This window comes from Pseudomonas sp. GW821-FHT02A08 (genome assembly GCF_059422045.1).
In genome coordinates, this window is sequence record NZ_JBWKWD010000002.1 from 1 (window position 1) to 112311 (window position 112311).

Sequence of the window (112311 nt, forward strand, 5' to 3'; positions counted from 1 at the left end):
AGCCCGCTCCCACAAGGATTTGCACAGCACCTGTGGGAGCGGGCTTGCCCGCGATGACGGCCCCCAGACTTTCACACCTTTTTCAGAGACCCCGCATGAGACTGTCCCGCTTCTTCATCGACGCCCCCCTGAGCATCGGCGAGCACGAGTTGCCCGAAGCCCAGGCCCATTACATCAGCCGTGTGCTGCGCATGGCCGAGGGTGATGTGTTGCAACTGTTCGACGGCTCGGGCCAGGAGTTTCGCGCCCGGCTGGTCGAGGTCGGCAAAAAACGCGTGGTGGTGCAGGTCGACGAAAGCTTCGCCGGGCAGGTCGAGTCGCCGCTGCAAATCCATCTCGGCCAGGGCCTGTCCCGGGGCGAACGCATGGACTGGGCGATCCAGAAAGCCACGGAACTGGGCGTCACTGAAATCACCCCGATCTTCACCGAACGCTGCGAAGTCCGCCTCAAGGACGAGCGCGCCGACAAACGCCTGCTGCACTGGCGCCAGGTGGCGATCAGCGCATGCGAACAATGCGGGCGCTCGCGAGTACCGGTGATTCATCCGCCGCTGTTGCTGGCTGACTGGTTGAAGCAGACGCAGGCCGAGTTGAAGCTGGTGCTGCATCCGGTAGCCGAGCCGCTGGTGAGCCATGCCAAACCTTCAAGCCTGGCATTCCTGATCGGTCCGGAGGGTGGTTTGTCCGATGCCGAAGTGGATCAGGCCAAGTCGACCGGACTCCATGCAGCACGGCTGGGTCCGCGGGTGTTGCGTACCGAGACGGCGCCGGTTGTTGCACTGGCTGTGGCCCAGCAACTCTGGGGTGATTTCTAGGCCGCCTTCGCGAGCAAGCCCGCTCCCACAGTTGACCGCATTCTGTGGGAGCGGGCTTGCTCGCGAATGGCCGCGACACGGTCTAGAGGCCGATCTGGCTGCTACTGCACCGGATCACTCACCGGTTTTGCAATAATCGCCTTGAGTTCGCTGGTCATCGGGAACTCAAGGTTCAAACCCTTCGGTGGGATCGGTTGCTCGAACCAGCGCTTGTAGATGCCATTGATCTCGCCCGAACTGTACAGATCCGCCAACGCGCCGTTGACCAGCGCCAGGAACTGCGGATCGTCCTTGCGCACCATGCAGCTGTAGATCTCCCGCGATTGCTCCTCCCCGACCACCACCCACTTGTGCGGGTCATTGGCCTTGGCGCGCTCGCCATAGAGCAGCGCGTCGTCCATGTAGAACGCCGCCGCCCGGCCCGATTGCAGCATCTGGAAGGCCTCGCCGTGGTCCTTGGCACTGATCACGAACATGTCGATCTTGTGATCGACGTTGTAGCTTTTCAGGAAGCGCTCGTTGGTGGTGCCGGCAGTGGTCACCACGTTCTTGCCGCGCAGGTCAGCGAAGCTCTTGATCCCGCTGTCCTTCGCGGTCAGCAACTGGCCCTTTACGTAGATGAAGCCATAGGAGAACGCCACCTGCTTCTGCCGTTCGGCGGTCACGCCGGTGGAGCCGCATTCCAGGTCCACAGTGCCGTTCTGCACCAGTGGAATACGGGTCTGCGAGGTCACCAGGTTGTACTTCACCTTCAAGTCTGGCAGCGCCAGTTGCTGCTGGATGCGCTCGACGATCTTGCCCGCCAGATCCACCGAGTAACCCATTGGCTTGCCGCTGTGATCACCCACGTAGGAGAACGGCACCGAAGCATCGCGATAACCCAGGGTGATGCTGCTGGCACTGGCGATCTTGCTCAGGGTGCCGGTCAGCGGCGCTTCATTGGCCTGAACCTGACTGCCGAGCAACAGGCCAAGGGTACAAGCGAGCAACGTGATTTTTTGCATTGTTATTCTCCGTTGTGGGTGTTGGTTTATCAGACGCGTGCAGCGATGACGGTGATTTCCACCAGCACCTGCGGTCGGGCCAGTTCGGCCTGCACGGTGGTGCGGCTCGGTGCCTGCCCCGGCGACAACCAGGCCGACCAGACCTCGTTCATCGCGGCGAAATCCTCGGTGATGTTCTTCAGGTAAATGGTCGCGCTGAGCAGATGATCCTTGTCGCTGCCCGCCTCGGCCAGCAAGGTATCGATTTTCGCCAGTACTTCGCGGGTCTGGTCGCCGGCATCCCGGGCATCGCCCGGCACCTGTCCGGAGAGAAACACCAGCTCGCCAAAGGTCACGGCGCCGGACAGGCGCGGGTTGCTGTGCAGTCGGGTAATGGTCATTGCAGTGTCCTCTTCAGAAATCGCTATTCAGGCGGCCCGGTGGTTGAAACCGCGCAGGTCGATGGAAGGCTCGCGCTTGCCGATCAGCTCGCTGAGCAAGCGCCCGCTGCCGCATGCCAGGGTGAAACCCAGTGCGCCGTGGCCGAGGTTGAGCCACAGGTTGCGGTACGCCGTCGCGCCCAGCAATGGCACGCCGTTGGGGGTGGCCGGACGCATGCCGGCCCATTCGACGGCTTCGACATAGGCGCCGGCATTGGGAAAGGTGTCATGGGCCTGGCGCTTGATCAGCGCCAGACGCTTGGGGTCCAAAGCGGGGTCGAAGCCGACAATGTCGACCATTGCCGCCACTCGCAATTGCTCGCCGATGCGGGCGTAGACGATCTTGCGGTCGTAGTCGGTGATGCTCACGTCCGGCGCCCGGTGACCGGCGCCGATCGGCACAGTCAGGCTGTAGCCCTTGAGCGGATAAAGCGGCAGTTGCATCCCGGGCAGCGCCAATAGCGGACTGCGATGACCGGCGGCGATCACCAGTTGATCGACCGGCAGCACTTGCTCGCCCAGTTCGATGGCGTTGACGCTGCCGTTGCTGTGGCGGATGCCGGTCACCGCTTGCCCGAGACGAAACTCGCAACGGCCGGACGCTTGCAGCCGGGCAGCCAGTTGCCGGCAAAAACCGTGGCAGTCGCCCACCTCTTCGTCCGGGGTGTAGATCGCCCCGACAAAGGGCGCATCGATCAGCACCGGTTCCAGTTGCGCGCATTCGGCCGGCGACAACACTTGCTGTTGCTGCGGGTCGGCCAGGCCCTGGCGCGCATGCTCGAAGCTGCTGTTCTGGCGGAAAGTCACCAGTTTGCCATTGCGCCGCCACTGGAATCCCGTCAGCCCATCGTCCTCGCGCCAGGATCTCAATGTGTCCTGGCTCAACAGCGCCAGGCGCAGCAAGTGCGCGGCGTTCTCGCGATTGACCGAGCGGCGGCAGGCGCCGAGGAACGATGCCATCCAGCGCCACTGGGCCGGGTCGAAGCGCGGGCGCAGCTTCAACGGTGAGTCGCCGCGCAGCATCCAGCCGATGGCTTGCAAAGGCACACCGGCGTCGGCCAGGGGCGCGACATAGCGATAGGACAACTGGCCGCCGTTGGCGAAGCTGGTTTCGCTGCCCAGCGAGTCCCGTGCCTCGATCACCGTCACCTCGAAGCCGTCGCGCACCAGCGCATAGGCCGTTGCCAGGCCAATCACGCCGCCACCGATGATGCACACACGCTGAGCCATGTCCGTCCTTAAAACCGTTGTGAAGACGAGGCCAAGGTTAGAGCCAGGTGACAGACGATGAACAATGCATAAAGATGGCAAACCCATAAACAAAGGTTATGGACTTGCCATGCGCCTTCGCCATATCGAGATTTTCCAGGCCATCCGCCAGACCGGTTCGATCAGCGCTGCCGCGCAATTGCTGCACGTCTCGCAGCCGGCGGTGAGCAAGGTGTTGCAGCACGCCGAGCAACAATTGGGTTTTCCGCTGTTCTTGCGGGTGCGCGGCAAGTTGCAGGCGACGCCGGAAGCGCTGGAACTGGAGCGCGAAGTGGACAAGGTCAGCGAAAGCCTGCAAGGCGTGCGACGCTTGGCGCAGAGCCTGCGCCGCGAGCCTGGCCACAGCCTGCGCATCGGTGCCACCCCGGCGCTGGCCCTGTCATTGCTGCCGCCGGCCATTCACGAATGGACCGGGCGTTACCCGGACATCGTTTGCGAACTTTCCAGCGCCCACAGTCGTGAACTGGTGCAGAACCTGTTGATGCGCGAAGTGGATGTTGCCCTGACCCTGCAACGCCCGGATCACCCGGGGCTCAAGGCCCAGGCGCTGGCGTCCGGCGTGCTGGTGGCGTTGGCGCCGAGGGGTTACTGGCCTCAGGAAGAGGCAGGTAAACCGTTGCCGCTGATGGCGCTGGCGGATGCGCCGCTGATCGGTTTATCCAGCGCCGATCCACTGGCCGCGCGGCTCGACAGTTACCTGGAAGCGGTCGAACCGCCGCCCCGGGTACGCATCGCCGTGCAAACCTACTCACTGGCACGGGCGATGGTGGAGTCCGGCGCGGGCCTGGCGGTGATCGATCCGTTCACCGCCCTTGGCGCATCACCGGGCACCACGACCATCCGCCCGCTAGCCCCGCCACTGCCGATCACCCTGTACGCCGTGACTCGCACCAGCGAACCACTGCCGCACACGCTCAATGACCTGTTGCAGATCTTCAGCCGCCGCGCCCGGGAGCAATTGGAGAACCTGAGTCCTGCGCAACCCTGAAGCCTGATGAGCAACCTGTGGGAGCGGGCTTGCCCGCGATGGCGGTGGATCAATCAACATTTCGATCGACTGACACGCCGTCATCGCGAGCAAGCCCGCTCCCACAGAGGACTGTGGTGATTTACAGGACGTAGAACAGAATCGCCACAAAGTGCAGCAAACTCCCGGCGATCACGAACAGGTGCCAGATCCCGTGGGCATGTCGCAAACGATGGTCGAGGGCGAAAAAGATGATCCCCACGGTGTACAGCACGCCGCCCGAGGCCAGCCAGGCAAACCCGGCAGTGCCCAGCGCCGCGAGTAACGGCTTGACCGCCACCAGCACGATCCAGCCCATCACCGCATAAATCACGATCGACAGAATCCGCGCTTCCGAACGCGGCTTGATCTCCTGCAGGATGCCGATCAGCGCCAGTCCCCAGACAATCCCGAACAAGGTCCAGCCCCACGGCCCGCGCAGGGTCACCAGGCAGAATGGCGTGTAGCTGCCGGCGATCAACAGGTAGATCGAAAAGTGATCGACCTTCTGCATGATCTCTTTCTTGCGCCCGCGCACGCTGTGGTACACGGTCGACGCGCTGTACAGCACCAGCAAGGTAAAAGCGTAGATCGCCATACTGACGATCTTCCACGGGCTGCCGTCGAGACTGGCCAGCACAATCAGCCACACCCCGCCGATAAACGCCGCCACAGCCCCGAGCAAATGCGTCCAGGCGTTCAGTCTTTCCCCGTGATACATGCGTTGCTCACCTCGAATTTCATTGCTGCAGAGCGCAAGGCTCAGGCTTGAAGTGTAAAAGCGCAATGTTTCTGTACGACGGGCCCGGTGTAATTGGGCACAATCGAGTCATTCCAGAAAGAGCCTGCCCCATGCTGATCGATGAAGAGTTGACCCTGAAAAAACTCGAGGTGTTCCTGGCCTTCATGCGCACCGGCAACCTGGCGCGGGCCGCTGCCGAGTTGCAGACCAGTAACGTCAGTGTGCATCGCGCGATCCACTCCCTGGAAAGCGCCCTGCGCTGCCCGTTGTTCAAGCACGAAGGCCGCAGCCTGACGCCGCTGGAAAGCGCTTACGTGCTGGAAGAGCGGGCGCAGAAGCTGATTCAGGATGTCGTCGAAAGCGTGCGCCTGACCCGCGAAGCCGCCGGGTTTTCGGCCGAACGTTTCAAACTGGGCTCACTGTATTCCCTGACGGTGAAGACCGTACCGCAACTGATCATGGGTTTGAAGATCCGCCGCAGCGAGCTCAACATCGACCTGATTCTGGGCTCCAATATCGACCTGCTCTACAAGCTCAAGAACATGGAAGTCGATGCGATCCTGGTGTCGCTGGACGACAGCGTCAACGACCCGGATTGCGAGCAGATCCCGCTGTTTTCCGACGACATCTTCCTCGCCACACCCGCCGACTCGAAGTTTGCCCAGCGCACCGAAGTCGACCTGGCCGAGGTCCGCGACGAAACCTTCATCACCCTGACCCAGGGCTTCGCCACCCATCAGGACGGCAAGCGGGTATTCGAGCAGGCAGGGTTCGAGCCAAAGGTGGCGATGCAGGTCAACGACATCTTTACCCTGCTGAGCATGGTCAGTTCGGGCGTGGGTTATGCGTTGCTGCCGGGGCGAATTGCTGCGGTGTACGAGAACCGGGTGAAGCTGATCCCGTTGCAGGAAAAGTACCGGTTGCAGCAGCACATTGGCGTGGTGTTCCTCAAAGCCAAGGAGCGTGATCCGAACCTGCTGGCGTTGCTGGCGGAGTGTCGGATGTATGCCAATCGGCAGGCTTGAAACCGAGTCGACCCCATCGCGGGCAAGCCCGCTCCCACAAGGATTTGCACAGCACCTGTGGGAGCGGGCTTGCCCGCGAAGGCGTCGGATCTGACAACTCAGGATTTGTGGCTACCCGACAATCCCGCGAACAATGAAGAACAACAGCGAAGGCCCCAACAGGCACCCAAGCCCGGTGTGGAAGGTCGCAGTCAACGCGCCATAAGGCACCAGACGCCGATCCGTCGCCGCCAGCCCCGCAGTCACGCCACTGACCGTCCCGGCCAGCCCACCGAACACCATCGCCGAACGCGGGTTGTCCAGGCCCATCCAGCGCGCCGCCATCGGTGTACCCACCATCACCAGGATCGCCTTGATCAGGCCGGTGGCAATCGACAGCGCCACCACATCGGAACTGGCACCAATGGCCGCACCGGTCACCGGCCCGACGATGTAAGTCACCGCACCGGCGCCAATGGTGGTCATGCTCACCGCATCGCGGTAACCGAATGCCCAGGCCATGCACGCGCCGACGATAAACGGCAGCACCGTGCCCAACAGCAGCGCAATCACACCGATCAAACCGGCCTTTTTCGCTTCGGTGGCCTGCACCTCGAACGCCGTGGCGACGATGGCGAAGTCCCGCAGCATCGCGCCGCCCATCAACCCGATGCCGGAAAACAGCGTCAAGTCCGCCAGGCCTTTTTGCCCGCCGGTCATCGTGCCACCGACCCAGGCCAGTACCAGGCCAATGACGATAGCGATGGCAGAGCCGTGAATCCGTCCGAAGGTCAGGCGTTTGGAGAGAATCACTGACACCCACATGATGATGCCGACGAAAGCGAATGCGGTGACCAGACTGTTAGTTGCCAGGCCTTTCTCAAAGAGTTCCCACATATCAGCGACCTCCTGCCGGTGCGCCAACCTGCGTTACATCCGCCGGTTCATCGGGCAAGGGTTCGCCTTTGTGGGTCCGGCTGATCAGGGCAATGGTGCAACCGCAAACCACCACCGAACCGATCGCCGCCAGCACAGCCACCGGACCGCCGTGCAGCGCCGTGACCACGTTTTGTTGCGCCGCCATCGCCACCACTACCGGGATGTACATGGCGCCCCAGAAGCCGACACCCATCTCGCACTCCCGGGTCATGCCGCCACGCCTGTGCATCCACAACCGTGCGCAAATCAGCAGGATCATCGCGATCCCGACACCGCCGACGTTTGATTTCACACCCAGCAACACCCCGAGCATGTCACCCATGATCACCCCTGCCAGCGTACAGATCGCCAACAGCGCCACACCGTAAATAATCATTGTTGTAGTCCTCAAAGTGCATTTCGAATGTTGTTTTTGTTGTTCGAAGCCTGAGTTTTAGGAGTGGCGGCTTCCCTCCTCACGCATCAGCGCCTGCAGGGTATCGAGCCGGGCACCGTCGAAGGCAATCACGGTGCCCTGCTCGAACACCCGGCGCGCCAGCCCGGTCAGCACCGCACCGGGCGGCAGTTCGATCTGTAGACGCACGCCGCGCTCGTAGGCGCTTTGTACCGTGCCGCGCCAATCGACGATGCGGCACATGTTGAAGGCCAGGTCGTCGCGCAACGCTTGCGGCTTGATCAGCGGACGCGCGCGACTGCCGCTCAGGTAACCGATCTTCGGCGATTGCAGCAGCACTTTGGCGAAGGCTTCGGCCAACCGTTGCGCGGGTGCCTCAAGCAATGGGCAGTGGGACGGCACGCTCACCGCCAGACGCTTGGCCAGGCCAGCTCCGCAACCTTTCGCCAACTCGGCCACCGCTTTCATCGCAGCATCGCTACCGGCAATCACCACCTGGTTATCGGCATTGATATTGGCCAGATAAACCGGCATTAGCGCGCTGTGCACCCGGGCCAGTAATCCTTCCACCGCGGCTAGATCCAGACCGATGATCGCGGTCATGCCGTAGCCCTGTGGATAAGCCTGCTGCATCAGCTCACCGCGCAGGCTGACCAGATGCAACGCATCGTTGAAACTCAAGACACCGGCCACCACTGCCGCCGGATAAGCGCCGATCGACAAGCCGGCCACATAGTCCGGGGCCATGGTCAACTGGCGTGAAGCGGCGACGCCAGCGATCAGCAGGCAAAGCTGAACCGCCCTTGTCGAGCGCAATGCTTCGGCAGAATCCAGCAGCAATACATCTTCACCGAGCAGGTCGCTCGCCTCGACCAACGTTTCCCGAGGCAAACGAGCCAGCATTCCGGGTTGTTGCGCGCCCTGGCCGGGGAACACCAGCAGGCTACTCATGCTGCTTGCTCCTGTGGATTCCACGGATCAGTAACCAGAGTGGCTTGAATGGCATTTTTCAGCAGGACCCGCGACGAAGCACCGGCCCATTCGCGCAAGGCAACGGCGCCCAAGGGTGTCTGCAACTGCAGGTCCACGCGGCATACGGCGGTGTCGAGAACGGCCACCAGCGCCTGCGCGTCGGCACGACTCAACGGACGTGGCGTACGCAGGATCAGATCGAGGTCGCTGTCCTCGTGCAACGCGGCAAACCCGCTGGCCAATTCGAATCCGGCGCTGCCGCTGACACCCCAAACCCAGCCACTCTCATCAAGGTGCGAGCGCAGTTGTGCCAAGGCCCGCAGCGCCGGGAAGTCACGCTGGCCTTGAACATGGCAAAGTTCTTCCGGCCGCACCCGCCGGGTGATGGCGGCGACTTCCATCAGCGTCGCAAATCGCTGCTCACGCAGCGGCCCACGCACGCCCACTGCCACCTGTCCCGCCGCGCACAAGGCGCGACGGACCACCACCGGCTGGCCGGCAATGATCGACTCGATCACCCAGGTCGGGGCATCCGCAGGCAACTGCCGCGGGGTCATGCCCCACAGCAGGTCGTGAGCCAGAAGCGCATTCACCACTGTGCTCTCAACAATTGGCGAACCTTGCTCGACGCCGCACGATTGGCCGCACCGAGACGACCACTGAGATCTGCACCCTTCTCGGCGATATCGCCCATCGCCTGACCCAGGCACTCGATCACCCGCGCCAGATCCGCTGCCGTCGGCTGCTCGATCTGCCCAACCGACAAGGTTTCCCACAGCAGCCCGAGGCTGGCATAGCTGTCGATGTCATAAGCCATCGGCGGCACGCTGGCGGCCAGGGTTTCCAGCTCTTCGACGCTGCGCAAGGTCACCCGCGCCGCCGACGCCTTGCCCATTGCATGCACCATCACCCCCGGATCGCGCAGGGCGATCAAGCGGTTGGCCTGATAGCCGTGGGCCAGAAACGCCCCGGACATCGCCTTGCCCACCAGCAAACCGATCACTGCATGGCCGGCCAGACGGGCACGGGCGTAACTGCCCGCCGCTGCGGCCAGCGCCTGATGAATGCCGAGGGCTTCCTCGCGTCGACCGTAAGCCTGGCTCGGCACGTCGACGATGGCGACCAAGGCGCGTTTACGTGCCTTGTGCTGATCGGCGGCGATGACTTCATCCACGGCCTTGGCCAGGCCCCAGCCTTCGAGCAAGCCCACTTCGCCATTGCGTGCACGGACGAAGCGGTTCTCCGGGTCGGCCACCACCGCGATGAAACGCACAGGCTGATCGCCCAGCGCACCGTCCGCGACCTTCAGCGAAGCCGGCAATCCCTCGACCGCTTTCGCCCCGGCGCTCAAGGCGTTGAACCAGTTCAAACCACGCAGGGAATACGAACTCATGGGCGTTCTCCTTGGTACAGATCGCGAACCACGGACGGCTCGATTTGCGGTTCGGCGTCCAGACGCGCCAACCGCTGCAGGAACAGCTCGGCCTGTTGGCTACGTGGTTGCGCCGGCAAACCTTGCTGGAGCAACTCGCCGACTTGCTGGCGAATCTGCGCCACGTCGTCGGCAACATAGCGATCCACCAGACCACTGGCGAAGCGCTGCTCGCCACCGGTCAGGCTCCAGATGAAGGGCCGGTCGCGGGAGTCGTACTCCTCGAGTCCGGCTTCCTGTTCGATCACCTGCGGACCATTCAGGCCGAGTCGCGCCTCCTGGGTCACCAACAGATAGCTGCACAACCCGGCGGCAATCGACATGCCGCCAAAGCAACCGACGCTGCCCGCCACCACACCGACCACGGGTTGGTACCGCTGCAAATCGACAATCGCCGCGTGGATGTCGGCAATGGCTGCCAGGCCGAGGTTGGCTTCCTGCAAACGCACGCCGCCGGTTTCCAGCAGCAGCACGGCGCGGGTCGGGATGCCGTTGCGGTTGTCTTCGGCGGCCAGTTCCAGCGCACCGGCAATTTTTGCTCCGCCGACTTCACCGAGGCTGCCGCCCTGGAACGCGCCTTCGATGGCCGCGATCACCACCGGCAAACCATCGAGGTTGCCCTTGGCGATCACCACGCCGTCGTCGGCTTGCGGCACCACGCCCTGGCGCGACAGCCACGGCGACATGATCCGTTGAAAGGGATCGAGCAGTTCGCGGAAGGTGCCGGCGTCGAGCAGGGCCTTGGCCCGTTGCCGGGCACCGAGTTCGACGAAGCTGTGCTTGTTGAGCAGGGATGCGCTGTCAGTCATGGCCGATCTCCTCGAAGCCCTGTTCCAGGCGCAGGCGCACTACGCCGGGAGTCGCGCCGAAATCGTGGATGTCGATGGCCATCGCCGGCGGCGTCTGACCGTCGAACATCCGTGCGAACAGATGCTGCCAGCGTTGTTCGCTGCCATTGACCGAGGTCTGCACGTTGATTGTCAGCTTGCCGGCCTGGCCCGGTTCGATCAGCACTTCCAGATCGCCAGAGCCGACACAGCCCACCAGGGTACGACCGCGTGGCGGCTGCCCGGCGGGGAATTCAAAGGATAAGGTTTCCATCAAAACACTCCCTGGATGAGGCCGTCGCCAGACGCGATACGGTCGATGAACAGGCAGGCTGCGAGCAGGTCGGCAGCGCCGCCGGGCGAGGCATTCAACGCGATGAGTTGTTGGTCCAGCTCGTGCAAACGGCGACGTCCGCCGAGGCTGGCACTGCCACCCGCATCGAGCACCGCCCGGGCGCCCAGTTGCATGGTGTTCAGGCCTTCTTCACCGGCGCGGTAAAGCACGCAGGTGTCGGCCAGACTCGTCATGATCGCCAGCAGCGCATCGAGCCGGGCGTTCTGCTCGCCATGACCGGCGGCGCGGCTGCGCAGCAGTTGCGGCAGCGCACGTTGGGTCACCGCCGGAAAACCCAGCTGCGCTTCTTCACGGGCACCGCGAGCGCCGTAGCGTTGGGCGACTTGCGCACCGTGGCTGAGCGAACGTGGTGCAAAACGGTCGTCAAGCAAGGCCAACCGCGCAGCTCGCAGCGCCACGCTATTGGCACTGCAGGATTGAGGTTGCAGCGCAGCGGCAGTGATCAACAAGCCCAAGGCCCAGATCGCACCGCGATGGGTGTTCACGCCGCCGGTGGTGTCGAGCATCACTTGCTCGCCTTCGCGACCGATGCGGCCCACGGCTTCGCGCAGGGGCAAGCCGATTTCGCCGAACTCGATGGCGGCTTCAGCCATTTCCTTAAAGGCCGGCCACAAGGACAGCGCCGATGCGTGCATCAGCCCCAGGTGCAAATCGGTGTGGGCGCCATTGCCGCGACGGTCGACCAGTGCCGGTTTCGGCGACAGATCAGCTTCGTCGATCAGTGCGTCCACCGCCAGGTCCGCCAGCCGTTCGGCCAGGCTCAGGTTTTTGGGTTGCAGGTTAAGTGCGTGCATTACCAGCTCCTGAACTTGGCGGGCGGGTTGTAGAGGCCACCGGACCACTCCACCAGGTCGGCCACGCTTTTCGCCGCGAGCAGTTCGCGAGTGGCGTCGGTGCGGCGGATGCCGAGGTCTTCGGGCAAGGCGATCAGGCCTTCGCGGCGCATGCGCGCGGTGTCTTTGGGGTTGTGGCGCAGGCCGATGGCGGTCACCCCGGCGACGGCGGCGATCATCGCCTGGCGTTCTTCCAGCGAGCGCGCCTTGTACAGGTAGGCGATGCCTTCTTCGGTCAACAGGTGGGTCACGTCGTCGCCGTAGACCATGATCGGCGCCAGTGGCATGCCGCTTTTCTTCGCCACATCGACCGCATCGAGGGTTTCAACGAAAGTCGGTTTGCCGCCCTCCTGGAAGGTCTCGACCATCTGCACCACGAGCTTTTTGCCACGTTCGAGCATCGGCTCGGCGACATCCGTGTTGCGCATGTCGAGCCATGCCGGTGTGCCGTGGCGGCGACCGCGCGGGTCGTGGCCCATGTTCGGTGCTCCGCCGAAACCGGCCAGGCGTCCGCGAGTCACAGTAGAGGAATGACCGTCGCCATCGACTTGCAAAGTCGCGCCGATGAACAGGTCCACGGCGTATTGCCCGGCCAGTTGGCTGAACATCCGATTGGAACGCAGGGAGCCGTCGCGCCCGGTAAAGAACACATCCGGCCGCGCCGCAATGTAGTTCTCCATCCCCAGTTCGGTGCCGAAGCAATGCACGCTTTCGACCCAGCCGCTTTCAATGGCGGGAATCAGGGTCGGGTGCGGGTTGAGCGTCCAGTTGCGGCAGATCTTGCCCTTGAGGCCGAGGGATTCGCCGTAGGTCGGCAGGATCAGCTCGATGGCAGCGGTATTGAAACCGATACCGTGGTTGAGGGACTGCACATTGTGTTTTTCGTAGATCCCGCGGATCGCCATCATCGCCATCAGCACGTGCACGGGCTTGATGTGCCGAGGGTCGCGGGTAAACAGCGGTTCGATATAGAACGGCTTGTCGGCCACCACCACGAAGTCGACCCAGGAGGCGGGAATGTCTACCCGCGGCAGGTCGCTGACGTCGTCCACCAACTGGTTTACCTGGACGATGACGATGCCGTCACTGAAGGCCGCCGGCTCTATCAGCGCCGGGGTGTCTTCGGTGCTCGGCCCGGTGTAGATGTTGCCGGCGCGGTCGGCCATGAACCCGGCCGAAAGCACGACGTTGGGAATCAGATCCACCACCAGCCGTGCGTAGAGTTCGATGTAGGTGTGGATCGCGCCGACTTCCAGCAGGCCGTCTTCGAGCAACTGGCTGATGCGCAGGCTTTGGGTGCCGGCGAAAGAGAAGTCGAGCTTGCGGGCGATGCCGCGTTCGAACAGGTCCAGGTGCTCGGAGCGCCCGACGCTGGGCATGATCATGTGCAGGTCATGCAGCTTCGCGGGGTCGACCTTGGCCAGGGAACGCGAGAGGAAATCCGCCTGCTTTTGGTTGTTGCCTTCGAGCACCACGCGATCGCCCGGCAGGATCAAGGCCTCCAACGCCGCCACGATGTTGTCGGTGGGCAACACCACACCGTCGGCAAGACCTCGCACCAGCTCGAGGCGCCGCTGCTTTTCGCTGCGCCGCCGCGTCCATCGCGAGTCGGGGGATATTGTTGTTGTCATGACCACTCCACGGGTTCGCTGTCGTGGGGGTCACATTAGGAGTGTTGGGTGGGGGCATCAATCAAGCAGAGTGATGAATCGTTACGCTCAGGTTAATGATCGAGATCTGCGTCGCTCATACTGGCCTCTTCGCGGGCAAGCCCGCTCCCACAGGGTTAGTGGTTGCCGTTGAATTTGGGCAACACACGGACACTGTGGGAGCGGGCTTGCCCGCGAAGAGGCCGGTGCAGTCAACGCAAGGCCGCGATCAGATGGCCAACCCGGCATTCACAAGCAGCGCCTCCAGCGCCAACAAATCCGGCACCTTCACCACCTGCTCCCCCACCTGCACCGCCGCCTGCTCCAGCGCACACAACGGCACATCCACATAACTCAACTGGCTATCGAGCTTGCAGGAGCGCGGAATTCCCTGCACCAACAGCGCGATGAACTTCAGCTCGGACCGCCCGCCCAGGGCGTTGAGAATGACGATCCGCGCGCGTTCACCGATGACGATTTTCTGCCCGCAGGCCGACTCGAAACTCAGCAGCGGAATCTGCCGCTCGCGCCACGTCACCAGGCCCAGGTACCACGGCGGTGTGTCGAGGTCGAACGTCCCCGGCTGCTGGTAATCGATCAGCTCGGCAACGGCGACGTTGGGCAGGAGCAGGTTGCGGTCGGCCAACGGCAGCAGCAGGCCGGTGAGGTTGCTGGTGCGGTGCTCAAGCATGGGTCTTGCTCCACAAGGCGATGCTTTCGAGCAGCACCGATTCCTGGTACGGCTTGCCCAGGTAGTCGTTGACGCCGATGGCCATGGCGCGGTCGCGGTGTTTCTGTCCGGTGCGGGAGGTGATCATGATGATCGGCAGGTGTCGCAGGCGTTCGTCGTTGCGCACCTGGGTCGCGACCTCGAAGCCGTCCATGCGAGGCATCTCGATGTCCAGCAGCATCAGGTCGGGCATGTGCTCTTCCAGCAGCAGCATGGCATCGACTCCGTCCTTGGCGGTCAGCACATTCATGCCATGGCGTTCGAGCAAGCGGCTGGTGACCTTGCGCACGGTGACCGAATCGTCGACCACCATCACCAGCAGCGGCCGGTGCGGTTCGGCCTCGATCTCTTGCCCGACCGGACGCTGGGGTACACGGGCCTGCATGGCGCGGATCGGCGCCAGCAAATCCAGGATCAGCACCACCCGGCCATCCCCGAGAATCGTCGCTCCGGACACCCCTTGAACCGCCGCAAACTGCGGCCCCAGGCTCTTGACCACGATTTCGCGAGTGCCGGCCATGGCGTCCACCAACACCGCGATGTGCCGCTCGTTGCACTGCACCAGCAACACCGGCAATGGCAGGCTCTGGCCCAACAGTTTCGGGCGCGGGCTGGTTTTCAGCAACTCACCCAGGTAGCACAGTTCGTAACGTTGCCCGGCGTATTCGTAGGTCGGCGAATCGAAACGGAAATACCCTTCGAGTTCATTGGGCAGGACGCGCACGATGCCGTCGATGGTATTGAGCGGGATCGCGTATTGGTCCTCACCGCACTGAACCATCAACGCCCGGTTGACCGATACGGTAAACGGCAGGCGAATGCGGAAATGCACACCCTGCCCGGGCACCGAGTCGATGCTCATGGTGCCGCCCAGTTGCCGCACCTCTTCGTGCACTACATCCATGCCAACGCCGCGCCCGGAGATCTGGGTGATTTTTTCGGCGGTGGAAAAACCCGGTTGCAGGATGAACTGCAACACATCGTGATCACTGATGACGCTGTCCGGGGCGAGCAGGCCGCGCTTGATCGCCTTGCGCCGCACCGCGTCCAGCGGCACACCGGCGCCGTCGTCGCGGATGTCGAAAATGATGTCGCCCCCTTCGCGCAGCAGATCGAGGGTGATCTTGCCTTTGGCCGGTTTCCCCGCCGCCAGCCGCACGTCGACAGACTCCAGGCCATGGTCGACCGCGTTGCGCAGCATGTGTTCCAGCGGCGCGGCCATGCGTTCAAGCACATTGCGATCCATCTCGCCTTCGGCGTTGTCGACGATGAAGTCCACGTCCTTGCCCAGTTCACTGGACACCTGCCGGACGATGCGCTGCAAACGCGGGAGCATGCGTTCGAACGGCACCATGCGCGTGCGCATCAGCCCTTCCTGCAACTCGGTGTTGATGCGGCCCTGCTGTTGCAGCAGGTTTTCCGTGTCCTGATTGCGTCGCTCTAGGGTTTCCTTGAGGTCGAGCAAGTCAGAGGCCGATTCGAACAGCGCCCGGGACAATTGCTGCAACTGTGAGTGGCGGTCCATTTCCAGCGGGTCGAACTCCTCGTAGCCCAGGCGTTCGGCATCGACTTGCTGGCGGCTGAGGATCCGCCCCTGGGTTTCGGTATCGAGGCGGCGCAACTGGTCGCGCATCCGCTCGATGGTGGTCTCCATCTCATTGAGGGCGATGTGCGCATCGTTGACCTGCTGTTCGATCCGGCCACGGAAGATCGATGTTTCACCGGCCAGGTTGACCAGATCGTCGAGCAGCTCCGCCGAGACCTTGACCATGTCTGCGCCGGCATCGGACGGCGGCGCCAGCGGCTCGGCCTTGGGCGTGGCCGACGGCGCAACCGGCGCGGGGGCTTCAGGCACGGCCGGGTGGCTGAAATTCTTGATCGCATCAATCAAGCGGTCGGCTGGCGGCATCGGCTCGCCGGCGCGGGCCGCATCGAGCATCTGCGCCAGACGGTCATGGCTGCGCTGCAACAGCGCGAACAACGGCTCCGTCGGTTGCAGCTCACCGGTGGACAGGCCTTCGTAGAGAAACTCCAGTTCATGGGCCAGATCGCCAATCGCGGCGATTTCCACCATGCGCGCGCCACCCTTGAGGGTGTGCAGGTCGCGCAGCAGGGTTTCCACTTCCTGACGACTCGAAGGCTGGGCCTGCCAGCGCTCCAGCGCCGCCCCGGAGCTTTCGATGATGTCGAAACCTTCCTCGAGGAAGATATCCAGCAATTCCGGATCGTGCGCAGCCGCGTCGTTGTCGGTCGCCTGCCGGGGGGACTCGGCGATACCCGCATGACCTTGACGGTAGGCACGAATGGCTTCGATCAGCTCACGGGCATCGTCCAGCGGCTGGTTGAGCTGCAACTGTTCGAGGTACAACGCCAGTCGCTCATGGCTCTGTTTGAGCAGCGCCGCCAGTGAATCGCTGAAGGCATAACGACGGTCCACCAGGCCCTGATAAAGGCTTTCCAGTTCATGGGCCAGATCGCCGACCGGCCCGACCTCGGCCATGCGCGCGCCGCCTTCGAGAGTGTGCAGATCCCGTTGCAGGGACGACAGCGGCGCGGCGTTGTCCGAGTCGCGCAACCAGCGCTGCAAGGCCTGACCGGCGCTTTCGAGGATATCCACCGCTTCTTCAAGGAAGATCGCAACGATTTCATCGTCCAGCCCGCGCCCTTCTCCTGTAGGAGCGAGCTCGCTCGCGATGGTCTCACCGGCGCCGCGTTTATCCAATGACAACGTGTCATCGTTAACGTCCATCGCGAGCGGGCTCGCTCCTACAGGAGGTAGCGTGTGCTCTAGATCGGCGGTGGCTGCGCCCAATTCGCGGATGCTCAGGCTGCGGCTGCCATCGCTGCGGATCAGGCCCATGGCCGACGGATCAAGGCTCTCGTCGAGCAGCTCGCGCAAGGCCCTGATCCGTTGCGGTTGCGGGCTGACTTCCTGGCCGGCTGCCAGTTCGTCGAGCATGTTGATCAGCGCTTCGTGGGCAGCCTGTGCCTCATGGAAAAACCGCTCGCTGACCGCCAGGCTGCTTTCTTCCACGGCACCGTAGAGATCGAGCAACGCTTCGCACAACTCATCCACCGGGTGCAGGTCGGCCAGATGGGCGCCTTCGCCGAGAGTGGTCAATTCGTCCAGCAGCGCGCTGAGTTCCTGACGTTCGCCTGGGTGTTGCTGCCAACGCTGCAACAGGCTTTCGGCGTCCAGCAGGATGTCCATGCCCTGGGCGAGGAAGTTGTTGATCAGTTGCGGATCGCGCTTGATCCGCAGCCCGGTGTTCGGTGTGCTCAGGAGGTTTTCCAGACGTTCGGCCAGCAGCGCCCTGGCGCGCTCGGTCAAACCCCGGGCACCGGGAATTTCCGCCAGCGGATCGCGTTTGAGCTGGCGCAAGCCGAGGCGAAACAGCCCTTCAGCTTCCAGCAGCAATTCGAGCTCATCCAGATCCAGCGCGATCAGGTGCGCCTTGTATTCCCGGGCCAGTTGATCCAGCGGCGCGGCCAGCTCGGCAATCGGCAACACACCGGCCATATAGGCACTGCCCTTGAGGGTGTGCAAGGCACGCTGCAATTCGTCGCTGGCCTGCAACGGCACATGTTCGGCGGCCTGATCAAGGAAGCGATTGAGGCTGCCTAAATGGGTTTGAGCCTCTTTGCGGAAGATCTCCAGCAACAGCGGGTCGAGGGCCGCGACATCTTGCGTATCCTCATCGGACACCGGTTCATCGCCTTTGGCCAGGGCGTGGGCGCGAGCGGCCAACTGATCGACATCGTTGCGCTGACGCTGGGCATTGGCGGCGTATTCGGCCACCAGTTCAGGCAGCAGATGCAGCACATCGCCGATCAGTTGCTGCACCGTAGCGCCCGGCTCCACGCTGTTTTCCAGTACGCGGTTGAGCAGGTTTTCCACGGCCCAGGCCAGCTCGCCCAGCACCAGAGCGCGCACCATGCGGCCACTGCCCTTGAGGGTATGAAAGGCGCGGCGCAGCTCACTCAAGGCCGAGTGGTTGTCAGGGTTGACCGACCAGCGCGGCAAGTATTCGCGCAGGATCTCCAGGACTTCGTCGGTTTCTTCGAGGAACACCTCGCGCAGCTCATCGTCCACCGGTTCTTCGCCTGCAGGTGGCGGCAGCAGGCTGCCCGGGGTGTTCAGCGCGGGTGGGTTCAGGCTCGAAACCGGGCTGGCAAGCACATCGGCCAGGGTCTGGACGGTCTGCGGATCATCCAGCTCCTGCATCATCTGCATGACCTGCGCTTCAGTCGGGTTGAGCACATCATCCAGCACGGGCACATGCTGCTCACTGGGGAAAAACCCGAGTCTCGCCAGGCTTTTTTCCGCGACATCGAGCAGGTTTTCGCCCTGGGCCTGCGGGTCATCGCTGAGGCGCTCGAGGTAGTACTCGATGCTGGTGACCACATCGGCCAGGCTGTCCAGCTCCTGCCAGCCGGGTTGACCCGGCTCGAGCAACAGGTGCTCGCGGATAAAGTGATTGCAGGTTTCGACCAGGCTCGCCGCCCGGCTCAAGGGAATCATCGCCAGCGCGCCGCGCACCTGGGTCAGCAAGGCCGGCAGCGCCTGCAAATGCTGGCGGTCCCAATCGGCGTCGATGTAGTCGACGATCATGTCCTTGGCCTGCTGCAAACAGATGCGGGCCTCCTTGATCACGATCTGATGGATCTGCGTCAGGTCGGTGGTTGGCAGGCGATTGTCGTCCTGGCTCTCCGGCTCCACGGTTCCGACCATGCCGGCCAGTGTCGCTTCGACGTACAACAGGGCCCCGGCAACGTCCATGAGGATCGCATCGTTGGGTTCACGCTGGCCTTGGGCGAGGCTGAGCACCACCGCCAGTTGATCGATGATCACCTTGCGCGGCTGACCGAAACCCAGGACCGCCAGGGTGTCGGCGATTTGCCGCAGCGGCGCCAGCAGGCTGTCGAGGTCGGAGGTGTGCTGGCGGTCACTGCGCACGAACAGGTCCAGGCGCTCCTTGACCCGCACCAGCTCTTCGCACAGCGCCGCCAACACCGAGCGCATGGCATCACGGTCGGGCCCGGCCAGCCGCGCGCGTTCTTCATCGACCATCGCGCTGTCGGGCAGCGCGTCGTCCAGTGAGTAGCGTTCTTTCATGGTCAGCATCTGCCCGGTGAGATGTTCGGCTTTGGCAATGTAGAACAGCAAACTCTTGAGCAGCTCCGGCGGGGCCGGTTGATTGATGCCTGGCATGCCTTGTTCGAGCAGGCGCTTGAGTTCCTTGTCGGCATCCTTGAACAGGCTGCGCAAGGCCGGGCTGTTGGCGATCGCACCGCCCTGCATGCCTTCGACCAGCGCCGATGCCACCTGCCATAACGGGCCAAGGGGGGCGTCGGCACACAGTGCTTCGAGGCGGGTGAAGACCTTGGCCAGGTAATCGAGGTTGGTGTCGTTGTCCTGTTCACGCAGGAATCCGACCAGCGCCATTTGCAGCATCTGTCGCAGCTTGCGCAGCACACCGGGCAAATCAGCCGGTTCCAGTTGCGCCAGCGTTTGTGCGTCCAGCGCTGGCAACTCGGGTAATTGCGGGCTGAACAGGCTGGTTTCCGACAAAAGGCTTTCGCCACGGGCGCTGCGCAGGTCGTTGATCAGGGGCAACACCACCAGTGGCAAGTCGCGACGCGCGCCCTGCACCCGGTCGAGGTAGACCGGCAACTGCCCGAGGGCCTGCATCAACAGGTGCAACGCCTCGTCGCGATGGCTGACACGGTTGCCCTGCAAGGCCATGGCCAGTTGTTCCATTTCTTCGGCGAGCAACGCCGCGCCGTAGAACTCGACCATCTGCAAACTGCCGTGGACCTGATGGATGCATGCCAGGCAATCATCCAGCGCTTGGGTCGCCTGCGGGTCATCGAGCAGGTTTTCAATCGCGTGATGAGCCTGTTTCAGCGTTTCGGCAATCTCGCCCTTGACCCACTCGAGGGCCACATAGTCGTGCCGATCACCCATAACCACTCCAATCACGATTCAGATACCCATGGGCGGTTCAAGCTTTGTCCACAACCTGCACCTTGGCATCCGGCAAGGTGAAACCGGACACCGAACGACGCAACTGACTGGCCATTTTCGCCAGGTTACCGATGCTGTCGGCCGTGGCGGTGGAACCCGACGACGTCTGCGAGGTGATCTGCTGGATCACGTTCATCGTCAGGGAAATCTGGCCGGCCGACGACGTCTGCTGTTGCGCCGCATTGGAAATGCTCTGGATCAACGCCGCTAGTGTCTTGGAAACGCCCTCGATTTCTTCCAGGGCCACACCGGCATCCTGCGCCAGACGAGCGCCGCGCACCACTTCGGTCGTCGTCTGCTCCATGGAGATGACTGCTTCGTTGGTGTCGGTCTGGATCGCCCGCACCAGGGTTTCGATCTGCCGGGTAGCGGCGGACGAGCGCTCGGCCAGGCGCTGCACTTCATCGGCGACCACGGCGAAGCCGCGACCGGCGTCACCGGCCATGGACGCCTGGATGGCCGCGTTGAGGGCAAGGATGTTGGTCTGGTCGGCAATATCATCGATCAGGCTGACAATGTCGCCGATTTCCTGGGAGGACTCGCCCAGACGCTTGATGCGTTTGGCGGTGTCCTGAATCTGTTCGCGAATGTTGTCCATGCCGTGGATGGTGTTGTGCACCACCTCGTTGCCCTTGTTGGCGATTTCCACCGAGCGCTCGGCAACCGCCGAAGATTCCGCCGCGTTGGCCGACACCTGGTCGATGGATTCGGCCATTTCGTTGATCGCCATGGAGGCCTCGGAAATCTGCTGGGCTTGATGCTCCGAGGCCTGGGCCAGGTGCATGGCGGTGGCCTGGGTTTCCTGCACGGCGGCGGCCACCTGGCCGGCGGTGAGGTTGATGGTCGCGACCAGATCGCGCAACTGGTCGACGGAGTAATTGATCGAGTCGGCGATGGTGCCGGTAAAGTCTTCGGTCACCGAGGCCGTTACCGTGAGGTCGCCATCGGCCAGGTCTTCGATTTCGTCGAGCAAGCGCATGATCGCGTTCTGGTTGCGCTCGTTTTTCTCGGCGGTTTCGCGCAACTGACGATTGGTTTCGCGCACCATCACCAGGCCGATCAGGATGATCGAAGCCAGCGCCAGCAAGCCCAGCACATAACCGCCTATGGTGTCGGTGGTGCGCCCGCCGACCATGTTTTCGAAACCGCTGGCCAGGTGTGAGGCTTCGTCGAGCAGGGTTTGCGACAGACTGAAAATGTTCGAGGCCGATTCGCGGACTTTGAATAGCTCCGGCGAGGTTTCGAGAATCTCGTCCACCGAGCCCGAGACGAACTCGAACAGCTCGGAGATTTCCGCGAGACGCGCACGGGCGTCGCGGTCTTCGACCTGGCTGACCTTGAGCGCCGGGTCGCCCTGGAGCATGCCGTTGAGTACCTTGCCGAACTGCGTTGCGTCACGCCCGAACGCATCGGCGGCCTGCTGTGAGTTTTCGTCACCGGCCAATACCGTGTTGACCGCGCCGAGGATCCGTTCGGCCAGCAGCGACTGGCGCTGAGCCATGGCCACCTGGGCCGCCGGAGCGCCCCGTTGCAGGAGAATCTCGACGACTTTCTCGTACTCGACCTGCAACTGCGGCACCGTTTCGGCCAGGGTCGCGGCGACCTGATGCAGCGACAGTACGGTTTGCTCGCTGGAAAGAATCGCATCGGTGTTTTTCAGCAGGCGTTCCCAGTCCTGTTGCACCGCACGCATCTCTGGACGCACGGTAGCCGGGGCCGGCGGCAGGCCGGTGGCAGGATCGCCCTTCTTCAGATAACCCCAGCGCCGGGCAAAATCGTTGCGAGCATCGCTGAGCAACTTGAACGCGGCAGCCTTGCCGGCGGCGGCTTCGGTGGCGTTCTTGGCGATCCGCTGGGACAGCACGCGCAGTTCGCCGGCGTGGCCGATGTACTGTTTGTCGTAGGTAGCCTGGGTGTTGAGGTACGCGAAGTTGGCGAACAGCAGCATGATAAAGATGATCAGCGCGATGAACAGCACGATAATCTGCGACCGGCTGCGCGACCCTTCCATTGGCTTGCCTGCTTTTGCTTTTATCATCGGTCCTCGCCTGTTAACCCACTTCCGGGCCCGCCCGCAACCCTGTGGGAGCGGGCTTGCTCGCGAAGGCGGCAGTCCATTCAACATTGATATTGGCTGATCTACCGCCTTCGCGAGCAAGCCCGCTCCCACATTGGATCTGTGGTATTCCGGTTAAATCGCGACGTTCATGAACCCCTGAGACTGCGTCAACGCAAACGGGCTGAACACCTGCCAGCTCTGCTCGCACTGAAAACGGCCTTTGACGAACGCCGCCACCGGCCCCTTCAACTCGTCTGCCGGTACCGGCTCCAGGCTGTCCTGGGCAAAGTGCTGGAGGCCGAAGACTTCATCGACCAGCAAACCGGCAAACACCTCTTCATGTTCCACCACCAACACCCGCCGCTGTCGGCGCACCGCCGAAAGCTCGTGCCCGAAGAAGCCGCCCAAATCCATGACCGGCAGCAAACGCCCGCGCAGGTTGGCGACACCCTTGACCCAGGGTTTGACCCCCGGTAGCTGAGTGGAGCGCGGCTCGTGCAAGACTTCGCTGACTTCGCTCATGGGCGCGACGTACCAGTGCTCACCCAGGCGAAAACCGATGCCGCTCCAGCTGTCCCGCCGGGGTGGCTGGGACGGCAAGTCCGCCGCCAGCAAACGACAGCGCTGGTCGATTTGCAGCAGCAACTCGAAGGCCGTCAGCGACTCGTTCATGGCCTGACGATCAACCGGCCAGCACGTTGTTCAGGGTCTTGATCAGGGTGTCTTCATCGACCGGCTTGGTCAGGTAATCCTTGGCGCCCTGGCGCGTGCCCCAGACCTTGTCGGTTTCCTGATCCTTGGTGGTGATGATGATCACCGGGATGTGCCCGGTTTCCGGGTCCTTGGTCAGCTGGCGGGTCGCCTGGAAGCCGTTGAGGCCGGGCATGACGATGTCCATCAGGACCGCATCGGGCTTTTCCTGGCGGGCCAGGGCGACGCCGTCGGCACCGTTTTCGGCTTTCAACACTTCATGACCGTGCTTTTCCAGCATGCCGGTCAGTTTGTACATTTCGGTCGGCGAATCATCGACGATCAGAATACGTGCCATGGTCTTCCCCATTCTTGTCGACGCCAGGCCCGATGGCCGAGCATCACTGTGCGTGTCCTACTGCGGCAAAACGGCGGCGAAGCCAGGAACATGGGCCTGGATCGCATCAAGCAATTCTTCCTTGCTGAACGGCTTGGTCAAAAACTGGTCGGAGCCGACGATGCGCCCCTTGGCCTTGTCGAACAGCCCGTCCTTGGACGACAGCATAATCACCGGCGTGGACTTGAACGCGCTGTTGTTCTTGATCAGGGCGCAGGTCTGATAGCCATCCAGGCGCGGCATCATGATGTCGACAAAGATGATGCCGGGGTGGTTGTCGGCAATCTTGGCCAGGGCATCAAAACCGTCGATGGCCGTGATGACCTCACAACCCACGTTCTTGAGCAGCGTTTCGGCGGTGCGACGGATCGTCTTCGAATCGTCGATCACCATGACCTTCAAGGCGCTGGGGTGCTGTTCCATAAAATGCTCTACCGTCGCCTTTGCGAAACAAATTGTCCGTTTGCCGGTTAACGCGGCTCGAAACCCTTGATGCTCAAGGGCCGGCACGACATGGCAGCCTTTTTAGCACAGTCTCCAGAACCAATCTATCGGCCGACCCGCAAGGTGGTTTTTCCTTGACCGGGAACACACTCAGCGCCACTCTGACGCCACTTTTTTCATACCGATCCGGTAGCCAATTTTCGAGGAAAACCCAATGAGCGTTCGCGTCGGGATTGTCATGGACCCTATCGCCAGCATTTCCTATAAAAAGGATAGCTCGCTGGCCATGCTGCTGGCCGCGCAGAAGCGTGGCTGGGAACTGTTCTACATGGAACAGCGCGACCTGTATCAGGGCGAAGGCCAGGCCCGGGCCCGGATGCGTCCGCTGCAGGTTTTCGCCAACCCGGAAAAATGGTTCGAACTGGGCGCCGAAAGCGACGCGCTGCTGAGCGATCTGGACGTGATCCTGATGCGCAAGGATCCGCCGTTCGACATGGAGTTCGTCTACTCCACCTATTTGCTGGAACAGGCCGAGCGCGCTGGCGTGCTGGTGGTCAACAAGCCACAAAGCCTGCGTGACTGCAACGAAAAGCTGTTCGCCACACTGTTCCCGCAGTGCACGCCGCCGACCGTGGTCAGCCGCCGCGCCGACGTGTTGCGTGAGTTCGCCGCCAAGCACGGCGACGTGATCCTCAAGCCGCTGGACGGCATGGGCGGCACGTCGATTTTCCGTCACCGCGCGGGCGATCCGAACCTGTCGGTGATCCTCGAAACCCTGACCGCCCTCGGTGCCCAGCAGATCATGGGCCAGGCCTACCTGCCGGCGATCAAGGACGGTGACAAGCGCATCCTGATGATCGATGGCGAGCCTGTGGATTATTGCCTGGCGCGGATTCCGGCCCAGGGCGAAACCCGTGGCAACCTCGCTGCCGGTGGCCGTGGCGAAGCCCGCCCGCTGACCGACAAGGACCGCTGGATCGCCGCGCAAGTCGGCCCGACCCTGCGTGAAAAAGGCCTGTTGTTCGTTGGCCTGGACGTGATCGGCGAGCACCTGACCGAAATCAACGTCACCAGCCCGACCTGCATTCGCGAGATCGATAACGCGTTTGGCACTGACATCGGCGGCATGTTGATGGATGCCATCGATCAGAAGCTCAAGGCACGTTGATTAGCCAAACCAACATTGCGTTATCATGCGCGGCCTGTGAAAACGCGATGTTGGTTTCCTTGTCATGACACTCCCGTCCGATCTGCCTGCCGAACTCGCCCACCGTGGCGTGCGCCCGGGCGATCGCCTCGGTTTTACCCTGTTTCTGGCTGCGCTGATCCACCTGGCCTTGCTGTTGGGTGTCGGATTTGCAGTGGTCGAGCCCAAGCAGATCAGCAAAACCCTGGAAATCACCCTCGCCACCTTCAAGAGCGAAAAGAAGCCCGAGAAAGCCGATTTCCTGGCTCAGGAGAATCAGCAAGGCAGCGGCACCCTGGATAAAAAGGCGATTCCCAAGACCACCGAGGTCGCGCCGTTCCAGGACAACAAGGTGCAAAAGGTCACGCCACCGCCGGCCGCCAAGCCTGAAACTCAGGAAGCCCCGCCCAAGGCTGCCGTGACCACCGTGGCGCCGAAACCGAAAAAAGCCCCCGCCAAGACCGAGGAGCCCAAGACCGAGGTCAAGCCCCTGGTCCAGGCGCCGACCTTCGACAGCGAGCAACTGTCCAGCGACATCGCCAGCCTCGAAGCGGAACTGGCCGCCGAACAACAGCTGTACGCCAAGCGCCCGCGCATCCACCGCCTGAGCGCGGCCTCGACCATGCGCGACAAGGGTGCCTGGTATAAGGACGAATGGCGCAAGAAAGTCGAGCGCATCGGCAACCTCAACTATCCCGACGAAGCGCGGCGCAAGCAGATCTACGGCAATTTGCGCCTGATGGTGTCGATCAATCGTGACGGTTCGCTGTATGAAGTGCTGGTGCTGGAGTCCTCCGGGCAACCGCTGCTGGATCAGGCGGCCCAGCGCATCGTTCGCCTGGCGGCACCGTTTGCACCCTTTACCGGGGATCTGTCGGACATCGACCGCCTGGAAATCATCCGCACCTGGAAGTTTGCCCGTGGGGATCGCCTTTCCAGCAACTGACCCCACAAATCCCCTGTGGGAGCGGGCTTGCTCGCGAAAGCAGTCATTCATTCAACATTGATGTCGACTGACACGACGCCTTCGCGAGCAAGCCCGCTCCCACATTTGTTCGGTGTCGACAACCAATTTGCGGCATCCCCAGCTTGTCAGTTCGCCCCTCGAACGCCACACTAGCGGTCATGAAAAACGTCAGCCCCAGCTACCTCAAGCATCAATTCCTGATCGCCATGCCGCACATGGCCGACCCGAACTTTGCGCACACCTTGACCTACATCGTCGAGCACACGGCCAATGGCGCCATGGGGCTGGTGGTCAACCGTCCGCAAGATCTGAACCTGGCCGATATCCTTGAGCAATTGCGCCCGGAAATCGAACCGCCAGCGCTCTGCCAGCATGTGCCGATCTTCATCGGCGGCCCGGTGCAGACCGATCGCGGTTTCGTCCTTCACCCCAAGGGTCAGAGCTTCCAGGCGACCGTTGATCTGGAAGACGAATTGGCCCTGTCGACTTCCCAGGACGTACTGTTCGCCATCGCTGACGGCGTCGGCCCGGCGAAAAGCCTGATTGCCCTCGGCTATGCCGGTTGGGAAGCAGGGCAACTGGAGGCCGAACTGGCGCAGAACGCCTGGCTGAACTGCCCGTTTGACGCCGACATCCTGTTCAACACCAGCAGCGAACTGCGTCTGGAAGCGGCGGCCAGGCACCTGGGCGTCAACCTCAGCCTGTTGACCAGCCAGGCGGGGCACGCCTGATGGCCCTGAAACTGATTCTGGGGTTTGACTACGGCACCAAACAGATCGGCGTTGCGGTCGGCCAGGTGATTACCGGCCAGGCCCGTGAACTGTGCACCCTGAAAGCGCAGAACGGCATTCCCGACTGGAACCAGGTCGAAGCCCTCATCAAAGAGTGGAAGCCCGATGCCGTAGTGGTCGGCCTGCCGTTGAACATGGACGGTACGCCCAGTGAGATGTGCGCTCGCGCGGAAAAGTTCGCCCGACGCCTGAACGGCCGCTTCAACCTGCCCTTCTATACCCACGATGAACGCCTGACCACCTTCGAGGCCAAGGGCGAACGCCTGGCTCGTGGCGGCCAGAAAGGCAGTTACCGCGACAACCCGGTCGATGCCATCGCCGCCGCCCTGCTGCTGCAAGGCTGGCTCGACGAAAACACCGCACTGTTTGAATCCTGAAGAGCCGCTGTGCGTCTCTCTTAGCTACAACCCGAGCCACTTCCCCCACAGGCTGGCTCGGGCCCAAGAAGGAGCAACCATGAGCCTGCCCAATCCCGCCGAACTGATCAGCCAGATGGCGACCCGACTTGACGCCTATCTGGTCAAACGGGGCATCAGCGACCCGCGTTTCATCGGCATCCGTACCGGCGGCGTCTGGGTGGCCCAGGCCCTGCTCAAGGAGCTGGGCAGCAATGAGCCCCTCGGCACCCTGGACGTGTCTTTCTACCGCGACGATTTCAGCCAGAACGGTCTGCACCCGCAGGTTCGCCCTTCGGCGCTGCCGTTCGAGATCGAAGGCCAGCACCTGGTGCTGATCGACGACGTGCTGATGAGCGGCCGGACCATCCGCGCCGCCATGAACGAGTTGTTCGACTATGGCCGCCCGGCCAGCGTAACGCTGGTGTGCCTGCTGGACCTGGACGCCGGCGAACTGCCGATCCGCCCGAACGTGGTTGGCGCGACCCTGTCGCTGGCCGCCCACGAACGGGTGAAGCTGTCCGGCCCGGAGCTTGCGCTCGAACTGCAAGACCTCGCCCTTTAATTCGCCCTATTGAGAGTCCCCCTTGCGATGACGCCTCTAGAAACCAAGCGCCCGCTGCAGCTCAATGATCAGGGCCAGCTGCGCCACTTCCTCTCGCTCGACGGTTTGCGCCGCGAGCTGCTGACGGAAATCCTCGACACCGCCGACTCCTTTCTTGAGGTCGGCGCCCGGGCCGTGAAGAAAGTCCCGTTGCTGCGCGGCAAGACCGTGTGCAATGTGTTCTTCGAGAACTCGACCCGCACCCGCACCACCTTCGAACTGGCGGCCCAGCGGTTGTCGGCGGACGTGATCACCCTCAACGTGTCGACATCGTCGGCGAGCAAGGGCGAAACCCTGCTCGATACCCTGCGCAACCTGGAAGCCATGGCCGCCGACATGTTTGTCGTGCGTCACGGCGATTCCGGTGCCGCGCACTTCATCGCCGAACATGTCTGCCCGCAAGTGGCGATCATCAACGGTGGCGACGGTCGTCACGCGCACCCGACCCAAGGCATGCTCGACATGCTGACCATCCGCCGGCACAAGGGCGGGTTCGAAAACCTGTCGGTGGCCATCGTCGGTGACATCCTGCACTCGCGGGTCGCGCGTTCGAACATGCTGGCCCTGAAAACCCTCGGTTGCCCGGACATCCGCGTGATTGCGCCGAAAACCCTGCTGCCGATCGGCATCGAGCAATACGGCGTGAAGGTCTACACCGACATGACCGAAGGCCTGAAAGACGTGGATGTGGTGATCATGCTGCGCCTGCAGCGTGAACGCATGACCGGCGGCCTGTTGCCGAGCGAGGGCGAGTTCTACCGCCTGTTCGGCCTGACCACCGCGCGCCTGGCCGGCGCCAAGCCCGATGCCATCGTGATGCACCCGGGGCCGATCAACCGTGGCGTGGAAATCGAATCGGCGGTGGCCGACGGCCCGCACTCGGTGATCCTCAACCAGGTGACCTACGGGATCGCCATTCGTATGGCGGTACTGTCCATGGCCATGAGCGGGCAGACCGCGCAACGCCAATTCGAGCAGGAGAACGCCCAGTGAAGCTAAGCATTCTCGGTGCCCGCGTGATCGATCCGGCCAGCGGCCTGGATCAAGTAACCGATATCCACATTGAAGCCTGCAAAATCGTCGCCCTTGGCGCGGCGCCAGCCGGTTTTGTCGCCGTCGACACCATCGACGCCAAAGGCCTGGTGGCCGCTCCCGGCCTGGTCGACCTCAACGTTGCCCTGCGCGAGCCGGGTTACAGCCGCAAAGGCTCGATTGTCAGCGAAACCCGCGCGGCGGCGGCTGGCGGCGTGACCAGCCTGTGCTGCCCGCCGAAGACAAAACCGGTGCTGGACACCTCGGCGGTGGCCGAACTGATCCTCGACCGTGCCCGCGAGGCCGGCAACACCAAAGTCTTCCCGATTGGTGCCCTGAGCAAAGGCCTGGACGGTGAACAGCTGGCTGAACTCGTGGCACTGCGCGATGCCGGTTGCGTGGCCTTCGGCAACGGCCTGGAGAGTTTCCGCAACACCCGCACCCTGTGCCGGGCGCTGGACTACGCCGCGACTTTCGACCTGACGGTGATTTTCAACTCCCAGGATCACGACCTGGCCGAAGGTGGCCTGGCTCACGAAGGCCCGACCGCCAGCTTCCTGGGCTTGCCGGGCATTCCGGAAAGCGCCGAAACCGTCGCCCTGGCCCGGGATCTACTGCTGGTTGAACAAACCGGCGTGCGCGCGCACTTCAGCCAGCTGACCAGCGCACGGGGCGTGGAGCTGATCGCCCAGGCCCAGGCCCGGGGCCTGAAAGTGACCGCTGATGTCGCTTTGTACCAGTTGATCCTGACCGACGAAGCCCTGATCGGCTTCAGCAGCCTGTACCACGTCCAGCCGCCGCTACGCACCCGCGCCGACCGCGAAGGCCTGCGCGCAGCAGTGAAATCCGGCGTGATCTCGGCCATCTCCAGTCATCACCAACCCCATGAGCGTGACGCCAAGCTGGCACCGTTCGGCGCAACCGAGCCGGGCATCAGCAGCGTTGAACTGCTATTGCCGCTGGCAATGACCCTGGTCGAAGACGGCTTGCTGGACCTGCCGACGTTGCTCAAGCGCCTGAGCGCCGGCCCTGCCGAGGCCTTGCGCCTGCCGGCAGGCAAACTGGCGGTGGGTGGCGCGGCGGACATCGTGCTGTTCGACCCGGCGGCCTCGACCGTGGCGGGTGAAAGCTGGCTGTCCAAGGGCGAAAACTGCCCGTTCATTGGCCACAGCCTGCCGGGTGTGGTGCGTTACACCCTGGTGGATGGACGGATCAGCCACCAGGCTTAAGACCGCGTCGCCTGCATTCGCGAGCAAGCCCGCTCCCACATCAGTTCTGCGATGAACACAGTATTTGTGAACACCAAAGATCAAATGTGGGAGCGGGCTTGCTCGCGAAGACTGACTAAAAGGCGCCGCGACTCTGCGCGTTACGCACAGAAACCTGGTCATTCAACGTCCAGAAGTCATACAGCACCCCGAGAAAGAACAACCCGCCCGTCAGCAGGTACAGCAACCCGCTGATCCATTTCCCCTGATACATCCGGTGCACGCCAAACACCCCGAGAAACGTCAGCAGGATCCACGCCACGTTGTATTCGATCGGGCCCGCGGTAAACCGCAGGTCAGCCTCGCGATCCATCGCCGGGATCAGGAAAAGGTCGATCAGCCAACCGATCCCCAGCAAGCCGAAGGTGAAGAACCAGATCGTCCCGGTCACCGGTTTGCCGTAATAGAAGCGGTGAGCGCCGGTAAAACCGAAAATCCACAGCAGGTAGCCGATCACTTTGCTGTGGGTGTCTTGCTGCTGGACAGCCTGTTGATAGGGGTTCATGAATGACCTCGATTCACACGATAGATAAATATTCTTTAATTCTTTGTGACTTTTTTACAGGCACCCGACGTATGGCAAGTGCTACCTTCACACCTGTCAAAGCCTTGTAACACAAGACTCCTGTCCGACAATTGCGCCATTTTGCCGCTTTTTTGCCACCATTGCCCCCCGGATTGAATCGACCAACGGCCTCGGAAGCGGCAAAAAAGCTGTTATAAAGTTGCGCGCTAACTTATTAAGAGCCTTGCCTAATGCGTTCATTTTTCAAGACATGGCTAACCATTTGCCTTTTGATGCCACTGGCCGCCCACGCCACCAATCGTGAGCAACGTCTTCCAAACGTTAATGGTTACACCCCAAAATCCCATGCCTCTGCTCCTTCGAGCAAAGACAAGAAATCCGCTAAATATGCTCCAAGCCTGGCCAACAGCAAAAGCGGCCTGGTTCCACCGATGGGCACCAAGGAAAGCAGCGACGTGCTGAGCCGCGCCGTGAATGTCCTTGGCACTCCTTATCGTTGGGGCGGCAGCAGCCCTAGCAAAGGCTTCGATTGCAGCGGCCTGGTGAAATACGCGTTCAACGACGCCACGTTCGACCTGCCACGCACCTCCAACGCCATGGCCAGCGGTCATGGGGAGAAAGTCGATCGCGACGACCTCAAGCCGGGCGACCTGATTTTCTTCAACATCAAGAGCCGTCGGGTCAATCACGTTGCCATTTACCTGGGCAACGACCGTTTCATCCACGCGCCACGTCGCGGCAAGTCGGTGTCCATCGACACCTTGAAGAAACCGTACTGGGAAAATCACTACGTGGTTGCCAAGCGGGTTCTGCCGAAAGAGCCGAATCAGTTGCGTGTGGTTCAGCGCTGATTTCAGTGCCCTGAATCTGTATCGAACATAATGACCCCTTCGCGAGCAAGCCCGCTCCCACTTTGGAATGCATTCCCCTGTGGGAGCGGCGGTGCGGCGATCCGACTTGCTCGCGAAGAGGCCCTTGAAAGCACCACACATCCTCCTCAAAAACCATCCGGAGACCGCGCCTTCTCCCGCGCGTGGTCACGACTGACCAACCCCTTGGTCACCAGGTCCTTCAAGCTCATATCCAGCGTCTGCATCCCCAACGACCCTCCCGACTGAATCGCCGAGTACATCTGCGCCACCTTGTCCTCGCGGATCAGGTTCCGGATCGCCGATGTCCCCAGCATGATCTCGTGGGCCGCGATGCGTCCGCCGCCGATTTTCTTCACCAGGGTCTGGGACACCACCGCCAGCAGCGACTCGGAAAGCATCGAGCGCACCATCGACTTCTCGTCCCCCGGAAACACGTCGATCACCCGGTCGATGGTTTTCGCCGCTGACGTGGTGTGCAGCGTGCCGAACACCAGATGGCCGGTTTCGGCGGCGGTCAACGCCAGGCGAATGGTCTCCAGGTCGCGCATCTCCCCCACCAGGATCACATCCGGATCTTCCCGCAGCGCCGAACGCAAGGCGGTGGCGAAACTACGGGTATCACGATGGACTTCACGCTGATTGATCAGGCATTTGCGCGACTCGTGAACGAACTCGATGGGGTCTTCGATGGTGAGGATGTGGTGATGACGATGGGTATTGAGGTAATCGATCATCGCCGCCAGCGTGGTGGACTTGCCGGAACCGGTCGGGCCGGTCACCAGCACCAGGCCACGGGGAGCGTCGGTCATCTTGCGGAACACATCGCCCATGCCCAGCTCGTCCATGCTCTGCACTTTCGCCGCAATGGTGCGAAACACCGCACCCGCTCCACGGTTCTGGGTGAACACATTGACCCGAAAGCGCGCCACGCCGGGCACTTCAAAGGAAAAGTCGGTTTCCAGATGCTTTTCGAAGTCCACCCGCTGGGCGTCATTCATGATGGCATGTATCAGCGACCGCACCTGTTGGTGATCCAGGGCCGGCAGATTGATGCGCCGCACATCACCGTCGACGCGAATCATCGGCGGCAGGCCGGCGGACAGGTGCAGGTCGGATGCCCCCTGCCTGGCGCTGAATGCCAGCAGCTCAGTGATATCCATAGCGCCTCTCAATTCCAGTAGAATGCCGCGAACCTTCAGACCGCTGGCGCCTCTTGATGTCCACCATAGCAGACAACATTCTTCAGGTTAGTTCGCGCATACATGCCGCAACACGTGCCGCGAACCGCACCGAAAACAGCGTCCGGTTGCTGGCGGTGAGCAAGACCAAACCCGCTCAGGACCTGCGTGAAGCCTACGCCGCCGGCCTGCGCGACTTTGGCGAGAACTACTTGCAGGAAGCGCTGGGCAAGCAAGTCGAACTGGCCGACCTGCCCTTGATCTGGCACTTCATTGGCCCCATTCAATCGAACAAGACTCGTGCTATCGCCGAGCACTTCGACTGGGTGCATTCCGTGGATCGTCTGAAAATCGCACAACGCCTGTCCGAACAGCGTCCCGCCGATCTGCCGCCCCTGAACATCTGCATTCAGGTCAATGTCAGCGGTGAAGCCAGCAAATCCGGCTGCTCCCCGGCCGACCTGCCGGCTCTGGCCAACGCCATCTGCGCCCTGCCGCGCCTGAAACTGCGCGGGTTGATGGCAATCCCCGAGCCGACTGAAGATCGCGCTGCCCAGGATGCCGCTTTCGCTACCGTGCAAAGCCTGCAAGCCAGCCTGAACCTGCCGCTCGACACACTTTCCATGGGCATGAGCCACGACCTCGAGTCAGCCATTGCCCAGGGTGCCACTTGGGTCCGTATCGGTACGGCCCTGTTTGGTGCCCGCGACTACGGCCAGTCTTGAAAATGGCTGACACCTCTCTTTATAAGGACCTGACATGAGCAAGACGTGTATTGCCTTTATCGGTGCCGGCAACATGGCGGCCAGCCTGATCGGTGGCCTGCGGGCCAAGGGTCTGGAAGCCGCACAGATCCGCGCCAGCGATCCGGGCGAAGAAACCCGCGCCCGTGTGAGCGCTGAACACGGCATCGAAACCTTCGCCGACAACGCCCAGGCCATCGACGGTGCCGACGTGGTCGTGCTGGCGGTCAAACCCCAGGCGATGAAAGCCGTGTGCGAAGCTCTGCGCCCAAGCCTCAAGCCCAATCAACTGGTGGTGTCGATTGCCGCGGGCATCACCTGCGCCAGCATGAACAACTGGCTCGGCGCCCAGCCAATCGTGCGCTGCATGCCCAACACCCCGGCGCTGGTGCGTCAGGGCGCGAGCGGCCTGTTCGCTACCGCCGAAGTGTCAGCCGAACAGTGTCAGCAGGCCCAGGAGCTGCTGTCCGCGGTCGGCATCGCCCTTTGGCTGAATGAAGAGCAGCAACTGGATGCCGTCACCGCCGTTTCCGGCTCGGGCCCGGCGTATTTCTTCCTGCTGATCGAAGCCATGACCGCCGCCGGCGTGAAACTCGGCCTGCCGGCGGACATCGCCGCGCAACTGACCTTGCAGACCGCCCTGGGTGCCGCGCACATGGCGGTCTCCAGCGACGTCGACGCGGCCGAGCTGCGCCGCCGTGTCACCTCCCCTGCGGGCACCACGGAAGCTGCAATCAAGTCGTTCCAGGCCAATGGCTTTGAAGCCCTGGTCGAAAAAGCACTCGGCGCTGCCGCGCATCGCTCGGCCGAGATGGCCGAACAACTGGGTCAATAAGGAGCTTTTCATGATTGGATTGAACACCGCAGCGGTCTACGTGCTGCAAACCCTCGGCAGCCTGTACCTGCTGATCGTGCTGATGCGCTTCGTGCTGCAACTGGTGCGTGCGAACTTCTACAACCCGATCTGCCAGTTCATCGTCAAGGCCACCCAGCCTCTGCTCAAGCCGCTGCGCCGGATCATCCCGAGCGTGTTCGGCCTGGACATGTCCTCGCTGGTGCTGGCGATCCTGGTACAACTGGCACTGATGGCCCTGACCCTGCTGCTGACCTACGGCACCACCGGCAATCCGCTGCAACTGCTGATCTGGTCGATCATCGGTGTGACCGCGCTATTCCTGAATATCTTCTTCTTTGCCCTGATCATCAGTGTGATCCTGTCCTGGGTCGCACCGGGCAGCCATAACCCGGGCGCCGAACTGGTGAACGACGTCTGCGAGCCGGCCCTGGCGCCGTTCCGCAAGTTTCTGCCGAACCTGGGCGGGCTTGATCTCTCGCCGATCTTTGCGTTCCTGGCGATCAAACTGATCGACATGCTGGTGATCAACAACCTCGCCGCCTTGACCATGATGCCGGAAATCCTCCGCGTGTTGATCTGACCCGGTGAGCTGGTTTCGCTGGGACGGTGACGACCTGATTCTGGAGTGTCACCTGCAACCGGCAGCCCGCAGTGATGATTTCTGCGGGCTGCACGGTGATCGCCTGAAGATCCGCCTGACCGCGCCGCCGGTCGAGGGCAAGGCCAACGCCTATCTGATGGCGTTTCTGGCCAAGGCGTTTGGCGTGTCCAAGAGCCAGGTCAGCCTGATCAGTGGCGAGTTGAACCGGCAGAAGCGAGTGCGCATTTGCTCGCCGAAGAAGTTGCCGGACTTGCCTGGATTGGCGCGACAGAACTGATATACCGAGGCGCTGCCTTCGCGAGCAAGTCGGATCGCCGCACCGCCGCTCCCACAGGGGAATGCGTTCCTCTGTGGGAGCGGGCTTGCTCGCGGATGGCGCACCTCGGTCTTACTGAAAGAAATCAGGCCCGGCCTTTGCTTGCCGCTAACCCCAGCGGTCTTTAGACTTACGCCTCATTTCAATGAGAGCAGGGTCGATGCCAGCTGCCTTTCCCCCCGATTCTGTTGGTCTGGTGACGCCGCAAATGGCGCACTTCAGCGAACCCCTGGCGTTGGCCTGTGGACGTTCGCTCCCGGCCTATGACCTGATCTACGAAACCTACGGTACGCTAAACGCCACGGCGAGCAACGCCGTGCTGATCTGCCACGCCTTGTCCGGCCACCACCACGCCGCCGGCTACCACAGCGCCGACGACCGCAAACCCGGTTGGTGGGACAGCTGCATCGGCCCCGGCAAGCCGATCGACACCAGCAAGTTCTTCGTGGTCAGCCTGAACAATCTCGGCGGCTGCAACGGTTCTACCGGCCCGAGCAGCATCAACCCGGACACCGGCAAGCCGTTCGGTGCCGATTTCCCGGTGTTGACCGTCGAGGATTGGGTGCACAGCCAGGCACGCCTGGCCGATCGCCTCGGTATCGCCCAATTCGCGGCCGTGATCGGCGGCAGCCTCGGCGGCATGCAGGCGATGCAATGGAGCATCACCTACCCCGACCGCATTCGTCACTGCCTGGCCATCGCCTCGGCGCCCAAGCTGTCGGCACAGAACATCGCGTTCAACGAAGTGGCGCGCCAGGCGATCCTCACCGACCCGGAATTCCACGGCGGTTCGTTTCAGGAACACAACGTGATCCCCAAGCGCGGCCTGATGCTGGCGCGGATGGTCGGGCACATCACCTACCTGTCCGACGATTCCATGGGCGAGAAATTCGGCCGCGGGCTCAAGAGCGAGAAGCTCAACTATGACTTCCACAGCGTCGAGTTCCAGGTGGAAAGCTACCTGCGCTATCAGGGTGAAGAGTTCTCCGGGCGCTTCGACGCCAACACTTACCTGTTGATGACCAAGGCGCTCGATTACTTCGATCCGGCAGCGAACTTCGACGATAACCTGGCGAAAACCTTTGAAGGTGCCAAGGCCAAGTTCTGCGTAATGTCGTTCACCACCGACTGGCGCTTCTCCCCTGCCCGCTCGCGGGAACTGGTGGACGCACTGATGGCCGCGCGCAAAGACGTCTGCTACCTCGAGATCGACGCTCCGCAAGGCCACGACGCCTTCCTGATTCCGATCCCGCGCTACCTGCAGGCATTCGGCAATTACATGAACCGCATTACGTTGTGAGAAAGCCATGAGAGCTGATCTGGAAATCATCCAGGAATGGATCCCCGCCGGCAGCCGCGTGCTCGACCTCGGGTGCGGCGATGGCGAACTGCTGACCTGGCTGCGCGACAACAAGCAAGTCACCGGTTATGGCCTGGAAAACGACGCCGACAACATCGCCGAGTGCGTGGCCAAGGGCATCAACGTCATTGAGCAGGACCTGGACAAGGGCCTGGGCAACTTTGCCAGCAACAGTTTCGATGTCGTGGTCATGACCCAGGCGCTGCAAGCAGTGCACTACCCGGACAGGATCCTCGAGGAAATGCTGCGCGTCGGTCGCCAGTGCATCATCACTTTCCCGAATTTCGGTCACTGGCGCTGCCGCTGGTACCTGGCGAGCAAGGGCCGCATGCCGGTGTCCGAGTTCCTGCCGTACACCTGGTACAACACGCCGAACATCCACTTCTGCACCTTCGCGGACTTTGAAGCCTTGTGTCGCGAACGTGAAGCGAAGGTCATTGATCGGCTTGCCGTGGATCAACAGCATCGGCACGGGTGGGCCAGTAAGCTATGGCCTAATCTGTTAGGTGAGATCGGTATCTACCGCGTCAGCAGCCCGGGACTTGCCGAGCACAAGGTCGCAGTCTGATCCACCCTATTTCAAGGAGAACGATCATGGGTCGTCTAGCGTTGTTTCTACTCACTGCCTGCCTGAGCGTCACCGCCATGGCCGCCGACGCCATCAAGAGCGAACGCAAGGAAACCTTCGGCGACGTGACGGTGCACTACAACACCTTCAACTCCACCTACCTGCTACCGGACGTTGCCAAGGCCGCCCAGCTGACGCGCAGCAAGGATCAGGGCGTGATCAACATTACGGTGATCAAGGCCGGCACGCCGATGACGGCCGAGGTCAGCGGCACCGTCAAAGACCTGACCAGCCAAAGCTACACACTGAACTTCAAACAAGTCACCGAGCAAGGAGCGATCTACTACATCGCCCAATACCCGGTACCACAGCAGGAAGTCCGCACCTTCGACATCAAGGTGCAGACCGGCGACAAGATCAACACCATCAATTTCAACCAAGAGCTCTTCCCTGGCCAATGATCAACTTCACGCAACTCGTACTGGCCAGCCATAACGCCGGCAAACTCAAGGAACTCCAGGCCATGCTCGGCGAGTCCGTGCATCTGCGCTCGATTGGCGAGTTCAGCAGCGTCGAGCCTGAAGAAACCGGCCTGTCGTTCGTCGAGAACGCCATCCTCAAGGCCCGCAATGCCGCGCGTATCTCCGGCCTGCCGGCGCTGGCCGACGATTCCGGGCTGGCGGTGGATTTCCTTGGTGGTGCGCCGGGCATCTACTCGGCGCGTTATGCCGATGGCAAGGGCGATGCGGCGAACAACGCCAAGTTGCTCGACGTATTGAAAGACGTACCTGAAGCCGAACGTGGCGCACAGTTCGTGTGCGTACTGGCACTGGTGCGCCACGCCGATGATCCATTGCCGATCCTCTGCGAAGGTTTGTGGCACGGGCGAATCCTGACCCAGGCCAGCGGCGAACACGGTTTCGGCTACGACCCGCTGTTCTGGGTGCCGGAGCGTAATTGCTCCAGTGCCGAGCTGAGCCCGAGCGACAAGAACCAGATCAGCCACCGCGCCCGTGCAATGGATCTGCTGCGCCAGCGTCTGGGCTTGAAATGACCCGTGAATCATCCGCGTCGCCGCTGATCTTCGGCGGCGACGCTCAATCGCATCGGGCGGCCCTGCCTGTGCTGCCGCCGCTGGCGCTGTATATCCACATCCCGTGGTGCGTGCGCAAATGCCCTTATTGCGACTTCAACTCCCACACCGCCAGCCCCGTGCTGCCGGAAGAAGAGTACGTCGACGCATTGCTGGCCGATCTCGATCAGGACCTGCACGCCGTTTACGGTCGTGAGCTGAGCTCGATTTTCTTTGGTGGCGGCACGCCAAGCCTGTTCAGCGCTGATTCGCTGGGTCGCTTGCTCAAAGGCGTCGAACAGCGCATTCCCTTTGCCAGCGACATCGAAATCACGCTGGAAGCCAATCCGGGGACGTTCGAGCAAGACAAGTTCGTGGCGTACCGGAAGCTGGGGATCAATCGCCTGTCGATCGGCATCCAGAGCTTTCAGCAAGAAAAGCTCGAGGCCCTGGGGCGGATCCACAACGGCGACGAAGCCGTACGCGCCGCCGGCATGGCGCGGCAAGCCGGGTTCGACAACTTCAACCTGGACTTGATGCATGGCTTGCCGAACCAGTCCCTGGACGATGCCTTGGCGGACCTGCGCACAGCCATCGCCCTGAAACCGACACACCTGTCGTGGTATCAACTGACCCTGGAACCGAACACGGTGTTCTGGAACCAGCCGCCGACGCTGCCGGAAGACGACACGCTGTGGGACATCCAGGAGGCCGGGCAAGCACTGCTGGCCAAACATGGTTACGCACAATACGAAGTCTCGGCCTATGCCCTGCCCGGACGCCCGGCGCGCCACAACCTCAATTACTGGAGTTTTGGCGACTTCATTGGCATCGGCGCCGGCGCCCATGGCAAGCTCAGCCATCCGGACGGGCGCATCATTCGTACTTGGAAAACCCGCCTGCCGAAGGACTACCTGAATCCGGCAAAAAGCTTCAAGGCTGGCGAGAAAGCGCTGGGCAACGATGAAATGCCGTTCGAATTCCTGATGAACGCGCTGCGCCTGACTGAAGGCGTTGAATCGCGACTGTACCCGGAACGTACCGGCATGACGTTGGAAAGCCTTGCTGAAGGCCGCCGTGAAGCCGAACAAAGCGGTCTGTTGCAGGTCGAACCGTCACGCCTGGTCGCCACCGAGCGCGGACAACTCTTCCTCAACGACTTGCTGCAGAAATTTCTGACATAAGGAAATCGAATGGATTTGGTACTCGACCTGCTTGCCACCGTGTCTCGCTGGAGCCGCAGCAACCTCTCGGAAATCGCTCTGGCCCTGGTGGGCTGCCTGCTGGTGCTGTTCGGTGCGGATTTCAAAGGCTGGGTCGAGCAACGCCTGGGCAGCATCGCCGGCGCCTTGCGCGTGCCGCTGATGTCCCTGCTGTGCATGATCGGCAGCGGCGCGGCACTGATCTACGCCACACCCTGGGTCGTGCGCGGCTTGAGCCAGTTCAACAACTACAGCCTGGCGCCGGTGTTGTTGGTGGTGCTGGTACTCATCGGCGTGATCGCGGATCGCCGCTAATCCCGAGCCACACACAAAACACTGTGGGAGCGGGCTTGCCCGCGAAGAGGCCATAACATTCAACATCTATGTTGACTGTTACACCGCCATCGCGGGCAAGCCCGCTCCCACAGTTTTATTGCATCGGCCTTAAGACTGCTTCTCGAACTTCAAATCCCACACCCCGTGCCCAAGACGCTCGCCACGGCGTTCGAACTTGGTGATCGGGCGCTCGGCCGGGCGCGGTACGCACTTGCCGTCTTCGGCCAGGTTGCGATAACCCGGGGCGACATTCATCACTTCCAGCATGTACTCGGCGTACGGTTCCCAGTCGGTGGCCATATGTAGAATGCCGCCGACCTTCAACTTGCTGCGCACCAGCTCAGCGAAAGACGCCTGAACGATACGGCGCTTGTGGTGACGGCTCTTGTGCCATGGGTCCGGAAAAAACAGCATCAGGCGATCGAGGCTGTTATCGGCCACGCAGCGGTTAAGCACTTCGATCGCATCGCAATCGTAGACCCGCAGGTTGGTCAAACCCTGCGTCAGCACACCATTGAGCAGCGCGCCGACACCCGGACGGTGAACCTCGACGCCGATGAAATCCTGATCCGGCGCAGCCGCTGCCATTTCCAGCAGCGAGTGGCCCATGCCGAAACCGATTTCCAGCGAGCGCGGTGCCGAGCGACCGAACACCTGGTCGAAATCCACCGGCGCGTCGGCCAGCGGCAGCACGAACAGCGGAGTGCCCTGCTCCAGGCCCTTTTGCTGGCCTTCGGTCATGCGCCCGGCGCGCATCACGAAACTCTTGATGCGGCGGTGTTGGCGCTCGTCGCCTTCTTCCGTCTGGATTGGCGTGTCGTTCGATTCAGTCATCAATGGCTCTTACTTGATCAGACCATCCAGCGGCGAAGAGGCGCTGGCATAGAGTTTTTTCGGCATGCGGCCGGCGAGGTAAGCCAGGCGGCCTGCGACGATCGCATGTTTCATGGCTTCAGCCATCATGACCGGCTGCTGGGCGTGGGCAATGGCCGAGTTCATCAGCACCGCGTCACAACCCAGTTCCATGGCGATGGTGGCGTCGGAAGCAGTACCGACACCGGCATCCACCAGCACCGGGATTTTGGCTTCTTCGAGGATGATCTGCAGGTTGTACGGATTGCAGATCCCCAGGCCGGAGCCGATCAAACCAGCGAGCGGCATCACCGCGATACAGCCGATTTCCGCCAACTGACGGGCGATGATCGGATCATCACTGGTGTAGACCATCACGTCGAAGCCTTCCTTGACCAGCGTTTCGGCGGCCTTGAGGGTTTCGATCACGTTGGGGAACAGGGTTTTCTGGTCGGCCAGCACTTCCAGCTTCACCAGGTTATGGCCATCGAGCAGCTCACGGGCCAGGCGGCAGGTGCGCACGGCTTCGATCGCGTCGTAGCAACCGGCGGTGTTCGGCAGGAAAGTGTAGCGATCCGGCGACAGCACATCGAGCAGGTTCGGCTCGCCCTCGATCTGGCCAAGGTTGGTGCGGCGCACGGCGAAGGTGACGATCTCGGCACCCGAGGCTTCGATGGCCAGGCGGGTTTCTTCCATGTCACGGTACTTGCCGGTACCGACCAGCAAACGCGACTGGTAAGTACGACCGGCCAGGACGAAAGGCTTGTCGCTGCGAACGATGCTCATGGGAAATCCTCTGTAGGGGTGAGGTATTTGCAGAATTCTGTGGCCACTCGGCCGAGGCTGCTAGCCACCGCCGATGGCGTGCACCACTTCGACGTTGTCGCCGTCGTTCAACGCGGTGTCTGCGTGCTGACTGCGCGGGACGATATCCAGATTGAGTTCGACCGCCACCCGGCGTCCGGTGAGGTCCAGACGGGTGATCAGGGCCGCAACGGTTTCACCGTCGGGCAGTTCAAAGGATTCGCCGTTCAACTGAATGCGCATGCCGGATGCCGCCATCATTTTTAGGGGCTGGCATTCTAGCCCGATCAGTCAGGCCGACCCAAGCCATTCGTCATGAAATGGACCGTTAAGTCAGCTCAGGCGCCAGGCGGCAAGCCCGAGGCAAAACCAGCCCACCAGGAAGGCCAGGCCACCGAACGGGGTGACGATGCCGAGCTTGCTGATGCCCGTCAGCGTCAATACATACAGGCTGCCGGAGAACAGCAGGATACCGATGGCAAACGACGCAGCGGCCCAGGTGGCGAGTCGTCCGGGAATTTGCGTGGCCAGTGCTGCAACACCGAGTAACGCCAGGGCGTGCACCAGTTGATAGGTGACGCCGGTGTGGAAGATCGTCAGGTACTCGGCGCTCAGGCGGCTCTTCAGGCCATGGGCGGCAAAAGCCCCGAGGCCGACACCGGTGAAGCCGAAAAAAGCGGCCAGCATCAGAAAGCCACGCAGCATGCAGAACTCCAGTCAGTTTCGATCCAAAGGGTCTGTATAATGGCCCGCTCAACGGGTTCGGCCAAGCCATCTCTATGCTGCGTATCTATTTCCGTCATTTCACCAAGGCCGTGCTCTGGTTCATGGGTGGCAGCGTATTGCTGGTGCTGATCTTTCGCGTGGTACCGCCACCGGGGACGACGCTGATGGTCGAGCGCAAGATCGAATCCTGGTTTGACGGCGAACCCATCGACCTGCAACGGACCTGGAAACCCTGGGACGAGATCTCCGATGACCTGAAAGTCGCGGTGATTGCCGGCGAAGACCAGAAGTTCCCGGAGCACTGGGGCTTCGATATCGGCGCGATTCAGGCGGCGTTTGCCCATAACGAGCGCGGCGGTTCGATCCGTGGTGCCAGCACCCTGAGCCAGCAAGTCTCGAAAAACCTGTTCCTGTGGTCTGGCCGCAGCTGGCTGCGCAAAGGCCTGGAAGCCTGGTTCACCGGACTGATCGAAGTGTTCTGGCCCAAGCAGCGAATTCTTGAGGTGTACCTCAACAGTGTCGAGTGGGATGACGGCGTGTTTGGCGCCGAAGCGGCGGCCCGACACCACTTTGGCGTGAGTGCTAAAGGCCTCAGCCGCCAGCAGTCGAGCTTGTTGGCCGCCGTACTGCCCAATCCTCGAGTGTGGAGTGCCAGCCATCCGACCGCCTACGTGGCGCGACGCGCGGGCTGGATTCGGAGGCAGATGAGCCAACTGGGTGGCGACAGCTATCTGGTCGGGCTGAACGATTCGCGCCGGGCGCCTTGGGCGCAATAACTGATCATAATTCTTCAGGCCCTGAAAACCACTGTGGGAGCGGGCTTGCCCGCGATGACGGCCTGACATTCAACTTTTATATTGAATGTTCGGGCCTCATCGCGAGCAAGCCCGCTCCCACAGGATCAATGATCGGGGCGTTTTTTATTGCCTGCTCGCCAGTTACGCAGCGATCGACAACTTGAGCTTGTTCATCGCGCTCTTCTCGAGTTGGCGAATACGCTCGGCCGACACGTTGTACTTCTGCGCCAGGTCGTGCAGCGTGGCTTTTTCTTCCGCCAGCCAGCGCTGGTAGAGAATGTCACGGCTACGGTCGTCCAGCACTTCCAGCGCTTCGTGCAGGTTGTGGTTGGAGTTGTCGCTCCAGTCGGCGTCCTCCAGTTGACGCGCCGGGTCGTACCGGTGGTCTTCCAGATAGTTGGCCGGCGACTGGAAAGCACTGTCGTCGTCCGCTTCGGCAGCCGGGTCGAAGGCCATGTCATGGCCAGTCAGGCGGCTTTCCATCTCGCGCACTTCCCGAGGCTCTACACCCAGGCTTTCCGCCACACGGTGGACTTCCTCGTTGTTCAGCCAGGCCAGACGCTTCTTCTGGCTGCGCAGATTGAAGAACAACTTGCGCTGGGCCTTGGTGGTCGCGACTTTCACGATGCGCCAGTTGCGCAGGATGAACTCGTGGATTTCCGCCTTGATCCAGTGCACGGCAAAAGACACCAGGCGCACGCCCATTTCCGGGTTGAAGCGCTTCACGGCCTTCATCAGGCCGACGTTGCCTTCCTGGATCAGGTCAGCCTGGGCCAGGCCGTAGCCGGAATAGCTACGGGCGATATGTACGACAAAACGCAGGTGGGCGAGCACCATCTGCCGAGCCGCCCCCAAATCCTGCTCATAATAGAGACTCTCGGCCAGTTCACGCTCCTGCTCCGGCGACAGCAATGGAATGCTGTTGACGGTGTGCACATAGGCCTCCAGGTTCGCACCCGGGACCAGAGCATATGCAGGTTGCAAAGAATTGGTCATACGAAAAAACCTCCGACTTACAAACTCGTGCAGTTCAGCACTGCGAAAATTGACCGGAAACCGAAAGACAAGTTCCCAAAAACCCAAAAACGCTGAAAGGTCAATACGAGCAAAATGATACTACTTAGGCGCAAGCTCCCTCAGGTGGCGTGCGACTGCAATCCATGCACCGATATACCCCAACAGCACCGCGCCAAGCAAGAGAGACAGACCGTCGGCAACTGGCACTCCAGCCAGCGCAAAATCACTGCCGTACAAACCGGCCAGCCCCACCACCGCGTCGTTCAGCCAATCAAGGCCGAACGCAAGCACACCCCAGGACAGAATCCCCGCACCGAAGCCATACAGCGCCCCCATGTACAGGAAGGGCCTGCGGACATAGCTGTCAGTGCCGCCGACCAGTTTAATCACTTCTATCTCTGTGCGGCGGTTTTCAATATGAAGACGAATGGTATTGCCTATCACCAAAAGTAATGCAGAAACCAGAAGCACGGTCAGACCGAAGACAAAACGGTCACCCAGCTTGAGGATGGCTGCCAGACGCTCGACCCAGACTAAATCAAGTTGCGCCTGTTGTACCTTCGGCAGCTCGGATAGTTTTTGTCTTAATGCTTCAAGGGCCGGCTTGTCGACTTCGGTCGGCGTTACCAACACCACGCCTGGCAGCGGGTTCTCCGGCAACTCCTTGAGGGCCTCGCCCAAACCGGACTGTTGCTGGAACTCTTCCAGCGCCTGATCCCGGCCAACGTATTCGGCGTCGGCCACGCCAGGCATGCCCTTGATCTGATCGCGCAGCGATTCGCCTTCGGCTGGCTTGGCCTCAAGGTCCAGATACAGGGAAATCTGCGCCGCGCGCTGCCAGGAGCCGCCCAGGCGCTCGACGTTACTTAGCAAAAGTGACAGCCCCATGGGCAAACTCAGGGCCACCGCCATCACCATGCAGGTGAAGAAACTGCCGATGGGCTGCTTGCCCAAGCGGCGCAGGCTGTCCACCAGACTGGCGCGATGACTTTCGACCCAGGCGCGGAACAACGTGGCAAAGTCCGGCCCGTCGTCATCGTCGCGTTTTTTCTTTTGCGGCTGCGGATCGGCGGCCTTCGGGGCCACACGCTCGGAAACCTTGGGGCTACGTGTCGCACTCATACCGCGGCCTCCCCGTCACCGATCAATCGACCGCGTTGCAGTGTCAGCATGCGATGGCGCATGCGGGCGATCAGGGCCAGGTCGTGACTGGCGATCAGCACGCTGGTACCCAGGCGATTGATGTCTTCGAACACACCCATGATCTCGGCGGCCAGGCGCGGGTCGAGGTTACCGGTCGGCTCATCCGCCAGCAGCAAGGCCGGACGGTGAACGATGGCGCGGGCGATGCCGACGCGCTGCTGCTGACCGGTGGACAGGTCGCCCGGGTACAGATCGGTTTTATCCGACAGCGCCACGCGCTCCAGTGCCGAGTCCACGCGCTTGGCGATCTCGGCCTTGGACAGGCCCAGGATCTGCAAAGGCAACGCGACGTTATTGAACACCGTGCGATCGAACAGCAACTGGTGATTCTGGAACACCACGCCGATCTGCCGGCGCAAGAAAGGAATCTGCGCGTTGCTGATGGTGCTCAGGTCTTGCCCGGCGAGCAGCAACTTGCCGCTGGTCGGGCGTTCCATCGCAAGCAGCAGGCGCAACAGCGTGGATTTACCGGCGCCGGAATGGCCGGTGACAAACAAGAATTCGCCACGACGGACTCGAAAGCTCAGCTCATGCAAGCCGACGTGACCGTTCGGGTAGCGCTTACCGACCTGTTCGAAACGAATCATGAACGCTCCCGCTCGGCAAACAATGCCTGGACAAAGGGTTCTGCTTCAAAGGTACGCAAATCGTCGATGCCTTCGCCGACGCCAATGTAGCGGATCGGCAGGCCGAATTGCTTGGCCAGGGCGAAAATCACCCCGCCCTTGGCGGTGCCGTCGAGCTTGGTCAGCGCCAGGCCGGTCAGTTCGACGGTCTGGTTGAATTGCTTGGCCTGGTTGATGGCGTTCTGGCCGGTGCCGGCGTCAAGCACCAACAACACTTCGTGTGGGGCGTCGGCGTCGAGCTTGCCGATCACCCGGCGAACCTTTTTCAGCTCTTCCATCAGGTTGTCTTTGGTGTGCAGGCGGCCGGCGGTGTCGGCGATCAGCACATCGATGCCACGGGCCTTGGCGGCCTGCACGGCGTCGAAGATCACCGAGGCCGAGTCGGCGCCAGTGTGCTGCGCGATCACCGGGATCTTGTTGCGCTCGCCCCATACCTGCAATTGCTCCACCGCCGCGGCACGGAAGGTGTCGCCGGCGGCGAGCATGACTTTCTTGCCTTCCAGCTGCAGTTTCTTCGCCAGCTTGCCGATGGTGGTGGTCTTGCCGGCACCGTTGACGCCGACGACCAGAATCACGAACGGCTTGTTCTGCGAGGTGATTTTCAGCGGCTGCTCGACAGGCTTGAGCATCGCTGCCAGCTCGGCTTGCAGGGATTTGTAAAGCGCGTCGGAATCGGCCAGTTCCTTGCGGGCGACCTTCTGGGTCAGGCGCTGAATGATCACCGACGTGGCTTCGACGCCGACGTCGGCAGTCAGCAGGCGGGTTTCGAGGTCATCAAGCAGCTCGTCATCGATGGCCTTTTTGCCCAGGAACAGGCTGGCCATGCCTTCGCCGATACTGGCGCTGGTCTTGGACAGGCCCTGCTTGAGGCGGGCGAAGAAACCGGCTTTGGTTTCTTCGGTGCGTACGGGTTCTACCGGGGTTTCGACGGACGTCGCGATCGGTGCAGGAATCGGAGCGGGTGCCGGTGCTTGAGCAACCGGAGCAACCGGAGCAACCGGAGCAACCGGAGCAACGAATACCGGAACCTCTGGCTGGCTGACAACGGGAACAGGCTCGGCCACGACAACTGGTTCAACCATCGCTTCGACCACCGGCGCAAGAACCGGTGCAGGCGCAAACGCTGCCGGGGCCGGAATCGGCGGGGTCACGTGGGGGGCCAGGTCATTTTCGACCAATGCCACGGGCTCTTCGGCTACCGGCAGGGTCAACCACGGTTCGGCCGTCGGGGCCAGCGGCTGTTCGGTGACGATTTCGCTGACGGGTTCGGGAGCGGCTTCAACCTTGGGTTGCAGCAACGGCTCGGCAATCGGCAGAACAACCGGCGCGGGCGCTTCTTCTATTACCGGGACCGGCGTCGGCGCGGGTTCAGGAATGGCTGGTGGCTGTTCGACGACGGCTTCCTGCGGCTTTTTGCGCAGCCATCCGAACAGGCTTTTCTTCTCGCCAGCCGCAGCTGGGGTCTTCTTGTCGTCGTTGGAACCAAACATGGAGGACGGCTATCTCACGGTAGCGACGCGCCAATGGCGCCCCGGCAAATAAATAATCGATGCAGAACAGACTGTGTTTCACCCAGCTTGTTCACGCGCAACATTTTGTCGAGGTGCTCAATGGCACCTCACGGAATCGAATTCTCATTGGACTAAAGCAGCAAAATCGGCGAAAACGCGGAATTCAGTTGATAAATATCCACCTTCCGTCGCAAACCCATTCAACCTGATCAAGCATAAAGGCCTGATAGGCGTGGCCGCCGCTAAAACGGATCAGTATCCTAGCACCCTCTCGCCCGCTGACGCTAAGAACAAGCGGGCAGCCCCAAAGGTTTGAAAACGAATGAATGCTCTTGCCCGCCGCGCCGCAGGCCTGCTGCTCAGCACAGTTTGCCTGCCTCTTTCGGCCCTGGCTGCCGACCCGCAACCCACCCACGAATTCACTCTCGACAATGGCTTGAAGGTGGTCGTGCGCGAAGACCATCGTGCGCCCGTGGTGGTTTCCCAGATCTGGTACAAGGTCGGTTCCAGCTACGAGACGCCGGGCAATACCGGCCTGTCCCACGCCCTGGAACACATGATGTTCAAGGGCAGCGAGAAAGTCGGCCCCGGCGAAGCCTCGCTGATCCTGCGCGACCTCGGCGCCGAAGAGAACGCCTTCACCAGCGACGACTTCACCGCGTACTACCAGGTACTGGCCCGGGATCGCCTGGGCGTGGCCTTCGAGCTGGAAGCCGACCGCATGGCCAGCCTGCGCCTGCCGGCCGACGAGTTCTCCAGGGAAATCGAGGTCATCAAGGAAGAACGTCGCCTGCGTACAGACGACAAGCCGATGTCCAAGGCCTACGAACGCTTCAAGGCCATGGCCTACCCGGCCAGCGGCTACCACACGCCGACCATCGGCTGGATGGCCGACCTTGAGCGAATGAAAGTCGAAGAGCTGCGCCACTGGTACGAAACCTGGTACGTGCCCAACAACGCCACGCTGGTGGTGGTTGGCGATGTCACTCCGGACGAAGTCAAAACCCTGGCCCAACGCTACTTCGGCCCGATCGCCAAGCGTGAAGTGCCGGCCGCGAAAAAACCGCTGGAACTGGCCGAGCCAGGCGAGCGCCAGATCACCCTGCACGTGCAGACCCAACTGCCTAGCCTGATGCTGGCCTTCAACGTGCCGAGCATCGCCACCGCCGAAGACAAGCGCCTGGTCAATGCCCTGCGCCTGATCTCGGCACTGCTCGACGGCGGCTACAGCGGACGCATACCGACGCAACTGGAGCGCGGAGAAGAACTGGTGTCCGGGGGCTCGTCGAGTTACGACGCCTACACCCGTGGCGACAGCCTCTTCACCCTGTCGGCATCGCCAAACTCGCAGAAACACAAGACCATCGCCCAGGCGCAAGCCGGTTTGTGGAAGCTGCTCGACCAGTTGAAAACCACGGCGCCAACCGCCGAAGAACTGGAACGCGTACGCGCGCAAGTCATCGCCGGCCTGGTCTTCGAGCGCGACTCGATCACCAGTCAAGCCACGGCCATCGGCCAACTGGAAACCGTCGGCCTGTCATGGAAACTGATGGACACCGAACTGGCCGACCTGGAAAGCGTCACGCCGGAAGATATCCAGAAAGCCGCCAAGCTGTATTTCACCCGCGAACGTCTCAGCGTCGCCCATGTACTGCCTCTGGAGACGACTCATGAGTGAGCGTAAACCCTCCCGCCTGGCCCTGATCGGCCTGGTCGCCGTCGCCGTTATCGGTTCCGCCGCATTCTATCTGTCACGCTCCGGTCAAACCAATGCCAGTGAAGCCCTGGACAAAGCCAGGGCCAGCCAGAAACTGCAATCGCTGACCGAGCTCAACGGCAAGGCACCGGAACACCGCAAGCTGGACGTGCAGACCTGGAACACCGCCGAAGGCACCAAGGTGCTGTTTGTCGAAGCCCATGAGCTGCCGATGTTCGACATGCGCCTGATCTTCGCCGCCGGCAGCAGCCAGGACGGCGATGCACCGGGCGTGGCGGTGTTGACCAACGCCATGCTCAACGAAGGCGTGGCCGGCAAAGACGTCGGTGCCATTGCCCAGGGCTTCGAAGGCCTGGGCGCCGATTTCGGCAACGGCGCTTATAAGGACATGGCAATCGCTTCGCTGCGCAGCCTGAGTGCAAAGGACAAGCGCGAGCCGGCCCTGAAGCTGTTCGCCGAAGTCATCGGCAAGCCGACTTTCCCTGCCGATTCGCTGGCCCGCATCAAGAACCAGATGCTCGCCGGTTTCGAATACCAGAAACAGAACCCCGGCAAACTGGCGAGCCTGGAACTGATGAACCGCCTGTACGGTGATCACCCGTACGCACACGCCAGCGACGGCACGGCGAAAACCGTCCCGGCGATCACCCAGGCACAACTGCGTGCTTTCCACGAGAAAGCCTATGCGGCCGGTAATGTGGTGATCGCGCTGGTCGGTGACCTGTCCCGTGCAGAAGCCGAGGCGATTGCCGCACAGGTTTCCGGCGCACTGCCCAAAGGCCCGGCCTTGCCGAAAATCGCACAACCTGTCGAACCCAAGGCCAGCGTCGGCCATATCGAGTTCCCGTCCAAGCAGACCAACCTGCTGCTCGCGCAACTGGGCATCGATCGCGATGACCCGGACTACGCGGCGCTGTCCATGGGTAACCAGATTCTCGGTGGCGGCGGCTTCGGCACCCGCTTGATGAGCGAAGTGCGCGAGAAGCGTGGCCTGACTTACGGCGTGTATTCGGGCTTTACCCCGATGCAGGCGCGCGGTCCTTTCATGATCAACCTGCAGACCCGCGCCGAGATGAGTGAGGGCACCCTGAAACTGGTGCAGGATGTGTTGGCCGACTACCTTAAAACCGGCCCGACCGAAAAAGAGCTCGACGACGCCAAGCGCGAACTGGCCGGCAGCTTCCCGCTGTCAACGGCCAGCAACGCCGATATCGTCGGCCAACTGGGCGCCATCGGTTTTTACAATTTGCCGTTGAGCCACCTGGAAGACTTCATGCAACAATCCCAGGCCTTGACCGTCGAGCAGGTCAAAGCCGCCATGAACAAACACTTGAGCACGGACAAGATGGTCATCGTCAGCGCTGGCCCGACTGTGCCGCAACAGCCGTTACCGGCCCCTACTGATAAACCTTCCGAGCAGCCGCTCGGGGTTCCGGAGCATTAATGGCCCATCCTAAAAAACCCGCCAAAAACGTCCATAACGGCGTGAACCAGCTGCGCATCATCGGCGGCGAATGGCGCAGCCGGAAGCTGAGCTTCCCCGACGCCCCGGGCCTGCGTCCGACGCCGGACCGCGTGCGTGAAACCCTGTTCAACTGGCTCGCACCTTACGTGCCGGGCGCCAAAGTGCTCGACCCGTTCACCGGCAGCGGCGCACTGTTCCTCGAAGCCTTGTCCCGTGGCGCGGCCATGGGCCAGGCGCTGGACGCCAGCAGTATCGCGGTATCCAGCCTGAAAGAGCACCTGGGGACCTTGCGATGCACCAACGGCCAGGTCCAGACAGCCGATGCCCTGCGCTACCTGGAAACCCAGACCGCAACGGCCTACGACCTGGTGTTCCTCGACCCGCCGTTCAACCAGAACCTGCTGCCCGCCGTTTGCAAGTTGCTCGAAGAGCGCCAATGGCTGGCCGAAGACGCCTGGGTGTACACCGAAAGCGAGTCGGCACCGTCGACCCTGGGCCTGCCGGAGAACTGGCGCCTGCACCGGGAGCAGAAATCCGGGCGCGTGTATTATTCGTTGTGGCAACGTAGCGCCTGACATTTCGGCGAGACGACCACCCCAAACCGGTCGTGAAGTGCACTACATAGTTACCGCCTGACGTCCTTATGGATCATCCACAGTGGTTTTGCGCAATTACCTGCAAACCACTGAGGATGAACACGGATGAACATCTCCCGCAGCACATTCATGCTGCCCTTTATCGCCTGGCTGCCGCTCATGGCCAGCGCGGCGACACCCCCTGCGACGCAAGACTTCGTACTGGATAACGGCCTCAAGGTTGTCGTGCGCGAGGACCACCGCTCCCCCATCGTCACCGCCCAACTCTGGATCAAGGTCGGTGCAAGCTACGAACCGCCCGGCCAGTCGGGCCTGTCCCACGCCCTCGAACACATGGTCTACAAAGGCAGCAGCAAGGCCTGCGCCGGAGAGTTCATGGCGGTACTGGATAAGCTTGGCGCCAGTCATAACGCATCCACCAACACTGACTACACAGTTTTTTACCAGACCCTGCCTTCCGGCCGCACTGGCGTCGCGTTCGAAATACTGGCCGACCTGATGAGTACGGCCGAGCTGGATGCACAGGACTTCACGCCGGAGCTCAAGGTCATTCAGGAGGAGCGCCGGATGTACGTTGATGACGAGATCACCGAATCGGCTCAAGAACGACTGAACAGCATTGCCTACCCGGCCAGCGGCTACCGCACCCCGACGATTGGCTGGATGCACGACTTGCAACGCATGAACGCCGTGCAATTGCGGCAGTGGTATCAGGCCTGGTATTCGCCGAACAATGCGACGCTGGTGGTCGTTGGCGATGTTGCGCCCGAGCGGATCAAGGCCCTTGCACAGCAGCACTTCGGCCACCTTGAGCGACGTGCGACACCCGTGGCACCTGCCCCCGTCGAGCTGGCTTCTGCCGGTGAACGGTCACTGACCCTGCACGCACCCGTAGCCTCCCCGCGTTTGATCATGAGCTTCAACGCGCCCAGTCTGGCCACGGCACCGGATCGTCGAACCGTCCATGCCCTGCGCCTGCTTGACATGTTACTGGCCGGATCCAGTAGCGCGCGGATCAAACAACAACTGCAACTGAGCGAAGCGATATTCACTGAGGCCCGCTCAGAGTACGACGCCTTCAATCGCGGCGATTCGTTACTGACCATCAGCACCCAGCTCAACCCGGACAAGCCCAATGACGCCGATGAAGCCCTCACCCGTCTGTGGCAGGTGATCGAATCACTGAAGAGCAAGGCACCGGAACCGATAGAACTGGAGCGCGCGAAAAACCTCCTGATCGCTAACTCGGTTTATGCGCAGGATGATCTGGAAGGGCAGGCCAACACCTTGGGCCTGCTGGAAACCATCGGCCTGGACTGGCGGCTGGCCGATCAGGATACGGATGAGTTGAGCAAAGTCACTCCCCTGGATATTCAACAAGCCGCAAAGACTTACCTGACGCGTGAGCGCCTGAGTACCGCGAAAATCCTGCCGGAGAAAACCAATGGATAAGCTCAAAGGCCTTATCAAAGGAGTAATCCTGGCCGGTATGCTGTTGAGTGCACAGGCCCCTGCCACTACAACCACGGCCCCCCAGAAACCAGCGCTGCAATCGCTCAATGAACCCCACACTCCGGCTATCCACCGCACACTGCCGATCAAGGGTTACAAAACCCTCAACGGAACAAAAATCCTGTTCATCCGCACCCCTGACCTGCCGATGTTCGATGCCCTTGTGAGCTTTGCCGCCGGCAGCGCCCACACCCCGGATCAACCCGGCCTGGCCGCGGTCACCTATAGCCTTTTGAATGAGGGTGTGGCGGGCAAGGACGTCAATGCCATACAGGCGACGTTCGATAATCTCGGTGCAAGGATGGATATGGGTATCAGCCAGGACCGGACCTGGTTTTCCCTGCGTAGCTTGAGTGACGAATCACGGCGCGCTCCAGCCCTGGAACTGTTTGCCCAGGTTCTCGGCAAACCGCTGTTGCCGGAAGAGTCCCTGCCTGCGGTGAAATCCCAACTGCAGTACTTTCTGGATCTTGAGGATCAGTCCCATGCAGCTCAAGCCCAAAAAGCCAATCTCGGCCAGATGCTTCCCGACCACGGTTATGCTCAGTCCCTCTACGGAACCCGGGCCGGGCTTGCCTCCATCACCCGCACCCAGGCGCAAGACTTTCATCGCGAGGCTTATGCCACGGGCAATGCCCAGATCACCCTGGTCGGCGACCTCACCGAGGAAGAAGCCCAGCGCATCGGTGCACAGATAGCCGCGGCCTTGCCCCCGGGACCGGCCACTGCCGCGATCCAGCCAGTGACAAGTCCCGCGGCCCCGAACCTGCTGCGCGTTGAGCGACCATCGACCCAGGCTTACCTGCGCCTTACCCAGCCAAGTGTCCTGCGGAGCGGTCCGGACTACGTCGCGCTGCAGATGGCCATGCGGGTTTTCACCAACCGGCTGACCAATGAACTGCGTGAACGCCGAGGCCTGACCTACCACGTTGAAGCCGACCTTTCTGCCCTTCAGGCACAAGGGTTGCTGACCATTGAACTGCAGACCCGACCAGAGCAGGCCGATGCCGTGCTGGCCCACATCAAGACGATGTTCAGCGACTTCCTCGCCCAAGGGCCAACCCAACAGGAACTCGAAGACAGCCAACAGCAACTGGCCGGTAGCGCGCCGTTGAACGGCGCTACCAATATGCAGATTCTGAGACAGTTGTACGCCATCAGCGTACAAAATCTGCCGCTGGACCTCGACTTTGCCACGCAAGCAGCTTTGAAGCTGAGCCCCGCTTCAATCAAAAGCGCGCTCAATCGGCATCACCACGCCGACCAATGGCGCGCTGTCATTCTGGGGCCGAAGACAGATCAGCAACCGCTGCCAGCTCCGAGCGAAAGCGCAACCAATGCCATGTGTCGCGTACCTGGCAAGATTGTGGCAAGTTAGACTGCCATGATGACGCGGTCGCGGCGCTGTCCCGCCGCTTCTTCGGGCAGACTCATGAACACTTCCACCGAGAATGACTGTGCAACCGCACCCCGCACTGGCCTCACCGCCGTCCTTCACCCCCGCCTTCGGCATCGGCAATCCGCACTTGCAAACCTTGTGGGGGCCGCTGTGGCGTAAAACCGTGCACATCGGCCGCGAACGCGAACGTCTTTGGCTTGAGGACGGCGATTTTCTCGACCTCGACTGGCACGGCCCGCACAGCGCCGACGCACCCTTGGTGCTGGTGTTGCACGGGCTCACCGGTTCGTCGAATTCGCCTTACGTGGCCGGCATGCAAAAAGCCCTGGGCGACCGAGGCTGGGCCAGCGTCGCGCTGAACTGGCGCGGTTGTTCGGGCGAACCCAACCTGTTGCCGCGCAGCTACCATTCCGGCGCCAGCGAAGACCTGGCCGAAACCATCAGGCACTTGCGGGCCAAACGACCTCTGGCGCCACTGTATGCGGTGGGTTACTCCCTGGGCGGTAATGTCCTGCTCAAGCATTTGGGCGAAACCGGCAGCGACAGCGACTTGATGGGCGCGGTGGCGGTGTCGGTGCCGTTCCGCCTGGACCAGTGCGCCGACCGTATCGGCCAGGGCTTCTCCAAGGTTTACCAGGCGCATTTCATGCGCGAGATGGTCGCCTACATCAAGAACAAACAGCGACAGTTCCAGCACGACGGACGCGAGGACGGCCTGGCAGCCCTGGCGGCCCTCGGGTCATTGGAAAACATGCGCACGTTCTGGGATTTCGACGGCCGCGTCACCGCACCACTGCACGGTTTCGCCGATGCCGAGGATTACTATCGCCGCGCCTCCAGCCGCTATTTCCTTGGCGAAATTCGCACGCCGACCTTGATGATCCAGGCCGCCGACGACCCCTTCGTGTTTCCCCACAGCCTGCCGCATGTCGATGAACTGTCCGCTTGCACGCAATTCGAACTGCAAGCCAAGGGCGGGCATGTCGGCTTTGTCGATGGCACGCTCAGGCAACCGGGTTATTACCTTGAACGGCGCATCCCCGAGTGGCTGGGCGCCGTAGGGCGCGTTTGAAGCATGGGCGCGAATCAAGGCGAGTCGATCCACTTCTGGCAAACCCCGCCACTGGCCGGGGTCGAGTTGTTGTCCGCACGCTACATCGATCATCGTTTCGCGCCCCATGTGCATGACGGCTATGTGATCGGCATGATCATGGCGGGCGCCCAGCGTTATCGCTATCGCGGCGCCGAACACCTGGCGGGCAGCGGCACGCTGGTGCTGATCAACCCCGATGAATTGCACACCGGCCATAAGGGCACGGAGGATGGCTGGCTGTACCGGGCGTTTTATCCCGACAGCGAACAGATACTCTCGCTGTTGGCCGAACTCGAACTGCCGACCCATAACCCGCCGACCTTTAGCGCCACGCTGTATCGCGATCAGGATCTGGTGAACGGGTTCTGTCAATTGCACCGCTTGCTGGAAAGCCCTGCTACCGCACTGCAACAGCAAACCGCGTGGCGCGAGCTGATGCTGTCGCTGTTGCAACGCCATGCGGCGGTCCCCGATAGCGGCAAACCTGGCAAGGAACACCGGGCCGTGAGCCTGGCCAAGGAATTGCTGCACGCGCAGCTGGCAGCTCCGCCTTCACTGGAGGCGCTGGCGGCGGCGGTCAACCTCTCGCCATTTCATTTCGCCCGGGTATTCCGCCGGGCCACCGGCATGCCGCCGCACACCTGGTTGATGCAGCAGCGCATCGCCCGGGCTCGAGGGTTATTGCAAAGTGGTTGTCTGCCGCTGGAAGTTGCGACGCAACTGGGGTTTGCCGACCAGAGCCATCTGAGCCGGCAGTTCAAGCAAGTGTATGGGGTTGGACCGGGGGCGTATCGCAGTGCCCGGCAACTGCCCAAATCCTGATAGCGACAAAAAACCAATGTGGGAGCGGGCTTGCTCGCGAAAGCGTCGTGTCAGTCAACATCAATGTTGAATGATCTACCGCTTTCGCGAGCAAGCCCGCTCCCACAGGGTTGTGTGGTGTTTATTCGCCAGTGGCAATGCCCCGCGCAGGCTCGTTGATCCACTCGCTCCACGACCCGGCATACAACGAACCCAGTGGATAACCGGCCAGACACAACGCAAACAGGTTGTGGCACGCCGTCACGCCGGAACCGCAGTACGCCACCAGATCATTCGGCGAACGGTCGCCCAGTTTCGCGGCAAAACGCTGCTTGAGCTGATCGGCCGGCAAGAAGCGCCCGTCACTACCCAGGTTCTCGGTAAACGCCGCACACTGGGCACCGGGAATGTGCCCTGCAATCGGATCGATCGGTTCCACTTCACCCTTGAAACGCGGCAATGCGCGGGCATCGAGCAGGGTCAATTCCGGCCGGGTGAGGCGCTTTTGCAGCCGCTCGACACTGATCAGCAACGCCATGTCAGGACTGCCGGTGAAGGAACCACGGGTAACCTTCGGCGCATCCAGGCTCAGCGGCAAACCGACCGCGTGCCAGGCCTTGAGACCGCCGTCGAGGATGAATACACCGTCGCGTTTGCCCAACCACGCCAGCAACCACCAGGCCCGCGCCGCATAGGCACCCGGACCGTCGTCATACAGAACCACTTCACTATCGGCATTGATGCCCCAGGCTTGCAGGCGCTCGATCAGTTGCGCCGGCTCGGGTAACGGATGACGCCCGGTCACGCCCTTGACCACCGCGCCACTCAGATCACGCTCAAGGTCGGCATAGCTCGAACCGGCGATGTGCCCTTCGGCATAGCTGCGCTGACCGTAATCCGGGTCTTCGAGGGCAAAACGACAATCCAGAATCACCAGTCCCGGCTGGTCCTTTTTCAGGTCCAGTGCTTGTGGGCTGATCAATTGCGCAATGGGCATAGCGGGCTCCTGTGCTTAAGTCGGTCTTGATCCTACTGTACTTCTTCCAGCGCCTGGGCCAGGGGCACGTAAAACTCTTCGAACAACGCATTGACCGCATCGCGGGACTGATCCGTGACGAACCCGGCTTCCAGCACCAGTACCTGATACACACCGCGTTTAATGGCTTGCTCGCTGAGGTGGCTGGAGTTTTCCCGCGTGGTGCACAGGAAACGCACCCAGGACGTGAGGATGATCCAGGCATTGAGCGTCAGGGATTCGATCTGCACCTTGTCCATCTTCAGGATGCCGGCGGCGACGAAACCTTCGTAGATCGCCGAACCCTGGATCAGGCAGCGCTGGGAGAAGCGTCGATAGCGGTCGGCCAGGTCCGGATCGCTGTCGAGCAAATGTTCGAGATCGCGATGCAGGAAGCGGTAGCGCCACATCGCCGACAGCAGTTCCTTGAGGTAGAAACGTTTGTCTTCCACCGTGGCAGCGCGTCCCTGGGGCGGGCGCAGGAAGCTGTCCACCAGGCTTTCGTACTCGCTGAACAACACGGCGATGATCGCCTGCTTGTTCGGGAAGTGGTAGTACAGATTGCCCGGGGATATTTCCATGTGGGCAGCAATGTGGTTGGTACTGATGCTGCGCTCGCCCTGCTGGTTGAACAGCTCCAGGCTGTTCTGCACGATGCGCTCGCTGGTTTTGATCCGTGGGGCCATGGCTTGAGCTTTAATTCAGAGTGCGTTGACGGGCATCTTAGATCTATCCGCGAGCGGATAAAACAAAGCTGTTCCAGGATGTCATTTGACATTTTAGAGCATAGACTCTAAAAAGTGCTTCATTACAATAAATCCGGAGCCGACCATGACTGCTGAAATTTCCTACCTGCAGAACCTACAGCAGCCGCTGGAGGAACTTCAGGCCCTGTTCGACGCCCAGCGTGCCGCCTACGCCGCCAACCCGATGCCTCCGGCCGCGCAGCGCCAGCAATGGCTCAAGGCTCTAAAGGATTTGTTGAACAATGAACGCCAGGCCCTGATCGATGCGATCAGCCAGGACTTCAGTCATCGCAGCGCCGATGAAACCCTGCTCGCCGAGCTGATGCCCAGCCTGCACGGCATCCACTACGCCAGCAAACACCTCAAGGGCTGGATGCGAGCCTCGCGACGCAAGGTTGGCGCAGCCTTCCAGCCCGCCTCGGCCAAAGTGGTTTACCAACCGCTGGGCGTGGTCGGGGTCATCGTGCCGTGGAACTATCCGCTGTACCTGGCCATAGGTCCGTTGGTCGGCGCGCTGTCGGCGGGCAATCGGGTGATGCTCAAGCTCAGTGAGTCGACCCCCGCGACCGGCCTGCTGATGAAGCAACTGCTGGCGCGAATCTTCCCCGAAGACCTGGTTTGCGTGGTCCTGGGCGAGGCGGATATGGGCGTAGCCTTTTCACGCCTGCCGTTCGATCACCTGCTGTTCACCGGTGCCACCAGCATCGGCAAACACGTCATGCGCGCCGCCGCGGAAAACCTGACCCCGGTGACCCTGGAACTGGGCGGCAAGTCCCCGGCCATTGTTTCCCGGGATGTGCCGCTCAAGGACGCCGCCGAGCGCATCGCCTTCGGCAAGACCTTGAATGCCGGCCAGACCTGCGTGGCCCCGGACTATGTGCTGGTGCCGGAGGATCGCGTCGGAGGTTTCGTCGAAGCCTATCGCGCTGCCGTCCGCGGGTTTTATCCGACGCTGGCCGACAACCCGGACTACACCGCGATCATCAATGAGCGACAACTGGCACGCCTCAACGGCTACGTCAGCGACGCCACCAGCAAGGGTGCGCTACTGATGCCACTGTTCGAACAGGGTCAGGGCCGCCGCATGGGCCATAGCCTGCTGCTCAACGTCACGGACGAGATGACGGTGATGCAGGATGAAATCTTCGGGCCGCTGCTGCCGATCGTACCGTACAAGGATCTGGACCAGGCATTTGCCTACATCAACCAGCGCCCTCGCCCACTGGCGCTGTATTACTTCGGCTACGACAAACGCGAACAACAGCGCGTGCTGCACGAAACCCATTCCGGCGGTGTGTGCCTGAACGACACCCTGCTGCACGTCGCCCAGGACGACATGCCGTTCGGCGGCATCGGTGCCTCGGGCATGGGCCACTACCACGGCCATGAAGGGTTCCTGACCTTCAGCAAGGCCAAGGGCGTGCTGATCAAACAACGGTTCAACGCCGCGAAGTTGATCTATCCGCCGTACGGCAAATCCATCCAGAAGCTGATCCAGAAGCTGTTCATCCGCTAACGATCATCACCGTCGGGTAATAACAATAATGAACCCCAGCCTGTCCGATACACCCACGCTGTCACGGCGCGGGCTGCTTAAATTCAGCCTTGGCGCCACAGCTTTCCTCGCCACCGCCGGGCTCGGAGCCAGCCTCAGCGGTTGCTCGTCGAGCGTTCCGGCCAATGGCTTCGTCACGTTACGCAGCGGCGACCTGCTGTTTTTGCGGGCATTGATTCCGGTCATGCTCGAGGGTGCCGTGACCACCGAACGGATGCCCGAGGCTGTCGAGGGCACACTGAAAAGCCTGGACTACAGCCTCGCCCACCTGTCGCCGGAAATGCTCAAGCTGACCCAGCAGTTGTTCGATGTGCTGGGCATGGCCGTGACCCGCGGGCCGCTGACCGGGATCTGGGGCAGCTGGGACAACGCCAGCGCCAACGACATCCGGGCCTTTCTCGATCGCTGGGAAAACAGCTCGTTGAGCCTGTTGCGCATGGGCCACAGCTCCTTGCTGCAACTGGTGATGATGGCCTGGTACGGCCGCAAGGAATCGTGGGCGCATTGCGGGTATCCCGGGCCGCCCACCGTCTGATACCGAGTCGCCCCCTTCGCGGGCAAGCCCGCTCCCACATTGACCGCGTGCCCCTGTGGGAGCGGGCTTGCTCGCGAAGGCGTCAGTCTTATCACCACAGCACCTGAACCATAATAAAAAGAGAATCCGAAGATGCCCGTACCCGATCCGTTCCGCGAAGGCATGGCCCGAGGCTGGAAAACCTACAACGGCTCGCAACTGACCCAGGACCTGACACTCGAAGCGGACGTGGCGATCATCGGCAGCGGTGCCGGTGGCGGCACCACCGCTGAAATCCTCAGCGCGGCCGGCTACAAGGTGCTGCTGATCGAGGAAGGCCCACTCAAGACCAGCAGCGACTTCAAGCTGCTCGAAGACCAGGCCTACGCCAGCCTTTACCAGGAAGGCATCGGCCGCATGAGCAAGGACGGCGCGATCACCATCCTCCAGGGCCGGGCGGTGGGTGGCACCACGCTGATCAACTGGACCTCCAGTTTCCGCACCCCGGAGCCGACCCTGGAACACTGGGCCAAAGAGCACAACGTCAAGGGCCACAGCCCGGCGGAAATGGCGCCGTGGTTCGAGAAAATGGAGCAACGCCTGGGCGTCGCGCCGTGGATGGTGCCACCCAACGCCAACAATGATGTGATCCGCAAGGGCTGCGAAGCACTGAATTACTCATGGCACGTCATCCCGCGCAACGTTCGCGGCTGCTGGAACCTCGGCTACTGCGGCATGGGCTGCCCGACCAACGCCAAGCAATCGATGATGGTCACCACCATTCCAGCGACCCTGGAAAAAGGCGGCGAGCTGCTTTACCTGGCCCGCGCCGAAAAACTTGACATCAGCGGCGAGAAGGTCACCGGCCTGCAATGTTCGGCGATGGATGAACGCTGCGTCGCACCGACCGGGCGCACCATCACGGTCAAGGCGCGGCATTTCGTGCTGGCCGGTGGCGGCATCAACAGCCCGGCCTTGCTGATGCGCTCCGGGGCACCCGACCCGCACAAGCGCCTGGGCAAACGCACGTTCCTGCACCCGGTGAACATGTCCGCCGCGCTGTTCGACGAAGTGGTCAACCCCTTCTACGGCGCGCCGCAGTCGATCTATTCCGACCATTTCCAATGGCAGGACGGCACCACGGGCAGGATGTCCTACAAACTGGAAGTCCCGCCCCTGCACCCGGCGCTGGCCACGACATTGCTCGGTGGTTTCGGTCAGGAAAACTCGCAACACATGGCCAATCTGGCCCATACCCACGCCATGCTGGCGTTGCTGCGGGACGGGTTTCACCCGGACAGCCCCGGTGGCAGCGTCGAATTGCGCAGCGACGACACGCCGGTACTGGATTACCAGCTATCACCCTACGCCTGGGATGGATTGCGCCGGGCGTTCCATACCATGGCCGAGATCCAGTTTGCCGGTGGCGCCAAGGCCGTGATGCCGATGCACGCCGACGCCCGCTACGTGAAGACCCTCGCCGAAGCCCGCACGCTGATCGACGGCCTGAGTCTGGAGTTGTATCGCACGCGCCTTGGCAGTGCCCATGTGATGGGCGGTTGCGCCATGGGTGAAGACCCGACAAACGCGGTGACCGATAGCCTCGGCCGGCATCATCAACTGGGCAATCTATCGATTCACGACGGCTCGCTGTTCCCCACCAGCATTGGCGCCAATCCGCAGCTGTCGGTCTACGGACTGACGGCGCAACTGGCGACATCCCTGGCCGAACGTTTAAAAAACCCATGAAAATAACGATAATTCCCATCGTCTATAGTGCTTTCTTACCCAACAGGCGACTTGGCCGACCGGGAAGGCTGCGATACCATCCGACTCCCCAACGGATTCCCGCCAGGACGACGCGATGAACCGAGTGTTGTACCCAGGTACCTTCGACCCTATTACCAAGGGCCATGGCGATCTGGTCGAACGCGCCTCGCGCCTGTTCGATCACGTGATCATCGCCGTCGCCGCGAGCCCCAAGAAAAACCCGCTGTTTCCTCTGGAACAACGTGTGGAACTGGCGCGCGAGGTCACTAAACATCTGCCGAACGTTGAAGTCGTCGGCTTCTCGACGCTGCTGGCGCACTTCGCCAAAGAGCAGAATGCCAACGTGTTCCTGCGTGGTTTGCGCGCGGTGTCGGACTTCGAATACGAGTTCCAACTGGCCAACATGAACCGCCAGTTGGCGCCGGATGTGGAAAGCCTGTTCCTTACCCCGTCCGAACGCTACTCGTTCATTTCCTCGACGCTGGTTCGTGAAATTGCAGCCCTGGGCGGCGATATCACCAAGTTCGTGCACCCAGTGGTGGCGGACGCACTGACCGAACGCTTCAAGAAGTAAGCACCGCTCAAGCGGCGCCCGCGTGCACTGCGGGCGCCAATGCGGCACAATTGTGCGCATTGGTTTATTGTGCCCGGGCCTGCCGCCCCGGCTGGAGTTAGCATGTCCCTGATCATCACCGACGATTGCATCAACTGCGACGTCTGCGAACCCGAGTGCCCGAACGCCGCCATTTCCCAAGGCGAAGAGATCTACGTGATCGACCCGAACCTGTGCACCCAGTGTGTCGGCCACTACGACGAACCGCAGTGCCAGCAAGTCTGCCCGGTGGATTGCATTCCACTGGACGAAGCTCATCCGGAGACTGAAGAGCAGTTGATGGAGAAATACCGGAAGATTACCGGCAAGGCTTGATTCTCAGGTTTCCAGCGCTCTTGCGGGTCTCTTCGCGAGCAAGCCCGCTCCCACAGGGGATTTGTGTACGACGCAGATCCAGTGTGGGAGCGGGCTTGCTCGCGAAGGCGTCATCAGCCTCACTGAAGCTATAACTGACGATCAGCTCTGACAACGCGGGCAAAAAACACTCGCGCGCTGCCCGAGTTTCACTTCCCGCAGCCCCGTGCCACAGATCTTGCAGTGCTCGCCGCCACGGCCGTACACGAACAGTTCCTGCTGGAAATAACCCGGCTGACCGTCACCACCGATAAAGTCCCGCAGCGTGGTACCGCCGCGCTCGATGGCGGCCGCCAGGATACGCTTGATCTCAATGGCCAGCTTCAAGTAACGCGCACGGGAAATGCTCTTGGCTTCTCGGCGCGGATCTATGCCTGCGGCGAACAACGCTTCGGTTGCATAGATATTGCCCACGCCCACCACCACCGCGTTATCCATGATGAACGGCTTGACCGCCATCGAACGTCCACGGGACTGCTGGAACAATCGCTCGCCGTCGAACAGGTCGGTCAGCGGCTCAGGCCCCAGGCGAATCAGCAACTCATGATTGAGCGGATCGAGGCTCCAGAGCATTGCGCCGAAACGTCGCGGGTCGGTGTAACGCAGGGCCAGGCCCGACTCCAGCTCGATGTCCACATGCTCATGCTTGGCCGCTGGCAGCCCGGCCTCCACCAGACGCAAATTGCCTGACATGCCCAAGTGGCTGATCAAGGTGCCGACTTCGGCATTGATCAGCAGGTACTTGGCGCGCCGCTCCACCAATACGATGCGCTGCCCGGACAGCCGCACATCGAGGTCTTCGGGAATTGGCCAGCGCAAGCGCCGGTCACGCACGATCACCCGGCTGACACGCTGGCCTTCCAGGTACGGCGCGATACCGCGACGGGTGGTTTCGACTTCTGGCAATTCAGGCATGGTGCTCTCGGCTCAGGCGCATGGCCTGGAAGGTTCCGACACTCAGCGATGAGTGCCGAGGTCGCGGATCGTCTGCTTGAGGGTCTCGAAGTCGTAGTCCGAGAGGCCGACATAATCGAGCACCAGCGGCGCGATGCCGTTCCACTCGTGATCGTCGGTCTGATTGCCCAGCACCCGGTACGACGCGCAAATGTGCTCGGCCATTTTCAGGATCGCCAACAGGTTCTTCAACGAACTGTTGCGCGAAGATTCATCGCTGAAGATCGCCAGGGCATTGTGGTGATTGGCGATCGCAGCGCTCACGTGCTCCGGCAGACGCCAGGACTTGGCCGTGTAATACCCGACCACCGAGTGATTGGTATTGAACACCTGATTCTCCGTGTCCACCACCCGGCATTCGGCACTGGCGTTGGCATAGGCCTGCTCCAGAACGCCCATGTAGTCGGGGAAACGCTGGAGCATCAAGGGCACGCCGCAGTCGTGGAACAGGCCCAGGGCATAGGCTTCATCGCCATTTTCAATGCCGATGCGCTTGGCCAGGCTCAGGCAGGTCATGGCCACGTCCTGAGCGGTGTCCCAGAAACGGTTCAGGGTGACAATGGTGTCGTCATTCATCTCGCCCTTGATCGACTGCGCATTGATCAGGTTGATGATCGAACGACTGCCCAGCAGATTCACCGCGCGCTGGATCGAAGCAATCTTGTTGCTCAGCCCGTAATACGGCGAATTGACAATCTTCAACAGGGAACCGGAAAGTCCCGGATCCTGGGAGATCAGCCTGGCAATGACTTCCAGATCCGGGTCGGGCATGTACTGCTCCATCTGCAAATCCACCATGATTTGCGGCTGGGCCGGTACGCTGATGCCCTGCAGGGCTTGTTGGATCTGTTCGGAAGTCAGCTCTTGGGACATTTGTGCACACTCTGGGTCAGACAGTGATTCTAACCTTTATGAAGTTGGATCCGACATACCAAATCGCAAGACAACCCTCGCCACATGTCCACTTGCAGGCCAATCCGGGGTCTCAACACGCTATACTCCCGCTCTTTTTTCCGGAGCGACGACATGTCCCTGCCTAGCCTGCGCCTCAAAGCCAACGCCGACCGTCGTCTGCGCAACGGTCATTTGTGGGTCTACAGCAACGAAATCGATGTAGCCGCTACGCCTTTGCACGGTTTCAAGGCCGGCGACCAGGCGATCCTCGAAGCCGCCGGCGGCAAGCCGCTGGGCATCGTTGCCATGAGCCCGAACAACCTGATCTGCGCCCGCGTGCTGTCGCGCGACATCAAGCTGCCGCTGGACAAATCGCTGCTGGTGCACCGCCTGAACGTGGCCCTGTCCCTGCGCGATCGCCTGTTTGACAAGCCGTTCTATCGCCTGGTCTACGGTGATTCCGACCTGTTGCCGGGCCTCGTAGTCGACCGTTTCGGCGACATCCTGGTGGTGCAGATCGCTTCGGCCACCATGGAAGCCCATAAGGATGACGTGATTGCAGCACTGACCCAAGTGCTGAAACCAAGCGGCATCCTGTTCAAGAACGACTCCGCTGCCCGTGACGCCGAAGGCCTCACCCGCTACGTCGAAACCGTGTTCGGCCTGGTGCCGGAGTGGGTTGCCCTCGAAGAGAACGGCGTGAAATTCGAAGCACCGGTCATTCAGGGTCAGAAAACCGGCTGGTTCTACGACCACCGCATGAACCGCGCACGCCTGGCGCCGTATGTCAAAGGCAAACGCGTGCTCGACCTCTACAGCTACATCGGCGGTTGGGGCGTGCAGGCTGCCGCGTTCGGCGCCAGTGAAGTGTTCTGCGTCGACGCTTCAGCCTTCGCCCTTGATGGTGTCGAGCGCAACGCCGCACTGAACGGCTTCGCCGAGAAAATGACCTGCATCGAAGGCGACGTGTTCGAAGCCCTCAAAGAGCTGAAAGCCAGCGAAGAACGCTTCGACGTGATCGTGGCCGACCCACCGGCGTTCATCAAACGCAAGAAAGACATGAAGAATGGCGAAGGCGCCTACCGCCGCCTGAACGAGCAAGCCATGCGCCTGCTCACCAAGGACGGCATCCTGGTCAGCGCATCGTGCTCGATGCACCTGCCGGAAGACGACCTGCAGAACATCCTGCTGACCAGCGCCCGTCACCTGGACCGCAATATCCAGATGCTGGAACGCGGCGGCCAGGGGCCGGATCATCCGGTGCACCCGGCGATTGCCGAGACTCGTTACATCAAGAGCATTACTTGCCGGTTGTTGCCGAATAGCTAACTGCTGACAGCGCTTATGTTGATCGTCCGCACTTCAATAGTCCGGACGATCAACTAGCCATCCGACACCAATACAAAAACTTCAGCCTTATTAAGCATTTACCGATCACGTAAAAGTTATCGGAACAGGACTACTTCACTTCGAGAAACGCCCTACACCATTTCGTTTGACCTCAATCCATCCAGGCCTATCATCCAGCTTACCACTTGAATACTTGAGTGGTGGATATCAAAACCTTTACTGGAGATTGAATCATGAAGAAAGTTCAACTTGAGAAAAATCTAGCGGTACACCACCACGCGATGCTTAGCACGCCTAAGTAATCACTCAGGAAAAGCCGGACAGAATACCTTCTGTGCGGCTTTTAAAAAGAGGGATGCCGCATGCAACTGAACCCCTATATTTTTTTACTACCCAAGCCTCCCCGGCTTTTCATCTGGAACTATAAAACCCATGAGCAGTTCGAAATCGACAGTTCTCACGCTGGTCGATTAATTGAGCTTATTGAGCAAACAACACTATTTGATAAATGCCACCCAATCGACACTGAATTTTTTGAAGCCGGTATATTCGTCGAACAGGACTTACCTCCAGATGACTGGCAATGGGATGACCTTTCGAAGATTTTTCACATCGGAACCAAAGACCTTGGTGCTGGCTATACCCCAACGAACACAAAGGAATGGGCTGATCGTTACTTCGCTCATTGTCAGGAGGCGCTGAGTCGAGAGCCCCCACCACCTCACCCATTCGCCCACCTCCAGCGTGAGAACCTGCTCTGCCTGCCAGCCCCCACTGACAATAGGGCACTAGAGGGGCAGACCGGATTCAAGCAAGTCTTGTTGCAGCGGAAAACATGCCGTTCCTTTCGGAAAAAAAGCGTGTCGCTAAATGATGTCAGTACGCTTCTCTACTTTTGTCTCGGTTACCTGAAGGAGCGAGAGTCGGATACCTGTGAACTGACTCCGGGCATGTTCAATGCACGGCGCAGCAGTCCGTCAGGTGGTGGACTGAACGCCAGCGAAGGATATTTATATGCTTATAACATCCAAGGACTCGACCCTGGGTTTTATTACTATCACCCGAACTTGCACGCTTTAAAGTTATTGAGTCGCTTGAACAGCCCTCTCGGCTCTCTTTTACAAGGCCAACACTTTGCCGACAACATTCCTTTTGGAATATTCCTTACTTCGCGCCTCGATAAAATGTGGTGGAAATACCCTCACTCGCAAGCCTATCGGGTTTCACTACTAGAAATCGGCCACATTTCGCAAACTATACAACTTTGTGCAACATCACTTGGATTGAATACCTGGCTAACCGCAGCCCTGACCGAATCAAAAATAGAAAAACTTATAAAGCTGGACGACCTATCAGAACAAGTATTTCTTTTTATAGGCGCCGGACACAGCAAGGGAGAAACATTGTGTGAGGAACTACAAAGCTTATTGAGAAAAAACACCCCAACAATGAACCCCGGAAACCCATAAAAATGTCAGAACACTCAAGCGCCAGGACAATCGATAATATCACGGGTCAAAAAATCTCCCGTTTCATTCTTATTACCAATATTTCGTTAATCAGTTTTTTCCCACTCAATATCCTGCTTCCCTCTTTCCCTGCCCTGGCGCTGGAGTTCAATACGTCAATGGTTGATATCGCGTTTGCGGTCAGCTTGTTCACCCTGGTTTTTTCTTTCGCGCAACTGGTCACCGGCCCCCTCTCGGACAAATGGGGGCGCAAGGAAGTGCTGCTTGGATGTCTGATCCTGTGCTCAATAGGTGCGATCGGCTGTACCCAGGCAACGGATTATTCGACTTTTATGGGCTTTCGCGCCGTTCAGGCGCTGGGGTGCGGTTTTTTTGTGCTGGGCCACGCGCTAGTGGAGGACCTGTTCGAAGAAAAGGATCGAGCCCGGGTGCGCATTTATTACATGACCCTGAGCGGATCATTTGTCGCACTGTCCCCTCTGCTTGGCTCATGGCTGCAAACATCTTTTGGTTGGCAGGGCAGCTTTTATGCGTTTTCCCTGATGGCGCTCGGTATCTTTATCCATGCGCAATCAGAACTGCCTGCCAGATCAGCCCGAACCGACCACGAACCCACTTCAATTACGTCAACACTGAAAACCATCCTGAACAGTAAAGACTTTGTTCGCTATTGGTGGATCGCCGCGCTGGTCTTCTCTTCTTACTTTGCCCTTATCAGCGTGACGCCGCTGATTTTCATGGACGTCCTGAAACTGTCTGAATATCAGTATGCGTTGGTTCTGGTGGCTTATGGCATGGCTTACGTCCTCGGTGGTGCTCTGGCTTCGGCCGCGCAGAAGCGCATTTCCCTCAACAAACAGATCAATCTCGGATTGAGCCTGCTGAGCATCGCCGGTCTGGCTTTAGGGTTGATCCTGATCTTTGACGCAATGACGACGTTCACACTGTTTGTGCCGATGCTAATCAGTGCGCTGGCTGTCACCTTGGTTCGGCCAGCAGCCATTTCTGCAGCAATGCTGTTGTTTTCCAGTAATGCCGGAACCGCTGCATCCGCTGGCAATACAATCATGTTCATCACCGCCGCCATCAGCAGCGCTGTGCTAGCCCAGGCGGGGACCCATCTGCTGGCGACAATTGCCGTCAGTTTTATTGGATTCAGTCTGTGGGGTTTGCTGACAAATGCGAGGGTCGGGCGATGATCAGGCGCCCTACGGCATTCCCTCCAGCCGCCAGCCGTGTAGAATCGCGAACATTCATCGCCAGTCATCCCCGGCGGGTTTATGAGCTCAAGCTGAAGCGCGCGGCGATCCCGCAAAGTTATCGGCAACTTCCGGACACGCGGCCATTTCTGAGTGTTCCAGACGTCAATAGAAGCTCACTTCCCTTTTGATACCTGATTAGCCGCCCGGAGTGCTTCATGCCTGATTACCGCTCGAAAACATCCACCCACGGCCGCAACATGGCCGGCGCCCGCGCACTGTGGCGCGCCACGGGGATGAAAGATGACGACTTCAAGAAGCCGATCATCGCCATTGCCAACTCGTTCACCCAGTTCGTACCGGGCCACGTGCACCTCAAAGACCTGGGCCAACTGGTCGCCCGCGAAATCGAACGTGCTGGCGGCGTGGCCAAGGAATTCAACACCATCGCGGTCGATGACGGCATCGCCATGGGCCACGACGGCATGCTGTATTCGCTGCCGAGCCGCGAGATCATCGCCGACTCCGTCGAGTACATGGTCAACGCCCACTGCGCCGACGCCATTGTCTGCATTTCCAACTGCGACAAGATCACCCCGGGCATGCTGATGGCGTCCCTGCGCCTGAACATCCCGGTGATCTTCGTCTCCGGCGGTCCGATGGAAGCCGGCAAGACCAAACTCGCCTCCCACGGCCTCGACCTGGTCGACGCCATGGTGATCGCCGCCGACTCCAGCGCTTCTGACGAGAAAGTCGCCGAGTACGAGCGCAGCGCCTGCCCGACCTGCGGTTCGTGTTCCGGCATGTTCACCGCCAACTCGATGAACTGCCTGGTCGAAGCCCTGGGCCTGGCCTTGCCGGGCAACGGTTCGACCCTGGCCACCCACAGTGACCGCGAGCAGCTGTTCCTTCAGGCTGGCCGCACCATCGTCGAGCTGTGCAAGCGTTACTACGGCGAGAACGACGAGTCGGTGTTGCCGCGCAACATCGCCAACTTCCAGGCGTTCGAAAACGCCATGACCCTGGACATCGCCATGGGCGGTTCCACCAACACCATCCTGCACTTGCTGGCCGCCGCCCAGGAAGCCGAGATCGATTTCGACCTGCGCGACATCGACCGTCTGTCCCGTCACGTGCCGCAACTGTGCAAGGTCGCGCCGAACATCCAGAAGTACCACATGGAAGACGTGCACCGCGCTGGCGGCATCTTCAGCATCCTCGGTTCGCTGGCCCGTGGCGGCCTGCTGCACACCCAGCTGCCGACCGTGCACAGCCGCAGCATGGAAGAAGCCATCGCCAAGTGGGACATCACCCAGACCACCGACGAAGCCGTGCATCACTTCTTCAAGGCCGGTCCGGCGGGCATCCCGACGCAAACCGCGTTCAGCCAGTCGACCCGTTGGGAAACCCTGGACGACGACCGTGAAAACGGCTGCATCCGCAGTGTCGAGCACGCCTATTCGCAAGAAGGTGGCCTGGCCGTGCTGTACGGCAACATCGCGCTGGACGGTTGCGTAGTGAAAACCGCAGGTGTCGACGAGTCGATTCACGTCTTCGAAGGCAACGCGAAGATCTTCGAAAGCCAGGACAGCGCCGTACGCGGCATCCTCGCCGACGAAGTGAAGGAAGGCGACATCGTCATCATTCGCTACGAAGGCCCGAAAGGCGGTCCGGGCATGCAGGAAATGCTCTACCCGACGTCGTACCTGAAATCCAAAGGCCTGGGCAAAGCCTGTGCCCTGTTGACCGACGGCCGTTTCTCCGGCGGCACCTCGGGCCTGTCCATCGGCCACGCTTCGCCTGAAGCGGCTGCCGGCGGCGCAATCGGCCTGGTGCAGGACGGCGACAAAGTGCTGATCGACATTCCGAACCGCTCGATCAACCTGTTGGTCAGCGATGAAGAACTGGCCGCGCGTCGAGTGGAGCAGGACAAGAAAGGCTGGAAACCGGTGGAAGTGCGTCCACGCAAAGTGACCACTGCGCTGAAAGCCTATGCCCTGCTGGCGACCAGTGCCGACAAGGGTGCTGTACGTAACAAGGCGATGCTTGACGGGCTGTAAGTCTGTGGCGAGGGGGCTTGCCCCCTCGCCACATGAGTATTCCCACACTACATATGGGAATACTCAAAAAATGCCCCGCCGAGTGCGTAATGCCGATCAGTTAAGCCACAACGCAATCTGTAGCAGCTGGCGTAGCCTGCGTCCGGCTGCGCAGCAGTCGTAAAATCGGAGTTCGCGGCACGTCAGAGAGATCGTGCGCGCCGGATCTACGACTGCTGCGCAGCCGGACGCAGCCTTCGGCAGCTGCTACAAGGAAGCGTAGCGTCTGGGTTCGCCTAACTGATCGGCATTACGCCAAGTGCGGGGCATTTTTTTGCCTGATACAAATCTCCCAAACAGGGGAGATCAACTGTGGGAGCGGGCTTGCTCGCGAAGGCGTCGTGCCAGTCAACAACCATGTCTACCGGCAGACCGCTTTCGCGAGCAAGCCCGCTCCCACATTGGATCGGTGTCGTCTTACTGGATGTCTTCAGGCTTGACGATCACCCAGTTCTTGTCGGCAGTCACCGTCAACCCTTCCTTGGCCTGGGCCGCGGCGTTCTTGGCCATCATGCCTTGGATCTGGGTCATGTACTTGTCCTTGCGGTTGACCCACAGGTGGATGCCGCCCTTGGCCACGTCAACACTGTGGAACAGCATGTAGCCGTCGCTGCTCGGGGTATCGCCGCCAACCAGCACCGGTTTTTTCCACTGATCGATGTAGGTCAGGATTGCCGCCTGCTTGCCGGCCATCCAGGTTGCCGGGGTCCACAAGTACGGGGTCAGTTCCAGGCCGAGGTTGGCCTTCTCGTCATATTTGCCAGCCGTGACCTGCTTGCGTGCGGTGGTCAGCTCACCCGTCTTCGGGTCCTTGAGCAGCAGCGACACGCCGATTACGTTCTGCGGTTTGACGTTGTAGCCGTACTTCGGATCGGCCGCGACCATGCGCACCAGTTCTTCGGAGGCGGCGGTCATCACATAGACCTCGATGCCGTTCTCCATCAGCTTGTTGTACAGCTCTTGCTGGCCGGTGAAGATCTTCGGCGGGTTGACGTCGAGTTTCTTGACCACGTCGCCTTCGTAGTAAGTGGCCGGCACCGGTTTGCCCGACGCCATCATCTCGTCGACGTAGCCCTTGAGTTCCTTGAGCGTAAAGCCGGAGAAGACCTGGGCAACCCATGGATAGCAAACCATGTCGTCGAGTTCGCAGAGGCGGTAGTAGTAGCTGAACAGGCTTTCCTTGTGGTCGGCGGTGTCCTTGAACGGTATCAGTTTCAGGGAGGGGTCGAGCTTGTCGCGGGTTATCAGGCCCTTGTTCTCCATGAACGGCAGCAACGACTCTTCGAGATCGTAGCGGTAACTGGTGTTGTCCATGTCGAACACCGCGTAGTTACCCTTGTTGGCGTTGGCGGCGATCATCGCGTCCAGCGCCTTGGCCTGATCAGCGGGCCAGTGTTTCAGATCCGTTGCGAGAACCTGGCCGGCGAGGCCGAGGCAAAGTGCAGCAGCCAGTAATTTCGGTGCGAACTTCATTGGCAAATCTCCCTGATCAAAGGAGATCGAAGCTAACAAATAAGTGTGACAGTCCTCGCCTGTCAGCGACCGCCTGTGTCCCTTTCGCGCCAGTTGCATTTCTGACAGCGACATCCGCTTATTCCAAAAACGACGGATACCATACGTTTTTGATATTAATTCATTAGTTTTCAAGCTGTTAGGCTTGCCGGTTCGCAGCTGCCCTGCAAGGCAGTCGGCAAAAGTCTAATGGGAGTTCCAATGAATCTGCCGCTGATTCTCAATCTTCTGGTGTTCCTCGCACTGCTGCTGGGCCTGGCGCAAACCCGCCACACCACTTGGAACCTGGCGAAAAAAGTCCTGCTCGCGCTGGTGCTGGGCGTGGTGTTCGGTGTGGCGTTGCACTCGGTCTACGGTGCCGGCAATCCGGTACTGAAAGCCTCGATCGGCTGGTTCGATCTGGTGGGCAACGGATATGTGCAACTGCTGCAAATGATCGTGATCCCGCTGGTGTTCGCCTCGATCCTCAGCGCCGTGGCCCGTCTGCACAACGCCTCGTCGTTGGGCAAGATCAGCTTCCTGACCATTGGCACGCTGCTGTTCACCACGGCCATCGCCGCGCTGATCGGCATCGGCCTGACCAACCTGTTCGGCCTGACCGCCGAAGGCCTGGTGGCCGGTACCCAGGAAATGGCCCGCCTGCAAACCATCCAGACCGATTACGCCGGCAAGGTCGCCGACCTGAATGTGCCGCAACTATTGCTGTCGTTCATTCCGCAAAACCCGTTCGCCGATCTGGCGCGGGCCAAGCCGACGTCGATCATCAGCGTGGTGATTTTCGCGGCGTTCCTGGGTGTCGCGGCCCTGCAATTGCTCAAGGACGATGCCGAGAAAGGTCAGAAAGTGATCAACGCCATCGACACCCTGCAAGCCTGGGTGATGCGCCTGGTGCGCCTGGTGATGAAGCTGACTCCGTACGGCGTGCTGGCGCTGATGACCAAGGTGGTCGCCGGTTCCAACCTGCAAGACATCATCAAGCTCGGCAGTTTCGTGGTGGTGTCCTACATCGGCCTGGGCCTGATGTTCGTGGTGCATGGCGTGCTGGTGTCGGCCGCCGGGATCAATCCGCTGCGCTTCTTCCGCAAGGTCTGGCCGGTGCTGACGTTTGCCTTCACCAGCCGCTCCAGCGCAGCGACGATTCCGTTGAGCATCGAAGCGCAGACCAGCCGTCTGGGCATCCCGCAGTCCATCGCCAGTTTCGCCGCTTCGTTCGGCGCGACCATTGGCCAGAACGGTTGTGCCGGCCTGTACCCGGCGATGTTGGCGGTGATGGTGGCGCCGACCGTGGGCATCAACCCGCTGGACCCATTGTGGATCGCGACACTGGTGGCGATTGTGACGCTGAGTTCGGCCGGTGTGGCCGGGGTTGGCGGCGGTGCGACGTTCGCCGCGTTGATCGTGCTGCCGGCGATGGGTTTGCCGGTGTCACTGGTGGCGTTGCTGATTTCGGTCGAGCCGCTGATTGATATGGGGCGTACGGCGTTGAACGTCAGTGGTTCGATGACGGCGGGGGCGATTACCAGTCAGGTGATGCAGCAGACGGACAAGGCGCTGTTGGATGCGGATGAGCATTCGGCGTTGGCGCAGGCTTAAATCCTCCAGTGACTGTGGGGGCCCCTTCGCGAGCAAGCCCGCTCCCACATTGGTCCTGCGGCGTACATAGATTGTGTATACGCAGGAGATCAAATGTGGGAGCGGGCTTGCTCGCGAAGCTCTTAAGCTTTTTCCCACACCTCAAAGTTGTACGCCGGTTTGTCGCCTTCGGCCGGGTTCGACACATTCGACACCAGTTTCCACTGGTTCAAATCAAACTCCGGAAACCACGCATCCCCTTCCGGGCTCAGCGCCACGCGGGTCAGGTACAACCGATCGGCTTGGGCCAGCCCTTGCGCATACAACTGTGCGCCGCCAATCAGCATCAGCTCATCGACGCCCTGCTCCTTCGCCCATGCTTCGGCGCGAGCGACGGCGGCTTCCAGCGACGGATAAACCTCCGCGCCCTCGAGCAGCAGATCCGCCTGGCGGCTGACCACGATGTTCAAACGACCTGGAAGCGGGCGACCGAGGGAATCCCAGGTCTTGCGACCCATGATGATCGGCTTGCCAAGGGTGGTGGCCTTGAAATATTTGAAGTCCCCCGGCAGGTGCCAGGGCATGCTGTTGTCGACGCCGATCACACGGTTTTCACCGAGGGCTGCGATCAGGCTGAGGGGGAGTGATTTAGTCATGTCGGCGAGGATACCAGAGCCTCGCTTTCGCCGATAAGCGCCACAGCGGTTATGCTCACAGCTCAATTAAGCGACGGGATGCCGCGTGACTGAACTCAATACCCTCTGGCTGACAGAAACCATTCGACTGCGCGAAGAACACGCAGGCCCCCTGGAAGACCTTGAAGCCAACCGACTGGCCCGTAGCGCCGGCGGCGATTTGCCGTTGCGCATTCAACGCCGGGCCCTGTGGCTGGCCGAGCGCGATGGCCTGGCCGATGCTCTCAAACACTGGCTGCAAGGCGCGCGACTGGCGCTGATCGTCATGGCGGTGCTGGCGGTGATCAGCGGCGCCGGCCTGGCCTTTGCGGCAATGGGCGACGGCTTGCACCCGGTGAATGTGTTCTGGGCCTTGGGCAGCCTGCTCGGGCTCAATCTGATCCTGCTGCTGAGCTGGGCCCTGGGCCTGGTGTTTGCCGGTGAACACGGCGCCAGCCTCGGCCGCCTGTGGTTGTGGCTAAGTGAAAAGTTCGCCCGGGATGCCAAAGCCGCACAACTGGCACCGGCCCTGCTGTTATTGCTGCAACGCCAGAAACTCAATCGCTGGGCGATCGGCGTGCTGGTCAACAGTCTGTGGCTGCTGGCGATGCTCAGTGCGCTGGTGATCCTGCTGACGTTGATGGCGACCCGGCGCTACGGCTTCGTCTGGGAAACCACCATCCTCAGTGCCGACACTTTTATTGCCGTGACCCAGGCCCTCGGCGCGCTGCCGGCCCTGCTCGGTTTCAGCGTGCCCACCGAGGAGATGATCCGTGCCAGCGGCGATGCGGCATTGAACATCGAAAGCGCCCGACAGGCCTGGGCCGCCTGGCTGGTAGGCGTTCTGCTGGTCTACGGCGTTTTGCCGCGCCTGTTGCTCGCGCTGTTTTGCCTGTGGCGCTGGAGGACGCGGCAAACGGCGCTACGCCTGGATTTGAACCTGCCCGGTTACGCACAACTGCGCGAACGTTTGATGCCCACCAGTGAACGTCTCGGCATCAGTGATGCGGCGCCTGAGCAATTGCATCGCGTGGAAAACGGTGTAACCGAGCAGCAAAGCGACGGCGCGCTGTTGGTCGCCATCGAACTGGACGACGACCGCCCGTGGCCACCGCAATTGCCGAAAAACGTCAGCAACGCGGGCATTCTCGACAGCCGCGAATCACGGCACAAACTCCTCGAACAACTGAGCCGCTTTCCCCCGGCACGCCTGGCCATTGCGTGCGATCCACGGCGTTCGCCGGATCGCGGCAGCCTGGCCTTGATTGCCGAACTGGCTCGCAGCGCCAGTGTCACCCGCGTGTGGTTGTTGCAGGCGCCCCCCGGTGAAGCGCTGGACGCCGAACGCCTGGGTGACTGGCACGTGGCGCTGCAACAACTGGAGCTGCCTTTTGCCGATTGCGCACCGATGAACTGGCTGGAGACGGGTCATGACTAACCCCCTGAAACTCGCCATCGTCGGCCACACCAACGTCGGCAAAACCTCGCTGTTGCGCACCCTGACCCGCGACGTCGGCTTCGGTGAAGTGTCCCATCGACCCAGCACCACGCGACACGTCGAAGGCGCACGATTGTCGGTGGACGGCGAGCCCTTGCTCGATCTCTACGACACCCCCGGCCTGGAGGACGCAATCGCCCTGCTCGACTACCTCGAACGGCTGGAGCGGCCTGGCGAACGTCTCGATGGCCCGGCACGACTGGCGCGTTTCCTCGATGGTAGCGAAGCCCGACAGCGATTCGAACAGGAGGCCAAGGTCCTGCGCCAGCTATTGGCCTCGGATGCCGGTCTCTATGTGATCGACGCCCGGGAACCGGTCCTGGCCAAGTATCGCGACGAGCTGGAGGTGCTGGCCAGTTGCGGTAAACCCTTGCTGCCGGTGCTGAATTTCGTCAGCAGCACCAACCATCGCGAACCGGCCTGGCGTGAAGCGTTGGCGCGGCTGGGCTTGCATGCCTTGGTGCGCTTTGACAGCGTCGCGCCACCGGAGGATGGCGAGCGTCGACTCTATGAGAGTCTCGCTCTGCTGCTGGAATCTGCCCGGCCGCAACTCGAACGCCTGATCGCCGATCAGCAAGCCCAGCGCTTGGCTCGCCAACAAAGCGCAGAGCGATTGATTGCCGAATTGTTGATCGATTGCGCAGCTTGCCGACGCAGCGTGGCCAGTGAAGCCGAGCAGGAACAACAGGCGATCAGCGAACTGCGCAAAGCCGTGCGCCAGCGGGAGCAGCGTTGCGTCGAGGCCCTGCTCAAGCTCTACGCCTTCCGCCCGCAGGACGCCGCCGCCAGTGATTTGCCGCTGCTCGACGGTCGTTGGGGCGATGACCTGTTCAACCCCGAAACCCTGAAGCAACTGGGCGTGCGCGTCGGTGGTGGAATTGCAGCAGGCGCCGCTGCCGGGGCCGGGGTCGATTTGCTGGTGGGCGGGATTACGCTCGGCGCCGCTGCACTGGCCGGCGCCATCGCCGGTGGCGCCCTGCAAACCGCGCGCAGTTATGGCAGCCGCTTGCTGGGCAAGATCAAGGGCCAGCGCGAACTGACGGTGGATGACAACGTGCTGCGCCTGTTGGCGCTGCGCCAGCGGCAATTGCTGCAAGCGCTGAACGCCCGTGGGCATGCGGCGATGGACAGCATCCAGGTGGCGACGCCTCAGGACAAAAGTTGGCGCGAAGGCAAGCTGCCCGAGGCGTTGAGCAAGGCGCGGGCGCATCCGCAGTGGTCGTCGCTCAATCCTCATCCAAAATTGAATCAGGCGGAGCGGCAGGAGCAAGTTGAGGTGTTGGCAAGAGACTTGTAGGGGCTGATCCGGCGCCTTCGCGGGCAAGCCCGCTCCCACAGGTTCTGTGGTGCACACAAGATCTGTGTCACCACAAATCATTGTGGGAGCGGGCTTGCCCGCGATGGCAGCGACTCGAGTTAAAGGCTCACGCCACCAACAGCCGCACCGCTTTTTCCTTCAACACCCCAAGATCAATCACCGGCACATGCATCTCTTTCGCCAGCTCATCCCACTGGCGCATGCGCAAACTCACGGCACACAGCGGATCTTGCGCGAAAGCTTCTGCCTCGGCCTCGGTCATCACCCCACCCTGATACTCCAGGGTCCGGCGACTGGCTTCGCTCAAACGGTCGTAGTACCCAGGTTCCTTCAACGTCAGATAACGCTTGGCCTGCACGTGGTACTCCACCAGCCGCGCCATGCGCTCGCTGAAGCCGGCGCGACGCAGGTAATCGGCACCGAGCCGCTCATGGCTGACCACACCATAGCCGCCCATGTTCTCGGCGCTTTCGGCGCAGATATGTCCGATGTCATGAAAGAACGCTGCCAGAACCACCTCATCGTCGAAGCCTTCGGCCATGGCCAGCTCGGCGGCCTGGGACATATGCTCGATCTGCGACACCGGCTCGCCGATGTAATCGCTGTCGCCAAAACGCTCGTACAGACTGAAGACTTCAGCGACGACTTGTTCGTTGCGCTCCATCAGATTTCCCCCAACACAGCCGCGATGTTTCGTTCAGCCATCGCCGGCCCGACGCTCATGCCGACACCGGTGTGCATCAATGCCACGCCCAGGCCCTTTGCCGGGCGCAGGAACGAGAACGGTCCCGGCCCCCGTGAACCATAGACCCCCTGCCAGCGTTCGACCACTTGTACCTTGCAGCTCAGGGTCTGCTCGGCCAGTTCGATCATCCAGTCGTCGACCTGCTCGGCATTGAAGGGTGACGGATCGCTGCCGTAATGGTGCGAATCACCAATGATCAATTCACCATAGGGCGTCGGGCTGATCAGCAGGTGGATGCCGTTTTCATGCAAGTGCGGCGCGTACTGCAGAATTTCTGCCTGCACCGCCGCGGCTTCCGGCAAGTCGGCGAAGGCGCCGTAGTGCACGCAACTCAAACCGGTGAGCAACGCGTGTTGCAGGTTGAGGTTGAATTGCGGGCGAGCGCGGAACATTTGCAGACGACAGATTTGCGGCTCGAGCTCGGCGATTTGCTCGGCCAGCAATGTCTGATAATCGTGGCCGGAACAGACGATGATCTGCTCGGCACTGAAGCTGCCGGCGGTACTGTACAGGCGACCCGGCTCGATATCGCGCACCAGGGTAGAGAAGTGAAACTGGACGCCCAGGTCGCGGCGCAGGAAGTCGATCAGCGCCGGAATCGCTTCGCGGGAATACAGTTGCTGGTCGTCCATGCCATGCAAGGCCGCGCGGTGATGACGGAACTGACCACCGTACAAATCGCGCAGCGCGGCGCCGCGCAGCAGGTCGACGCGGTAACCGTGTTCGACGGCGCGACCCTCGCAGAAGGCTTCCAACAGTTGTTCTTCCGCCTCGGTGCGGGCGAACAGGTACGAGCCATTGCGCTTGAGTTGCAGGCCGGCGAGCTGCGCCCAATCACCCCAGATTCCGCGACTGGCGCGGGCCAGTTCCAGCATCGGTCCCGGCGGTTGGCCAGTGACCAGGGCCTGGCCGAAGTTGCGTACCGAGGCGCCAACAGGCGATTCGCTGCGCTCGAAAACCGTGACCTTCAGACCGCGTTTGGCGGCGGCATACGCGTGGGACAAACCCAGGATGCCGGCGCCGACGATCAGCATGTCGTTGTGTTGTGTCATCTAGAGGGGTCCTGAATTCGAGGCCGCCTTCGCGGGCAAGCCCGCTCCCACAGTGATTGGTGGTGGACACAGATTTTGTGACCGCCACAGGACCTGTGGGAGCGGGCTTGCTCGCGAAGAGGCCCTTTCAGCCGATAAAGACCTTACTTGGCCGCCACTTTCTCGGACTTGCCGTCATAGCGCTTGCGCCATTCGGTCAGGATCTCGTCGCGGTTCTTCGAAGCCCAGGCGAAGTCGTTCTTGATCAGGCGCTGTTCGTAGTCCGCCGGCAGTTCGGTCTGCGGCTTGGCGATGCCAGGCTGGGCGAGCACGGCGAAGTTTTCCTTATAGAGCTCCATTGCCTCAGGGCTGGCGGAGAAGTCAGCCAGTTTCTTCGCCGCTTCCTCGTGGGCAGTGCCCTTGATCACGGCAGTCGCTTCGATCTCCCAGCCCAGGCCTTCCTTCGGCAGGATGATGTCCAGCGGTGCGCCCTGGCGTTTCAGCTGAACTGCCGGGTACTCGAAGGAAATACCGATCGGGAATTCGCCAGCCGCCGCCAGTTTGCATGGCTTGGAGCCGGAGTGAACGTACTGGCCGATGTTCTGGTGCAGGCCGTCCATGTAGGCCCAGCCCTGCTTCTCACCGAAGGTTTGCAGCCAGGCGCTGACGTCGAGGAAACCGGTACCGGACGATGCCGGGTTCGGCATCACGATCTTGCCTTTGTACTCAGGCTTGGTCAGGTCTTGCCAGCTCACAGGCTTGGTCAGGCCCTGCTTCTCGGCTTCGACGGTGTTGAAGCAGATGGTCGCGGCCCAAACGTCCATGCCGACCCAGGCTGGTGGGTTTGCAGCGTCACGATAGTTGGCGCCGATCTTGCCCAGGTCTTTCGGTGCATAGCTTTGCAGCATGCCTTGCTGATCGAGGATCGCCAGGCTGGAAGCAGCCAGGCCCCACACGGCGTCAGCCTGCGGACGGGCTTTTTCGGCCAGCAGTTTGGCGGTGATGATGCCGGTGGAATCACGCACCCATTTGATTTCGACGTCCGGGTTGGCCTTTTCGAAAGCTTCTTTGTAGGTCTTCAGTTGTTCGGCTTCGAGGGCGGTGTACACCGTCAACTCGGTTTTCGCCGCGAAGGCGTTCAGGCTGAAAGCGGTGAGGACAGCAGCGGCCAGGGCCATAGGCTTGAACATGATCTTTTCCTGTTTTTGAGTTGAGGGGTTGTGCAGATTCAATGACCGGGCGCGGTCTGCCGCCAGGCCTGGGAGCGGCGCAGCAAGCCGCGCGAGGCCCAGGCCAACAGCAAGGACACGCCCGCCGAGGTAATCAGGATCAGGGTCGACATCGCTGCCGCACCGCCGACGTTGCCGGCGTCGTCCATGTTCAGCACCGCCACCGCCGCGAGAATGGTGTCGGGGCTATAGAGAAAGATCGCCGCCGAAACGGTGGTCATGGCCGAGACGAACAGGTAGCGCACGATGTCCAACAGTGCCGGCAGGCAGATCGGCACGGTGACCCGCAGGTAATGGCGGTACAGCGGCGCCTTGAGCGACAGCGCGGCGGCTTCGAACTCGGCGTCGAGCTGACGCAGCGCGGTGGTAGCGGTCATTTGCGCGGTGGTCAAATAGTGCGCAATGGTGCAGACGATCAGCAGGGTCATGGTCCCGTACAGCACATGCAGCGGGTTGCCGGTGAGATTGAAGAAGAAGACGTAACCCAGCCCAAGCACCAGGCCCGGCACTGCCATCGGTACGAAACTGAGCATGCGCAGTGTCAGATTCAGGCCGCGCTGCCCCTTGGTTTTTTCCATCAGGTAGGCGCCGGTGAAAATCAGCAGACTGCCGATCAGCGCGGTGCCCAGGGCCGTCTTCAGGCTGTTGCCGTAGGCCAGCCAGCCACCGCCGGCGGTTTCGTTGAACTGGTAATGGTTGAGCGACAGCGACAGGTTGTACGGCCAGAACTTCACCAGGGACGAGAACACCGCCATGCCGAACACCAGCAACAACGCGGCGCAGATCAACAGGACGATGGCCAGGTAGCAACCGTCGCGCAGCTTCGACGGCGCGGGCTTGAACACTTGGGCGCGACCGCTCATGGAGTCACCGTGGCGTCGACGCAACCAGGCATCGACCCCGAAGCTGAAAAGCGCCGGCAGCAACAGCACCATGCCGATCAACGCCCCGCGACCAAACTGCTGCTGGCCGACCACCGCCTTGTAGGCCTCCAGCGCCAGTACTTGATAGTCGCCACCGACCACCACGGGCACGCCGAAATCGGTAATGGTCAGGGTAAACACCAGGCAGAACGCGGCGAACACGGCCTGACGGGTCGCCGGCCAGGTGATGCTGCGGAATGCTTTGGCCGGGCTGGCGCCCATGCTGGAGGCGGCATCGAACAGTCGCGCATCGGCCAGGGACAGGGCCGACAGTAGAATCATCAAGGCGTGTGGGAAGGTGTAGATGACTTCACCAAGCACAATGCCCCAGAAGCCATAGATATTGTCCGAGAGCAGGCCGCGCAGCATGCCCTGGTTTCCGAACAGATAAACCAGCGCTATGCCGGGCAGCATTGATGGCGCCATCAATGGCAGCAGCGAAATACCGCGCCAGATGCCTTTGGCGGGAATCAACGTGCGTTGCAGGGCGTAGGCAAACAGGTAGGCCAGCGGTACGACAATGGCCGCGACGCTGAGGGAAACCTTCAGGCTGTTACCGAGCAACCAGTGAAAGTTCTCGCTGGTCACCAGCTCTTTCGCTGCGACCCAGCCACCGCCCTGCCCGGCCTCGGCGCTGAAACCGCGCCAGAAGATCGCCAGCAACGGCATCAATACGGCAACGCCCAACAACACCAGCATGAGGACTTTGCCGCCGACCACGAACAACCGGTCGCCGATTTCGGCGCGGGTAGTCTGCCGAACCTGCTTGTGCGGCAGCGGCAGCGCGATGTTCGCGCTCATCAGGCAAACACCTGCAGGCTGCGCGGCGGCAAGGCGACCATGATCTGCCGGGCGCCAAGGCGCGGCATGGCTTCCGGTGCCAGTTCCGCCAACAACGCATGACCCGGCAGTTGGTCGAGTTCAAAACTCATGCGGCAGCGGTTGCCGAGGAAAGTGATTTCACGAACCTTGGCCGGGAACAGGTTTTCCTCGTGCACCAGCGGGTTGACGTTGATCGCTTCAGGACGGCAGAACAAACGGCCCGACGCGGTCTTGGCGCTGCCTTCGGCCAGACGCATGTTCATCCCGCCGACCTGGGCGTGGCTGTCGCTGCTGCGCTGGAACGGCAACCAGTTACCCTGGCCGACGAACTCCGCCACGAATGGCGTAGCCGGGCGGTTGTAGATTTCCTGCGGCGTGGCGTACTGCTCGACCTTGCCGTTGTTCATCACGGCGATGCGGTCGGCCATCAGCATGGCCTCGTCCTGATTGTGGGTGACCATCAGGGTGGTGATGCCGAGGTTGCGTTGCAGTTGGCGCAGTTCGGTGCACAGATGCTCGCGCACCCGGGCATCGAGGGCCGACATCGGTTCGTCCAGCAGCAACAGCGAAGGTGCCGGAGCCAGGGCGCGAGCCAGTGCAACCCGCTGTTGCTGGCCACCGGACAACTGGCCGGGGTACTTTTTCTCGCTGCCGCTCAGGCCGACCAGTTCCAGCATCTGGCCAACACGACGGCGCACTTCGTCACGACCGCTGCTGGCGAGGCCGTAGGCAATGTTCGCTTCGACGGTGAGATTGGGGAACAAGGCGTAGGACTGGAACAGAATGCCGTAGTCCCGCGCCTGGGGCGCCAGGTGGGAAACGTCACGATCGCCCAGGTACAACTCGCCGCTGTCCTGCTTCTCCAGACCGGCAATGCAGCGCAGCAGGGTGGTCTTGCCACAGCCCGACGGGCCCAGCAGGCACACCAGCTCACCGGCCGCCACGTCGAGGGAAACGTTGTCCAGCGCCGTGAATGCGCCGAAGCGTTTCTGTACACCGCGCACCTTCATCGGTGCGCCGGGGTTGGTCAGGGCAGTTGCAATCGGGTTGTTCATGGACGGACCTCATCTAGCAGATGGGGCCATCCTAGGGTTGTAATGAGTCCGTCATGTGGCAGTAAGGCAAAAACTGCCGATAGTGGTATTCGGGATTTTTGGTTAAGCCTTCAAGCCCTGTGTTGTTTGATCTGGCGCCTTCGCGAGCAAGCCCGCTCCCACAGTGGGTTTGAGGTGAAACACAAATTGTGTGAACACCCAAAATCCCTGTGGGAGCGGGCTAGCTCGCGAAGAGGCCAGGACAGGCACTACAAATCTCAGGCCGGAGCCATTTCCTGCGCCAACCCCAGAAACGCCGCCGGCAGCCGCGCGTTTTTGCGCTCCTTGAGGCAATACAGGTATTCAGGAATCTGTGGCGCATTCTCGATGGTCAGCACCCGCAGTTGCGGATCATGGGGCACTTCCTGCCGGGCAATGATGCTGATACCGATGTTGCGCAGCACCGCTTCGCGAATCGATTCGCGGCTGCCGATCTCCAGCAACGGGCCGAAACACACGCCTGCGCTGGTCAGCAGCTCCTCGGTCAGGCGGCGGGTGGTCGAACCCGGTTCGCGCATCAGCAGGGTGTGCCCGGCCAAGGCGCCGAGCGGCACGTGATCGTTAACCGCCAGCGGATGATTGCGATGCACCGCAAGCACCAGCGGATCGCTGCCGAGCACCCGGCGAACCAGTCGCGTGTCTTCGAGCAACTGCGACGACGCCGCGACATCGACCCGGTAATCCTCCAGCGCTTCGAGCACTTGCTGGGAGTTGCCGATTTCCACTGAAACCTCAACCTGTGGCAGGCGCTCGCGGAAGGTTTTCACCAGGTCGAGGATGTAATACGGCGCTGTGGCGGCTATGCGCAACGTGCCCTGGACCTGACCGCAGTTACGCAGGAAAAACTCGATGTCGGCTTCCTGCTGCATCAGCACCTTGACCATCGGCAGCAACCGCGCGCCCTCTTCGCTGACGCTCAGACGCCGGCCACCACGGTAGAACAGTTCGACCGAGTACTGGCTTTCGAGGTTGCGGATCTGCGTCGTCACCGTCGGCTGGCTCAGGCCGAGCTTTTTGGCTGCCTGGGTAATGCTGCCCAGGCGGGCCACCATGTAAAACGCCTTCAGCTCGGCACTCAGCACAACTGTCCCTCATCCTTTATTTGCGCAGCAGGCGCAAACCATTGAACACCACCAGCAGACTCACGCCCATATCGGCGAATACCGCCATCCACATGGTAGCGACCCCGGCGAAGGTTACCCCAAGAAAGATCGCCTTGATGACCAAAGCCAGGGCGATGTTCTGTTTGAGGATGCTCGATGTCTGCCGAGACAGGCGAATGAATGCCGGGATCTTGCGCAGATCGTCGTCCATCAGGGCGACATCGGCGGTTTCGATCGCGGTATCGGTGCCCGCGGCGGCCATGGCGAAACCGATCTCGGAACGCGCCAGCGCCGGGGCGTCGTTGATGCCATCGCCGACCATGCCGACCCGATGCCCCTGGGCATAAAGAGCCTCGACAGCCTGCAATTTGTCCCCCGGCAACAGGTCGCCCTTGGCCTCGTCCATGCCGACTTGCGCGGCAATGGCCTGCGCGGTGTGGACGTTATCACCAGTGAGCATCAGGGTCTTGATGCCCAGGTCATGCAACTGCCGGATAGCCTCGCGGCTCGATTCCTTTACCGTGTCCGCCACGGCAAACAGCGCCAACGGACCGGACGAATCAAGCAGCAGCACCACCGACTTGCCCTGCTTTTCCAGGGCAAACAGCTTTTCTTCCAGCGCTGGCGAACACAGGCCCAGATCCTCCACCAGTCGATGGTTGCCCAGATGGTAGAGCTGGCCGTTGATCTCGCCGCGCACCCCGCGCCCGCCCAGCGCCTCGAAGTTATCCACACTCGGCGTCGCGGTCTGGTTATCCACAGCCGCTTTGGCGATTGCCAGGGAAACCGGGTGATCCGAGCGCCCGGCCAGCGCGGCGGCAATGGCGGGCGCCGAGTCGTCGGCGGTCGGGTCCAGCGACAGGTAATCGGTCTGCACCGGTTTGCCGTGGGTGATGGTGCCGGTCTTGTCCAGGGCCAGGTAGTCGAGCTTGTAACCGCCCTCCAGATAGACGCCGCCCTTGACCAGGATACCTTTTCGCGCCGCCGCCGCGAGGCCGCTGACGATGGTCACCGGTGTGGAAATCACCAGCGCACACGGGCAGGCCACCACCAGCAGCACCAGCGCCCGGTAGATCCAGTCGAACCACAACTCGCCCATGAACAATGGCGGGATCACCGCCACGGCCAGGGCCAGGACGAATACCGCCGGGGTATAGATTTTCGAGAAACTGTCGACGAAACGCTGGGTCGGCGCCCGCGCGCCCTGGGCCTGCTCGACGGCGTGGATGATGCGGGCCAGGGTCGAGTTATCCGCTGCGGCGGTCACTGCGTACTCCAGGGACCCGGCCTGATTGATTGTCCCGGCGAACACTTTGTCGCCGACAGTCTTTTCCACCGGCAGGCTTTCACCGGTGATAGGCGCCTGGTCGATGGTTGAGCGACCGGATAGCACTTCACCGTCCAGGCCGATCCGCTCGCCGGGGCGCACCCGTACCCGCGCGCCGAGCCCGATGCTTTTGACATCCTGCTCAAGCCAGCTCCCGTCAGCCTGCAACACCGTTGCCGTGTCCGGGGTCATCTGCATCAAGCCGCTGATGGCATTGCGCGCGCGGTCAAGGGACCTGGCTTCGATCAACTCGGCCACGGTGAACAGGAACATCACCATCGCCGCTTCCGGCCACTGGCCGATCACCACCGCGCCGGTCACTGCGATGCTCATCAGGGCGTTGATGTTCAGATTGCGGTTTTTAAGGGCGATCCAGCCTTTTTTGTAAGTGCCGAGGCCACCACTGAGGATCGAGACCAGTGCAATAACCGCCACCACCCAGTTCGGCGCGAAACCGGTGAAGTGGATAACTTCTGCCAGCAATGCACCAACACCGGACAGTGCCAAAGGCCACCACGGCTTTTTCCGGGGCGCCGGTGTCGGGGTTTCAGCTCCCTGATCCATCGGCTCAGCCTGCATGCCCAAGGACTTGATGGCCTCGACGATCGGCTCGATACCGGGCAAATCGTGGGTCACGCCGAGCACCCGATTAATCAGATTGAACTCCAGCTGCTGCACTCCGGTCAGTTTACTTAGCTTGTTCTGAATAAGTGCCTGCTCGGTCGGGCAGTCCATTGCCTCGATACGGAAATTACTCAGCCGGGCGCCAATCGTCGGCGAATCGCTCAGTTTTACCCGTGCAGGCGCTGCCGCTTTAGATGAGCAGCAAGCGTCGCCGTGACCGCCATGGTCATGTTTTTGCACGGGTTTGAGCTTGTGGCTGTGCTCGTGTTCAGCCGCGGGTTTGTGAGAATGCAGGGAATCGCTCATTGGTTGCGTCCATAGGAGTGCCTGTTGCCAAGTAAAGACCCTGTAGCCACTATAGGGTCAAGCACCCTTTCTGGAGTTTTGGAGATTGGCGTCATGAAAATTGGAGAGTTGGCGAAACTCACGGACTGCGCCGTGGAAACGATCCGCTACTACGAGCGCGAGAACCTTCTGCCGGAACCGGCCCGTAGTGACGGCAATTATCGCGTCTACACCCAGGCCCACGCCGAGCGCCTGACCTTCATCCGCAACTGTCGCACCCTGGACATGACCCTCGAGGAAATCCGCAGCCTGCTGGCGTTTCGCGACAGTCCGCAGGATCAGTGCGAAAGCGTTAATGCGCTGATCGACGAGCACATCCACCATGTGAAGGCGCGGATCGACGGCTTGCTGGCCTTGCAGACGCAACTGCTCGACCTGCGCCAACGCTGCGGCGAGGGGCCGGGTATCGATCAATGCGGGATTTTGCAGCGGCTGGAAGTGAGTGGCGGGGTGGTGGCGACGGAAGTGGAGCATTCACATGTGGGCCGTAGTCACGGCCACTAAGAACACCGCAAAACCAAATGTGGGAGCGGGCTTGCTCGCGAATACGGTTGTTCATTCAACATTGATGTCGACTGATCCACCGCTTTCGCGAGCAAGCCCGCTCCCACATGGGTTCGGTGTCGTGCTTCAGACCGCCATCGGCGCGGTCATCGGCGCGTGGTGTTCGTAGCCTTCCAGCGAGAAATCGCCCGGCTCCACCAGCTCCAGCCATTCCGGCTGATACTCACCAGTCTTGGCAAACTCCGGCACTCGGTCGGATATCACCAGTTTCGGCATCGGGAACGGCTCGCGCTTGAGCTGTTCGTTGAGCATGTCCAGGTGGTTTTCGTAGACGTGGGCATCACCGATGAAATAGGTGAACCAGCGCGGCGTGTAGCCGGTCAGGCGACCGATCAGGCTCAGCAGCGCAGCACCTTCGGTGAGGTTGAACGGCGTGCCCAGGCCCAGATCGTTGGAGCGGATGTAGAGGGTCAGGGAAATCTCCCTGGTCTCGACATTCGGGTGGAACTGATACAGCAGGTGGCACGGCGGCAGGGCCATTTCATCGAGCTGGGCGCAGTTCCAGCCGTGGAACAGGATGCGACGGCTGCCCGGGTCCTTGATGATGGTGTCGACGCACTGGCGAACCTGGTCGATGGCCTTGTACAGCACCACGTAGGCCTGGCCGCCCTCCTCGCCTTCGGCGATCTGGCGGTAGCCTTGCTTCAGGGTCTGCTCGATGGCAGCCGGGTTGCTGACCGGGATCTGCTTGTACGCCGGCCATTTGCGCCATTGCACGCCGTAGATTTCGCCGAGGTCGTCTTCGCCCTGACGGAACGGGTTGGCCAGCCACTGGGCATTTTCGTTGGCGTTCTGGTCCCAGACCTTGCAGCCCAGGGCACGGAATTCGGCAGCGTTGTTCACGCCCCGCAGGAACCCACACATTTCGCCGATGGCCGATTTGAACGCCATCTTGCGCGTGGTGATCGCCGGGAAACCTTCCTGCAGGTCATAACGCAGCATCGCGCCGGGAAAACTGATGGTGTTCACGCCGGTACGGTTGGCCTGCTTGGTGCCGTTCTTGATGACGTGGGCGACCAGTTCGAGATATTGCTTCATGAGTTACCTGTGTCCTTGAACCCGCAACCATGGCTGCGGGGTTCGAATTTTATACGGCTGCCGCTGGAGTTGCCGGGGCGCGGTGATACGCCAGCCAGATCAGGACCAGGCCGCCGACGATCATCGGCAGGCACAGCACCTGGCCCATGGTCAGCCAGTTCCAGGCCAGATAGCCCAGTTGCGCGTCCGGTACCCGGACGAACTCGACGATGAAACGGAAGATGCCATAGAACAGCGCGAACATCCCCGATACCGCCATGGTCGGCCGCGGCTTGCGCGAGAACAGCCAGAGGATCAGGAACAACGCCACGCCTTCGAGGGCGAACTGGTACAGCTGCGACGGATGACGCGCCAGTTGCGCCGGATCGGTCGGAAAGACCATCGCCCACGGCACATCGGTTGCCTTGCCCCACAACTCGGCGTTGATGAAGTTGCCGATACGCCCGGCGCCCAGGCCAATCGGCACCATCGGCGCAACGAAATCCATCAGCTGGAAGAACGACTTGTTGTTCTTCTTGCCGAACCACAACGCCGCCAGCATCACGCCGATGAAACCGCCGTGGAACGACATGCCGCCCTTCCACACTTCGAAAATCAGCGTCGGGTTGGCCAGGTAAGCGCTCAGGTCGTAGAACAGCACATAACCCAGACGTCCGCCGACGATTACCCCCATCGACATCCAGAACACCATGTCGGAGAGCTTTTCCTTGGTCCAGGTCGGGTCGAAGCGGTTCAACCGGCGGGAGGCCAGCAGCCAGGCGCCGCCGATGCCGATCAGGTACATCAGGCCGTACCAGTGGATTTTCAGCGGACCGATGGCCAGGGCCACCGGGTCGATCTGCGGGTAAGGCAGCATTGCGACTCCTCGTTAGAGTTCAAATCTTAAAAATTCCCGGGCGACGCTGCCACCTCAGGATTAAGCCAGGATTGCGCTGTGCGTCAGAGCAGATGCTTCAGACTAGAAAGTTCAGACCGACGCAGAACAGCAAAGCGGCAAACAGCCTTTTCAGCAACTTCGGCGACAACCTGTGGGCCAGTCGCGCACCCAAACGGGCGAACACCATGCTGGTCAGGGCAATGCCCAGCAACGCCGGCAAATAAATGAAACCGAGACTATGGGCCGGGAGCAACGGATCGTGCCAGCCCAGAATCATGAAACTTAATGCACTGGCCAGGGCTATCGGCAGACCGCAGGCCGATGAAGTGGCCACGGCTTGCTGCATCGGCACACTGCGCCAGGTCAGGAACGGCACGGTCAACGAACCGCCGCCAATGCCGAAAATCGCCGAAGCCCAGCCAATCATACTGCCGGCCACGGTCAGACCGAGTTTGCCCGGCACGGTTCGACTGGCCTTGGGTTTGACCTCCAGCGCCAGCTGAGTGGCAATCACCAGGGCGAATACACCAATGAGCTTCTGCAGGTTGGGGCCGGAAATCGCTTCGGCCGTCAGCGCGCCGAACCCGGCACCGACCAGAATGCCGACGGTCATCCATAGAAAGATCGACCAACGCACGGCGCCACGACGGTGATGCTCTCGTACCGCGTTGACCGAGGTAAAGATGATCGTCGCCAGGGAGGTACCCACTGCCAGGTGCGTGAGGATCGACGGATCGAACCCTTGGGCCTTGAAGCTGAACACCAGCACCGGGACGATGATGATCCCGCCGCCCACGCCAAACAGCCCGGCGAGTACACCTGCACAGGCGCCGAGCGCCAGATAGAGCAGAAATTCCATAGTCGTCCCGCCCGCATCCCCAAAACCGGAGCGGCATGGTAACGGATGCATAGCCTCAAGCTCCACTGCGCAAGGCGATGGATCGATGAGCGATGTCTGCGTAGAGTGAGCAAAAAACACACAAGGACAGCCTGATGTGCCTGATTGTTTTTGCCTGGCGACCGGGTCATGCCCAGCCGCTGGTCGTGGCGGCCAACCGCGATGAATTCTACGCCCGCCCCAGCCTGCCGCTGGCGCCATGGCCCGAAGCGCCGCACGTGCATGCGGGGCGCGACCTGGAGGCCGGTGGAACCTGGCTCGGTGTCGGCGCCAACGGACGATTTGCGGCGCTGACCAACATCCGCGATCCCCATCGACCGCCAGGGCACAAGTCTCGTGGGGAACTGGTCGCGCGATTTCTCACCGGGGAAATGCCAATTGACGACTATTTGGCCGATGTTGTCGCCCATTCGCTGGAGTACGGTGGCTTTAACCTGCTGGTCGGCAATACCAATGAGCTCTGGCACTTCAATGCCCGGCAGACGCAAGCCGTGATGCTGCAACCGGGCGTCTACGGCGTGTCGAACGCCGGGCTGGATACGCCTTGGCCGAAGCTGCTCAAGGCCAAGGCTGCCTTGAGCGAGGTGCTGGATGATCCGCAGCCTCAAGCATTGCTGGCCTTGCTCAGTGATTCGCAGCCAGCGCCGGTTGCCGAGTTGCCGGATACGGGGGTCGGCTTGGCCACCGAGACACTGCTATCGAGTGTGTTTATCGCCAGTCAGAGTTATGGGACGCGGGCGAGCACGGCGTTGATCGTGCAGGCGGATGGGACGCGGCATCTGGTCGAACGCAGTTTCGGGCCGTTTGGCGGGCATCTTGGGGAGGTGGAGATCAGGCTTTAGGGATGTGTTGTCTGACCTGCCGTCTTCGCGAGCAAGCCCGCTCCCACACTGGATTTGCGTCGTTCACAAATCCAGTGTGGGAGCGGGCTTGCTCGCGAAGAGGCCGCTACAGGCTCAGAGGGGCTTGATTGCTGCCGGATTGATCATCCGCGCCAACCCGAGGTTCTTCAGCGCCAGCTGCAACGAGCTGTGAATCACTTGCGGGTTGTCGATGGTCATCAGCTCAGCCAGCAATTCCCTGGCCTTGCTCAGGTTGATCTGGCGCAGCATCCACTTCACTTTCGGCAGGTTGGTGGCGTTCATCGACAAACTGTCGAAACCCATCGCCATCAACAGCACCGCCGCCGCCGGATCACCGGCCATTTCACCGCAGATGCTCACCGGCTTGCCTTCGGCATGGGCGTCGCGCACCACGTTTTGCAGGGCTTGCAGCACCGCCGGGTGCAGGTAGTCGTAGAGGTCGGCGACCCGCGGGTTGTTGCGGTCCACGGCCAGCAGGTACTGGGTCAGGTCGTTGGAACCGACCGACAGGAAGTCCACTTGCCGCGCCAGCTCCTTGGTCTGGTACACCGCCGCCGGAATCTCGATCATCACGCCAATCGGCGGCATTGGTACGTCGCAGCCCTCGTCACGCACTTCGCCCCAGGCACGGTGGATCAGGTGCAGGGCTTCCTCCAGTTCGTGGGTGCCGGAAATCATCGGCAGCAGGATGCGCAGGTTGTTCAAGCCTTCACTGGCCTTGAGCATGGCGCGGGTCTGAACCAGGAAGATTTCCGGGTGGTCGAGGGTGACGCGAATGCCGCGCCAGCCGAGGAACGGATTGTCTTCCTTGATCGGGAAGTACGACAGCGATTTGTCGCCGCCGATGTCCAGGGTTCGCATGGTCACCGGTTGCGGGTGGAACGCCGCCAGTTGTTCGCGGTAGATCGCCAGTTGTTCCTTTTCGCTCGGGAAACGCTGGTTGATCATGAACGGCACTTCGGTGCGGTACAGGCCCACGCCTTCGGCACCGCGCTTCTGCGCGCGTGCCACATCCGCCAGCAGGCCGGTGTTGACCCACAGCGGCATGCGGTGGCCATCGACCGTCACGCACGGCAGATCGCGCAGCGCATCCAGCCCCAGGGCCAGTTGTTTCTCTTCCTCGACCACCTCGGCGAACTGCTTGCGCAGCACTTCACTCGGGTTGGTGTAGACCTCGCCGTGGTAGCCGTCGACGATCATCTGGATGCCGTCGACCTTGGAGTACGGCAGGTCGACCAGGCCCATCACGGTCGGGATGCCCATGGCGCGGGCGAGGATGGCGACGTGGGAGTTACCGGAACCGAGTACCGACACCAGGCCGGCCAGCTTGCCTTCCGGCACCTCGCCGAGCATCGCCGGCGTCAGTTCTTCGCTGACCAGAATGGTGTTGTCGGGGTAGACCAGGGTTTGCTGGCGCTCTTCCTGCAAGTAAGCCAGCAAGCGACGGCCGAGATCCTTGACGTCCGAGGCACGCTCGCGCAGGTAGGCGTCGTCCATCAATTCGAAACGGTTGACGTGATCGGTGACCACTTGGCGCAACGCGCCCTGGGCCCACTGACCGGTCTTGATCACCGTGGTGACTTCGCTGCCCAGCGCGGCATCGTCGAGCATCATCAGGTAGACGTCGAACAAGGCGCGCTCTTCCGGGCGCAACTGCGTGGCAAGCTTGGCGGACAGCGCGCGCATGTCAGCGCGTACGCCTTCGATGGCGGTCTTGAACAGCTTGAGCTCGGCCTCGATGTCGCTGATGGCCTTGTCCGGCACCACATCCAGATCGGCCGGTGGCAGCATGACCACCGCCGTACCGACCGCCGCACCCGGCGAACCCGGCACGCCGACGAACTTGGCTTCCTGGATGCCTTTGCCCTGACGACCGAGGCCACGGATCGAACCGGTGGCTTCGGCGTGGGCGATAACGCCGGCGAGCTGCGCGCTCATGGTCACGAGGAAGGCTTCTTCGCCCTCGTCGAACTGGCGGCGCTCCTTTTGCTGGATAACCAACACGCCGACGACGCGGCGGTGGTGAATGATCGGCGCACCGAGGAACGAGGCGAAGCGCTCTTCACCGGTTTCGGCGAAGTAGCGGTAGCGCGGGTGGTCCGCGGCGTTTTCGAGGTTCAGGGGTTCTTCGCGCGTGCCGACCAGACCCACCAGACCTTCGTTGGGCGCCATGCTGACCTTGCCGATCGAGCGCTTGTTCAAGCCCTCGGTGGCCATCAGCACGAACCGGTTGGTCTCCGGATCAAGCAGGTAGACCGAGCAGACCTGGCTGCCCATGGCCTCTTTGACGCGCAACACAATAATCCCCAACGCCGCCTTGAGATCCTTGGCGGAGTTAACTTCCTGGACGATCTTGCGCAGCGTATTGAGCATGGCTCGGGGTCGAACTCCGTCGTCAGTCGCGCGCTAAAAGGCGCGGGGCAAGCTCTTTGAGAGCGCGTCGATACACCTCGCGCTTGAATGTCACCACCTGGCCCAACGGATACCAATAGCTGACCCAGCGCCAGCCATCGAACTCCGGTTTACCGGTCAAATCCATCCGCACCCGCTGCTCGTTGGAGATCAGGCGCAGGAGAAACCATTTCTGTTTCTGGCCGATGCACAGCGGTTGGCTGTGGGTACGTACCAGACGTTGCGGCAAACGATAGCGCAACCAGCCCCGGGTGCAGGCGAGAATTTCAACATCTTCGCGCTCAAGGCCCACTTCTTCGTTCAGCTCGCGGTACAAGGCGTCTTCCGGCGTCTCTTCGGGGTTGATTCCCCCCTGCGGAAACTGCCAGGCATCTTGATTGATTCGGCGAGCCCATAGCACCTGGCCGGCGTCATTCGTCAGAATGATCCCGACATTGGGGCGAAAACCATCGGGGTCGATCACGGCAACAACCTCGCAAACGCATGTCGCCGCATTGTTCCACAAAGGTTGTGAAAGCAGCAACGAGCCGACCTACCTTATGTGCACTCTTGTGAAAAGACCGTATTCTTGTCGCCTTTTTACTGACTTTTCAGCGGGTAACTGTAATGCGCCTGGCTTTATTCGATTTGGACAACACCCTTCTGGGCGGTGACAGCGATCACGCTTGGGGCGATTACCTGTGCGAGCGCGGCTTTCTCGACGCCGTCGCCTACAAGGCACGCAACGATGAGTTCTACCAGGATTACCTGGCCGGCAAACTGGATAACGCTGCTTACCTGAACTTCTGCCTGGAAGTGCTCGGCCGTACCGAAATGGCCACGCTGGATCAGTGGCACAGCGATTACATGCGCGACTGCATCGAACCGATCCTGCTGCCCAAGGCCATCGAGTTGCTGGCCAGGCACCGCGCGGCCGGTGACAAACTGGTGATCATCACCGCCACCAACCGCTTCGTCACCGGGCCGATTGCCGAGCGCCTGGGGGTCGAAACCCTGATCGCCACCGAATGCGAAATGCTCGACGGCCGCTACACCGGGCGCAGCACCGACGTGCCGTGCTTCCGTGAAGGCAAGGTGACGCGTTTGAATCGCTGGCTGGAGGAGACCGGATTTACGCTGGAAGACAGTTGCTTCTATAGCGACTCGATGAATGATTTGCCGCTGCTGGAGTTGGTGGCTAATCCGATCGCTGTCGATCCTGATTCGAATCTGCGGGCCGAGGCCGAGAAGCGTGGCTGGCCGGTGATTTCGTTGCGCGATTGATATCGCCTGTAGCAGCTGCCGAGGCACGAGGCTGCGTTGCGGTCCGCAGGACCGCCCTCAGGGGCCGCTTCGCAGCCCATCGCAGCCTCGTGCCTCGGCAGCTGCTACAGATCCGCCTTAAACCGGTTTGGCACCCATCAACCCGGCAATGGCAACCAAGCAGACAAAACTGAACAACGCCAGGGCAAAGGTGAGTTTCCCCACAGCACCCGGCACCTTGCGCAGCTTGTTCAGCCGCACCAGCAGCCAGAACCACGCCAGTGCCGCTACGGTGTAAAGTACGCTGGAGGCCAGCAACCAGGTCTGCCCCAGCGGCCAGCCCACCAGATGCACCATCCACCAGCCGGTAAACGGCATGCTCAGCAGCGCCAGGCCCATCAGCAGCCAGACAAACACCCTTGGCCGCTGCAATGTACGACTACCCGCCGTCGCGTCACCCTTGCGCCGCGCTAGCAAAACCCAGATTCCCAGCCCCAGCGCACAAGCCAGCAGTACAACCGTTGCCACCATGTGCGCCGCTTTCAGGGCAGTTAACGTTTCCATTGTCAGATTTCCTTATTGCCTTGCCCGTCAGCGTAGCCGTTCAGCCAAGAAACAGCTGATAGGCCGGGTTGTCGCTTTCATCCCAGTACGGGTAACCGATTTCTTCCAGCGCCGCCGGCACCAGGTGGCGCTCGTCGTGGGGCACTTGCAGGCCCGCGACGACACGACCATCCGCCGCGCCATGGTTGCGGTAGTGGAACATCGAAATGTTCCAGCGCCCGCCCAGTTTGTTGAGGAAGTTGAACAGCGCGCCCGGACGCTCCGGGAATTCGAAACGCAGGATCACTTCGTCGACCACATGCGCCGCACGCCCGCCGACCATGTGGCGGATGTGCAGCTTGGCCAGTTCGTTGTCGGTCAGGTCCAGCACCGGGAAACCCTGCTCGCTCAGGCTGGCGATCAACGTGCTGCGCGGGTCGTTTTCCGGGTGGGTCTGCACGCCGACGAAGATGTGCGCTTCGCTGCCGGTGTTGTAGCGGTAGTTGAATTCGGTGATCTGGCGCTTGCCGATGGCCTCGCAGAACGCCTTGAAGCTGCCCGGTTTCTCGGGAATGGTCACGGCGATGATCGCTTCGCGACCCTCGCCCAGCTCCGCACGCTCGGCGACGTGGCGCAGGCGATCGAAGTTGACGTTGGCCCCGGAGTCGATGGCCACGAAGGTCTGGCCGCTGACGCCGCGCTGCTCGACATACTTCTTGATCCCGGCCACGCCCAAGGCACCGGCAGGTTCGGTGATCGAGCGGGTATCGTCGTAGATATCCTTGATGGCGGCACAGATTTCGTCGGTGCTGACGGTGATCACTTCGTCGACATGGTCTTTGCAGATGTCAAAGGTGTGCTGACCGATCTGGGCCACCGCAACACCGTCGGCGAAAAGGCCCACGGTTGGCAATACCACACGCTCGCCAGCCGCCATGGCCGCTTGCAGGCAATTGGAATCATCCGGCTCGACACCAATGACCTTGATGTCCGGGCGCAGGTATTTCACGTACGCGGCGATACCGGCGATCAGCCCGCCACCGCCCACCGGGACGAAAATCGCATCCAGTGGCTGCGGGTGCTGGCGCAGAATCTCCATCGCCACGGTGCCCTGCCCGGCAATAGTGTGGGGATCGTCATACGGGTGAATGTAGACGTAGCCTTTTTCGTCGACCAGTTTCAGCGAGTAGGCCAGGGCTTCCGGGAACGAATCGCCGTGCAGCACCACTTTGCCGCCACGGGAGCGCACGCCTTCGACCTTGATCTCCGGGGTGGTCTTGGGCATGACGATGGTCGCTTTCACGCCCAACACCTTCGCCGCCAGGGCCAGGCCCTGGGCATGGTTGCCCGCCGACGCGGTGACCACGCCGCGAGCGCGCTCTTCGTCGCTCAACTGGGTCAACTTGTTGTAGGCGCCGCGAATCTTGAACGAGAACACCGGCTGCAAGTCTTCGCGCTTGAGCCAAATGCTGTTGCCCAGCCGCTCAGAGAGCTGGCGGGCAGTCTGCAGCGGGGTTTCTACGGCAACGTCATAAACGCGCGAGGTGAGGATCTTTTTGACGTACTGTTCAAGCATCGGAAAGCATCACTGAGCGGGTTGGGCAGGACCAAGGAGTCTAACCCGCATTTTGGCCGCACGACCACCTGTTGTAGGAGCGAGCTTGCTCGCGAAAAACGCAATGGCACCGCTGCACATCTATTTTCACGCGTTATCGTTCACGACCATCGCGAGCAAGCTCGCTCCTACAAGGAACGGTCGACCTGCCAATCGGGCAATGACCTTCCCTGCCTCGAAGCCTATAATGCCGGCCTTTCGTCCCCTCCTCGGCACCCCGGAGCCCGCATGAACCAGGATCAACTCAAACAGGCAGTGGCTCAGGCCGCCGTCGACTTCATCCTTCCGAAACTCGACGACAAGAGCATCGTCGGGGTCGGCACCGGCTCCACCGCCAATTGCTTTATCGATGCGCTGGCCAGGCACAAGGGCGCATTCGATGGCGCCGTCGCCAGTTCCGAAGCCACCGCCGCGCGCCTCAAGGGCCACGGGATTCCGGTGTACGAACTGAATACCGTCCGCGACCTGGAGTTCTATGTCGACGGCGCCGATGAAAGCGACGAGCACCTGAACCTGATCAAGGGCGGCGGCGCTGCCCTGACCCGCGAGAAGATTGTCGCGGCCGTGGCCAAGACCTTCATCTGCATCGCCGATGCCAGCAAGCTGGTGCCGGTCCTCGGCGCTTTCCCGCTGCCGGTGGAAGTGATCCCGATGGCCCGCAGCCACGTGGCCCGCGAGTTGGTGAAGCTCGGCGGCGACCCGGTTTACCGCGAAGGCGTGCTGACCGACAACGGCAACATCATCCTCGACGTGTTCAACATGCAGATCACCAACCCGGTGGAACTGGAAACGCAGATCAATGCGATCGTCGGCGTGGTCACCAATGGATTGTTCGCCGCGCGTCCGGCGGATCTGTTGCTGTTGGGTACCAGCGAAGGCGTGAAGACCCTGCGCGCACAGTAAGCCAGACTGCCCGCCTGTTTGTGGGCAGATGAAATACCTGTGGGAGCGGCGGTGCGGCGATCCGACTTGCTCGCGAAGGGGTCGTGTCAGTCGATAGAGATGTCAACTGACAGATTGCCTTCGCGGGCAAGCCCGCTCCCACAGGGTTATGCATTGTTTGTCAGGGCTGTGGTTTCTTGAACACGTAGAACAGGTTCGGCTCACTCACCAGGTACAGCGCCCCGTCATCGTCCACGGCGATCCCCTCCGCTTGCGGCACGGTTTTTTGCAGGCCATGGTGCCCCTTGCTCAATGACATTGTGCTCAGCGGCCGCCCATCCACATCCAGTTCCAGAATCAATCGCGACTCATCCGACAGTGCCAGCAAATGCCCGCTGCGCTCGTCGTATTGCAGGCTCGACAGATCTCGCACGAACATCCCGGCATCACGCTTGGGGTCGTTGATCACGTGTACCGAGTAGGATTCCTCAGGATTGAAGCGCGGAAAACCGTGCACCTCGTAAATCAGCATCGGGTTGCGCTCCTTGGCGACGAACAGGCGCTTGCCCACCGAATCGTAAGCCAGCCCCTCGAAGCCCTTGTTGCCACCCATGTGTACGCCAATGGTCATCTGTTCGGCGTCTGCCGCATCGACGAAGGTGGTGTCCTGCTCCAGACGAATCTTGATCAGCCGCTGCTGGCTTTCGTCCGTGACCACATAGACGTCCTCGCTGATGAACTCCACCGCCTCCGGATCGCCGAAACCGACCAGCGCCACACGACGCAGGATCCTGCCGTCGAGGGACAACTCGATCAGTTCGCTTCGTTTGTTAGTGACGGTGAACAGGCTTTTGCGCACCGGGTCGTAGGTCAGCGCTGAAACGTTGTCGACCAGGCCATCGATCACCTGCGCCTCGTTCACGACCTGATACTGGTCCAGACCCATGGACCGGGAACTCACCGGCTGCCACAGCGTATGCAGATTGAACCAGGCGCGCTCGAACAGACGCATGTACTGGGCGATCGCTATCAATGCGATCAGCAAGACCACCGACAAGATCAGAATCAGGGATTTGGGGCGGGCAAATCGATGCATTCGGGCGGGCTCGGGTCAAAACGGGCGGATGAAATATCACGCCCGTCTGAACTGAAGCTTAATGGCCGCTGGCCTTTTACGTACAGGCAATCAGCGCGGGCGCTGGTTACTTCTGTTTTTCGAAACGATAAAACAGGTTCGGCTCACTCACCATATACAGCGTGCCCGATTCATCCATGGTCACGCCTTCGGCACGGGGAATGGTATTTTTCAGGCCGTTGAAGCCACGCAGCAGGGTGATGAAACTGACCTGTTCCCCCTGCTTGTCCAGCTCCATCAACAGGTGCGAGTCGGCGGACAACACCAGCATGTGGCCGGTCCGTGGATCGACGGCCAGGGCAGACAGGTTGCGCATGTCCAGTGCATGGCTGGCCAGCTTCAGCTTGTCGCCGGTCAGGACCTTGCCATCACCTTTCCAGGCAAACAATGCCGGCGGGCGCTCTTCGCCCAGCAGCAGTTGCTGATTGTCCGGATCCCAGGTAACAGCCTCAAAGGCTTTGTTCTGGTCTTTGGAAGGGCCGAGGTCGTATTTCGGGAAGTCGGCGATGTTCAGTTCGCGGGTATCGGCATCGACCTTGACGATAACGATCAGATGCTCGCGCTCATCGACAATGGCCAGTCGGCCGTCGCCCAGCACGGTGACGCCCTCAGGGTTGCTCCAGCCAACCAATGGCATTTTGCGCAGCACATCGCCCTGCAGGTTCAACTCGACCAGGAACGGGTTCTTGCCCATGACCGAAAACAGGGTCTTGGTCTGAGGGTCATAGGCCACATCCGATGCTTCGTCCTTCTCCATGCCAGGCAACGGCTTGGCATCGATCACCGCACGGTAGTCCGGCAGCCAGATACTGGCGTGACGCTCGGCCGGGCTCTTGAATTGCTCTTTCACCCAGAGCACGCCCCGCGCATCCCAGTGCATGGCGAATGCAACGCCGTAGGCGACAACAGCCACCAACAGCAGCCCGGTGTGCCAACGCAGGGCGAAGCGCGAACGGCGGGCAGGTTTCAACGTGGAAAGCGGAGGAGTGGCCATCGGGGAATGCGTTCCAGAAATTCAGGCTAGGGGTAATAGCACAGTTTGGGGCCGGCTCAGAGGCCAATAGCCCTGAAATTATCCAGACTGGATGTGAAAAAAACGGGAAATGACAGGGTGAGTTATCTACAGGCCACAACAAAACCAAAGTGGGAGCGGGCTTGCTCGCGAAGAGGGCGTGACAGTCGACATAAGTGTTGCCTGACACACCGCTTTCGCGAGCAAGCCCGCTCCCACAGGGCTTGGCAGTGCCTGGGCTAGCGAACGCTGCTGGTAAACCGGCTGGCGCCCGGCAACTCCAGAACGATCTCGTCACCGACATTCAGCGGACCAACGCCCACTGGCGTACCGGTGAGGATCACGTCCCCGGCCTGCAACGAGAAGCAGCCGGCCATATGCTGGATCATCGGCACGATCGGGTTGAGCATTGCGCTGCTGTTACCGTCCTGGCGCACTTCGCCGTTGATGGTCAGGCGGATGCCGATGTCGGTCAGGTCGGCAAAGGTGCTGCCGGACACAAACGGAGCAATCACCGCCGCACCGTCGAAGGACTTGGCGATTTCCCACGGCAGACCCTTGGATTTCAGCTCCGCCTGCTTGTCGCGCAGGGTCAGGTCCAGGGCTGGGGCGAAACCGGAGATGGCGTCGAGCACTTCTTCACGGCTCGGTTTGGTCGACAACGGCTTGCCGATCAACACCGCGATTTCCGCCTCGTAATGTACCGAACCGCGCTCGGTCGGAATGCTGAAACCGCCTTCGAGCGGCACCACGCAACTGCCCGGCTTGATGAACAGCAGTGGCTCGGTCGGCACCGGATTGTCCAGTTCCTTGGCGTGTTCGGCGTAGTTACGGCCAATGCACACCACTTTTCCCAGCGGGAAGTGAATGCGCGTACCGTCGACATACTGGTGCTGATAGCTCATTACCGACTCCTGCTTCGTTGGCTCTTAAAGTTCGAAAATCAAACAGCGAAAATCTTGCCCGGGTTCATGATGCCGTTCGGGTCGAACACCGCCTTGACCGCTTTCATGTACTCGATCTCGACCGGTGAACGGCTGTAGGTCAGGTAGTCACGCTTGGTCATGCCCACGCCGTGCTCGGCGGAGATCGAACCGTTGTACTTCTCGACGGTTTCGAACACCCACTTGTTGACGGTGGCGCACTTGGCGAAGAACTCATCCTTGCTCAGGTTATCCGGCTTGAGGATGTTCAAGTGCAGGTTGCCGTCGCCGATGTGGCCGAACCAGACGATTTCGAAATCCGGGTAGTGCTCACCGACGATCGCGTCGATTTCCTTCAGGAATGCCGGGACTTTCGACACGGTGACCGAGATGTCGTTCTTGTACGGCGTCCAGTGGGAAATGGTTTCGGAGATGTATTCGCGCAGCTTCCACAGGTTCTGCAGCTGGGTTTCGCTCTGGCTCATCACGCCATCCAGCACCCAGCCCTGCTCGACGCAGTGCTCGAAGGTTTCCAGGGCGTGGTTGGCCACTTCTTCGGTGGTCGCTTCGAATTCCAGCAGCGCGTAGAACGGGCAATCGGATTCGAACGGCGCCGGTACATCGCCACGGGCCATGACCTTGGCCAGGGCCTTGTCGGAGAAGAATTCGAAAGCGGTCAGGTCAAGCTTGCTCTGAAAGGCGTGCAGCACCGGCATGATCGAGTCGAAATCGGCGGTACCGAGAACCATCGCGGTGAGGTTTTTCGGGGCGCGGTCCAGACGCATGGTCGCTTCGACCACGAAACCGAGGGTGCCTTCGGCGCCGATGAACAGCTGACGCATGTCGTAGCCGGTGGCGTTCTTGATCAGGTCGCGGTTCAGTTCCAGCACGTCGCCCTTGCCGGTGACCACTTTCATGCCAGCGACCCAGTTACGGGTCATGCCGTAGCGAATCACCTTGATCCCGCCGGCATTGGTGCCGATATTGCCGCCAATCTGGCTCGAACCGGCCGAAGCGAAGTCCACCGGGTAGTACAGGCCGTTTTCTTCGGCCACGTTCTGCAGGTGCTCGGTGACCACGCCCGGCTGGCAAACGGCAGTGCGGTCAGTGAGGTTCACGTCGAGGATCTGGTTCATGTAGTCGAAAGACACGACCACTTCGCCATTGGCCGCTACCGCTGCAGCGGAAAGGCCGGTGCGACCACCGGACGGCACCAGCGCCACCTTGTGTTTATTGGCCCACAGGACAATGGCCTGGACCTGCTCAGTGGTCTTGGGGAACACGATGGCGGTCGGGGCCGGGGCGAAATGCTTGGTCCAATCCTTTCCGTAAGCATTCAGGGAGTCGGCATCGGTCAGCACCTTGCCAGGCTCAACCAGGGTCTTCAGCTCTTCAATCAGGGCAGGATTGGTCATCGACAGAACTCTCGAACAATTCATGGTCATCCTGAGAACGCTTCACGTCGCAGGAATGAGTGTTTAGCGGGGCGCATATGCTAGCATACCGACCCCGCAGCATAGTGCCCAACGGCTATTCTGCGGCGACGGCTGTCATGCCGCTCGGGTCAGCGTCTGTTGACCATTTCCTGCCATTTTTCTCCGGGATACAGGTTTACGCAGATGAGCAAGACTTCTCTCGATAAGAGCAAGATCAAGTTCCTTCTTCTCGAAGGCGTCCACCAATCGGCTGTCGACGTCCTCAAGGCGGCGGGCTACACCAGCATCGAGTACCTCACTGGTTCTCTGCCGGAAGCCCAGCTCCAGGAAAAGATCGCTGATGCTCACTTCATCGGCATTCGCTCCCGCACTCAACTGACCGAAGAGATCTTCGATCACGCGAAGAAGCTCGTGGCTGTAGGGTGTTTCTGCATCGGCACCAACCAGGTCGACCTGGATGCGGCCCGCGAACGCGGCATCGCGGTGTTCAACGCACCGTACTCCAACACCCGTTCCGTAGCGGAGCTGGTGCTGGCCGAAGCGATCCTGCTGCTGCGCGGCATCCCTGAGAAGAACGCTTCCTGCCACCGTGGCGGCTGGATCAAGAGCGCGGCCAACTCCTTCGAAATCCGCGGCAAGAAGCTGGGTATCGTCGGTTACGGCTCGATCGGTACTCAACTGTCGGTCCTGGCTGAAGGCCTGGGCATGCAGGTGTACTTCTACGACACCATCACCAAGCTGCCGCTGGGTAACGCTACTCAGGTAGGCAACCTGCACGAGCTGCTGGCGATGTCCGACATCGTTTCGCTGCACGTACCGGAAACTGCCGCCACCCAGTGGATGATGGGCGAGAAGGAAATCCGCGCCATCAAGAAAGGCGGCATCCTGATCAACGCCGCCCGCGGCACCGTGGTCGAACTGGACCACCTGGCCGCCGCCATCAAGGACAAGCACCTGATCGGCGCGGCCATCGACGTATTCCCGGTGGAGCCACGCTCCAACGACGAAGAGTTCGAAAGCCCGCTGCGTGGCCTGGACAACGTGATCCTGACCCCGCACATCGGTGGCTCCACCGCTGAAGCCCAGGCCAACATCGGTCTGGAAGTAGCGGAAAAACTGGTCAAGTACAGCGACAACGGTACTTCGGTATCGTCCGTGAACTTCCCGGAAGTGGCCCTGCCGGCTCACCCTGGCAAGCACCGCCTGCTGCACATCCACGAAAACATTCCGGGCGTGCTCAGCGAGATCAACAAGGTCTTCGCCGAAAACGGCATCAACATCTCCGGTCAGTTCCTGCAGACCAACGAGAAAGTCGGCTACGTGGTGATCGACGTCGACGCCGAGTACTCGGACCTGGCGCAAGAGAAGCTGCAACACGTTAAAGGCACCATCCGTAGCCGTGTGTTGTTCTAAAAGCAGCTACAAGCGGCAAGCTACAAGCTACAAGCTACAAGTTGAGTTCGCTTTTGCTTTGACTTGAAGCTTATAGCTTGCAGCTTGCAACTATAAAAAAGGGAGTCCCAGCGAAGCGGGCTCCCTTTTTTATTTCACATTGACGGTGATCTTCTCGGAAACGATCGGCGGATCGAACGGCATGTGGTTGCTATCGCCCAACTCAAGCTGCAAGGTGTGCTTGCCCGGCGTGAGCGTTATTTCCGCCTGGGTCTCCGCGCCGCCGAAATGCAGGTGGTTGGCATCCTTGGGGATCGGCGCACCGGCGGCTGGCAGCTCATCGACGTCGATCAGCACGTGGTGATGACCGGTGTTCTTGGTGGTATCGCCCGCCGGTGCCAAGGCAATGTTCTCGACCGCGAACTTGACGACGACTGTCTGTGGAATCGTCGCACCGTCCTCGGGAGAAACAATGGACACTTCGGCACCTTTCGGAGCCGGCGTTGCAGCGCTGGCCAGCACCGAAACACCCATCAACAGGCCAGCCAAAGCAGCACGTGACATAAAGGTTTTCATTCTCTTCTCCAGTTTTTCCGTAAAATCCGCGTGACCATGACAACTTCATGGCCATTTGTTGTCGAAGGCACTCGACAACCATAGCAAAGCGAGCCTGAATCAGAGGGTCGCGAGAATAAATTCAAAGGAGTGACCATGCGCTTTCTGCCTGGCCTGATCTGCCTGCTACCCCTTCTGAGCCCTTTGGCTCATGCCGAACTGATTGATGACGTCAACGACCGGGGCGAATTGCGCATTGCCGTTGAAGCCAACACTCCCCCATTCAATTTCAAGGATGACGACAAGCTCACCGGCTTCGAAGTCGAACTGGGCCAACTGCTGGCAAGTGAACTCGATGTCCGGGCCGACTTCGTCGTCACCGACGGCAGCGATCTGCTGACCGGCGTCGAAAGCGGTAAATACGACATCGCTATCAACCACATAGCAGTGACCCCGGATCTCAGTGATCGTTTCGACTTCAGCGAACCCTACATTCAAACCAATGCGCAATTGATCGCGCAGAAAGAAGAGCCGCGCTCCATTTTGCTGGTTCAGTCGCTGACGCAAGAGAAGCCCAAATCCGACCCGGCCGTGAGCCTGGCGATTCCGTTTCAGAAGGGCAATCCGGCGTTCCATGCCAGCCTGGAGAACGCCTTGCAGCGGATCAAGGATGACGGGCGCCTGCAAGCGCTGGAGCAGAAGTGGTTGGGGGCGGATGCGGGTGTGGTGCCGAAGCCTTGAGCCCATTTTGGAGCCCAAGTGAATGCAAAACCTGTGGGAGCGGGCTTGCTCGCGAAGGCGGTGTGTCAGTCAGCATCTCTTTCGACTGACATTCCCCCTTCGCGAGCAAGCCCGCTCCCACACTTGGTTTTGTGTCGGTTGTCAGTTCAGTGTTGCCAACGCCTGTGCCGCCTGCGGCAGCTCCAGCTCACTGAATACCTGCACGCCATGACGCTTGAGCAGCGCCGCCGTCACGCCCTCGCCATCGACCTTCACACCGCTGAACGTCCCGTCATAGGTCAGCAGGTTGCCGCAGGACGGGCTGTTGGCCTTGAGGATGGCGATGCGGATGCCGTGCTTTTGTACCAGCTCCAGGGCCTGATACGCCCCCGACAGAAACTGCGCACTGACGTCCTCGCCTTCGGTGGTGACCACCAACGCCTGGCCGTCGAGGACTTGCGCGCCCTGCCCGCCTGGAATTTCCGCCGCCGCCCGAGGTGTTGGCAAACCTCCGGCCACCTCCGGGCACAACGGCACGACCCGCCCCTCATCAAGCCACTGCTGAAGCTGATCGAACGGCCCGCTGGCCCCGCCGTCGTAACGAACCCGGTGGCCCAACAGGCAGCGGCTGACGAGAATTTTTTGCATGATCAGAACGGCTCGTTGCCGCGCCGGCGGAACCAGCCGGTCAAAGACAGGCGATCGCGGGTCGCGGGCAGGACTTCATGGGGAACCTCTCCGGAGAGAAACACCACCAGGCAGCCGCCGATAGGTTGCACGTCCTGGACACGATCATTGTCGAGGTACATGCGCAACTGGCCACCATGTTCGGGAAGCCAGCCGTCATTTAAGTAAACCACCGCCGAAACCATGCGCCGGTCGTCATCGCGAAAGCGGTCGACATGCTTCAGGTAGAAGGCACCGGGCGGGTACATCGCAAAATGGCTTTCGAAATCCTCCAGGCCGAGAAACAGACCGCGATTGATCGCCTCGCGCAGGCTGTTCATCAAACTCAGGTAGCTGTCGCACGCCTCGGCCTGGCCAGGGTCGATCCACTGGATATGGTCGCCACGAATCCCTTCGCGAATCTCCGAAAACGGCCCACGGCCCACGGCGGCCGGAGCCAGCTCGCCCTCGGCAGCACGTTTGCGACACTCGGTCGCCAGCGCTCGGGTCAGATCCAGAGGCAGGAAGATATTCTGCTGCGACCAGCCGTGCTCGGCCAGGTCGTCGACGATTCGTAGCAGCAGCGGGTGATCAGAGGATATTTGCATGGCGCGCATAGTATTCCTGTGCCCGGAAATCCGACAGAGCCGCGCAGCGGGTTGATACGAATTCTCGACAAGCAGGGGTGCCGCACGGAGAATAGTCGCCTGCTGACAGGAGTCCCTATGCGCCGTTTGCTTTTATCACTGCTGATGTTCTGCGTTTTGCCCGCCTGGGCAGACGGCCACGACCAGTTGTACAAGGTCGCCGGCTGGCCGGAACAGCGCGCGCATTTCAGCGATGCCCTCTCGGCTGCTCAGCAACGCTACCAGGGCAGCCTGCCTCCGGCGGTGTTTCAGGCACTGGTCAGCAACAGCAATCAGCGATTTTCCGCCCAGGCCGTGGACCAGCGCGCCGAAGCGCAACTGCGCAAGAACCTCGCCGACCCCAAACCCGCGCTGACGTTTTTCCAGTCGCCCCTGGGCAAGAAAGTCGTCGCCGCCGAACTGCTGGCGACCCGTCGCGACCAACTGGCTAAAAATGCGAAGGGCCTGCCGAAGATGCAGGCCAGCGACAGCCGCATGCTGATCATCGGCCACCTGGCGCAAGCCCTGCCCGCACGCGAGGCCGGCGCGGAAGTCAGCCTGGCGATTGCCGGTGTGGCCGCGGACAGTTTGAGCTCGATGATTCCCGGGCTGTTGGGTGCCGGTCAGGCACAGGGCATGCTCAACGGCCAGCGCCAGCGCCTGATGGACCAGATCGGCAGCGACCTGAACAACACGCTGCTCTACGTCTATCGCGACCTGTCGGACAACGAACTGGAAGAGTTCGCGACCTTTGCCGAATCAGCGGAAGGCCAGGCTTACTATCAGGCGGCGCTGGCAGCGATTCGCGCAGGGTTGGCGGTGGGACAGAGCAATTCGAACCTGACCCAGTGATCTTCGGCACCTGACAGACCGCTTTCGCGAGCAAGCTCGCTCCCACACTGATTGGAGTAAGCCCACAACTTTGTGATCACCGAAAAACCTGTGGGAGCGGGCTTGCCCGCGAAGGGGCCGGAACTGTCACTAAGGATTCCGGCCCTTGATCCGCCTGGTCAAAAACCCTAAATACTCCTGCCGCATCTCCAGTGTTTCATTCGCCAGATGATGCCGTGCCTCGGGCAGCATCAGCACCTGCGGCCGATCAAACTTGCCCCGCAACACTTCCATGTTGTGCTCCCAATCCACCGTCATATCGGCCTGCCCCTGCACAATCAACGGCCGGCGGGTACTCATGGGTGCGGCCTCGATGCGCTTGATCCAGCGTGCCAGCGCGCCCACCCAGGCCGTCGGCAAACGTAGCGGCTGCAATGGATCGGCCTGCAGGAACGGCAGAAAGGCCGGGTCGTTGGAATTCTCGCTGAAGCGCCGGGCGATGGCTTTGACGAACGGCCTGAGCAAGTAATAGCTCAGATGCGACCAACCCCACGCTCGCGGCCGCACCAGCGGTGCCAACAGGATCACCTGACCCTGGGCCGGGCTGCTCACCCCCGCATTGAGTACATGGTCGATCACGATCGCCCCGCCGGTGCTCTGCCCGCACAGGTGCCACGGTTGCGGCAAGTCGAGGGATTGCGCCTCGCTGAACAACCCTTGCAACGCGTCCTGATACTCGGCGAAATCATTGATGCTCGCCCGTTCGCCACTGGACAGGCCATGCCCCGGCAGGTCGCAGGCAATCACCGCAAAGCCCTGGTCCAGCGCCCATTCGATCACATGCCGGTAGAGCCCGGTGTGATCGTAGAAACCGTGGATGACAAACAGCGTCGCCTTGGCTCGCTCAGGCCACCAGAACTGACTGACCAGCTCATAACCATCGACCTCGAATCGCCCAAGGCCACTGCGCACCTGACGCGGTGCAAAATCCAGCCCGTAGAATCGCTGGTAAGCCTGCGCCTGCGCCGACAACGGCTGCCCGGCCGCCAATGGCAGCAGGCTTGCACGTAGAAGATCGGGGTCGAAAGTGGCCGGCATGGACGATTCCAGAACGTGAAACGGACTTTATAGGCCTGCGATATTCATCTGTCGCGGCAAGCATGGCAAGCTAGCCGCCCTTCGAGGATTGAACCGATGCGCCCGCCCCTTCGCGCCACCCTGTTTGCCAGCCTGCTCGCCGTGGTGTGTGCCGGCGCATTGTGGGCGGCCTACGACTGGTTCCAGGGGCGTTACCTGCGGGCCTTCAGCGAGCACACGGCAATGTTTTCCGGCGATCCGCTGCGCCTTCCCGAATCCCTCGCCGGCCCTGGCGCCATCCGCCTGGTGCACTTCTGGGACCCGGCCTGCCCGTGCAATGTCGGCAATCAACAACACCTGAGCGAACTGGTCGAGCGCTACGCTCCCCATGGCGTGGAATTCTATGCCGTGCAAAAAACCGGTAGCCATGGCCAGTTACCGGGCACCTTGAGCCGCCTCAAAACCATCGACGTCCTGCCCGGTTCCGAACAGATCCCCGCCAGCCCGGCAGTGGCGATCTGGGACCGCAGCGGCAAACTGGCGTACTTCGGCCCCTACAGCGAAGGCCTGACCTGCAACTCCAGCAACAGCTTTATCGAACCGATCCTGCAAGCGCTGGATGAAGGCCGTGCGGTCAGTGCCACGCACACACTGGCGGTGGGGTGTTACTGCCCGTGGCCTGTCGAGCCAACTAAATAAGGAAAGACGCGGCAATACGAATCCCTCCTACGGGCGATGCGCCAAATCGCCGCGCCGTGTTACACAGTGGCGCCAGGAATCACAATAACAACAAGGAGTCTCCATGAAACGCAGCCTGACCGCTCTCGCTCTGTTGATCGTCATGCTGGCCGCCGGGGCCGGTTGGTACCTCTACAGCAAGCAGCCGTCACGCCAGGGCATGGTGGAACTGCAACACCTGCAAGGCTCCGTCACCGTGCGCTACGACGAGCGCGGCGTGCCGCACATCCGCGCCGACAACGAAACCGACCTGTACCGCGCCCTCGGCTATGTGCATGCCCAGGACCGCCTGTTCCAGATGGAAGTCCTGCGTCGCCTGGCCCGTGGCGAACTGGCTGAAGTGCTCGGGCCGAAACTGCTCGACACCGACAAACTGATGCGCAGCCTGCGCATTCGTGAACGCGCCGAAACCTACTTCGCAAATCTCGACAAACAGTCGGCTTCCTTCATTGCCATGCAAGCCTATCTGGATGGCATCAACCAGTATCAGGACAGCCACGCAAAACCCGTGGAGTTCGATGTGCTGGGCATTCCAAAACGCCCATTCACCGCCCAGGACACCATCAGCATCGCCGGCTACATGGCCTACAGTTTTGCCGCGGCATTTCGTACCGAACCCTTGCTGACATTCGTTCGCGATCAACTGGGGCCCGAATACCTGAACATCTTCGATCTCGACTGGCAGCCCAAGGGCGTGCTCAACGGGACCGGCACCACCTTGGCCAGCGCCGACTGGAAAGACCTCAACGCCCTCGCACGCCTGAGCGAACAAGCCCTGGCTGACAACGGCCTGCCACAGTTCGAGGGCAGCAACGCCTGGGTCGTCGCGGGCAGCCGGACCCAAAGCGGCAAGCCACTGCTGGCGGGCGATCCGCATATCCGTTTTTCCGCGCCGTCGGTGTGGTACGAAGCTCAACTCTCGGCGCCGGGCTTCGAACTCTACGGCCACTATCAGGCCCTGATGCCGTTCGCTTCGCTGGGCATGAACCACGACTTCGGCTGGAGCATCACCATGTTCCAGAACGACGACCTCGACCTGATTGCCGAGAAGGTCAACCCGGACAACCCCAATCAGGTCTGGTATCGCGGCAAGTGGGTGGACATGACGACCAGCGAACAGCAGATCGCGGTCAAGGGCCAGGCGCCAGTCACCCTGGTGTTGCGCCAGTCGCCCCACGGCCCGATCGTCAACGATGCCTTGGGCAGCGGCGCCGGCAAAACGCCGATTGCCATGTGGTGGGCATTTCTCGAAAGCCAGAACCCGATCCTGGAGGGTTTCTACCAGCTCAATCGCGCCGACACCCTGGCCAAGGCCCGTGGTGCCGCGGCGAAAATCCAGGCCCCGGGCCTGAACGTTGTCTGGGCCAATGCCAAGGGTGACATCGGCTGGTGGGCGGCGGCGCAATTGCCTAAACGCCCGGCGGGTGTACGCCCGTGGTTCATTCTCGACGGCAGCACCGCCGAGGCGGACAAGGATGGCTTCTACCCGTTCACGGCCAACCCTCAAGAGGAAAACCCGGCCCGGGGCTACATCGTCTCGGCCAACTTCCAGCCGGTGTCGCCGACCGGCATGGAGATTCCCGGGTACTACAACCTTGCCGATCGCGGCCAGCAACTCAATCGCCAGCTCAGCGACAAAGCGGTCAAATGGGACCTGGAAAACAGCCAGAAACTGCAACTGGGCACCACCACCGCCTACGGCCCGCGCCTGTTGGCACCACTATTGCCGGTATTGCGCGAAGTGGTGAGTGATCCCGCCGAACTCAAGCTGGTGGAGCAACTGGCCCAGTGGACAGGCGATTACCCCCTCGACTCGACCAGCGCCACATTGTTCAACCAGTTCCTGTTCAACCTGGCTGACGCGACGATGCATGACGAGCTGGGCAACGATTTCTTCGAAACGCTGCTCTCGACCCGGGTGATCGACGCCGCGCTCCCCCGCCTGGCCGCCAGCGCCGATTCACCGTGGTGGGACAACCGCAGCACCCTCGGCAAGGAATCCCGTGCCGACACGGTGAAGGCCGCCTGGCAAGCCAGCCTCGCGCACCTCAAGAGCACCCTCGGCGCAGACACCTCGCAATGGCAGTGGGGCAGCGCGCACACATTGACCCACGGCCATCCGCTGGGACAGCAAAAGCCGCTGGACCTGTTCTTCAATGTCGGCCCCTTCGCCGCACCGGGCACCCATGAAGTGCCGAACAACCTCTCGGCGAAAATCGGACCGGCCCCCTGGCCCGTCACCTACGGCCCCTCGACCCGACGCCTGATCGACTTCGCCGATCCGACCCACAGCCTGACCGTCAACCCGGTCGGCCAGAGCGGAGTCCTGTTCGACAACCACTATGATGATCAGGCCGAGGCCTACATCGAGGGGATGTACTTCCAGGCGCATCTCAATGATGAAGAGGTCACGGCCAATACCCGCAGTACGTTGAAGCTGTTGCCGGCGCGGGCTGCTCAGTAATTTTGCATTGGCTGGACCGGCCCCTTCGCGGGCAAGCCCGCTCCCACAGGTTTCTCTGGTGTTCACAAAATTTGTGTTCGACACAGATCCCTGTGGGAGCGGGCTTGCTCGCGAAGAGGCTCTCACAAACAACAAAAATGTCAGCTCAAACCATCGCCGCAAAATTCAGCCTGAACTGCTGCGGCGTCACCCCCAATCTACGATTGAACACACTGCGCATATGCTGGGCATCGCGAAAACCGCATTGATAGGCCACGGTCTTGAGCGGCGCCCGGGTGCTTTCGAGCATCACCCGAGCCGCATCCATCCGCGCGCGCTCGACGAACTCGGCCGGGGTGATTTTCGCTTCCCTGGCAAACACCCGGGAGAAGTTGCGCGCGCTCATGTTGGCGGCATTGGCCAGGTCGGCGATGGTCAGGTCGCCCGTCAAATTGGCCAGCACGTAATGCTGCACCATCGCCACCGCCGAATCCGCTTCGGCGTGGGGCGTAAGGAACGGGCTGAACTGCGATTGCCCGCCCGAACGCTGGGTAAACACCACCAGTCGCTTGGCGACATTCAGCGCCACTTCCGGCCCGTGATCCCGACCCAATAGATACAACGACAGATCGATCCCCGCTGTGACCCCGGCCGAGGTGAACAGCTCGCCGTCCTCGACATACAGTCGATCCGCCTCCACTCGGGACGAGGGGCACAACGCCGCCAGATCCGATGCGTCCTGCCAGTGCGTGGTGACCGTGCGCCCCTCCAGCAATCCGGCCCGGGCGAGCATGAACGCGCCATTGCAGATCGAGCCAAAGCGCTTGGCCCGGGCGCAGGCATCGCGCAACCAGGTGTCGAATGCCACACCGAAGCTCATGAACGACAACTGCGGCCCGCCCGCCACCAGCAACAGGTCATACGGCTCCAGCGCTTCACTGAAATGCCGATGGGCATTGAGTGCCAAACCGTTGGAGCACGCCATCACACCGCGCTCGACGCCGATCACCTCCAGACGATAGTGATCCTCAGGGGCAAGGAAGCGATTGGCTTCGGAAAACACATCCATGGGGCCGGTGACGTCCAGCGACTGAACGCCGGCGAAGACCACGATGGCGATGGTTTTACTCATGGTTCAAAACGCTCTCTCAAAATGAAAAGCAGCTGTCACGCGATCCGTAGCAGCTGCCGAGCCTGCGAGGCTGCGTCCGGCTGCGTAGCAGTCGTGAAAACACCCACCGAGGTCTTTCAGGTAATCCGCATACCCAGGATTTACGGCCGCTGCGCAGCCGGACGCAGCCTCGCAGGCTCGGCAGCTGCTACAAGATGCGTATGCACAATGGGATCAACCCTAGCCAATCCACACCCAACAAGCGAGGTTGGCGCGAATTGCACGCTCATTGGCCGGGATCGCAGCCATGGATCGATTGTCCGGTTTCGGGGGCCGGAACAGACTGAAACCCTCATCACGACG

Annotated in this window: 108 protein-coding genes; 50 read left to right on the forward strand and 58 right to left on the reverse strand. The window is 61.3% G+C overall.

Annotated features, from left to right (window positions below; all coding sequences use genetic code 11):
- The first annotated feature begins 95 nt into the window (after window positions 1–95).
- Complete coding sequence (locus AC07W4_RS01845; RefSeq protein ID WP_495031304.1) at window positions 96–815, forward strand: 16S rRNA (uracil(1498)-N(3))-methyltransferase; 720 nt, start codon at window positions 96–98, stop codon at window positions 813–815.
- Window positions 816–916: 101 nt separating this feature from the next.
- Here AC07W4_RS01845 and AC07W4_RS01850 read toward each other — a convergent pair whose 3' ends face one another.
- The 3 genes from AC07W4_RS01850 to AC07W4_RS01860 are packed head-to-tail and all read right to left on the reverse strand — an operon-like array spanning window position 917 to window position 3468.
- A complete protein-coding gene (locus AC07W4_RS01850; RefSeq protein WP_495031305.1) occupies window positions 917–1819 on the reverse strand; it encodes a transporter substrate-binding domain-containing protein in 903 nt (300 codons plus the stop codon).
- 29 nt (window positions 1820–1848) lie between these two features.
- A complete protein-coding gene (locus AC07W4_RS01855; protein ID WP_008050280.1) occupies window positions 1849–2199 on the reverse strand; it encodes a RidA family protein in 351 nt (116 codons plus the stop codon).
- A gap of 27 nt (window positions 2200–2226) precedes the next feature.
- A complete protein-coding gene (locus AC07W4_RS01860; protein ID WP_495031306.1) occupies window positions 2227–3468 on the reverse strand; it encodes a D-amino acid dehydrogenase in 1242 nt (413 codons plus the stop codon).
- Between the two features lie 109 nt (window positions 3469–3577).
- Here AC07W4_RS01860 and AC07W4_RS01865 point away from each other — a divergent pair, with 109 nt between their 5' ends.
- Complete coding sequence (locus AC07W4_RS01865; RefSeq protein WP_495031307.1) at window positions 3578–4495, forward strand: LysR family transcriptional regulator; 918 nt, start codon at window positions 3578–3580, stop codon at window positions 4493–4495.
- 121 nt (window positions 4496–4616) lie between these two features.
- Here AC07W4_RS01865 and trhA read toward each other — a convergent pair whose 3' ends face one another.
- Window positions 4617–5234, reverse strand: a complete 618-nt coding sequence (gene trhA / locus AC07W4_RS01870) for a PAQR family membrane homeostasis protein TrhA (RefSeq protein WP_495031308.1) — start codon at window positions 5232–5234, stop codon at window positions 4617–4619.
- 131 nt (window positions 5235–5365) lie between these two features.
- Here trhA and AC07W4_RS01875 point away from each other — a divergent pair, with 131 nt between their 5' ends.
- Window positions 5366–6280 carry a LysR family transcriptional regulator gene (locus AC07W4_RS01875; protein WP_008001122.1) on the forward strand — a complete coding sequence of 305 codons (915 nt, stop codon included), beginning with the start codon at window positions 5366–5368 and terminating at the stop codon, window positions 6278–6280.
- Between the two features lie 111 nt (window positions 6281–6391).
- Here the strand turns inward: AC07W4_RS01875 and madM are convergent, their stop codons facing one another.
- The 15 genes from madM to pilG all read right to left on the reverse strand — a co-directional run bounded on the left by madM (window position 6392) and on the right by pilG (window position 23987).
- A complete protein-coding gene (gene madM, locus AC07W4_RS01880) occupies window positions 6392–7156 on the reverse strand; it encodes a malonate transporter subunit MadM (RefSeq protein WP_007987763.1) in 765 nt (254 codons plus the stop codon).
- Between the two features lies 1 nt (window position 7157).
- Window positions 7158–7574, reverse strand: a complete 417-nt coding sequence (madL, locus tag AC07W4_RS01885; protein ID WP_008050285.1) for a malonate transporter subunit MadL — start codon at window positions 7572–7574, stop codon at window positions 7158–7160.
- Between the two features lie 57 nt (window positions 7575–7631).
- The gene (mdcH, locus tag AC07W4_RS01890; RefSeq protein ID WP_495031309.1) at window positions 7632–8543 is read right to left on the reverse strand and encodes a malonate decarboxylase subunit epsilon; all 912 of its coding nucleotides are present in this window, start codon (window positions 8541–8543) and stop codon (window positions 7632–7634) included.
- On the reverse strand, window positions 8540–9160 hold the full coding sequence (locus AC07W4_RS01895) for a malonate decarboxylase holo-ACP synthase (RefSeq protein WP_495031310.1): 621 nt from the start codon (window positions 9158–9160) through the stop codon (window positions 8540–8542). The genes mdcH and AC07W4_RS01895 overlap by 4 nt, the downstream gene beginning before the upstream one ends.
- The gene (gene mdcE / locus AC07W4_RS01900) at window positions 9154–9957 is read right to left on the reverse strand and encodes a biotin-independent malonate decarboxylase subunit gamma (RefSeq protein ID WP_495031311.1); all 804 of its coding nucleotides are present in this window, start codon (window positions 9955–9957) and stop codon (window positions 9154–9156) included. The genes AC07W4_RS01895 and mdcE overlap by 7 nt, the downstream gene beginning before the upstream one ends.
- A complete protein-coding gene (locus AC07W4_RS01905; protein WP_495031312.1) occupies window positions 9954–10805 on the reverse strand; it encodes a biotin-independent malonate decarboxylase subunit beta in 852 nt (283 codons plus the stop codon). The genes mdcE and AC07W4_RS01905 overlap by 4 nt, the downstream gene beginning before the upstream one ends.
- Window positions 10798–11097 carry a malonate decarboxylase subunit delta gene (locus AC07W4_RS01910; protein ID WP_008001147.1) on the reverse strand — a complete coding sequence of 100 codons (300 nt, stop codon included), beginning with the start codon at window positions 11095–11097 and terminating at the stop codon, window positions 10798–10800. Before AC07W4_RS01910 ends, AC07W4_RS01905 begins: the two co-directional genes overlap by 8 nt.
- Window positions 11097–11972 carry a triphosphoribosyl-dephospho-CoA synthase gene (locus AC07W4_RS01915; RefSeq protein WP_495031313.1) on the reverse strand — a complete coding sequence of 292 codons (876 nt, stop codon included), beginning with the start codon at window positions 11970–11972 and terminating at the stop codon, window positions 11097–11099. Before AC07W4_RS01915 ends, AC07W4_RS01910 begins: the two co-directional genes overlap by 1 nt.
- A complete protein-coding gene (gene mdcA / locus AC07W4_RS01920) occupies window positions 11972–13642 on the reverse strand; it encodes a malonate decarboxylase subunit alpha (RefSeq protein WP_495031314.1) in 1671 nt (556 codons plus the stop codon). The genes AC07W4_RS01915 and mdcA overlap by 1 nt, the downstream gene beginning before the upstream one ends.
- 247 nt (window positions 13643–13889) lie before the next feature.
- Window positions 13890–14351 carry a chemotaxis protein CheW gene (locus tag AC07W4_RS01925; protein WP_495031315.1) on the reverse strand — a complete coding sequence of 154 codons (462 nt, stop codon included), beginning with the start codon at window positions 14349–14351 and terminating at the stop codon, window positions 13890–13892.
- A complete protein-coding gene (locus AC07W4_RS01930; protein WP_495031316.1) occupies window positions 14344–20358 on the reverse strand; it encodes an Hpt domain-containing protein in 6015 nt (2004 codons plus the stop codon). The genes AC07W4_RS01925 and AC07W4_RS01930 overlap by 8 nt, the downstream gene beginning before the upstream one ends.
- A 37-nt stretch (window positions 20359–20395) precedes the next feature.
- Window positions 20396–22456: a methyl-accepting chemotaxis protein gene (locus AC07W4_RS01935; protein ID WP_032829695.1), complete on the reverse strand. Its 2061-nt coding sequence runs from the start codon at window positions 22454–22456 to the stop codon at window positions 20396–20398.
- 153 nt (window positions 22457–22609) lie between these two features.
- On the reverse strand, window positions 22610–23149 hold the full coding sequence (locus tag AC07W4_RS01940; protein ID WP_495031317.1) for a chemotaxis protein CheW: 540 nt from the start codon (window positions 23147–23149) through the stop codon (window positions 22610–22612).
- Window positions 23150–23159: 10 nt separating this feature from the next.
- A complete protein-coding gene (pilH, locus tag AC07W4_RS01945) occupies window positions 23160–23525 on the reverse strand; it encodes a twitching motility response regulator PilH (protein WP_007897961.1) in 366 nt (121 codons plus the stop codon).
- Window positions 23526–23582: 57 nt separating this feature from the next.
- Window positions 23583–23987 (reverse strand): twitching motility response regulator PilG, encoded by a 405-nt coding sequence (gene pilG / locus AC07W4_RS01950; protein WP_007987791.1) that lies wholly within the window; start codon window positions 23985–23987, stop codon window positions 23583–23585.
- 235 nt (window positions 23988–24222) lie between these two features.
- On the opposite strand from pilG, the gene gshB reads away from it, so the two are divergent.
- The 7 genes from gshB to AC07W4_RS01985 all read left to right on the forward strand — a co-directional run bounded on the left by gshB (window position 24223) and on the right by AC07W4_RS01985 (window position 30212).
- On the forward strand, window positions 24223–25176 hold the full coding sequence (gshB, locus tag AC07W4_RS01955; protein WP_007995429.1) for a glutathione synthase: 954 nt from the start codon (window positions 24223–24225) through the stop codon (window positions 25174–25176).
- A 64-nt stretch (window positions 25177–25240) separates the two neighbouring features.
- A complete protein-coding gene (locus tag AC07W4_RS01960; RefSeq protein WP_495031318.1) occupies window positions 25241–26140 on the forward strand; it encodes an energy transducer TonB in 900 nt (299 codons plus the stop codon).
- A gap of 179 nt (window positions 26141–26319) precedes the next feature.
- A complete protein-coding gene (locus tag AC07W4_RS01965) occupies window positions 26320–26892 on the forward strand; it encodes a YqgE/AlgH family protein (RefSeq protein WP_008046447.1) in 573 nt (190 codons plus the stop codon).
- Window positions 26892–27329 carry a Holliday junction resolvase RuvX gene (gene ruvX, locus AC07W4_RS01970; protein ID WP_008046448.1) on the forward strand — a complete coding sequence of 146 codons (438 nt, stop codon included), beginning with the start codon at window positions 26892–26894 and terminating at the stop codon, window positions 27327–27329. Before AC07W4_RS01965 ends, ruvX begins: the two co-directional genes overlap by 1 nt.
- A gap of 79 nt (window positions 27330–27408) precedes the next feature.
- On the forward strand, window positions 27409–27912 hold the full coding sequence (gene pyrR, locus AC07W4_RS01975) for a bifunctional pyr operon transcriptional regulator/uracil phosphoribosyltransferase PyrR (RefSeq protein WP_046039256.1): 504 nt from the start codon (window positions 27409–27411) through the stop codon (window positions 27910–27912).
- 27 nt (window positions 27913–27939) lie between these two features.
- A complete protein-coding gene (locus AC07W4_RS01980; RefSeq protein WP_007939362.1) occupies window positions 27940–28944 on the forward strand; it encodes an aspartate carbamoyltransferase catalytic subunit in 1005 nt (334 codons plus the stop codon).
- Entirely contained in the window at window positions 28941–30212 is a 1272-nt protein-coding gene (locus AC07W4_RS01985) for a dihydroorotase (RefSeq protein WP_008046452.1), read from the forward strand. Before AC07W4_RS01980 ends, AC07W4_RS01985 begins: the two co-directional genes overlap by 4 nt.
- A 115-nt stretch (window positions 30213–30327) precedes the next feature.
- On the opposite strand, the gene AC07W4_RS01990 is transcribed toward AC07W4_RS01985, so the two are convergent.
- On the reverse strand, window positions 30328–30756 hold the full coding sequence (locus AC07W4_RS01990; protein WP_495031319.1) for an NINE protein: 429 nt from the start codon (window positions 30754–30756) through the stop codon (window positions 30328–30330).
- A gap of 251 nt (window positions 30757–31007) precedes the next feature.
- Between AC07W4_RS01990 and AC07W4_RS01995 the strand changes: the two genes are divergently transcribed.
- A complete protein-coding gene (locus AC07W4_RS01995) occupies window positions 31008–31628 on the forward strand; it encodes a C40 family peptidase (protein WP_489317545.1) in 621 nt (206 codons plus the stop codon).
- Window positions 31629–31774: 146 nt separating this feature from the next.
- On the opposite strand, the gene AC07W4_RS02000 is transcribed toward AC07W4_RS01995, so the two are convergent.
- On the reverse strand, window positions 31775–32809 hold the full coding sequence (locus AC07W4_RS02000) for a type IV pilus twitching motility protein PilT (RefSeq protein WP_495031320.1): 1035 nt from the start codon (window positions 32807–32809) through the stop codon (window positions 31775–31777).
- Between the two features lie 56 nt (window positions 32810–32865).
- Between AC07W4_RS02000 and AC07W4_RS02005 the strand changes: the two genes are divergently transcribed.
- The 10 genes from AC07W4_RS02005 (at window position 32866) to AC07W4_RS02050 (ending at window position 39860) form a co-directional block, all read left to right on the forward strand.
- Entirely contained in the window at window positions 32866–33552 is a 687-nt protein-coding gene (locus AC07W4_RS02005) for a YggS family pyridoxal phosphate-dependent enzyme (RefSeq protein WP_495031321.1), read from the forward strand.
- A gap of 34 nt (window positions 33553–33586) precedes the next feature.
- Complete coding sequence (gene proC / locus AC07W4_RS02010) at window positions 33587–34405, forward strand: pyrroline-5-carboxylate reductase (RefSeq protein WP_495031322.1); 819 nt, start codon at window positions 33587–33589, stop codon at window positions 34403–34405.
- A gap of 10 nt (window positions 34406–34415) precedes the next feature.
- Window positions 34416–35006 (forward strand): YggT family protein, encoded by a 591-nt coding sequence (locus AC07W4_RS02015; protein ID WP_493725727.1) that lies wholly within the window; start codon window positions 34416–34418, stop codon window positions 35004–35006.
- Window positions 35007–35010: 4 nt separating this feature from the next.
- A complete protein-coding gene (locus AC07W4_RS02020; RefSeq protein WP_495031323.1) occupies window positions 35011–35304 on the forward strand; it encodes a DUF167 domain-containing protein in 294 nt (97 codons plus the stop codon).
- A 199-nt stretch (window positions 35305–35503) separates the two neighbouring features.
- Entirely contained in the window at window positions 35504–36643 is a 1140-nt protein-coding gene (metX, locus tag AC07W4_RS02025) for a homoserine O-succinyltransferase MetX (protein WP_495031324.1), read from the forward strand.
- Between the two features lie 7 nt (window positions 36644–36650).
- Window positions 36651–37271: a methionine biosynthesis protein MetW gene (gene metW, locus AC07W4_RS02030; RefSeq protein ID WP_008046481.1), complete on the forward strand. Its 621-nt coding sequence runs from the start codon at window positions 36651–36653 to the stop codon at window positions 37269–37271.
- Window positions 37272–37297: 26 nt separating this feature from the next.
- Window positions 37298–37732: a DUF4426 domain-containing protein gene (locus AC07W4_RS02035; RefSeq protein ID WP_495031325.1), complete on the forward strand. Its 435-nt coding sequence runs from the start codon at window positions 37298–37300 to the stop codon at window positions 37730–37732.
- A complete protein-coding gene (rdgB, locus tag AC07W4_RS02040; protein ID WP_008046485.1) occupies window positions 37729–38325 on the forward strand; it encodes an RdgB/HAM1 family non-canonical purine NTP pyrophosphatase in 597 nt (198 codons plus the stop codon). Before AC07W4_RS02035 ends, rdgB begins: the two co-directional genes overlap by 4 nt.
- Complete coding sequence (hemW, locus tag AC07W4_RS02045) at window positions 38322–39527, forward strand: radical SAM family heme chaperone HemW (RefSeq protein ID WP_495031326.1); 1206 nt, start codon at window positions 38322–38324, stop codon at window positions 39525–39527. Before rdgB ends, hemW begins: the two co-directional genes overlap by 4 nt.
- 9 nt (window positions 39528–39536) lie before the next feature.
- Window positions 39537–39860 (forward strand): DUF3392 domain-containing protein, encoded by a 324-nt coding sequence (locus tag AC07W4_RS02050; RefSeq protein WP_495031327.1) that lies wholly within the window; start codon window positions 39537–39539, stop codon window positions 39858–39860.
- Between the two features lie 129 nt (window positions 39861–39989).
- On the opposite strand, the gene trmB is transcribed toward AC07W4_RS02050, so the two are convergent.
- From trmB to AC07W4_RS02070, 4 genes are all read right to left on the reverse strand, one after another.
- Window positions 39990–40715: a tRNA (guanosine(46)-N7)-methyltransferase TrmB gene (trmB, locus tag AC07W4_RS02055; RefSeq protein ID WP_007975392.1), complete on the reverse strand. Its 726-nt coding sequence runs from the start codon at window positions 40713–40715 to the stop codon at window positions 39990–39992.
- Window positions 40716–40724: 9 nt separating this feature from the next.
- Window positions 40725–41519 (reverse strand): thiazole synthase, encoded by a 795-nt coding sequence (locus tag AC07W4_RS02060; protein WP_008051425.1) that lies wholly within the window; start codon window positions 41517–41519, stop codon window positions 40725–40727.
- Window positions 41520–41579: 60 nt separating this feature from the next.
- A complete protein-coding gene (gene thiS, locus AC07W4_RS02065) occupies window positions 41580–41780 on the reverse strand; it encodes a sulfur carrier protein ThiS (RefSeq protein WP_008051420.1) in 201 nt (66 codons plus the stop codon).
- Between the two features lie 90 nt (window positions 41781–41870).
- The gene (locus AC07W4_RS02070) at window positions 41871–42242 is read right to left on the reverse strand and encodes a DUF423 domain-containing protein (RefSeq protein WP_008051418.1); all 372 of its coding nucleotides are present in this window, start codon (window positions 42240–42242) and stop codon (window positions 41871–41873) included.
- Window positions 42243–42316: 74 nt separating this feature from the next.
- Here AC07W4_RS02070 and mtgA point away from each other — a divergent pair, with 74 nt between their 5' ends.
- Complete coding sequence (mtgA, locus tag AC07W4_RS02075) at window positions 42317–43039, forward strand: monofunctional biosynthetic peptidoglycan transglycosylase (protein ID WP_495031328.1); 723 nt, start codon at window positions 42317–42319, stop codon at window positions 43037–43039.
- A 162-nt stretch (window positions 43040–43201) separates the two neighbouring features.
- On the opposite strand, the gene rpoH is transcribed toward mtgA, so the two are convergent.
- The 4 genes from rpoH to ftsY form a co-directional block, all read right to left on the reverse strand.
- Complete coding sequence (rpoH, locus tag AC07W4_RS02080; RefSeq protein WP_007975386.1) at window positions 43202–44056, reverse strand: RNA polymerase sigma factor RpoH; 855 nt, start codon at window positions 44054–44056, stop codon at window positions 43202–43204.
- A gap of 120 nt (window positions 44057–44176) precedes the next feature.
- A complete protein-coding gene (gene ftsX, locus AC07W4_RS02085) occupies window positions 44177–45199 on the reverse strand; it encodes a permease-like cell division protein FtsX (RefSeq protein WP_495031329.1) in 1023 nt (340 codons plus the stop codon).
- Window positions 45196–45867, reverse strand: a complete 672-nt coding sequence (gene ftsE / locus AC07W4_RS02090; protein ID WP_007975383.1) for a cell division ATP-binding protein FtsE — start codon at window positions 45865–45867, stop codon at window positions 45196–45198. The genes ftsX and ftsE overlap by 4 nt, the downstream gene beginning before the upstream one ends.
- Window positions 45864–47396, reverse strand: coding sequence for a signal recognition particle-docking protein FtsY (gene ftsY, locus AC07W4_RS02095; protein WP_495031330.1), 1533 nt, complete (start codon window positions 47394–47396; stop codon window positions 45864–45866). The genes ftsE and ftsY overlap by 4 nt, the downstream gene beginning before the upstream one ends.
- 343 nt (window positions 47397–47739) lie before the next feature.
- On the opposite strand from ftsY, the gene AC07W4_RS02100 reads away from it, so the two are divergent.
- The 7 genes from AC07W4_RS02100 to AC07W4_RS02130 all read left to right on the forward strand — a co-directional run bounded on the left by AC07W4_RS02100 (window position 47740) and on the right by AC07W4_RS02130 (window position 56021).
- Window positions 47740–49095, forward strand: coding sequence for a M16 family metallopeptidase (locus AC07W4_RS02100; RefSeq protein ID WP_495031331.1), 1356 nt, complete (start codon window positions 47740–47742; stop codon window positions 49093–49095).
- On the forward strand, window positions 49088–50578 hold the full coding sequence (locus AC07W4_RS02105; protein ID WP_495031332.1) for a M16 family metallopeptidase: 1491 nt from the start codon (window positions 49088–49090) through the stop codon (window positions 50576–50578). The genes AC07W4_RS02100 and AC07W4_RS02105 overlap by 8 nt, the downstream gene beginning before the upstream one ends.
- Window positions 50578–51174, forward strand: a complete 597-nt coding sequence (gene rsmD / locus AC07W4_RS02110) for a 16S rRNA (guanine(966)-N(2))-methyltransferase RsmD (protein WP_046039216.1) — start codon at window positions 50578–50580, stop codon at window positions 51172–51174. The genes AC07W4_RS02105 and rsmD overlap by 1 nt, the downstream gene beginning before the upstream one ends.
- Window positions 51175–51300: 126 nt before the next feature.
- Window positions 51301–52647 (forward strand): M16 family metallopeptidase, encoded by a 1347-nt coding sequence (locus AC07W4_RS02115; protein WP_495031333.1) that lies wholly within the window; start codon window positions 51301–51303, stop codon window positions 52645–52647.
- Window positions 52640–54085, forward strand: coding sequence for a M16 family metallopeptidase (locus AC07W4_RS02120; RefSeq protein ID WP_495031334.1), 1446 nt, complete (start codon window positions 52640–52642; stop codon window positions 54083–54085). The genes AC07W4_RS02115 and AC07W4_RS02120 overlap by 8 nt, the downstream gene beginning before the upstream one ends.
- A gap of 73 nt (window positions 54086–54158) precedes the next feature.
- Complete coding sequence (locus AC07W4_RS02125; protein WP_495031335.1) at window positions 54159–55178, forward strand: hydrolase; 1020 nt, start codon at window positions 54159–54161, stop codon at window positions 55176–55178.
- Window positions 55179–55181: 3 nt separating this feature from the next.
- A complete protein-coding gene (locus AC07W4_RS02130) occupies window positions 55182–56021 on the forward strand; it encodes an AraC family transcriptional regulator (protein WP_495031336.1) in 840 nt (279 codons plus the stop codon).
- 121 nt (window positions 56022–56142) lie between these two features.
- Here the strand turns inward: AC07W4_RS02130 and AC07W4_RS02135 are convergent, their stop codons facing one another.
- Entirely contained in the window at window positions 56143–56997 is an 855-nt protein-coding gene (locus tag AC07W4_RS02135) for a sulfurtransferase (RefSeq protein ID WP_495031337.1), read from the reverse strand.
- 32 nt (window positions 56998–57029) lie between these two features.
- Complete coding sequence (locus AC07W4_RS02140; protein ID WP_495031338.1) at window positions 57030–57701, reverse strand: TetR/AcrR family transcriptional regulator; 672 nt, start codon at window positions 57699–57701, stop codon at window positions 57030–57032.
- Between the two features lie 145 nt (window positions 57702–57846).
- Here AC07W4_RS02140 and AC07W4_RS02145 point away from each other — a divergent pair, with 145 nt between their 5' ends.
- The 5 genes from AC07W4_RS02145 (at window position 57847) to AC07W4_RS02165 (ending at window position 62528) form a co-directional block, all read left to right on the forward strand.
- Complete coding sequence (locus AC07W4_RS02145; RefSeq protein WP_008048319.1) at window positions 57847–59277, forward strand: coniferyl aldehyde dehydrogenase; 1431 nt, start codon at window positions 57847–57849, stop codon at window positions 59275–59277.
- A gap of 28 nt (window positions 59278–59305) precedes the next feature.
- Window positions 59306–59851: a twin-arginine translocation pathway signal protein gene (locus AC07W4_RS02150; protein ID WP_495031339.1), complete on the forward strand. Its 546-nt coding sequence runs from the start codon at window positions 59306–59308 to the stop codon at window positions 59849–59851.
- Window positions 59852–59983: 132 nt separating this feature from the next.
- Window positions 59984–61579, forward strand: a complete 1596-nt coding sequence (locus AC07W4_RS02155; RefSeq protein ID WP_495031340.1) for a GMC family oxidoreductase — start codon at window positions 59984–59986, stop codon at window positions 61577–61579.
- A gap of 115 nt (window positions 61580–61694) precedes the next feature.
- A complete protein-coding gene (coaD, locus tag AC07W4_RS02160; RefSeq protein ID WP_007939322.1) occupies window positions 61695–62174 on the forward strand; it encodes a pantetheine-phosphate adenylyltransferase in 480 nt (159 codons plus the stop codon).
- Between the two features lie 102 nt (window positions 62175–62276).
- Window positions 62277–62528, forward strand: coding sequence for a YfhL family 4Fe-4S dicluster ferredoxin (locus AC07W4_RS02165; protein WP_003195146.1), 252 nt, complete (start codon window positions 62277–62279; stop codon window positions 62526–62528).
- A 141-nt stretch (window positions 62529–62669) separates the two neighbouring features.
- On the opposite strand, the gene mutM is transcribed toward AC07W4_RS02165, so the two are convergent.
- Window positions 62670–63482 (reverse strand): bifunctional DNA-formamidopyrimidine glycosylase/DNA-(apurinic or apyrimidinic site) lyase, encoded by an 813-nt coding sequence (mutM, locus tag AC07W4_RS02170; protein ID WP_008048316.1) that lies wholly within the window; start codon window positions 63480–63482, stop codon window positions 62670–62672.
- Between the two features lie 42 nt (window positions 63483–63524).
- Entirely contained in the window at window positions 63525–64394 is an 870-nt protein-coding gene (locus AC07W4_RS02175) for an HDOD domain-containing protein (RefSeq protein ID WP_495031341.1), read from the reverse strand.
- Between the two features lie 153 nt (window positions 64395–64547).
- Between AC07W4_RS02175 and AC07W4_RS02180 the strand changes: the two genes are divergently transcribed.
- From AC07W4_RS02180 to ilvD, 4 genes are all read left to right on the forward strand, one after another.
- Window positions 64548–65744 (forward strand): class I SAM-dependent rRNA methyltransferase, encoded by a 1197-nt coding sequence (locus AC07W4_RS02180; protein WP_008048314.1) that lies wholly within the window; start codon window positions 64548–64550, stop codon window positions 65742–65744.
- A 383-nt stretch (window positions 65745–66127) separates the two neighbouring features.
- On the forward strand, window positions 66128–67234 hold the full coding sequence (locus tag AC07W4_RS02185) for a SagB family peptide dehydrogenase (protein ID WP_495031342.1): 1107 nt from the start codon (window positions 66128–66130) through the stop codon (window positions 67232–67234).
- A gap of 2 nt (window positions 67235–67236) precedes the next feature.
- Entirely contained in the window at window positions 67237–68433 is a 1197-nt protein-coding gene (locus AC07W4_RS02190) for an MFS transporter (protein WP_495031343.1), read from the forward strand.
- A gap of 218 nt (window positions 68434–68651) precedes the next feature.
- Window positions 68652–70493: a dihydroxy-acid dehydratase gene (ilvD, locus tag AC07W4_RS02195; RefSeq protein WP_056726462.1), complete on the forward strand. Its 1842-nt coding sequence runs from the start codon at window positions 68652–68654 to the stop codon at window positions 70491–70493.
- A gap of 456 nt (window positions 70494–70949) precedes the next feature.
- On the opposite strand, the gene AC07W4_RS02200 is transcribed toward ilvD, so the two are convergent.
- Complete coding sequence (locus AC07W4_RS02200; protein WP_495031344.1) at window positions 70950–72005, reverse strand: HAD family hydrolase; 1056 nt, start codon at window positions 72003–72005, stop codon at window positions 70950–70952.
- A 240-nt stretch (window positions 72006–72245) separates the two neighbouring features.
- On the opposite strand from AC07W4_RS02200, the gene AC07W4_RS02205 reads away from it, so the two are divergent.
- Window positions 72246–73637, forward strand: a complete 1392-nt coding sequence (locus AC07W4_RS02205; RefSeq protein ID WP_495031345.1) for an L-cystine transporter — start codon at window positions 72246–72248, stop codon at window positions 73635–73637.
- A 122-nt stretch (window positions 73638–73759) separates the two neighbouring features.
- Here the strand turns inward: AC07W4_RS02205 and AC07W4_RS02210 are convergent, their stop codons facing one another.
- Window positions 73760–74272 carry a dihydrofolate reductase gene (locus AC07W4_RS02210; protein ID WP_495031346.1) on the reverse strand — a complete coding sequence of 171 codons (513 nt, stop codon included), beginning with the start codon at window positions 74270–74272 and terminating at the stop codon, window positions 73760–73762.
- Between the two features lie 85 nt (window positions 74273–74357).
- Between AC07W4_RS02210 and AC07W4_RS02215 the strand changes: the two genes are divergently transcribed.
- Together AC07W4_RS02215 and AC07W4_RS02220 are read left to right on the forward strand one after the other, a co-directional pair.
- Entirely contained in the window at window positions 74358–75728 is a 1371-nt protein-coding gene (locus tag AC07W4_RS02215) for a DUF2868 domain-containing protein (RefSeq protein ID WP_495031347.1), read from the forward strand.
- Window positions 75721–77085: a GTPase/DUF3482 domain-containing protein gene (locus AC07W4_RS02220; protein WP_495031348.1), complete on the forward strand. Its 1365-nt coding sequence runs from the start codon at window positions 75721–75723 to the stop codon at window positions 77083–77085. Before AC07W4_RS02215 ends, AC07W4_RS02220 begins: the two co-directional genes overlap by 8 nt.
- A gap of 127 nt (window positions 77086–77212) precedes the next feature.
- Here AC07W4_RS02220 and AC07W4_RS02225 read toward each other — a convergent pair whose 3' ends face one another.
- The 7 genes from AC07W4_RS02225 to AC07W4_RS02255 form a co-directional block, all read right to left on the reverse strand.
- Window positions 77213–77770, reverse strand: coding sequence for a phosphonate degradation HD-domain oxygenase (locus tag AC07W4_RS02225; RefSeq protein ID WP_495031349.1), 558 nt, complete (start codon window positions 77768–77770; stop codon window positions 77213–77215).
- Entirely contained in the window at window positions 77770–78903 is a 1134-nt protein-coding gene (locus AC07W4_RS02230; protein WP_495031350.1) for a TIGR03364 family FAD-dependent oxidoreductase, read from the reverse strand. Before AC07W4_RS02230 ends, AC07W4_RS02225 begins: the two co-directional genes overlap by 1 nt.
- Window positions 78904–79046: 143 nt before the next feature.
- Window positions 79047–80072 carry a putative 2-aminoethylphosphonate ABC transporter substrate-binding protein gene (locus AC07W4_RS02235; RefSeq protein WP_015097240.1) on the reverse strand — a complete coding sequence of 342 codons (1026 nt, stop codon included), beginning with the start codon at window positions 80070–80072 and terminating at the stop codon, window positions 79047–79049.
- A gap of 38 nt (window positions 80073–80110) precedes the next feature.
- Window positions 80111–81835 carry a putative 2-aminoethylphosphonate ABC transporter permease subunit gene (locus AC07W4_RS02240; RefSeq protein WP_495031351.1) on the reverse strand — a complete coding sequence of 575 codons (1725 nt, stop codon included), beginning with the start codon at window positions 81833–81835 and terminating at the stop codon, window positions 80111–80113.
- Window positions 81835–82911 carry a putative 2-aminoethylphosphonate ABC transporter ATP-binding protein gene (locus tag AC07W4_RS02245; protein ID WP_495031352.1) on the reverse strand — a complete coding sequence of 359 codons (1077 nt, stop codon included), beginning with the start codon at window positions 82909–82911 and terminating at the stop codon, window positions 81835–81837. Before AC07W4_RS02245 ends, AC07W4_RS02240 begins: the two co-directional genes overlap by 1 nt.
- Window positions 82912–83168: 257 nt before the next feature.
- A complete protein-coding gene (locus tag AC07W4_RS02250; protein ID WP_495031353.1) occupies window positions 83169–84032 on the reverse strand; it encodes a LysR family transcriptional regulator in 864 nt (287 codons plus the stop codon).
- 16 nt (window positions 84033–84048) lie between these two features.
- Entirely contained in the window at window positions 84049–86310 is a 2262-nt protein-coding gene (locus tag AC07W4_RS02255) for a heavy metal translocating P-type ATPase (protein WP_495031354.1), read from the reverse strand.
- Between the two features lie 93 nt (window positions 86311–86403).
- On the opposite strand from AC07W4_RS02255, the gene cadR reads away from it, so the two are divergent.
- Entirely contained in the window at window positions 86404–86853 is a 450-nt protein-coding gene (gene cadR, locus AC07W4_RS02260) for a Cd(II)/Pb(II)-responsive transcriptional regulator (RefSeq protein WP_008048280.1), read from the forward strand.
- Between the two features lie 126 nt (window positions 86854–86979).
- Here the strand turns inward: cadR and AC07W4_RS02265 are convergent, their stop codons facing one another.
- From AC07W4_RS02265 to AC07W4_RS02275, 3 genes are all read right to left on the reverse strand, one after another.
- Window positions 86980–87951, reverse strand: coding sequence for a thymidylate synthase (locus AC07W4_RS02265; protein WP_008048279.1), 972 nt, complete (start codon window positions 87949–87951; stop codon window positions 86980–86982).
- A gap of 49 nt (window positions 87952–88000) precedes the next feature.
- Window positions 88001–88807, reverse strand: coding sequence for a prolipoprotein diacylglyceryl transferase (gene lgt / locus AC07W4_RS02270; RefSeq protein ID WP_015097247.1), 807 nt, complete (start codon window positions 88805–88807; stop codon window positions 88001–88003).
- A gap of 97 nt (window positions 88808–88904) precedes the next feature.
- Window positions 88905–89687, reverse strand: coding sequence for a sulfite exporter TauE/SafE family protein (locus AC07W4_RS02275; protein WP_495031355.1), 783 nt, complete (start codon window positions 89685–89687; stop codon window positions 88905–88907).
- A gap of 134 nt (window positions 89688–89821) precedes the next feature.
- Between AC07W4_RS02275 and AC07W4_RS02280 the strand changes: the two genes are divergently transcribed.
- Window positions 89822–90568: an NRDE family protein gene (locus tag AC07W4_RS02280; RefSeq protein WP_495031356.1), complete on the forward strand. Its 747-nt coding sequence runs from the start codon at window positions 89822–89824 to the stop codon at window positions 90566–90568.
- A 114-nt stretch (window positions 90569–90682) separates the two neighbouring features.
- Here the strand turns inward: AC07W4_RS02280 and ptsP are convergent, their stop codons facing one another.
- Both ptsP and AC07W4_RS02290 read right to left on the reverse strand, forming a co-directional pair.
- Window positions 90683–92962 (reverse strand): phosphoenolpyruvate--protein phosphotransferase, encoded by a 2280-nt coding sequence (gene ptsP / locus AC07W4_RS02285; protein ID WP_495031357.1) that lies wholly within the window; start codon window positions 92960–92962, stop codon window positions 90683–90685.
- Window positions 92963–92984: 22 nt separating this feature from the next.
- Window positions 92985–93464, reverse strand: coding sequence for an RNA pyrophosphohydrolase (locus AC07W4_RS02290; RefSeq protein WP_003229203.1), 480 nt, complete (start codon window positions 93462–93464; stop codon window positions 92985–92987).
- Between the two features lie 143 nt (window positions 93465–93607).
- On the opposite strand from AC07W4_RS02290, the gene AC07W4_RS02295 reads away from it, so the two are divergent.
- Window positions 93608–94264: a histidinol-phosphatase gene (locus AC07W4_RS02295; RefSeq protein WP_495031358.1), complete on the forward strand. Its 657-nt coding sequence runs from the start codon at window positions 93608–93610 to the stop codon at window positions 94262–94264.
- Window positions 94265–94381: 117 nt separating this feature from the next.
- Here the strand turns inward: AC07W4_RS02295 and AC07W4_RS02300 are convergent, their stop codons facing one another.
- Entirely contained in the window at window positions 94382–94807 is a 426-nt protein-coding gene (locus AC07W4_RS02300; RefSeq protein WP_495031359.1) for a DUF2269 domain-containing protein, read from the reverse strand.
- A 40-nt stretch (window positions 94808–94847) separates the two neighbouring features.
- A complete protein-coding gene (gene ilvA, locus AC07W4_RS02305; RefSeq protein ID WP_495031360.1) occupies window positions 94848–96362 on the reverse strand; it encodes a threonine ammonia-lyase, biosynthetic in 1515 nt (504 codons plus the stop codon).
- A gap of 267 nt (window positions 96363–96629) precedes the next feature.
- Here ilvA and rpiA point away from each other — a divergent pair, with 267 nt between their 5' ends.
- Entirely contained in the window at window positions 96630–97304 is a 675-nt protein-coding gene (gene rpiA / locus AC07W4_RS02310) for a ribose-5-phosphate isomerase RpiA (protein WP_495031361.1), read from the forward strand.
- 160 nt (window positions 97305–97464) lie between these two features.
- Here the strand turns inward: rpiA and AC07W4_RS02315 are convergent, their stop codons facing one another.
- The 4 genes from AC07W4_RS02315 to AC07W4_RS02330 form a co-directional block, all read right to left on the reverse strand.
- Complete coding sequence (locus tag AC07W4_RS02315; RefSeq protein ID WP_495031362.1) at window positions 97465–98379, reverse strand: SdiA-regulated domain-containing protein; 915 nt, start codon at window positions 98377–98379, stop codon at window positions 97465–97467.
- A gap of 106 nt (window positions 98380–98485) precedes the next feature.
- Window positions 98486–99412 carry an SdiA-regulated domain-containing protein gene (locus AC07W4_RS02320; RefSeq protein WP_495031363.1) on the reverse strand — a complete coding sequence of 309 codons (927 nt, stop codon included), beginning with the start codon at window positions 99410–99412 and terminating at the stop codon, window positions 98486–98488.
- 257 nt (window positions 99413–99669) lie between these two features.
- Complete coding sequence (locus AC07W4_RS02325; protein WP_007995532.1) at window positions 99670–100335, reverse strand: fumarylacetoacetate hydrolase family protein; 666 nt, start codon at window positions 100333–100335, stop codon at window positions 99670–99672.
- Between the two features lie 38 nt (window positions 100336–100373).
- Window positions 100374–101768: an FAD-binding oxidoreductase gene (locus tag AC07W4_RS02330; RefSeq protein ID WP_032829505.1), complete on the reverse strand. Its 1395-nt coding sequence runs from the start codon at window positions 101766–101768 to the stop codon at window positions 100374–100376.
- A gap of 204 nt (window positions 101769–101972) precedes the next feature.
- Here AC07W4_RS02330 and serA point away from each other — a divergent pair, with 204 nt between their 5' ends.
- Window positions 101973–103202, forward strand: a complete 1230-nt coding sequence (gene serA, locus AC07W4_RS02335) for a phosphoglycerate dehydrogenase (protein WP_495031364.1) — start codon at window positions 101973–101975, stop codon at window positions 103200–103202.
- Window positions 103203–103331: 129 nt separating this feature from the next.
- Here serA and AC07W4_RS02340 read toward each other — a convergent pair whose 3' ends face one another.
- Window positions 103332–103757 carry a DUF4399 domain-containing protein gene (locus AC07W4_RS02340; protein WP_495031365.1) on the reverse strand — a complete coding sequence of 142 codons (426 nt, stop codon included), beginning with the start codon at window positions 103755–103757 and terminating at the stop codon, window positions 103332–103334.
- Window positions 103758–103892: 135 nt separating this feature from the next.
- Here AC07W4_RS02340 and AC07W4_RS02345 point away from each other — a divergent pair, with 135 nt between their 5' ends.
- Entirely contained in the window at window positions 103893–104477 is a 585-nt protein-coding gene (locus tag AC07W4_RS02345; RefSeq protein WP_495031366.1) for a transporter substrate-binding domain-containing protein, read from the forward strand.
- 141 nt (window positions 104478–104618) lie between these two features.
- On the opposite strand, the gene AC07W4_RS02350 is transcribed toward AC07W4_RS02345, so the two are convergent.
- Window positions 104619–105104 carry a 2-thiouracil desulfurase family protein gene (locus AC07W4_RS02350; protein WP_495031367.1) on the reverse strand — a complete coding sequence of 162 codons (486 nt, stop codon included), beginning with the start codon at window positions 105102–105104 and terminating at the stop codon, window positions 104619–104621.
- Window positions 105105–105106: 2 nt separating this feature from the next.
- Window positions 105107–105739: a 2OG-Fe(II) oxygenase gene (locus AC07W4_RS02355; protein WP_495031368.1), complete on the reverse strand. Its 633-nt coding sequence runs from the start codon at window positions 105737–105739 to the stop codon at window positions 105107–105109.
- 108 nt (window positions 105740–105847) lie between these two features.
- Between AC07W4_RS02355 and AC07W4_RS02360 the strand changes: the two genes are divergently transcribed.
- A complete protein-coding gene (locus AC07W4_RS02360) occupies window positions 105848–106600 on the forward strand; it encodes a DUF2059 domain-containing protein (RefSeq protein WP_495031369.1) in 753 nt (250 codons plus the stop codon).
- Window positions 106601–106729: 129 nt separating this feature from the next.
- Here AC07W4_RS02360 and bipL read toward each other — a convergent pair whose 3' ends face one another.
- Window positions 106730–107677 (reverse strand): phospholipase BipL, encoded by a 948-nt coding sequence (bipL, locus tag AC07W4_RS02365; RefSeq protein WP_495031370.1) that lies wholly within the window; start codon window positions 107675–107677, stop codon window positions 106730–106732.
- 96 nt (window positions 107678–107773) lie between these two features.
- On the opposite strand from bipL, the gene AC07W4_RS02370 reads away from it, so the two are divergent.
- Window positions 107774–108355 carry a DUF6436 domain-containing protein gene (locus AC07W4_RS02370; RefSeq protein WP_495031371.1) on the forward strand — a complete coding sequence of 194 codons (582 nt, stop codon included), beginning with the start codon at window positions 107774–107776 and terminating at the stop codon, window positions 108353–108355.
- A 103-nt stretch (window positions 108356–108458) separates the two neighbouring features.
- Entirely contained in the window at window positions 108459–110858 is a 2400-nt protein-coding gene (locus AC07W4_RS02375) for a penicillin acylase family protein (protein ID WP_495031372.1), read from the forward strand.
- A 145-nt stretch (window positions 110859–111003) separates the two neighbouring features.
- Here the strand turns inward: AC07W4_RS02375 and AC07W4_RS02380 are convergent, their stop codons facing one another.
- Entirely contained in the window at window positions 111004–111969 is a 966-nt protein-coding gene (locus AC07W4_RS02380) for a GlxA family transcriptional regulator (RefSeq protein WP_495031373.1), read from the reverse strand.
- Between the last annotated feature and the right edge of the window lie 342 nt (window positions 111970–112311).

Excerpts from the sequence above, each read along its gene's own strand:
- metX (WP_495031324.1), top strand. The coding sequence starts at position 35,504 with ATGCCAGCTGCCTTTCCCCCCGATTCTGTTGGTCTGGTGACGCCGCAA.
- AC07W4_RS02135 (WP_495031337.1), bottom strand. The coding sequence starts at position 56,997 with ATGCCCATTGCGCAATTGATCAGCCCACAAGCACTGGACCTGAAAAAG.
- AC07W4_RS02210 (WP_495031346.1), bottom strand. The coding sequence starts at position 74,272 with ATGACTAAATCACTCCCCCTCAGCCTGATCGCAGCCCTCGGTGAAAAC.
- ftsX (WP_495031329.1), bottom strand. The coding sequence starts at position 45,199 with ATGAGTGCGACACGTAGCCCCAAGGTTTCCGAGCGTGTGGCCCCGAAG.
- gshB (WP_007995429.1), top strand. The coding sequence starts at position 24,223 with ATGAGCGTTCGCGTCGGGATTGTCATGGACCCTATCGCCAGCATTTCC.
- AC07W4_RS02230 (WP_495031350.1), bottom strand. The coding sequence starts at position 78,903 with ATGACACAACACAACGACATGCTGATCGTCGGCGCCGGCATCCTGGGT.
- ftsY (WP_495031330.1), bottom strand. The coding sequence starts at position 47,396 with ATGTTTGGTTCCAACGACGACAAGAAGACCCCAGCTGCGGCTGGCGAG.
- metW (WP_008046481.1), top strand. The coding sequence starts at position 36,651 with ATGAGAGCTGATCTGGAAATCATCCAGGAATGGATCCCCGCCGGCAGC.
- AC07W4_RS02140 (WP_495031338.1), bottom strand. The coding sequence starts at position 57,701 with ATGGCCCCACGGATCAAAACCAGCGAGCGCATCGTGCAGAACAGCCTG.
- AC07W4_RS02205 (WP_495031345.1), top strand. The coding sequence starts at position 72,246 with ATGAATCTGCCGCTGATTCTCAATCTTCTGGTGTTCCTCGCACTGCTG.
- AC07W4_RS01965 (WP_008046447.1), top strand. The coding sequence starts at position 26,320 with ATGAAAAACGTCAGCCCCAGCTACCTCAAGCATCAATTCCTGATCGCC.
- AC07W4_RS01995 (WP_489317545.1), top strand. The coding sequence starts at position 31,008 with ATGCGTTCATTTTTCAAGACATGGCTAACCATTTGCCTTTTGATGCCA.
- AC07W4_RS01860 (WP_495031306.1), bottom strand. The coding sequence starts at position 3,468 with ATGGCTCAGCGTGTGTGCATCATCGGTGGCGGCGTGATTGGCCTGGCA.
- AC07W4_RS02355 (WP_495031368.1), bottom strand. The coding sequence starts at position 105,739 with ATGCGCGCCATGCAAATATCCTCTGATCACCCGCTGCTGCTACGAATC.
- madM (WP_007987763.1), bottom strand. The coding sequence starts at position 7,156 with ATGTGGGAACTCTTTGAGAAAGGCCTGGCAACTAACAGTCTGGTCACC.
- trmB (WP_007975392.1), bottom strand. The coding sequence starts at position 40,715 with ATGACTGAATCGAACGACACGCCAATCCAGACGGAAGAAGGCGACGAG.
- AC07W4_RS02295 (WP_495031358.1), top strand. The coding sequence starts at position 93,608 with ATGCGCCTGGCTTTATTCGATTTGGACAACACCCTTCTGGGCGGTGAC.
- ilvD (WP_056726462.1), top strand. The coding sequence starts at position 68,652 with ATGCCTGATTACCGCTCGAAAACATCCACCCACGGCCGCAACATGGCC.
- mdcE (WP_495031311.1), bottom strand. The coding sequence starts at position 9,957 with ATGAGTTCGTATTCCCTGCGTGGTTTGAACTGGTTCAACGCCTTGAGC.
- AC07W4_RS02280 (WP_495031356.1), top strand. The coding sequence starts at position 89,822 with ATGTGCCTGATTGTTTTTGCCTGGCGACCGGGTCATGCCCAGCCGCTG.
- AC07W4_RS02325 (WP_007995532.1), bottom strand. The coding sequence starts at position 100,335 with ATGAGCTATCAGCACCAGTATGTCGACGGTACGCGCATTCACTTCCCG.
- AC07W4_RS01960 (WP_495031318.1), top strand. The coding sequence starts at position 25,241 with ATGACACTCCCGTCCGATCTGCCTGCCGAACTCGCCCACCGTGGCGTG.
- mtgA (WP_495031328.1), top strand. The coding sequence starts at position 42,317 with ATGCTGCGTATCTATTTCCGTCATTTCACCAAGGCCGTGCTCTGGTTC.
- trhA (WP_495031308.1), bottom strand. The coding sequence starts at position 5,234 with ATGTATCACGGGGAAAGACTGAACGCCTGGACGCATTTGCTCGGGGCT.
- pilG (WP_007987791.1), bottom strand. The coding sequence starts at position 23,987 with ATGGAACAGCACCCCAGCGCCTTGAAGGTCATGGTGATCGACGATTCG.
- lgt (WP_015097247.1), bottom strand. The coding sequence starts at position 88,807 with ATGCTGCCTTACCCGCAGATCGACCCGGTGGCCCTGGCCATCGGTCCG.
- AC07W4_RS02175 (WP_495031341.1), bottom strand. The coding sequence starts at position 64,394 with ATGTCCCAAGAGCTGACTTCCGAACAGATCCAACAAGCCCTGCAGGGC.
- AC07W4_RS02340 (WP_495031365.1), bottom strand. The coding sequence starts at position 103,757 with ATGAAAACCTTTATGTCACGTGCTGCTTTGGCTGGCCTGTTGATGGGT.
- AC07W4_RS02245 (WP_495031352.1), bottom strand. The coding sequence starts at position 82,911 with ATGAACAACCCGATTGCAACTGCCCTGACCAACCCCGGCGCACCGATG.
- AC07W4_RS02330 (WP_032829505.1), bottom strand. The coding sequence starts at position 101,768 with ATGACCAATCCTGCCCTGATTGAAGAGCTGAAGACCCTGGTTGAGCCT.
- AC07W4_RS02200 (WP_495031344.1), bottom strand. The coding sequence starts at position 72,005 with ATGAAGTTCGCACCGAAATTACTGGCTGCTGCACTTTGCCTCGGCCTC.
- mutM (WP_008048316.1), bottom strand. The coding sequence starts at position 63,482 with ATGCCTGAATTGCCAGAAGTCGAAACCACCCGTCGCGGTATCGCGCCG.
- AC07W4_RS01865 (WP_495031307.1), top strand. The coding sequence starts at position 3,578 with ATGCGCCTTCGCCATATCGAGATTTTCCAGGCCATCCGCCAGACCGGT.
- AC07W4_RS02060 (WP_008051425.1), bottom strand. The coding sequence starts at position 41,519 with ATGAGCATCGTTCGCAGCGACAAGCCTTTCGTCCTGGCCGGTCGTACT.
- AC07W4_RS02225 (WP_495031349.1), bottom strand. The coding sequence starts at position 77,770 with ATGGAGCGCAACGAACAAGTCGTCGCTGAAGTCTTCAGTCTGTACGAG.
- rpiA (WP_495031361.1), top strand. The coding sequence starts at position 96,630 with ATGAACCAGGATCAACTCAAACAGGCAGTGGCTCAGGCCGCCGTCGAC.
- AC07W4_RS02315 (WP_495031362.1), bottom strand. The coding sequence starts at position 98,379 with ATGCATCGATTTGCCCGCCCCAAATCCCTGATTCTGATCTTGTCGGTG.
- AC07W4_RS02265 (WP_008048279.1), bottom strand. The coding sequence starts at position 87,951 with ATGAAGCAATATCTCGAACTGGTCGCCCACGTCATCAAGAACGGCACC.
- AC07W4_RS02035 (WP_495031325.1), top strand. The coding sequence starts at position 37,298 with ATGGGTCGTCTAGCGTTGTTTCTACTCACTGCCTGCCTGAGCGTCACC.
- AC07W4_RS01925 (WP_495031315.1), bottom strand. The coding sequence starts at position 14,351 with ATGCTTGAGCACCGCACCAGCAACCTCACCGGCCTGCTGCTGCCGTTG.
- AC07W4_RS02370 (WP_495031371.1), top strand. The coding sequence starts at position 107,774 with ATGCGCCCGCCCCTTCGCGCCACCCTGTTTGCCAGCCTGCTCGCCGTG.
- pyrR (WP_046039256.1), top strand. The coding sequence starts at position 27,409 with ATGAGCCTGCCCAATCCCGCCGAACTGATCAGCCAGATGGCGACCCGA.
- AC07W4_RS02155 (WP_495031340.1), top strand. The coding sequence starts at position 59,984 with ATGCCCGTACCCGATCCGTTCCGCGAAGGCATGGCCCGAGGCTGGAAA.
- AC07W4_RS02320 (WP_495031363.1), bottom strand. The coding sequence starts at position 99,412 with ATGGCCACTCCTCCGCTTTCCACGTTGAAACCTGCCCGCCGTTCGCGC.
- AC07W4_RS02220 (WP_495031348.1), top strand. The coding sequence starts at position 75,721 with ATGACTAACCCCCTGAAACTCGCCATCGTCGGCCACACCAACGTCGGC.
- AC07W4_RS02360 (WP_495031369.1), top strand. The coding sequence starts at position 105,848 with ATGCGCCGTTTGCTTTTATCACTGCTGATGTTCTGCGTTTTGCCCGCC.
- serA (WP_495031364.1), top strand. The coding sequence starts at position 101,973 with ATGAGCAAGACTTCTCTCGATAAGAGCAAGATCAAGTTCCTTCTTCTC.
- AC07W4_RS01990 (WP_495031319.1), bottom strand. The coding sequence starts at position 30,756 with ATGAACCCCTATCAACAGGCTGTCCAGCAGCAAGACACCCACAGCAAA.
- AC07W4_RS02105 (WP_495031332.1), top strand. The coding sequence starts at position 49,088 with ATGAGTGAGCGTAAACCCTCCCGCCTGGCCCTGATCGGCCTGGTCGCC.
- AC07W4_RS02050 (WP_495031327.1), top strand. The coding sequence starts at position 39,537 with ATGGATTTGGTACTCGACCTGCTTGCCACCGTGTCTCGCTGGAGCCGC.
- AC07W4_RS02345 (WP_495031366.1), top strand. The coding sequence starts at position 103,893 with ATGCGCTTTCTGCCTGGCCTGATCTGCCTGCTACCCCTTCTGAGCCCT.
- mdcH (WP_495031309.1), bottom strand. The coding sequence starts at position 8,543 with ATGAGTAGCCTGCTGGTGTTCCCCGGCCAGGGCGCGCAACAACCCGGA.
- madL (WP_008050285.1), bottom strand. The coding sequence starts at position 7,574 with ATGATTATTTACGGTGTGGCGCTGTTGGCGATCTGTACGCTGGCAGGG.
- AC07W4_RS02275 (WP_495031355.1), bottom strand. The coding sequence starts at position 89,687 with ATGGAATTTCTGCTCTATCTGGCGCTCGGCGCCTGTGCAGGTGTACTC.
- AC07W4_RS02350 (WP_495031367.1), bottom strand. The coding sequence starts at position 105,104 with ATGCAAAAAATTCTCGTCAGCCGCTGCCTGTTGGGCCACCGGGTTCGT.
- AC07W4_RS02130 (WP_495031336.1), top strand. The coding sequence starts at position 55,182 with ATGGGCGCGAATCAAGGCGAGTCGATCCACTTCTGGCAAACCCCGCCA.
- cadR (WP_008048280.1), top strand. The coding sequence starts at position 86,404 with ATGAAAATTGGAGAGTTGGCGAAACTCACGGACTGCGCCGTGGAAACG.
- AC07W4_RS01875 (WP_008001122.1), top strand. The coding sequence starts at position 5,366 with ATGCTGATCGATGAAGAGTTGACCCTGAAAAAACTCGAGGTGTTCCTG.
- ilvA (WP_495031360.1), bottom strand. The coding sequence starts at position 96,362 with ATGCTTGAACAGTACGTCAAAAAGATCCTCACCTCGCGCGTTTATGAC.
- pilH (WP_007897961.1), bottom strand. The coding sequence starts at position 23,525 with ATGGCACGTATTCTGATCGTCGATGATTCGCCGACCGAAATGTACAAA.
- AC07W4_RS02125 (WP_495031335.1), top strand. The coding sequence starts at position 54,159 with ATGACTGTGCAACCGCACCCCGCACTGGCCTCACCGCCGTCCTTCACC.
- ftsE (WP_007975383.1), bottom strand. The coding sequence starts at position 45,867 with ATGATTCGTTTCGAACAGGTCGGTAAGCGCTACCCGAACGGTCACGTC.
- mdcA (WP_495031314.1), bottom strand. The coding sequence starts at position 13,642 with ATGACAACAACAATATCCCCCGACTCGCGATGGACGCGGCGGCGCAGC.
- AC07W4_RS01930 (WP_495031316.1), bottom strand. The coding sequence starts at position 20,358 with ATGGGTGATCGGCACGACTATGTGGCCCTCGAGTGGGTCAAGGGCGAG.
- ruvX (WP_008046448.1), top strand. The coding sequence starts at position 26,892 with ATGGCCCTGAAACTGATTCTGGGGTTTGACTACGGCACCAAACAGATC.
- AC07W4_RS02000 (WP_495031320.1), bottom strand. The coding sequence starts at position 32,809 with ATGGATATCACTGAGCTGCTGGCATTCAGCGCCAGGCAGGGGGCATCC.
- ptsP (WP_495031357.1), bottom strand. The coding sequence starts at position 92,962 with ATGCTCAATACGCTGCGCAAGATCGTCCAGGAAGTTAACTCCGCCAAG.
- AC07W4_RS01845 (WP_495031304.1), top strand. The coding sequence starts at position 96 with ATGAGACTGTCCCGCTTCTTCATCGACGCCCCCCTGAGCATCGGCGAG.
- AC07W4_RS02380 (WP_495031373.1), bottom strand. The coding sequence starts at position 111,969 with ATGAGTAAAACCATCGCCATCGTGGTCTTCGCCGGCGTTCAGTCGCTG.
- AC07W4_RS01905 (WP_495031312.1), bottom strand. The coding sequence starts at position 10,805 with ATGACTGACAGCGCATCCCTGCTCAACAAGCACAGCTTCGTCGAACTC.
- AC07W4_RS02005 (WP_495031321.1), top strand. The coding sequence starts at position 32,866 with ATGTCCACCATAGCAGACAACATTCTTCAGGTTAGTTCGCGCATACAT.
- AC07W4_RS01980 (WP_007939362.1), top strand. The coding sequence starts at position 27,940 with ATGACGCCTCTAGAAACCAAGCGCCCGCTGCAGCTCAATGATCAGGGC.
- AC07W4_RS01915 (WP_495031313.1), bottom strand. The coding sequence starts at position 11,972 with ATGCACGCACTTAACCTGCAACCCAAAAACCTGAGCCTGGCCGAACGG.
- rdgB (WP_008046485.1), top strand. The coding sequence starts at position 37,729 with ATGATCAACTTCACGCAACTCGTACTGGCCAGCCATAACGCCGGCAAA.
- AC07W4_RS02145 (WP_008048319.1), top strand. The coding sequence starts at position 57,847 with ATGACTGCTGAAATTTCCTACCTGCAGAACCTACAGCAGCCGCTGGAG.
- thiS (WP_008051420.1), bottom strand. The coding sequence starts at position 41,780 with ATGCGCATTCAGTTGAACGGCGAATCCTTTGAACTGCCCGACGGTGAA.
- AC07W4_RS01850 (WP_495031305.1), bottom strand. The coding sequence starts at position 1,819 with ATGCAAAAAATCACGTTGCTCGCTTGTACCCTTGGCCTGTTGCTCGGC.
- rpoH (WP_007975386.1), bottom strand. The coding sequence starts at position 44,056 with ATGACCAATTCTTTGCAACCTGCATATGCTCTGGTCCCGGGTGCGAAC.
- AC07W4_RS02180 (WP_008048314.1), top strand. The coding sequence starts at position 64,548 with ATGTCCCTGCCTAGCCTGCGCCTCAAAGCCAACGCCGACCGTCGTCTG.
- AC07W4_RS02185 (WP_495031342.1), top strand. The coding sequence starts at position 66,128 with ATGCAACTGAACCCCTATATTTTTTTACTACCCAAGCCTCCCCGGCTT.
- hemW (WP_495031326.1), top strand. The coding sequence starts at position 38,322 with ATGACCCGTGAATCATCCGCGTCGCCGCTGATCTTCGGCGGCGACGCT.
- AC07W4_RS01935 (WP_032829695.1), bottom strand. The coding sequence starts at position 22,456 with ATGATAAAAGCAAAAGCAGGCAAGCCAATGGAAGGGTCGCGCAGCCGG.
- AC07W4_RS02375 (WP_495031372.1), top strand. The coding sequence starts at position 108,459 with ATGAAACGCAGCCTGACCGCTCTCGCTCTGTTGATCGTCATGCTGGCC.
- AC07W4_RS02015 (WP_493725727.1), top strand. The coding sequence starts at position 34,416 with ATGATTGGATTGAACACCGCAGCGGTCTACGTGCTGCAAACCCTCGGC.
- proC (WP_495031322.1), top strand. The coding sequence starts at position 33,587 with ATGAGCAAGACGTGTATTGCCTTTATCGGTGCCGGCAACATGGCGGCC.
- AC07W4_RS02100 (WP_495031331.1), top strand. The coding sequence starts at position 47,740 with ATGAATGCTCTTGCCCGCCGCGCCGCAGGCCTGCTGCTCAGCACAGTT.
- AC07W4_RS02165 (WP_003195146.1), top strand. The coding sequence starts at position 62,277 with ATGTCCCTGATCATCACCGACGATTGCATCAACTGCGACGTCTGCGAA.
- bipL (WP_495031370.1), bottom strand. The coding sequence starts at position 107,677 with ATGCCGGCCACTTTCGACCCCGATCTTCTACGTGCAAGCCTGCTGCCA.
- AC07W4_RS02120 (WP_495031334.1), top strand. The coding sequence starts at position 52,640 with ATGGATAAGCTCAAAGGCCTTATCAAAGGAGTAATCCTGGCCGGTATG.
- AC07W4_RS02240 (WP_495031351.1), bottom strand. The coding sequence starts at position 81,835 with ATGAGCGCGAACATCGCGCTGCCGCTGCCGCACAAGCAGGTTCGGCAG.
- AC07W4_RS02190 (WP_495031343.1), top strand. The coding sequence starts at position 67,237 with ATGTCAGAACACTCAAGCGCCAGGACAATCGATAATATCACGGGTCAA.
- AC07W4_RS02300 (WP_495031359.1), bottom strand. The coding sequence starts at position 94,807 with ATGGAAACGTTAACTGCCCTGAAAGCGGCGCACATGGTGGCAACGGTT.
- rsmD (WP_046039216.1), top strand. The coding sequence starts at position 50,578 with ATGGCCCATCCTAAAAAACCCGCCAAAAACGTCCATAACGGCGTGAAC.
- AC07W4_RS02150 (WP_495031339.1), top strand. The coding sequence starts at position 59,306 with ATGAACCCCAGCCTGTCCGATACACCCACGCTGTCACGGCGCGGGCTG.
- AC07W4_RS02115 (WP_495031333.1), top strand. The coding sequence starts at position 51,301 with ATGAACATCTCCCGCAGCACATTCATGCTGCCCTTTATCGCCTGGCTG.
- AC07W4_RS02235 (WP_015097240.1), bottom strand. The coding sequence starts at position 80,072 with ATGTTCAAGCCTATGGCCCTGGCCGCTGCTGTCCTCACCGCTTTCAGC.
- AC07W4_RS02070 (WP_008051418.1), bottom strand. The coding sequence starts at position 42,242 with ATGCTGCGTGGCTTTCTGATGCTGGCCGCTTTTTTCGGCTTCACCGGT.
- AC07W4_RS01855 (WP_008050280.1), bottom strand. The coding sequence starts at position 2,199 with ATGACCATTACCCGACTGCACAGCAACCCGCGCCTGTCCGGCGCCGTG.
- AC07W4_RS01910 (WP_008001147.1), bottom strand. The coding sequence starts at position 11,097 with ATGGAAACCTTATCCTTTGAATTCCCCGCCGGGCAGCCGCCACGCGGT.
- coaD (WP_007939322.1), top strand. The coding sequence starts at position 61,695 with ATGAACCGAGTGTTGTACCCAGGTACCTTCGACCCTATTACCAAGGGC.
- AC07W4_RS02255 (WP_495031354.1), bottom strand. The coding sequence starts at position 86,310 with ATGAGCGATTCCCTGCATTCTCACAAACCCGCGGCTGAACACGAGCAC.
- AC07W4_RS01940 (WP_495031317.1), bottom strand. The coding sequence starts at position 23,149 with ATGAACGAGTCGCTGACGGCCTTCGAGTTGCTGCTGCAAATCGACCAG.